Genomic DNA, 115,343 nt, shown 5'->3' on the forward strand with positions numbered 1-115,343 from the left:
TCCGGCGGGCGCTGGCCGATGCCCGGCTTTCCGCTTCGGACGTGGATGTGATCGAGGGGCACGGGACGGGGACCACGCTCGGGGATCCGATCGAGGCGCGGGCGCTGCTGGCGACGTACGGTCAGGGGCGGCCGGAGGACCGGCCGCTGTGGTTGGGATCGCTGAAGTCGAACCTCGGGCACACTCAGGCCGCGGCCGGTGTGGCCGGTGTCATCAAGATGGTCGAGGCGATGCGGCACGCGACGCTCCCGGCGACCCTGCACGCCGATGAGCCGTCGCCGCATGTGGACTGGACGGCCGGTGAGGTACGCCTGCTGACGGAGGCGCGGCGGTGGGAGTCGGAGGGCCGTCCGCGCCGGGCCGGAGTCTCCGCGTTCGGGATCAGCGGCACCAACGCTCATATGATCCTGGAGCAGGCGCCGGACGCGGTTCCCGCGCGATCCGCGCCCGCCCGTCCGGTGGTGACCGGTGGCGTGGTGCCGTGGGTGTTGTCGGCGCGGTCGGATGCGGGGTTGCGGGCGCTGGCGGGCCGGCTGGCGTCGGGTGTGCCGGCCGGGGCCGACATCGCGGATGTGGCGGGGGCGCTGGCGGGTTCGAGGGCTGGGCTGGAGTTCCGGGCGGTGGTGCTCGGGGCCGACCGTGCGGAACTGGACGAGGGCCTGACGCGGGTGGAGCCGGTCGGGGCGGCGGCCCGGGGTCCGGTGGCGTGGGTGTTCCCGGGTCAAGGGGCGCAGTGGACCGGCATGGGCCAGGAACTGGCGGATTCTTCCCCGGTGTTCGCGGACGTGCTGGACGAAGTGTGTGCGGTGGCGGATCCGTTGCTGGGCCGTTCGCTGCGGGAGGTGATGTTCTCCGGCGCCGAGGTGCATCAGACCGCATTCACCCAGGTGGCGATCTTCGCGTTCGAGGCCGGGTTGGCGGCGGTGGCGCGGGCGGCGGGCTTGGAGCCGGATTTCGTGGCCGGTCACTCGGTGGGTGAGGTGACGGCCGCCCATGTGGCGGGCGCGGTCACTCTCGAGGACGCGGTGCGGCTGCTGGTCGCGCGGGGCGCGTTGATGCAGGCACTGCCGCCCGGCGGGGTGATGGCGGCGGTGCGGGCCGGCGAGCATGAGGTGGACCTGTCCGGTCTGGAGGACCGGGTCGCCGTGGCGGCGGTGAACGGTTCGTCGGCGGTGGTGCTGTCCGGGGACGAGGAAGCGGTCGAGGTCGCCGTCGGGCGGCTGGAGGGCCGTAAGGTGCGCCGGCTCGAGGTCAGCCATGCGTTCCATTCCCCGTTGATGCGTCCGATCGCCGATGAGCTGGCGCAGGTGGTGGCCGGAATCCAGTTCGCGGAGCCGCGGGTCCCGCTGGTGTCGGCGGTCACCGGGGCCGTAGCGGACGCGGACGTGCTCCGTGATCCGGGGCACTGGGTGGAGCAGGCGCTGGGTACCGTCCGGTTCCACGACGCCGTCCGTTATCTGCACGGGCGTGGCACGGCCGGGTTCTTGGAGGTCGGCCCGGACCGGGTGTTGTCGGCCGTGGTCCACGACGGCGGCGACAGCGGGGTGTGGGCGGTCGGTCTGGCCGAACGGGGAAACGCCGGGGCTCGTCGTCTGTTGGCCGGTCTGGCCGAGGCATGGGCCCATGGCGCGGCGGTGGATTGGACCCGCCTGGTCCCGGTCGGCCGTCCGGTGGCGTTGCCGACGTATCCGTTCCAGCACCGCCGGTATTGGGCGGCGGGCCGGGCGGCGTCGGGGTCGGGCCATCCGGTGCTGGGTGAAGGCGTGCCGCTGGCGAGCGGTGCCGGGACGGTGTTCGCGGGGCGGCTGGCGGCCGATCCGCTGATCGACGGGTCGATGGCGGTGGCCGAGCTGGCGGTGTACGCGGCGGGGCAGGCCGGTTGGCCGGTGCTCGAGGAGCTTGAGTTCGAGCGGGTGCTGGCGCCGGAGGGTCCGGTGCAGGTGCAGGTGAGCATCGCGGGACAGCGGTTGGAGGTGTTCGCGCGTCCGTCCGCCGCGGGCGAGTGGGTGCGGTACGCCCGCGCGGTCGTCTCGGAACAGGTCCGGCCGGTGTCGGACCATGCCGGCGACGAGGTGGCCGTGGAGGTGCCCGATGCGGCCGGCTATGCGGTCCACCCGGCGCTGCTGGAGGCCGCGCTGAACCTGGGCCCGGATGAGGTGCCCGCGCGGTGGGAGGGCGTACGGCTGCATGCGGCCGGGGCGCGGGAGCTCCGGGTCCGCTCGGACGGGTCGGGTTTGCTGGCCGTGGACGGTGCCGGGCAGCCGGTTCTGGAGATCGCGCGGATGACCACGCGTTCGGCGCCGGGTGGTGGGCCGGGGCGTGGTGATCTGCTCGGCCTGCGCTGGGAGCCGGTGCCGGCGGACGGCCCCGGGACGGCGGAGTGGACGGTGATCCGGCCCGGCGAGAGCGTTCCGGCGTCGGATGGCGAGCCGGTGACGGTGGCCGCGGTGTGCGAGGGCGAGGATCCGCTGGGCTGGGTGCTCGGCGTTGTGCAGCAGTGGACAGGTGTGGCTCGGCCGGTCGGATCTCGCCTGGTGGTGGTGACTCGGCAGGCGGTGGCGGCCGGTCCGGGTGACACGGTGGAGGGTCTGGGCCAGGCACCGGTGTGGGGTCTGGTGCGGGCGGCCCGTGGTGAGCACCCCGGCCACGTCTTGGTGCTGGCTGACACCGATGCCGACGACCTGGCCCCGCTGGCCGCCCCGGTGGTCGGCGGTGACATGGAGGTGGCCGTTCGCCGCGGCGAGGTACGCGCGCCCCGGCTGCGCCCGCTGCCCGCCACCGCGCTGCCCGAATGGCCCACTCTGGACGGCACGGTTCTGGTCACCGGCGGCACCGGCACGCTGGGCGGTCTGGTCGCCCGGCATCTGGTGGCGCGGCACGGCGTCCGGGACCTGGTCCTGGCCAGCCGGTCCGGCGCGGGCGCGCCCGGTGTCGACGGGCTGGTGGCCGATCTGGAAGCGGCCGGGGCCCGGGTGCGGGTCGTGGCCTCGGACCTGGCCGACCCCGACGCGGCCGACGCGCTGGTCGCGGGCATCCCGGGCCTGGTCGGGGTGGTGCACGCGGCCGGGGTGCTGGCCCCGGAGACGGTGCAGGCGCTGACGGCGGAAGGGCTCGGACATGCGCTGCGGGCGAAGGCCGTTTCGGCGTGGCGGTTGCACGAGGCGACCCGCGGCCTGGACCTGCGGCTGTTCGTGCTGTTCTCCTCGCTGTCCGGACTGCTGAGCACGGCCGGCTTGGGGGCGTATGCCGGGGCCAACGTCTATCTGGACGCGCTGGCCGCGCGTCGGCGGGCGGAAGGGCTGCCGGCGGTGTCGATCGCCTGGAGCATGTGGGAGCGGACCAGCGCGCTGACCGAAGACCTGCCCGTGGAGTACGCGGACCGGCTGACCCGTGGCGGCGGCGTGGCACTGGAGACCGGGCATGCGCTGAGCTTGCTGGACGCCGCGGTGGTGACCCCGGAGCCGGTGGTGGCGGCCGGGCTGGACATCGCCGTGGTGCGGGCCGCGCTCGCCGCCGGGCTGCCGCTGTCTCCCGTCCTGCACGCCCTCGGCCGACCCCGGCGGCGCGCGGTCACGGTCGGCGCCGGCCCGATGGGTGAGCTGGCCGTCCGTCTGGCCGAGGCGCCCGAGGCCGAACACTCCCAGCTCGTACTCGATCTGGTCCGCCGGCACGCCGCCGCGGTGCTCGGCCACGACGATCCCGGTTCGATCACGCCTGCGCTGCCCTTCCACGATCAGGGCTTCACCTCGTTCACCGGTGTCGAATTCGGCAACCGCCTGGCGGGGGCGACCGGAGTGGCGCTGTCGCCGACCGCGGTCTTCGACTACCCGACGCCGCAGGTGCTGGCCGAGCACCTGATCGACCAGGCGACCGGCGTGGCCGCGCGGAAGCAGGAGGTGGAACTGGCGCGGTCGGTGGGTGAGCCGGTCGCGATCGTGTCGATGGCGTGTCGCTATCCCGGTGGGGTGGCGTCGCCGGAGGACTTGTGGCGGCTGGTGTCCGAGGGCGTGGACGCGGTCGGTGTCTTCCCGGCCGATCGCGGCTGGGATACGGAGTCGGCCGGGTATGCGCGGGTGGGTGGTTTCCTGTCCGGCGCGGCGGACTTCGACGCGGAGTTCTTCGGGATCTCGCCGCGTGAGGCGGTGGCGATGGATCCGCAGCAGCGACTGCTGCTCGAAGTGTCCTGGGAGGCCCTGGAACGGGCGGGCCTCGACCCGACCGGGCTGCGCGGTTCCGACACCGGGGTCTTCGCCGGACTGTCCGGCCAGGACTACAGCTCGCGGCTGTCCGACAGCGACGCGGGCGGCTTCCGGCTCACGGGGAACGCGTCGAGCGTCGTTTCCGGCCGGGTGGCGTACACGTTCGGTCTCGAGGGTCCGGCGGTGACGGTCGATACGGCGTGTTCGTCGTCGCTGGTGGCGATGCACCTGGCGGCTCAGGCGCTGCGGAACGGGGAGTGCTCGCTGGCGCTGGCCGGTGGCGTGACGGTGCTGGCGACGGAAGGGGTGTTCGCGGAGTTCGCGGCGCAGGGCGGCTTGGCATCCGACGGCCGCTGCAAGCCGTTCTCGGCCGCGGCCGACGGTACGGGCTGGGGCGAAGGCGTCGGCGTGTTGGTGCTGGAGCGTCTGTCGGAGGCGCGGCGGCTCGGGCATCCGGTGCTGGCCGTGCTACGCGGCAGTGCGGTGAACCAGGACGGGGCCAGCAACGGCCTGTCGGCTCCCAACGGCCCGTCGCAGGAGCGCGTCATTCGCCGGGCCCTGGCCGATGCCCGGCTGACCCCGGGCGATGTGGATGTGGTCGAGGGGCACGGGACGGGGACCACGCTCGGGGACCCGATCGAAGCGCGGGCGCTCCTGGCGACGTACGGGCAGGAGCGGCCGGAAGACCGTCCGTTGTGGCTGGGCTCGGTGAAGTCGAACATCGGCCACACCCAGGGCGCGGCCGGCGTGGCCGGTGTGATCAAGATGGTCGAGGCGATGCGGCACGGGACGCTCCCGGCGATGCTGCACGCCGATGAGCCGTCGCCGCATGTGGACTGGTCGGCGGGCGAGGTACGACTGCTGGCCGAGGCGCGGCCGTGGGAGCCGGCGGACCGTCCGCGGCGGGCAGGTGTGTCGTCGTTCGGGATCAGCGGCACCAACGCCCATGTGATTCTCGAAGAGGCCCCCGCCGCCTCGGTCGAGGTCCCGTCGGCGGAGCCGGTGGTGACCGGCGCGGTGGTGCCGTGGGTGTTGTCGGCGCGCTCGGGTGCGGGTCTGGCGGCGCTTGCGGGTCGGCTGGTGTCGGACGTCCCGGCGGGAACGCCGGTCGCGGATGTGGCGGGTGCGCTGGCGGGGGGCCGCGCCGGGCTGGAGTACCGGGCCGTAGCCCTGGGTGTTGACCGTGCGGAGCTGGACGAGGCGCTGACGCGGATCGAGCCGGGTGGACCGTCGGTGGCCGGTGGCGGCGTTGCTTTCGCGTTCCCGGGCCAGGGTTCGCAGTGGCTGGGGATGGGACGAGAGCTGCTCGCCTGTTCGCCGGTGTTCGCCGAGTTCGTGGCCGAGTGCGAGCAACTGGTGGACTTTCCGCTGCGGGACGCGCTGGTGTCGGGGGTGGGGCTGGACCGGGTGGAGGTGGTCCAGCCGGCGCTGTTCGTGATGATGGTCGGCCTGGCCAAGGTGTGGGAAGCGGCGGGAGTGGTCCCGTCGGCGGTGGTGGGCCATTCACAGGGTGAGCTCGCTGCCGCGTGTTTCGCGGGGGCTCTGTCATTGGAGGACGCCCTCGGTCTGGTGACCGCGCGGGGTCGGGCGTTGGCGGCGCTGGCGGGTACGGGCGGGATGTTGTCGGTTGCGGCGGCCCCCGAGGTGGTCGAGGGTCTGCTGGCGGACGGGTTGGGGATCGCGGCGGTCAACGCCGCGGCGCAGGTCGTGGTCTCCGGCGCGCCCGAGCCGTTGGACGCGTTGGCGGCGCGGTGTGAGGCGGCCGGGATCCGGGCCCGTCGGGTCGATGTGGATTACGCGAGCCATCACCCGCTGGTGGAGTCGGTGCGGGACGACTTGATGGCGGTGCGGGTATCGCCGCGTCCGGGTCGGGTGCCGTTCTATTCGGCGGTGACCGGCACGGTGATGGACACCGTGGAGCTGGACGCCGCGTATTGGTGGCGGAATCTGCGGGAGCGGGTGCGGTTCGCGCAGACCGTGGCGGCGGTGCCGGTGGCCGGGTTCGTGGAAGTGAGCCCGCATCCGGTGTTGGTGCCGGGTATTGAGGATCGTTGGGCGGTTGGGTCGCTGCGTCGCGATGATGGCGGGCAGCGGCGCCTGTTGGCTTCGCTGGGTGAGGCGTGGACTCATGGTGCGCCGGTGGACTGGGCCCGCCTGATTCCGGTCGCCCGGCAGGTGACGCTGCCGACGTATCCGTTCCAGCACCGCCGGTATTGGCCCTCGGGTGGCGGGACGGGCCGGGGCGACGCGGGTCACCCGCTGCTGGACAACGCGGTACGGCTGGCCGAGGACGCCGGCTGGGTTCTGTCGGGGCGGGTGTCGCCGGGGACGAGTCCATGGCTGGCTGATCACGCGGTCTCGGGAACGGTGCTGGTGCCCGGGGCGGCGCTGGCCGAACTGGTGCTGAACGCCGGGGACCGCGTCGGGCTGCCCGCGATCGAGGAGATCACGTTCGAGCAACCCCTGGTCCTGAATGACGGCCCGATTGACCTTCAGGTGTCGGTGGAGGGCGGTCGGGCGGCCGTGTTCTCCCGCACCGGGGAGCAGTGGACCCGGCACGCGACCGCGACTCTGGCCGATCCGGCCGGGACGGTGGAAGGCCTCGAAGGGCAGTGGCCCCCGGTTGGCGCGCAGCCGCTGCCGGTCGGCGACGCCTACGAGGCCATGGCGGGTCGCGGATACGAGTACGGGCCGGTGTTCCGGGGCCTGCGGGCCGCCTGGCGGCTCGGCGAGGACCTGTACGCCGAAGTGGAGCTCCCCGCCGGGGACGCTCAGAACGGGTTCGCGATCCATCCGGCTTTGCTGGACTCCGCCTTGCACGTGAGGGTCGTGGCCGCGGAGGACGGCCAGGGGGTGCTGCTGCCGTTCGCGTGGCGGGATGTGCGGTTGCACGCGACGGGGGCGTCTGCGCTGCGGGTGCGGTTGAGCCCGGTCGGCCCGGACGCGTTCGCCCTGCTGGCCGCCGACGGTCAGGGCCGGCCGGTGGTATCGGCCGCCGCGATGGTCTCCCGGCCCGCCGACACCAGCCGGCTCGCCGACCCCGGCGCGGGTGTGGGCTTGCTGTCACTCGAATGGGCACCGCTCAGCCTCGGCCCGGCACCGGAGCAGCCCTGGATCCACGTCGGCCCGGAGTTCGACCTGCCCGAGGCGACGGACGAGCCGTTGTTCGCCTTGGCCGAGCCGGCGGACTTGCCCGGCGGGCTGGGCCTGGTGCAGGCGTGGCTGGGGGCCGGGTACCCGGCGGGGTCGCGGCTGGTGGTCCGTACTCGCGACGCGGTCGCCGCGGCGGACGGTGACATGGTCGCCGGGCTGGAGTCGTCGGGGGTGTGGGGGCTGGTGCGGTCGGCGCGGTCCGAGCACCCGGACGCAGGTCTGGTACTGCTCGACGACGACGGGCGCCCCGAATCGGCCGAGATCACCGCCGCCGCGCTGGCCACCGGGGAGAAGGAGCTCGCGTTGCGGGCGGGGGCGGCGCTGGTGCCCCGCCTGCGCCCGGCATCGGCCGCACCCGAGCTGCCGACCGGTCCGGGGGCGTGGCGGCTGGAGTGGGCTGCCGGCGGTGACCTGGACCAGATGCGGGTGGTTCCGGCTCCGGACGCCGAGCGGCCGCTGGGTCCCCATGAGGTGCGTATCGCGGTCCGTGCGGCCGGGGTGAACTTCCGCGACCTGTTGTCGGCGCTGGGCATGCTGCCCAACGACACCCGGCCGCCGGGCAGCGAGGGCGCCGGGGTAGTGGTCGAGGTCGGCCCCGAGGTGCGCGGCCTGGTGCCCGGCATGCGTGTGATGGGGATGTTCCAGGGATTCGGCCCGCTGGCGGTGGCCGACGCGCGGCTGACGGTGCCGGTGCCGGACGGCTGGAGCGACGTCGAGGCGGCGGCGATACCGATCGTCTACCTGACGGCCTATCACGCGCTGTTCGACCTGGGCCGGGTGCGGGCCGGCGACCGGGTGCTGATCCACGCGGCCTCGGGCGGGGTCGGCATGGCGGCGGTCCGGCTGGCGCTGGCGGCCGGGGCCGAGGTGTTCGCGACGGCGAGCCCGGCCAAGCAGGCCACGGTGGCCGAGCTGGGCGTGACACACATCGCTTCCTCGCGTACGGCGGACTTCGCGGACGAGTTCGGCCAGGTCGACGTCGTGCTCAACTCGCTGACCGGTGAACTGCTGGACGCCTCGCTGGGGATGCTGGCCGACGGCGGCCGCTTCGTCGAGCTGGGCAAGACTGACATCCGTGATCCGCGGCAGGTCCCGTTCGACGTGGCGGATCTGGACCCGGACCGGCTCGCGGAGATGTGGCAGCGGGTCCTGAACCAGGTCGAGCCGCTGCCGGTCAGGGTGTTCCCGGCGGCTCAGGCCGGTGCGGCGCTGCGGTTCATGAGTCAGGCCCGGCACGTGGGCAAGATCGTGTTGCGGATGCCCGGAGTGGGCGACGGCACGGTGCTGATCACCGGTGGGACCGGAACGCTGGGCGGCCTGGTCGCCCGTCATCTGGTGGACCGGCACGGCGTTCGGGATCTGGTGCTGGTCAGCCGGTCGGGGCCGGCTGCGCCCGGTGCGGCCGAACTGACTGCTGAGCTGGAGCTGGCCGGGGCGCGGGTGCGGGTCGTGGCGGCGGACTTGTCCAACCGTGCCGCGGTCGACGCGCTGGTGGCGGGCATCGCGGAGCTGTCCGGGGTGGTGCACGCGGCCGGGGTGCTCGAGGACATGCCGGTGACCTCGGTGACCAGCGAGTCGCTGGCCCGGGTGGTGGCCGCCAAGGCCGAGGCGGCCTGGCATGTGCACGAGGCCACCGCCGGCCGGGACCTGCGGATGTTCGTACTGTTCTCGTCGCTGGCGGGGCTGCTCGGCAACCCCGGACAGGGCAACTACGCCGCGGCCAATTCCTGTCTGGATGCCCTCGCCGCGCACCGTACGGCCCTTGGGCTGCCGGCGGTGTCCATCGCCTGGGGTCTGTGGGAGCGGCGCAGCGCCATGACCGGTGCGCTGGCCGAGGTCGACCGGGCCCGGCTGGCGCGTGGCGGTGGTGTGGTGCTGGGTACGGAACAGGCCTTGGGCCTGCTCGACCGGGCGCTGAACATCGACCGGCCGGTGGTGGCGGCGGGCTTGGACGTGGCTGCGGTGCGAGGCGCCATCGCGGCCGGGACACCGGTACCGACGGTGCTGCTCGGCTTGGGCCGCCCGCCACGCCGCGCCATCGCGGCCGCCGCGGGCTCTACCAGCGCGCTGGGCCGTCGCCTGCTGGGCCTGGGCGAAGCCGAGCGGCTGCTTGTCCTGCTGGATCTGGTGCGTGAGCACGCGGCGGTGGTGCTGGGCCACGGTGATGCGAGCGGCGTGGATCCCGGGCGGGCGTTCCGGGATCTGGGCTTCGACTCGCTGACAGCGGTGGAGTTGCGTAACCGGCTGGCCGCGGCGGCCGGGCTGACACTGCCGACCACGCTGGTCTTCGACTACCCCACACCGCAAACGCTGGCCGATTACCTGCTGGAGCGGGTGACCGGTGCGGCCCCGGCCGCGGTGGAGGCCGTACCCGCGTCACGGTCGGTGGATGAGCCGGTCGCGATCGTGTCGATGGCGTGCCGTTACCCGGGTGGGGTGGCGTCGCCGGAGGACTTGTGGCGACTGGTGTCCGAGGGCGTTGACGCGGTCGGTGACTTCCCGGCGGACCGCGGCTGGGATTCTGAGTCCGCTGGTTACGCGCGGGTGGGCGGTTTCCTGTCCGGCGCTGCCGACTTCGACGCGGAGTTCTTCGGGATCTCGCCGCGTGAGGCCGTGGCCATGGACCCGCAGCAGCGACTGCTACTGGAGGTGTCCTGGGAAGCGCTGGAACGGGCCGGCTTCGACCCGACCGGGCTGCGCGGCTCCGACACCGGGGTCTTCGCCGGTCTGGCCTTCCAGGGCTACGAATCGCAGCTGTCCCACAGTGACGGCAGCGGCTTCCGGCTGACCGGAAACACGACGAGCGTGGCGTCCGGCCGGGTGGCGTACGCGTTCGGCCTGGAGGGCCCGGCGGTCACGATCGATACGGCGTGTTCGTCGTCGCTGGTGGCGATGCACCTGGCCGCGCAGGCGCTGCGGAACGGGGAGTGCTCGCTGGCGCTGGCCGGTGGTGTGACGGTGATGGCCACCCCGGGGACGTTCGCGGAGTTCGCGGTGCAGGGCGGGCTGGCGTCCGATGGCCGGTGTAAGGCGTTCTCGGCCGGAGCGGACGGCACCGGCTGGGGTGAGGGCGTCGGGGTGTTGGTGCTGGAGCGGCTGTCGGAGGCGCGGCGGCTCGGGCATCCGGTGCTGGCGGTGTTGCGGGGCAGTGCGGTGAACCAGGATGGAGCCAGCAATGGGTTGTCGGCTCCCAATGGTCCGTCGCAGGAGCGCGTCATTCGCCGGGCCCTGGCCGATGCCCGGCTTTCCGCTTCGGATGTCGACGTGGTCGAGGGGCACGGGACCGGGACGGCGCTCGGGGACCCGATCGAGGCGCAGGCGTTGCTGGCAACGTACGGTCAGGACCGGTCGCAGGAGCGGCCGTTGTGGCTGGGGTCGGTGAAGTCCAACATCGGCCACACTCAGGCGGCGGCCGGGGTGGCCGGTGTGATCAAGATGGTCGAGGCGATGCGGCACGAGACGCTGCCCCCGACTCTGCACGCCGATGAGGCAACGTCGCATGTGGACTGGTCAGCCGGGGATGTGCTGCTGCTCAACGAGACGCGGTCCTGGACGGCCGATGGACGGCCTCGCCGGGCCGGGGTGTCGTCGTTCGGGATCAGCGGCACCAACGCCCATGTGATCCTGGAGCAGGCTCCCGTTGAGCCGGTTGTTGCGGTTCCGTCGGTGGAGCCGGTGGTGGTGGCTGGTGGTGTGGTGCCGTGGGTGTTGTCGGCACGGTCGGATGCGGCGTTGCGGGCGCTGGCTGACCGGCTGGCGTCGGTGGTCCCGGCTGGGGTGGGGATCGCGGATGTTGCGGGGTCGCTGGCGCGGAGCCGGGCGGGGCTGGAGTTCCGTGCGGTGGTCCTGGGCGCTGACCGTGAGGAGCTTGAGCAGGGTCTGGCGGCGGTGGAGCCGACCGTGGCAGTGGCGCGGGGTCCGGTGGCGTGGGTGTTCCCGGGTCAGGGGTCGCAGTGGACTGGTATGGGCCGCGAGCTGGCGGAGTGTTCACCGGTGTTCGCTGGCGTGCTGGATGAGGTGTGCGCGGTGGCGGATCCGTTGCTGGGCCGTTCGCTGCGGGAGGTGATGTTCTCCGGCGCCGAGGTGCATCAGACCGGATTCACCCAGGTGGCGGTCTTCGCGTTCGAGGCCGCTTTGGCCGCGGTGGCGCGGGCGGCGGGTCTGGAGCCGGACTTTGTCGCCGGTCACTCGGTGGGTGAGGTGACGGCGGCGTATGTGGCGGGTGCGGTGTCGCTTGAGGATGCGGTGCGGTTGTTGGTGGCGCGGGGTGCGTTGATGCAGGCATTGCCGTCGGGCGGGGTGATGGCGGCGGTGCAGGCCGCCGTACAGGAAGTGGATTTGTCCGGTCTGGAGGACCGGGTCGCGGTGGCGGCGGTGAACAGTTCGTCGGCGGTGGTGCTCTCCGGTGACCGGGAAGCGGTCGAGGAGGCGGTGGGCCGTCTGGAGGGTCGGAAGGTGCGTTGGCTGGAGGTCAGCCATGCGTTCCATTCTCCGTCGATGCGTCCGATCGCCGATGAGCTGGCGCAGGTGATGGCGGGCATCCGGTTCGTGGAGCCGCGGGTGCCGCTGGTATCGGCGGTCACCGGCGGTGTGGTCGGCGCGGATGTTCTGGGTGACCCCGGGCATTGGGTCGAGCAGGCGGTGGGTACGGTCCGGTTCCACGATGCCGTGCGCTACTTGCACGGGCGTGGCACGGCCGGGTTCTTGGAGGTCGGCCCGGACCGGGTGTTGTCGGCCGTGGTTCACGACGGCGGCGGCAGCGGCAACGGGGTGTGGGCGGCCGGCCTGGCTGAACGTGAGAACGCTGGGGTTCGTCGTTTGCTGGTCGGTCTCGCTGAGGCGTGGACTCATGGCGCGGCGGTGGATTGGACCCGCCTGATCCCCGTCGGCCGTCCGGTGGTGCTGCCGACGTATCCGTTCCAGCACCGCCGCTATTGGGCGTCGGGCGGCGGCACCGGCCGGGGCACCGCGGGTCATCCGCTGTTGGACAGCGCGGTCCGGCTGGCCGAGGACTCAGGCTGGGTGTTGTCGGGGCGGGTGTCGGCGGGTACGAGCCCGTGGTTGGCCGATCACGCGGTGTCGGGGACGGTGCTGGTGCCCGGGGCGGCTCTGGCCGAGTTGGTGCTGCACGCTGGAGACCGGGCTGGGCTGCCGGGGATCGGGGAGATCACGTTCGAGCAGCCGATGGTGCTGGGCAACCACGGCCCGGTCGATTTCCAGGTGCGGGTCGACGGGGACAGGGCGAGCGTCTTCTCCCGTACGGGAGACCAGTGGGCCCGGCACGCCACTGCCACCCTGGCCGACCCGGTCGGGACGGTGGCCGGCCTGGACGGGCAGTGGCCTCCGGCCGGGGCGGAGCCGGTGCCGGACGTGGACACCTATGAGGCCATCTCGGCGCGGGGGTTTGACTATGGGCCCGCGTTCCGTGGCCTGCGGGCCGCGTGGCGGCTCGGTGAGGAGCTGTACGCCGAGGTGGAACTCCCCGCTGTCCTGGGGGAGGCGCAGGACGGGTTCGCGATTCACCCGGCGCTACTGGACGCGGTCCTGCACGCCCTCATCGCCGCCGGGAGCGGCGACGGGGTGCTGTTGCCGTTCGCGTGGCGGGATGTGCGGTTGCATGCGACGGGGGCGTCTGCGCTGCGGGTGCGGCTGAGCCCGGCCGGGCCGGACGCGTTCTCCCTGCTGGCCGCCGACGGCGAGGGCCAGCCGGTGGTGTCGGCCGCCGCGATGATTTCCCGGTCCGCCGATATCACCCGGCTGGCCGCCCCCAGCCAGGCCGCGGGCCCCGGCTTGCTGGCCCTGGAATGGGCACCGGTCAACCCCGGACCGGAAGCGGAGCGTATGCCGGTGCGGATGGGATCCGAACTGGACCTGCCCGAGGTGGCGGATGAGCCGCTGATCGCCTGGGCTGAACCGGCGGACGTACCCGCTGCTCTGGCCCTCGTACAGGGCTGGCTGGCGGCCGGCTACCAGGCCGGCTCACGCCTGGTGGTCCGCACCCGTGACGCGGTGTCGGCGGCGGACGGGGACACCGTGGCCGGGCTGGGGTCGGCGGGGATCTGGGGCCTGGTCCGGTCGGCGATGGCCGAGCATCCGGACGCGGGCCTGACGCTGCTCGACCTCGACGGCCGTCCCGAGTCCGAAGTGATCGCCGACGCGGCCACGGCCACCGGCGAAAGGGAAATCGCCCTGCGTGGCGGGGCGGCGCTGGCGCCGCGGCTGCGACCAGTACCGGTCAGCCAGCCGGACGCCGGGCCCGCCCTCGACGGCACGGTGCTGATCACTGGTGGGACCGGAACGCTGGGCGGCCTGGTCGCCCGGCACCTGGTGGACCGGCACGGCGTGCGGGACCTGGTATTGGTCAGCCGTTCCGGCCCGGACGCGCCCGGCGCCACCGAACTCGCCGCCGAACTGGAGGCGACCGGCGCACGAGTGCGGATCGCGGCCGCGGACCTGTCCGACCGCGCCGCGGTGGACGCGCTGATGGCCGATACCCCTGATCTGGCCGGGGTGGTGCACGCGGCGGGAGTCGTCGAGGACACGGCGGTGACGTCGTTGACCGGCGAGTCGCTGGGGCGGGTGGTGGCCGCCAAGGCGGACGCCGCCTGGCATCTGCACGAGGCGACGCGGGATCTGGACCTGCGGATGTTCGTGCTGTTCTCGTCCCTGTCGGGACTGCTGGGCGGCGCGGGGCAGGCCAACTACGCGGCGGCCAACACCTATCTGGACGCTCTCGCCGCGCACCGGACGGCCCAGGGGCTGCCCGCCGTCTCGATCGCCTGGGGCCTGTGGGAGCAGGCCAGCGCCATGACCGGCGCGCTGACCGCCACCGACCGGGCCCGGCTGGCCCGCGTCGGCGGTGTGGCTCTGCCGACCGAGCGGGCACTGGGCTTGCTGGACCGGGCGCTGAGCGCGGGCCGGCCGGTGGTCGCGGCGGGACTGGACGTGAGTGCGGCCCGCGACGCGACAGCGGACGGGACACCGCCGCCGTCGGTGCTGCGTGACTTGGTCAGTGTGCCCCGCCGGTTGGCCGCGGGCAGGCAAGGTACGAGCACCTTCGCCCGTCGCCTGCTGGGCCTGGGCGAGGCTGAGCGGTTGCTTGTCCTGCTGGATCTGGTGCGTGAGCACGCGGCGGTGGTGCTGGGCCACGGTGATGTGAGCGGCGTGGAGTCCGGGCGGGCGTTCCGGGATCTGGGCTTCGACTCGCTGACGGGGGTGGAGCTGCGTAACCGGTTGGCCGTGGCGGCCGGGTTCGCGTTGCCGGCCACGCTGGTCTTCGACTACCCGACGCCGCAGGTACTGGCCGAGTATCTGCTGGCCCAGGTGACCGGCGCGGCCCCGGCCGTCGCCGAGGTCGTTCCGGTGTCGCGGTCGGTCGATGAGCCGGTCGCGATCGTGTCGATGGCCTGCCGTTACCCCGGTGGGGTGGCCTCGCCGGAGGATCTGTGGCGGCTGGTCTCCGAGGGCGTTGACGCGGTCGGTGACTTCCCGGCCGATCGCGGCTGGGATACGGAGTCGGCCGGGTATGCGCGGGTGGGCGGTTTCCTGAGCGGGGCGGCCGACTTCGACGCCGAGTTCTTCGGAATCTCGCCACGTGAGGCGACGGCGATGGACCCGCAGCAACGACTCCTTCTCGAGGTGACCTGGGAAGCGCTGGAGCGCGCCGGCCTGGACCCGGCCGCGATGAGGGGCACGGACACCAGCGTCTTCGCGGGCCTGATCGGCCAGGACTACGGTTCCGCGCCGGGCGGTGAGGGCTACCGGCTGACGGGCAAGATGTCGTCCGTGGCGTCGGGGCGCGTGGCGTACGCGTTCGGCCTGGAGGGTCCGGCGGTCACGATCGATACGGCGTGTTCGTCGTCGTTGGTGGCGATGCACCTGGCCGCGCAGGCGCTGCGGAACGGGGAGTGCTCGCTGGCGCTGGCCGGGGGCGTGACGGTGATGGCGACGCCGGAGGTGTTCGCGGAGTTCGCCTTGCAGGGCGGGCTGGCGGCCGATGGCCGGTGTAAGGCGTTCTCGGCCGCAGCGGACGGCACCGGCTGGGGCGAAGGCGTCGGGATGCTGGTGCTGGAGCGTTTGTCGGAGGCGCGGCGGCTCGGGCATCCGGTGCTGGCGGTGTTGCGGGGCAGCGCGATGAACCAGGACGGGGCGAGCAATGGGCTGTCGGCTCCCAACGGTCCGTCCCAGGAGCACGTCATTCGCCGGGCGCTGGCTGATGCCCGGTTGACCCCGGGTGATGTGGATGTGGTCGAGGGGCACGGGACCGGGACGGCGCTCGGGGACCCGATTGAGGCGCAGGCGTTGCTGGCGACCTACGGTCAGGAGCGGTCGCAGGAGCGGCCGTTGTGGCTGGGGTCGGTGAAGTCCAACATCGGCCACACTTCGGCGGCGGCCGGCGTGGCCGGTGTGATCAAGATGGTCGAGGCGATGCGGCACGAGACGCTGCCGCCGACACTTTACGCGAGTGAGGCGTCGCCGCATGTGGACTGGTCGGCGGGGGATGTACGGCTGCTGACCGAGGCCCAGCCGTGGGAGTCCACCGGGCAGCCTCGCCGGGCCGGTGTGTCCTCGTTCGGGATCAGCGGCACCAACGCACATGTGATCCTGGAACAGGCTCCCGTTGAGCCGGTTGCGGTTCCGTCGGCGGAGCCGGTGGTGGTGGCCGGTGGTGTGGTGCCGTGGGTGTTGTCGGCGCGGTCGGATGCGGGGTTGCGGGCGCTGGCTGACCGGCTGGCGTCGGCGGTCCCGGCTGGGGCCGACATCGCGGATGTTGCGGGGTCGCTGGCGCGGAGCCGGGCGGGGCTGGAGTTCCGGACGGTGGTCCTGGGCGCTGACCGTGAGGAGCTTGAGCAGGGTCTGGCGGCGGTGGAGCCGACCGGGACGGCCACCCGGGGTCCGGTGGCGTGGGTGTTTCCGGGGCAGGGGTCGCAGTGGGTTGGTATGGGTCGTGAGTTGGCGGAGTGTTCGCCGGTGTTTGCGGGCGTGCTTGATGAGGTGTGTGTGGTGGCGGACCCGTTGTTGGGTCGTTCGTTGCGGGAGGTGATGTTCTCGGGTGTTGAGGTGCATCAGACGGCGTTCACGCAGGTGGCGGTGTTCGCGTTTGAGGCTGGTCTGGCGGCGGTGGCGCGGGCGGTGGGCTTGGAGCCTGATTTTGTGGCGGGTCATTCGGTGGGTGAGGTGACGGCGGCGTATGTGGCGGGTGCGGTGTCGCTTGCGGATGCGGTGCGGTTGTTGGTGGCGCGGGGTGCGTTGATGCAGGCGCTGCCGTCGGGTGGGGCGATGGCCGCGATCCAGGCGGGCGTGCATGAGGTGGATTTGTCCGGTCTGGAGGACCGGGTCGCGGTGGCGGCGGTGAACAGCTCGTCGGCGGTGGTGCTCTCCGGGGAGCGCGATGCGGTCGAGGAGGCGGTGGGCCGTCTGGAGGGTCGGAAGGTGCAGTGGCTGGAGGTCAGCCACGCGTTCCATTCTCCGTTGATGCGTCCGGTCGGCGGTGAGCTTGCGCGGGTGGTGGCGGGGGTTCGGTTCTCTGAGCCGCGGATCCCGTTGGTCTCGGCGGTGACCGGTGCTGTCGTCGGTGCCGATGTGTTGGGTGATCCGGGGCATTGGGTGGAGCAGGCGATTGGCACGGTCCGGTTCCACGATGCGGTTCGTCATCTGCATGAGCGGGGTGTGGTCGGGTTCTTGGAGGTTGGTCCGGACCGGGTGTTGTCGTCTGTGGTCCATGACGGTGGGGCGCAGGTGTGGGCGGCGAGTCTGGTTGAGCGTGAGAACGCGGGGGTTCGTCGTCTGTTGGCGGGTCTGGCTGAGGCGTGGACACACGGGGCTGCCGTGGACTGGACGCGTCTGGTTCCCCAGGGCAGCCTGGTCACCTTGCCGACGTATCCGTTCCAGCACCGCCGGTATTGGGCGTCGGGCGGCGTGGCCGGGCGGGGCAGTGCCGGGCATCCGCTGCTGGACAGCGCGGTGCGGCTGGCTGAGGACGCTGGTTGGGTGTTGTCGGGTCGGGTGTCGGCCGCGACGAGTCCGTGGCTGGCGGATCACGCGGTGTCGGGGACGGTGCTGGTGCCCGGGGCGGCTCTGGCCGAGTTGGTGTTGCATGCCGGTGATCAGGCCGGATTGCCCGCCATCGGGGAGATCACCTTCGAGCAGCCTCTGGTGCTGAACGGCAGCCCGGTCGATGTGCAGGTGTCGGTCGAGGGCGGTCAGGCGGCCGTGTTCTCCCGCGCCGGGGAGCAGTGGACCCGGCACGCCAGCGCGACTCTGGCCGATCCGAGCGGGACGGTCGCGCCCCTGGACGGGCCGTGGCCCCCGGAAGGCGTGCAGCCGCTGACCCTTGATGACGCGTACGAGGTCATGGCGTCTCGCGGATACGAGTACGGGCCGATGTTCCGGGGCCTGCACGCGGCTTGGCGGCTCGGCGAGGATCTGTATGCCGAGGTTGAGCTGCCCGCCGGTGATACTCAGGACGGGTTCGCGATCCACCCGGCGTTGCTGGACGCCGCGCTGCACGTCCTGATCGCCGCTGCCGAAGACGGTGACCACATCGGGTTGCCGTTCGCGTGGCGGGATGTGCGGTTGCATGCGACGGGTGCGTCGGCGTTGCGGGTGCGGTTGAGCCCGGCCGGGTCGGATGCGTTTTCTCTGCTGGCCGTCGATGGTGAGGGTCAGCCGGTGGTGTCGGCGGCGGCGATGGTTTCCCGTCCGGCCGACACCGGCCAGCTCACCCGCTCCGGCACGGGCGCGGGCCTGCTGTCGCTGGAATGGGCGCCGCTGACTCTCGGATCAGCACCGGAGCAGGCTTGGGTGCGGGTGGGCCCGGAGCTGGATCTGCCTGAGGCGGCGGATGAGCCGGTGTTTGCCTGGGCGGAACCGGCGGATCTGCCCGAGGCGCTGGCACTGGTGCAGGCGTGGTTGGGGGCTGTGAGCCCGGTGGGCTCGCGTCTGGCGGTCCGTACCCGTGACGCGGTCGCGGCAGGGACGGGCGAGCCCGTGGCCGGTTTGACGGGGTCTGGCGTCTGGGGACTGGTCCGGTCGGCGATGGCCGAGCATCCGGACGCGGGTCTGGTGCTGCTGGACGACGATGGCCGCCCCGAATCCGCTGAGACCGTCGCCGCCGCCCTCGCCACGGGGGAAAAGGAACTGGCCTTGCGGGCGGGTGCCGTGTTGGTGCCTCGTCTGCGCCCGGTTCCGGGCAGGTTGGAACTTCCGCAGGGTTCGGGTGCGTGGCGGCTGGAGTGGGCTTCGGGCGGTGATCTGGACGGGGTGCGGGCGGTGTCGGCGCCGGACGCCGAGCGGCCACTGGGGGCGTACGAGGTGCGGGTCGCGGTCCGTGCGACCGGGGTGAACTTCCGCGATGTGCTGAAGGGCCTGGATATGCTCCCCGCCGATGCCCGGCAACCGGGTGGCGAGGGTGCTGGGGTCGTGGTCGAGGTCGGCCCCGAGGTGGACGGTCTGGTGCCCGGCATGCGGGTGATGGGGTTGTTCCCGTGGTTCGGATCGCTCGCGGTGGCCGACGCACGACTGATGGTGCCGATCCCGGACGGGTGGAGCGATATCGAGGCGGCGGCAGTACCGATCGCGTACCTGACCGCCTATCACGCGCTGTTCGATCTGGGCCGGGTGCAGCGGGGGGATCGGGTCCTGATCCACGCGGCGTCGGGCGGGGTCGGCATGGCGGCGGTCCGGCTGGCGTTGGCGGCAGGGGCCGAAGTGTTCGCCACGGCGAGCCCGCCGAAGCAGGCCACGGTGGCAGAGCTGGGCGTGAAGCACATCGCTTCTTCGCGTACGACTGATTTCGCGAGTGAGTTCGGTCAGGTCGACGTCGTGCTCAACTCGTTGACCGGCGAGTTGTTGGACGCCTCGCTGGGGATGTTGGCTGACGGTGGCCGGTTCGTGGAGCTGGGCAAGATCGATATCCGTGATCCGCGCCAAGTGCCGTTCGACTTGGGCGACTTGGATCCGGACCGGGTTGCCGCGATGTGGCAGCGGGTTCTGGAGTGGGCGGTTCCGTTGCCGGTCACGGTGTTCCCGGCGGCTCAGGCGGGTGCGGCGCTGCGGTTCATGAGCCAGGCTCGCCATGTGGGCAAGATTGTGCTGCGCCTGCCGGGTGTGGGTGACGGTGCGGTGCTGATCACCGGTGGGACCGGAACGCTGGGCGGCCTGGTCGCCCGTCATCTGGTGGACCGGCATGGGGTACGGGATTTGGTGCTGGCGAGCCGGTCGGGGCCGGACGCGCCCGGCGCCGTCGAACTCACTGCTGAGTTGGAGGCTGCCGGGGCGCGGGTGCGGATCGTGGCGGCGGATCTGTCTGATCGTGCCGCGGTGGACGCGCTGGTGGCGGGTATCCCGGAGCTGGCCGGGGTAGTGCACGCGGCCGGGGTACTTCAGGACATGCCCGTGACGTCGTTGACCGGCGAGTCGCTGGGGCGGGTGGTGGCCGCTAAGGCGGTCGCCGCCTGGCATCTGCACGAGGCGACGCGGGACATGGACCTGCGGATGTTCGTGCTGTTCTCGTCCCTGTCCGGACTCCTGGGCGGCGCGGGGCAGGGCAACTACGCGGCGGCCAACACCTATCTGGACGCCCTCGCCGCGCACCGGATGGCCCTCGGACTGCCGGCGGTCTCGATCGCCTGGGGTCTGTGGGAGCAGGCGAGTGGCATGACCGGCACGCTGACCGAGGCGGACCGGGCCCGGCTGGCGCGTGGCGGCGGTGTGGCGCTGCCTACCGAGCAGGCGCTGCGGCTGCTGGACGCGGCGGTGGCCGGCGGCGAGCCGGTGGTGGCGGCCGGTCTTGACGTGGGCGCGGTCCGCGATGCGGTCACTGCGGGCTACGCACTGCCGTCGGTGCTGGGCGAGCTGGTCCGTGTGCCCCGCCCGACCGCCGCGGCCACACAGCGCGGGGGCACCCTCGCCCGCCGACTGGCCGGTCTGGGCGAGGCCGAGCGGTCGCATGTCCTGCTGGATCTGGTACGCGAACACGCCGCCGCCGTTCTCGGCCACGGTGATGTGGGCGGTGTGGAGTCGGGCCGGGCGTTCCGGGACCTGGGCTTCGACTCGCTGACGGCGGTGGAGTTGCGTAACCGACTGGCCGTGGCGGCCGGGTTCGCGTTGCCGGCCACGCTGGTCTTCGACTATCCGACGCCTCGGGTGCTGGCCGAGTATCTGCTGGCTCAGGTGACCGGCGCGGCCGCCGCGGCCACGCCGACGGCAGTCGTCACGGAGAGGGTGCCGACGGGAGAACCGATCGCAGTGGTTTCCATGGCGTGCCGTTACCCCGGTGGGGTGGCCTCGCCGGAGGATCTGTGGCGGCTGGTCTCCGACGGCGTTGACGCGGTCGGTGACTTCCCGGCCGACCGCGGCTGGGAGACCGATCCTGCCGAGTATGCGCGGGTGGGCGGTTTTCTGTCCGGTGCGGCCGACTTCGACGCCGAGTTCTTCGGGATCTCGCCGCGTGAGGCGCTGGCGATGGATCCGCAGCAGCGGCTGCTGCTCGAAGTGTCCTGGGAAGCGCTGGAACGGGCGGGCCTGGACCCCTCGGAGTTGCGCGGTTCCGACACCGGGGTCTTCGCCGGACTATCCGCCCAGGACTACGGGTCCGCGCTCGCTGCCCAACAAGCGGCTGAGGGTTACTGGCTGACGGGGAACACGCCGAGCGTGGCGTCGGGCCGGGTGTCCTATGCGCTTGGTCTGGAAGGTCCGGCGGTGACGGTGGATACGGCGTGTTCGTCGTCGTTGGTGGCGATGCACTTGGCCGCGCAGGCGTTGCGGAACGGGGAGTGCTCGCTGGCGTTGGCCGGGGGCGTGACGGTGATGGCGACGCCGGTGATGTTCGCGGAGTTCGCCTTGCAGGGCGGGCTGGCGGCCGATGGTCGGTGTAAGGCGTTTTCGGCCGAGGCGGACGGCACTGGCTGGGGTGAGGGTGTCGGCGTGGTGGTGCTGGAGCGTTTGTCGGAGGCGCGGCGGCTTGGGCATCCGGTGCTGGCGGTGTTGCGGGGCAGTGCGGTGAACCAGGATGGGGCCAGCAATGGCCTGTCGGCGCCGAACGGTCCGTCGCAGGAGCGCGTCATTCGCCGGGCGCTGGCTGATGCCCGGTTGACCCCGGGTGATGTGGATGTGGCCGAGGGGCACGGGACCGGGACGGCGCTCGGGGACCCGATCGAGGCGCAGGCGTTGCTGGCGACCTACGGTCAGGGCCGGTCGCAGGAGCAACCGTTGTGGCTGGGGTCGGTGAAGTCCAACATCGGCCACACTCAGGCGGCGGCCGGTGTCGCCGGTGTGATCAAGATGGTGGAGGCACTGCGGCACGGGACGCTCCCGGCGACGCTGCACGCGGGTGAGGCGTCCCCGAACGTGGACTGGTCGGTCGGCGATGTGCGGCTGCTGACCGGGGCGCGGGATTGGGAGTCGGCGGACCGCCCCCGGCGCGCAGGAGTATCCGCGTTCGGGATCAGCGGTACGAACGCTCACGTGATCCTGGAGCAGGCTCCCGTTGAGCCGGTTGCGGTTCCGTCGGTGGAGCCGGTGGTGGTGGCTGGTGGTGTGGTGCCGTGGGTGTTGTCGGCGCGGTCGGAGGCGGGGCTGCGGGCGCTGGGGGCCCGGTTGGCGTCGGATGTCCCGTCTGGGGTGGGGATCGCGGATGTGGCGGGGTCGCTGGCGGCGTCGAGGGCGGGGCTGGAGTTCCGTGCGGTGGTCCTTGGGACGGATCGCGAGGAGCTGGATCGGGGCCTGGCGGTCGTGGAGGCGGCTGGACCGGCGATCAGTGGTCCGGTGGCGTGGGTGTTCCCGGGCCAGGGGTCGCAGTGGGTTGGTATGGGTCGCGAGTTGGCGGAGTGTTCGCCGGTGTTTGCGGCGGTGCTTGATGAGGTGTGTGCGGTGGCGGATCCGTTGTTGGGTCGTTCGTTGCGGGAGGTGATGGTCTCGGGTGTTGAGGTGCATCAGACCGGATTCACCCAGGTGGCGGTCTTCGCGTTCGAGGCCGCTTTGGCCGCGGTGGCGCGGGCGGCGGGTCTGGAGCCGGACTTTGTCGCCGGTCACTCGGTGGGTGAAGTGACGGCTGCCTATGTGGCTGGGGCGGTCACGCTCGAGGACGCGGTGCGCCTTCTGGTGGCGCGGGGTGCGTTGATGCAGGCGCTTCCCCCGGGCGGGGTGATGGCGGCGGTGCAGGCAGGCGTACAGGAAGTGGATTTGTCCGGTCTGGGGGATCGGGTTGCGGTGGCGGCGGTGAACAGTTCGTCGGCGGTGGTGCTCTCCGGCGAGCGCGATGCGGTCGCGGTGGCGGTGGGCCGTCTGGAGGGTCGGAAGGTGCGTTGGCTGGAGGTCAGCCATGCGTTCCATTCTCCGTTGATGCGTCCGGTCGCCGATGAGTTGGCGCGGGTGGTGGCGGGGGTTCGGTTCTCTGAGCCGCGGGTGCCGTTGGTGTCGGCGGTGACCGGTGGGGTCGTTGGTGTGGATGTGTTGGGTGATTCGGGGCATTGGGTGGAGCAGGCGATTGGCACGGTCCGGTTCCACGATGCGGTTCGTCATCTGCATGAGCGGGGTGTGGTCGGGTTCTTGGAGGTTGGTCCGGACCGGGTGTTGTCGTCTGTGGTCCATGACGGTGGGGGACAGGTGTGGGCGGCGAGCCTGGTCGAGAGTGATGATGCGGGGGCGCGTCGTCTGTTGGCGGGTCTGGCTGAGGCGTGGACTCATGGCGCGGCGGTGGATTGGACGTGTCTGGTCCCGGTTGGTGGTCGGGTGGTGTTGCCGACGTATCCGTTCCAGCATCGTCGCTATTGGGCGTCGGGTGGCGCGACGGGTCGGGGCAGTGCCGGGCATCCGTTGTTGGACAGTGCGGTGCGGTTGGCTGAGGACGCTGGTTGGGTGTTGTCGGGGCGGGTGTCGGCCGCGACGAGTCCGTGGCTGGCCGACCACGCGGTCTCGGGGACCGTGTTGGTTCCTGGGGCGGCGTTGGCTGAGTTGGTGTTGCATGCCGGTGATCGGGCCGGATTGCCCGCCATCGAGGAGATCACCTTCGAACAGCCTCTGGTGCTCAACGGCCGCCCGGTTGATGTGCAGGTGTCGGTTGAGGGTGGTCAGGCGGCCGTGTTTTCCCGGACGGGGGAGCAGTGGGCCCGGCATGCGACCGCGACCTTGGCCGATCCCGCCGGGGCGGTGGAAGGTCTGGACGGTCAGTGGCCCCCGGCCGGTGCCCAGGCCCTCCCTGCTGACGATGTCTACGACATCATGGCGGGGCGCGGATATGAGTACGGGCCGGTATTCCGTGGCCTACAGGCGGCTTGGCGGCTCGGCGAGGATCTGTATGCCGAGGTCGAGCTGCCCGCCGGTGATACTCAGGACGGGTTCGCGATCCACCCGGCGTTGCTGGACGCCGCGCTGCACGTGGTGATCGTGGCCGCGGAGGGCGGCCAGGAGGTGCGGTTGCCGTTCGCGTGGCGGGATGTGCGGTTGCATGCGACGGGTGCGTCGGCGTTGCGGGTGCGGTTGAGCCCGGCCGGGTCGGATGCGTTTTCTCTGCTGGCCGTCGATGGTGAGGGTCAGCCGGTGGTGTCGGCGGCGGCGATGGTTTCCCGTCCGGCCGACATCAGTCAACTCTCCGGCCACGGCATGGGTGCGGGGCTGCTGTCGCTGGAATGGGCGCCGATGAGCCTGGGATCGGCTTCGGAGCAGGCCTGGGTGGAGGTGGGCCCGGAGCTGGATCTGCCCGAGGCGGCGGATGAGCCGGTGCTTGCCTGGGCTGAGCCGGCGGATCTGCCCGGCGCGTTGGCGTTGGTGCAGGCGTGGTTGGGGGCTGGCTATCCGGCTGGGTCGCGGCTGGCGGTCCGTACCCGCGCCGCGGTCGCCGCGGTCGAGGGCGACATGGTCGCTGGGCTGGAGTCGTCGGGAGTATGGGGGCTGGTGCGTTCGGCGCAGTCCGAGCATCCGGATGCGGGTCTGGTGCTGCTCGACGATGACGGCGGCCCCGAATCCGCTGAATCCCTTAGCGCCGCCCTGGCCACCGGGGAGAAAGAGATCGCGTTGCGGGCGGGGACGGTGCTGGTGCCCCGCCTGCGTGCGATCTCGGGTGGGTTGGAACTTCCGCAGGGTCCGGGTGCGTGGCGGTTGGAGTGGGCTTCGGGCGGTGATCTGGACGGGGTGCGGGCGGTGTCGGCGCCGGACGCCGAGCGGCCGCTGGGGGCGTACGAGGTGCGGGTCGCGGTCCGTGCGACCGGGGTGAACTTCCGCGATGTGCTGAAGGGCCTGGATATGCTCCCCGCCGATGCCCGGCAACCGGGTGGCGAGGGTGCCGGGGTCGTGGTCGAGGTCGGCCCCGAGGTGGACGGTCTGGTGCCCGGCATGCGGGTCATGGGGTTGTTCCCGTGGTTCGGCCCGCTGGCGGTGGTCGATGCGCGGCTGATGGTGCCGGTCCCGGACGAGTGGAGCGATACCGAAGCGGCGGCAGCGCCGATCGCGTACCTCACGGCTTATCACGCGCTGTTCGATCTGGGTCAGGTTCGGCCGGGGGATCGGGTGCTGGTTCATGCTGCGGCCGGTGGTGTGGGTATGGCGGCGGCGCATCTGGCGTTGGCGGCGGGGGCGGAGGTGTTCGCGACGGCGAGTCCGGCCAAGCAGGCGGCGGTGGCTGAGCTGGGCGTGAAGCACATCGCTTCTTCGCGTACGACTGACTTCGCGAGTGAGTTCGGCCAGGTCGACGTCGTGCTCAACTCGCTGACCGGGGAGTTCCTGGACGCGTCGCTGGGGATGCTGGCCGAGGGTGGCCGGTTCGTGGAGCTGGGCAAGATTGATATCCGTGATCCGCGCCAGGTGCCGTTCGATCTGGGGGACTTGGATCCGGACCGGGTTGCCGCGATGTGGCAGCGGGTTCTGGAGACGGCTGTTCCGTTGCCGGTCACGGTGTTCCCGGCGGCTCAGGCGGGTGCCGCGTTGCGGTTCATGAGTCAGGCCCGCCATGTGGGCAAGATCGTGCTGCGCCTGCCCGGTGTGGACGATGGTGCGGTGCTGATCACCGGCGGGACCGGAACGCTGGGCGGCCTGGTCGCCCGTCATCTGGTGGACCGGCATGGCGTACGGGATTTGGTTCTGGCGAGCCGTTCCGGGCCGGACGCCCCCGGCGCCGTCGAACTCGCCGCCGGGTTGGAGGCGGCCGGGGCGCGGGTGCGGATCGTGGCGGCGGATCTGTCTGATCGTGCCGCGGTGGACGCGCTGGTGGCGGGTATCCCGGAGCTGGCCGGGGTGGTGCACGCGGCCGGGGTACTTCAGGACATGCCCGTGACGTCGTTGACCGGCGAGTCGCTGGGGCGGGTGGTGTCGGCCAAGGCGGACGCCGCCTGGCATCTGCACGAGGCGACGCGGGATCTGGACCTGCGGATGTTCGTGTTGTTCTCGTCCCTGGCCGGGCTGCTCGGGAACCCCGGACAGGGCAACTACGCGGCGGCCAACACCTATCTGGACGCCATCGCCGCGCACCGTACGGCGCTTGGATTGCCTGCGGTCTCGATCGCCTGGGGCCTGTGGGACCAGTCGAGTGGCATGACCGGCACGCTGACCGAGGCGGACCGGGCCCGGCTGGCGCGTGGCGGCGGTGTGCTGCTGGGTACCGAGCAGGCGCTGGGCCTGCTGGATCGGGCGTTGAGTATCGGCCGGCCGGTGGTGGCGGCGGGCCTGGACGTGAGTGCGGTCCGCGGCGTGATCGCGGCTGGGACGACGGTACCGACGGTGCTGCTCGGCCTGGGCCGTGCGCCGCGGCGTGCCGTCGCGGCCCGTACCGGGTCGACCAGTGCGTTGGCCCGTCGGCTGGGTGGTCTGGGTGAGGCTGAGCGGTCCCTTGTCCTGTTGGAGCTCGTGCGTGAGCACGCCGCTGTGGTCCTCGGCCATGGTGATGGCGAGGGCGCGGGTGTTCCCGCTGATCGGGCGTTCCGGGATCTGGGCTTTGATTCGCTGACGGCGGTGGAGTTGCGTAACCGGCTGGCGGCGGCGTCCGGGCTGGCGTTGCCGGCCACGCTGGTCTTTGACCACCCGACGCCGCGAGTGCTGGCCGAGAATCTGCTGGCCCAGGTGACCGGCGCCGCCCCCGCCGAGGTGAAGGCCGCTCCGGCCCCGGTGCCCGTACTCGACGGTCTTGACGAGGTCGAGGCGGCGCTCGCCGGGCTGGCGGCGGACGACGCGGCGCTGCGTACCGAGGTGCGCAACCGGCTGGAGGCGCTGCTGTGGCGGCTTGACGATCACGACAAGAAGCCGGACGAGACAAACATGGCGGACCACATCATGTCCGCGAGCATCGACCAGGTGATCCAGCTCGTCGCCGAGGAATTCGGCGACGAGGTCGGCTCCAGCGAGGTGGAATAGATGGCGACCGAACAGGAACTCGCGGAATACCTGCGGCTGGTCGCCGCCGACCTGCATCGCACCCGGCAACGGCTGCGGTCGGTCGAGGACCGGGCCCATGAGCCGATCGCGCTTGTGGCCATGGCCTGCCGCTATCCGGGCGGTGTCGCGTCGCCGGAGGATCTGTGGCGGCTGGTGGCCGACGGCACCGACGCCGTGTCACCGTTTCCGGCCGACCGTGGCTGGGAGACCGAGCCGTCCGAGTACGCGCGCGAGGGTGGCTTCCTGTCCGGTGCGGCGGACTTCGACGCCGAGTTCTTCGGGATCTCGCCGCGTGAGGCCCTCGCCATGGACCCGCAGCAGCGGCAGCTGCTCGAGGTGTCCTGGGAAGCGCTGGAACGCGTGGGCCTGGACCCCTCGGGCCTGCGCGGTTCCGACACCGGGGTTTTCGTCGGCATGTACTACCAGGACTACGAATCGCGGCTGTCCGACAGCCATGCGGGCGGGTACGGGCTGACCGGCAACGCGTCGAGCGTGGCATCCGGCCGCGTGGCCTACACGTTCGGCCTGGAGGGCCCGGCGATCACGATCGACACGGCGTGTTCGTCGTCGCTGGTGGCGATGCACCTGGCCGCGCAGGCGCTGCGCAACGGGGAGTGCTCGCTGGCGCTGGCCGGTGGCGTGACGGTGATGTCCACCCCGGCGGCGTTCACGGAGTTCTCCCGGCAGGGCGGGCTGGCGTCCGATGGCCGGTGCAAGGCGTTCTCGGCCGGGGCCGACGGCACCGGCTGGGGCGAGGGCGTCGGGGTGCTGGTGCTGGAGCGGCTGTCAGAGGCGCAGCGGCTCGGGCATCCGGTCTTGGCGGTGCTGCGGGGCAGTGCGGTGAACCAGGACGGCGCGAGCAACGGCCTGTCGGCTCCCAACGGGCCGTCCCAGGAGCGGGTGATCCGGGCGGCGTTGGCCGGCGCGAAGCTGTCTGCCTCCGATGTGGACGTGGTCGAGGGGCACGGGACCGGCACCACGCTCGGGGATCCGATCGAGGCGCAGGCCTTGCTGGCGACCTATGGGCAGGACCGGCCCGAGGACCGTCCGTTGTGGCTGGGGTCGGTGAAGTCCAACTTCGGGCACACCCAGGCCGCGGCCGGTGTCGCCGGTGTGATCAAGATGGTCGAGGCAATGCGGCACGGGACACTGCCGCCGACGCTGCACGCGGGCGAGGCGTCCCCGCACGTGGACTGGGCGACCGGCGAGGTACGGCTGCTCACCGAGGCGCAGCGGTGGGAGTCGGCGGGCCGTCCCCGGCGGGCGGGAGTGTCGTCGTTCGGGATCAGCGGCACCAACGCGCACGTCATCCTCGAAGAAGCTCCCGCTGAGCCCGCCACGGCCCCGGACCCGGCCCCGGCCCCGCCGGAGCCGTCGGTGGTGACCGGTGCTGTGGTCCCGTGGGTGCTGTCGGCCCGGTCGGATGCGGGGTTGCGGGCGCTGGCAGGTCGGCTGGCGTCGGATGTCCCGCCCGGGACCGACATCGCGGATGTGGCGGGGTCGCTGGCGCGGGGCCGCGCGGGGCTGGAATTCCGCGCGGTGGCCTTGGGCGCTGACCGTGCGGAGCTTGAGCAGGGTCTGGCGGCGGTGGAGTCGGCCGGGGCAGTGACGCGGGGTCCGGTGGCGTGGGTGTTCCCGGGGCAGGGGTCGCAGTGGGTCGGCATGGGCCAGGAGCTGGCGGGATGTTCGCCGGTGTTCGCGGCGGCGCTGGACGAGGTGTGCGCGGTGGCGGATCCCTTGCTGGGCCGCTCGCTGCGGGAAGTGATGTTCTCCGGCGCCGAGGTGCACCAGACCGGTTTTACCCAAGTGGCGGTGTTCGCCTTTGAAGCTGCGCTTGCCGCGGTGGCGCGGGCGGCGGGTTTGCAGCCTGATTTTGTTGCCGGTCATTCGGTTGGCGAGGCGACGGCGGCGTACGTGGCGGGTGCGGTGTCGCTTGAGGACGCGGTGCGGTTGTTGGTGGCGCGGGGTGCGTTGATGCAGGCCTTGCCGTCGGGCGGGGCGATGGCCGCGATCCAGGCCGACGTACGGGAAGTGGATCTGTCCGGTCTGGAGGACCGGGTCGCGGTGGCGGCGGTGAACAGTTCGTCGGCGGTGGTGCTCTCCGGTGACCGGGAGGCGGTCGAGGAAGCGCTGGGCCGACTGCCCGGCCGGAAGGTGCACTGGCTGGAGGTCAGCCACGCGTTCCATTCTCCGTTGATGCGTCCGATCGCCGATGAGCTGGCGCGAGTGGTGACGGGAATCCGGTTCACTGAGCCGCGGATCCCGTTGGTCTCGGCGGTCACCGGTGCCGTCGTCGGCGCGGATGTGCTCGGCGATGCGGGGCACTGGGTGGAGCAGGCGATCGGCACGGTCCGGTTCCACGACGCGGTCCGGTCCCTGCACGAGCGGGGCATCGCCGGGTTCGTCGAGCTCGGTCCGGACACGGTGTTGTCGGCCGCGGTCTACGACGGCGACGAGAGCGGGGTGTGGGCGGCGAGTCTGGCCGAGCGCGATGACGCGGGCGCCCGTCGGCTGCTGAAGGGCCTGGCCGACGCGTGGTCTCATGGCGCGGCGGTGGACTGGACCCGCCTGGTCCCGGTCGGCCGACAGGTGGCGTTGCCGACGTACCCGTTCCAGCGCCGCCGCTACTGGCCGGCCGGATCCGGCGCGGTCACCGGTCTGGGGGCCGCCGGCCTGGCGGCGGCCGCGCATCCGCTGCTGGCCGCGGTGGTCACCCTGGCCGACTCGGACGAGTGGTTGTTCACCGGTCGGCTGTCCGGGGCGAGTGCGCCGTGGCTGGCCGACCACGAGCTGCTGGGCGTCACGGTGCTGCCGGCGGCCGCGCTGGCCGAACTGGTGCTGTTCGCCGGTGAGCGCGCCGGTCGGCCGGTGATCGAGCAGATCACGTTCGAGCGCCCCCTGGTGCTGCCGGAGCGCGAATCGGTCGATCTCCAGATCAGCGTGCGCGGCGATCGCGCCACGGTCAGCTCACGGCCGGTCGGTGAGGAGTCGTGGATCCAGCACGCCACCGCGACCCTGACCGACGATCTCGCCGAAGATCCGCAGTCCGGGCCCGACGGTCGCGACGTCCTCGTGGAGGTGGAAACCGACGACGAGCAGGACGGGTTCGGCATCCACCCCGGATTGCTCCAGGCCGCGCTCAACCTGGGCCCGGACGAGGTACCCCAGCGCTGGGAGGGCGTACGGCTGTTCGCCGTCGGTGCCCGGCGGATTCGGGCCCGCTCGATCGGATCCGGGCTGCTCGCCGTGGACAGCCACGGCGATCCGGTCCTGCGGATCCGGGCGATGAGCACCCGCCGGACAACGGCCGATGAGTTCGTCCGCGGCCACGGCAGGCTGCTCGGCCTGCGCTGGGAGCCCGTACCGGTGTCGGCGGGCGAGCCTCCGGCGTGGAGCACGGTCCGGCCGGGCGAGAGCGTCGCCGCGCCGGACGGGGAGCCGAGCACGGTGGTCGCGCTGTGCGAGGGCGAGGACCCGGTGGCCTGGGCGCTCGGCGTCGTACAGGACTGGGTGGCGGCGGACCGGCCGCCCGGCTCACGGCTGGTGGTGACGACCCGCGAGGCCGTGGCGGCCGGGACGGACGACGCGGTGTCCGGCCTGGCCCAGGCACCGGTCTGGGGCCTGGTGCGTTCGGCTCGGGCGGAGTACCCCGATGCCGGGCTCGTCCTGCTCGACGAAGACGGCCACGATGCTTCCAGCGCCGTCCGGCACGCCGCCATCGCCTCCGGCGAACCGGAACTCGCGGTACGACGCGGTGAGATCCGAGTGCCGCGCCTGCGCCCGACGCCACCCGACGAGCAGGCCACGCAGTCCGGCAGCGTCGATACCGAAGGCACCATGCTGATCACCGGCGGCACCGGCACGCTCGGCGGCCTGGTCGCCCGCCACCTCGTCGCCCGGCACGGGGTGCGCAGCCTTGTTCTGGTCAGCCGCTCGGGCCCGGACGCACCCGGTGCCGATGCGCTGGCCGCCGACCTGGAGGCCGCCGGAGCACGCGTACGGGTCGTCGCCGCCGACCTGGCCGACCGCACCGCCGTCGACGCGGTCGTCGCCGACATCCCCGACCTGACCGGCATCGTGCACACGGCCGGCCTCATCGCGGACACCCTGTTCGCGACGCTGACGCCCGAGTCCCTGGCCCAGGTCATCGCGGCCAAGGCCGTCTCCGCGCGGCACCTGCACGAGGCGACGTTGGATCGCGACCTGACCACGTTCGTACTCTTCTCCTCCCTCGCGGGCCTGCTCGGCGGCCCCGGACAGGCCAACTACGCCGCCGCCAACACCTACCTGGACGCGCTCGCCGCGCACCGCCAGGCCGCCGGCCGCCCGGCGGTTTCCATCGCGTGGTACCTGTGGGAGCAGCGCAGCGCCATCACCACCGGGCTCAGCGAGACCGACCGGGTCCGCCTCGCCCGCGGCGGCGCACCGCTGCCCACCGAGACCGCCCTGCGGCTGTTCGATGCCGCGCTGACCGCCGGAGACGCGCTGTCGGCAGCGGGCCTGGACCTTGCCGCCGTTCGGGCCGACCTGCACGCGGGCCTGCCCGAGCTGGCCCTGCTGCGCGGTCTGGTTCGTGTCCCGCGCCGCGCGGCGGACAACGGCGCACTGGGCCGTCAGCTCGGCAGCCGGCCCGCTCCCGAGCAGCGCCGCTTCCTGCTGGATCTGGTCCGCGAGCAGGCCGCCCTGGTGCTCGGTCATCGCGACGCCGCCGGCATTCCGGCCGACCGCGCGTTCCGGGATCTCGGCTTCGGCTCGCTCACGGCGGTGGAGTTGCGCAACCGGCTGGCGGCGGCGGCCGGGCTGACGTTGCCGGCCACGCTGGTCTTCGACTACCCGACGGCGCAGGCCCTGGCCGAGTACCTGCTGCGGCGGGTATCAGGGGTGGCGGACTCCTCGGCGGAGGTGGTGCCGGCGCGGTCGGCCGGTGAGCCGATCGCGATCGTGTCGATGGCGTGCCGCTACCCAGGCGGGGTGGCGTCGCCGGAGGAACTGTGGCGACTGGTCGCGGACGGCGTGGACGCGATGGGCGCGTTCCCGGCGGACCGTGGCTGGGAGACGGATTCCGCGGAGTACGCGCGAATAGGCGGCTTCCTGTCCGGCATGGCGGACTTCGACGCCGAGTTCTTCGGGATCTCGCCGCGCGAGGCGGTGGCGATGGACCCGCAGCAGCGGCTGCTGCTCGAAGTGTCCTGGGAGGCCCTGGAACGGGCCGGCCTGGATCCGGCCGCGATGAAGGGCACGGATACCGGGGTCTTCGCCGGATTGGCCATGCAGGACTACGGCTCGCGGCTGCCGGACGGGAGCGCGGGCGGGTTCGGGATGACGGGGAACGCGTCGAGCGTGGCGTCCGGCCGCGTGGCGTACACCTTCGGCCTCGAGGGTCCGGCGGTGACGGTCGATACGGCGTGTTCGTCGTCGCTGGTGGCGATGCACCTGGCGGCTCAGGCGCTGCGGAACGGGGAGTGCTCGCTGGCGCTGGCCGGTGGCGTGACGGTGCTGGCGACGGAAGGGATTTTCGCCGAGTTCACGCGGCAGGGCGGCATGGCGTCCGACGGCCGGTGCAAGCCGTTCTCGGCCGCGGCCGACGGTACGGGCTGGGGCGAAGGCGTCGGCGTGGTGCTGCTGGAGCGGCTGTCGGAGGCGCGGCGGCTCGGGCATCCGGTGCTGGCGGTGTTGCGCGGCAGCGCGGTGAACCAGGACGGGGCGTCCAACGGCCTGTCGGCGCCGAACGGCCCGTCCCAGGAGCGGGTGATCCGGCGGGCGCTGGCCGACGCGCGGCTTTCTCCTTCCGATGTGGACGTGACCGAGGCGCACGGGACCGGGACGGCGCTGGGCGATCCGATCGAGGCCCAGGCATTGCTGGCGACGTACGGACAGGACCGGCCCGAGGACCGTCCGCTGTGGCTGGGGTCGGTGAAGTCGAACATCGGCCACACCCAGGCCGCGGCCGGCGTGGCCGGTGTGATCAAGATGGTCGAGGCGATGCGGCACGAGACGCTGCCGCCGACGCTGCACGCCGATGAACCGTCGCCACACGTGGACTGGGCGGCCGGTGACGTAAGGCTGCTGACCGAGGCGCGTCCTTGGGAGCCGGAGGGACGCCCGCGCCGGGCAGGTGTGTCGTCGTTCGGGATCAGCGGCACCAACGCGCACCTGATCCTGGAACAGGCCCCGGACCCGGTTCCGGTGCCGCCCTCCGACGCGGGACCGGTGCTGACCGGTGCTGTGGTGCCGTGGGTGTTGTCGGCCCGGTCGGCCCCGGCGCTGGAGGCGCTGGCTGGGCGGCTGGCCTCGGACGTCCCAGCCGGGACACCGGTCGCGGATGTGGCGGGGGCGCTGGCGCGGGGCCGCGCGGGGCTGGAGTACCGGGCGATGGCTCTGGGCGCTGACCGTGCGGAGCTGGACGAGGCCCTGAAGCGGGTCGAGCCGGCCGGGCCGGCGGTATCGGGCGCCGATGTGGCCTTCGTGTTCCCGGGCCAGGGGTCGCAGTGGATCGGTATGGGCCGTGAGCTGCTGGCCTGTTCGCCGGTGTTCGCCGAGTTCGTGGCCGAGTGCGAGCGGCTGGTGGACTTCCCGCTGCGCGACGCGCTGGTGTCCGGGGCAGGGATGGACCGGGTGGAAGTGGTCCAGCCCGCGTTGTTCGTGATGATGGTCGGCCTGGCCCGGACATGGGAAGCGGCGGGAGTGGTCCCGTCGGCCGTGGTGGGCCACTCGCAGGGCGAGATCGCCGCGGCCTGTTTCGCGGGGGCGTTGTCGTTGGAGGACGCCCTGAGCCTGGTGACCGCGCGGGGCCGGGCGTTGGTGGCGTTGGCGGGCACGGGCGGGATGCTGTCGGTTTCGGCTGCTCCCGAGGCGGTCGAGGGTCTGCTGGCCGACGGGTTGGGGATCGCGGCGGTCAACGCGGCCGAGCAGGTGGTGGTTTCCGGTGCGCCGGAAGCGCTGGACGCGTTGGCGGCGCGGTGTGAGACGGCCGGGATCCGGGCCCGACGGGTGGATGTCGACTACGCCAGTCATCACCCACTCGTGGAGCAGGTGCGCGAGCGGTTGCTTGCGGTGCGGGTGACACCGCAACTGGGTCGGGTGCCATTCTACTCGGCGGTGACCGGCACCCTGGTGGCCACCGAGAGCCTGGATGTCGCGTACTGGTGGCGGAACCTGCGGGAGCAGGTGCGGTTCGCGCAGACCGTGGCGTCGATGCCCGTGGCCGGGCTCGTGGAAGTGTCCCCGCATCCGGTGCTGGTGCACGGTGTCGAGGGGCGTTGGGCGGTCGGATCGCTGCGTCGTGATGACGGTGGGCAGCGGCGTTTGCTGGCCTCGTTGGGTGAGGCGTGGACGCATGGCGCGGCGGTGGACTGGACCCGACTGACAGCCGGTGGGAAGCCGGTGGCATTGCCGACGTATCCGTTCCAGCACCGCCGCTACTGGGCGTCCGGTGGCGGCACGGGCCGGGGCACCGCGGGGCATCCGCTGCTGGACAGCGCGGTGCGGCTGGCCGAGGACGCCGGTTGGGTGTTGTCGGGGAGGGTGTCGGCGGGGACGAACCCATGGCTGGCCGATCACGCCGTGTCGGGAACGGTGCTGGTGCCCGGGGCGGCGCTGGCGGAACTGGTGCTGCACGCCGGGGACCGGGCCGGGTTGCCGGCGATCGGGGAGATCACCTTCGAGCAGCCGCTGGTCCTGAACGGCGGTCCGGTCGAGGTGCAGGTGTCGGTGGAGGGCGGTCAGGTTGCCGTGTTCTCCCGGACGGGGGAGCAGTGGACCCGACACGCGATCGCGACCCTGGCCGACCCCGCCGGAATGGTGGAAGGCCTCGAAGGGCAGTGGCCCCCGGCCGGCTCGCAGGCCCTCGCCGTCGCCGACGCCTACGAAGTCATGGCCGGTCGTGGATATGAGTACGGTCCGACGTTCCGTGGTCTCCAGGCGGCCTGGCGGCTCGGCGAGGACGTGTATGCCGAGGTGGAGCTTCCCGCCGAAGGCGAAGGCCAGGACGGGTTCGCGATCCATCCGGCGCTGCTGGACGCCGCCCTGCACGCGCTGATCGTGGCCGCGGAGGACAGTCATGAGGTGCGGTTGCCGTTCGCGTGGCGGGACGTGCGACTGCACGCCACCGGGGCGTCGGCGCTGCGGGTGCGGCTGAGCCCGGCCGGTCCGGACGCGTTCTCCCTGCTCGCCGCCGACGGTGACGGCAAGCCGGTGGTGTCGGCCGGTGCGATGATGTCCCGCCCCGCGGACACCGGCCGGCTCACCAGTCCCGGCGCGGGCACCGGCCTGCTGGCGCTGGAATGGGCGCGGCTCAGCCCCGGGCCGGCGCCGGAGCGGGCCTGGGCCCAGGTCGGCCCGGAGCTCGACCTGCCCGACGCGACGGACGAGCTGGTATTCGCTGTGGCTGAGCCCGTGGACCCGCCAGGGGCGCTGGCCCTCGTGCAGGCGTGGCTGGAGGCCGGTTACCCGGCGGGATCGCGGCTGGTGGTCCGCACCCATGAGGCGGTCGCGGCGGCTGAGGGCGACACGGTCGCCGGGCTGGCGTCGTCGGGGATCTGGGGACTGGTCCGCTCGGCGCAGTCCGAGCACCCGGACGTGGGTCTGGTGCTGCTCGACGACGACGGCCGCTCCGAGTCCGACGCGGTCGTCGCCCCGGCCCTGGCCACCGGTGAGAAGGAGCTGGCCTTGCGGGCCGGGGCGGTGCTGGTACCCCGGCTGCGCACTGTCCCCGCCGGTCTGGAAGTGCCGTTCGGCACGGAGGCGTGGCGGCTGGAGTGGGCCGCGGGCGGCGACCTGGACGGAGTACGGGCCGTCCCGGCGCCGGACGCGGAGCGGCCGCTGGGAGCGCATGAGGTCCGGATCGCGGTCCGTGCGGCGGGGGTGAACTTCCGCGACCTGTTGTCGGCGCTGGGCACGCTGCCGAACGACACCCGGCCGCCCGGCACCGACGGCGCCGGCGTCGTGATCGAGACCGGCCCGGAGGTGACCGGTCTGCCGGTCGGCACCCGGGTGATGGGGATGTTCCAGGCGTTCGGCCCGCTGGCGGTGGTTGACGCGCGGCCGCTGGTGCCGATCCCGGACGGGTGGAGCGATGTCGAGGCAGCGGGGGCGCCGACCGCATATCTGACCGCTCATCACGCCCTGTTCGATCTGGGCCGGGTGCGGCCGGGAGACCGGGTGCTGATTCACGCGGCGTCCGGCGGTGTGGGTATGGCGGCCGTGCATCTGGCGTTGGCGGCGGGGGCGGAGGTGTTCGCGACGGCGAGTCCGGCCAAGCAGGCCGCGGTGGCGGCGCTGGGCGTGACGCACATCGCCTCGTCGCGTACGGCGGACTTCGCCGATGAGTTCGGCCAGGTTGACGTGGTGCTGAACTCGCTGACCGGGGAACTGCTGGACGCCTCCCTGGGGATGCTGGCCGAGGGCGGCCGGTTCGTGGAACTGGGCAAGACCGATATCCGCGACCCGCGGCAGGTCCCGTTCGACTTGGGGGACTTCGCTCCCGAGTGGCTCGCGGAGAAGTGGCAGCAGGTCCTGGAGCGGATAGTGCCGCTGCCGGTCACGGTGTGGCCGGTGGCGCGGGCGGGCGAGGCGCTGCGGTTCATGAGCCAGGCCCGGCATGTCGGCAAGATCGTGCTGCGGCTGCCCGGTGTGGACGGCGGCGCGGTGCTGATCACCGGTGGGACGGGGACGTTGGGTGGTCTGGTCGCCCGGCATCTGGTGGACCGGCATGGGGTACGGGATCTGGTGCTGGCGAGCCGGTCGGGGCCGGACGCCCCCGGCGCTGATGAACTCGCCGCCGGGTTGGAGGCGGCTGGGGTGCGGGTGCGGATCGTCGCGGCGGATCTGTCCGACCGTGCCGCGGTGGACGCGCTGGTGGCGGACATCCCGGAGCTGGCCGGGGTGGTGCACGCGGCCGGGGTGCTCGAGGACACGTCGGTGACGTCGCTGACCGACGACTCGCTGGGCCGGGTGCTGGCGGCCAAGGCGGACGCCGCCTGGCATCTGCATCAGGCGACCCAGCATATGGACCTGTCGATGTTCGTGCTGTTCTCGTCCCTGGCGGGACTGCTCGGCAACCCGGGGCAGGGCAACTACGCGGCCGCCAACACCTACCTGGACGCACTCGCCGAGCACAGGAAGGCCCTCGGGCTGCCCGCGGTCTCGATTGCCTGGGGTCTGTGGGAGCCGACGAGTGCCATGACCGCCGGGGTCACGAACACCGGCCGGGCTCGGCTGGCGCGTGGCGGAGGTGTGGTGCTGGGCACCGAGCAGGCACTGGATCTGCTGGACCGGGCGCTGGCCACCGGCCGGCCGGTGGTGGCGGCGGGTCTGGACGTGGGTGCGGTGCGGAGCGCCATCGCGGCGGGGTCGTCGGTGCCGGCGGTGCTTCTTGGCTTGGGTCGTGCGCCGCGGCGGGCGGCTGTCGCTGGGGCTGGTGGTGGGGCGTTGGCGCGTCGTCTGGCCGCGTTGCCGTCGGTGGAGCATGTGCGGGTGGTGCTGGATGTGGTGCGTGAGCATGCGGCGGTGGTGCTCGGTCATGGTGATGGTGTTCCGGCTGACCGGGCGTTCCGGGATCTGGGTTTTGATTCGCTGACGGCGGTGGAGTTGCGTAACCGGCTGGCGGGGGCGTCCGGGTTGACGTTGCCGGCCACGCTGGTTTTTGACTATCCGACGCCTCGGGTGCTGGCTGAGTATCTGGTGGCGCGGGTGACTGGTGCGGCCCCGGTGGCCGCGGAGGTCGTCCCGGTCTCGGCGGCGACTGGTGATCCGATCGCGGTCGTGTCGATGGCGTGTCGTTTCCCGGGTGGGGTGGCCTCGCCGGAGGACTTGTGGCGGCTGGTCGCCGAGGGTGTGGACGCGATGGGCGACTTCCCGGCCGACCGTGGCTGGGAGACCGAACCGGCCGGATACGCGCGGGTGGGCGGTTTCCTGTCCGGCGCGGCGGACTTCGATGCGGAGTTCTTCGGGGTGTCGCCGCGTGAGGCGGTGGCGATGGATCCGCAGCAGCGGCTGCTGCTCGAGGTGTCCTGGGAGGCGCTGGAACGTGCGGGCCTGGACCCCTCGGGTCTGCGCGGCTCCGACACCGGGGTCTTCGCCGGCCTGTACTACCAGGGCTACGGCTCGCAACTGCCCGATGGCGACGGCAGCGGGTTCCGGCTGACGGGCTATTCGACGAGCGTGGCGTCGGGCCGGGTGTCCTACGCGCTGGGCCTGGAAGGTCCGGCGGTGACGGTCGATACGGCGTGTTCGTCGTCGCTGGTGGCGATGCACCTGGCCGCGCAGGCGCTGCGCAACGGCGAATGCTCACTCGCCCTGGCGGGCGGCGTGGCGGTGATGGCCACCCCGGCGGCGTTCGCGGAGTTCGCGGTGCAGGGCGGGCTGGCGGCCGATGGCCGGTGCAAGCCGTTCTCGGCCGGAGCGGACGGCACCGGCTGGGGTGAAGGCGTCGGGGTGTTGGTGCTGGAGCGGTTGTCGGAGGCGCGGCGGCTCGGGCATCCGGTGCTGGCGGTGTTGCGCGGCAGCGCGGTGAACCAGGACGGGGCGTCCAACGGCCTGTCCGCCCCCAACGGTCCCTCGCAGCAGAGGGTGATCCGGGCCGCGCTGGCCGGCGCGGGGTTGTCCGCCGCGGAAGTGGACGCGGCTGAGGCGCACGGCACCGGGACCACCCTCGGGGATCCGATTGAGGCGCAGGCGCTGCTGGCGACCTATGGGCAGGACCGGCCCGAGGACCGTCCGTTGTGGCTGGGGTCGGTGAAGTCGAACATCGGCCACACCCAGGCGGCGGCCGGTGTCGCCGGTGTGATCAAGATGGTCGAGGCGATGCGGCACGGGATGCTCCCGGCGACGCTGCACGCCGGTGAGCCGTCGCACCATGTGGACTGGACAGCCGGCGACGTACGGCTGCTGACCGAGGCGCGTCCGTGGGAGTCCGATGGGCGTCCGCGGCGGGCCGGGGTGTCCGCGTTCGGGCTCAGCGGGACCAACGCGCACGTGATCCTCGAGCAGGCCCCGGATCCGCTCCCGGAGCAGGTCTCGGACGTGGCGCCCGTGGTGACCGGCGGTGTCGTGCCGTGGGTGCTGTCGGCCCGGTCGGGTGCGGGCCTGCGGGCGCTGGCCGCCCGGCTGGCGTCGGACGTCCCGGCCGGAGCCGATATCGCGGATGTGGCGCTGTCTCTGGCGGGGGGCCGCGCGGGGCTGGAGTACCGGGCGGTGGTTCTGGGTGTTGACCGTGCGGAGTTGGATGAGGCTCTGGTGCGGGTTGAGCCGGGTGTGCCGTCGGTGTCGGGCGGTGATGTGGCTTTTGTGTTCCCGGGTCAGGGGTCGCAGTGGTTGGGAATGGGGCGGGAGTTGCTGGCTTGTTCTTCGGTGTTCGCGGAGTTCGTGGCCGAGTGTGAGCAGTTGGTGGACTTCCCGTTGCGGGACGCGCTGATCTCGGGGGTTGGGTTGGAGCGGGTGGATGTGGTTCAGCCTGCTTTGTTCGTGATGATGGTTGGTTTGGCGCGTGTATGGGAGGCGGCGGGGGTGGTGCCGTCGGCGGTGGTGGGTCATTCGCAGGGTGAGCTGGCCGCGGCGTGCTTCGCGGGGGCGTTGTCGTTGGAGGACGCTCTTGGCCTGGTCGTTGAGCGGGGGCGGGCGTTGGTGGCGTTGGCGGGCACGGGTGGGATGTTGTCGGTTTCGGCGGCTCCTGAGGTGGTCGAGGGCATGCTGGTGGACGGGTTGGGGATCGCGGCGGTCAATGCGGCCGAGCAGGTGGTGGTCTCGGGTGCGCCGGAGCCGTTGGACGCGTTGGCGGGGCGGTGTGAGGCGGCTGGGATCCGGGCCCGTCGGGTGGATGTGGACTATGCGAGTCATAACCCGTTGGTGGACTCGGTGCGGGAGCGGTTGTTGGCGGTGCGGGTGTCGCCGCGTTCGGGTCGGGTGCCGTTCTATTCGGCGGTGACTGGCACGGTGGTGGATACCGTGGATTTGGATGCCGCGTATTGGTGGCGGAATCTGCGGGAGCGGGTGCGGTTTGCGCAGACGGTGGCGTCGGTGCCGGTGGCCGGGTTCGTGGAGGTGTCCCCGCATCCGGTGTTGGTGCCGGGTATTGAGGGGCGTTGGGCGGTTGGTTCGCTGCGCCGCGATGACGGCGGTCAGCGGCGTCTGCTGAAGTCCCTGGCCGAGGCGTGGACTTACGGCGCGGCGGTGGACTGGACCCGCCTCATCACCGGGGGCAAGCCGGTCACCTTGCCGACGTATCCCTTCCAGCACCGCCGCTACTGGGTCTCCGGTGGCGGCACCGGCCGGAGCAGGGCAGGCCACCCGCTGCTGGAGTCCGCGGTGCGGCTGGCCGAGGACGCCGGCTGGGTGTGGTCGGGGCGGGTGTCGGCCGGGACGAGCCCATGGCTCGGCGATCACGTGGTGGCGGGCACGGTGCTGGCACCCGGCGCGGCGCTGGCCGAGCTGGTGTTGCACGCCGGGGATCGGGCCGGGCTGCCTGCGATCGGGGAGATCACGTTCGAGCAGCCGTTGGTGCTGGACGGCGTGGTGGATGTCCAGGTGCGAGTCGAAGACAGCCGGGCGAGCGTGTTCTCCCGTACCGGGGAGCAGTGGATCCGGCACGCCACCGCGTCCCTGGCCGACCCCGCCGACATGGTGGAAGGCCTCGAAGGGCAGTGGCCCCCGGTCGGCGCGCAGGCCCTTCCCGTCATCGACGCTTACGAGGCCATGGCGGCGCGCGGCTACGAGTACGGCCCGGCGTTCCGCGGTCTGCGAGCGGCCTGGCGGCTCGGCGAGGACCTGTACGCCGAAGTGGAACTGCCCGCCGCCGGCGAGGGCCAGGACGGGTTCGGGATCCACCCGGCGCTGCTGGACGCCGCCCTGCACGTTCTGCTCACCGCGGCCGGGGAAGGTGACGAGATCGGTTTGCCGTTCGCGTGGCGCGATGTGCGGCTCCACGCGATCGGGGCGTCGGCGCTGCGGGTGCGGCTGAGCCCGGCCGGACCGGGCGCGGTGAGTCTGCTCGCCGCCGACGGCGAAGGCCAGCCGGTGGTATCGGTCGGCGCGATGATCTCCCGCCCGGCCGAGGCGGGCCGCCTGGCACCAGCTCTGAGCGCGGGCGCGGGCCTGCTCGCCCTCGAATGGGCGCCGATGCGCATGCCGACCGGCTCGGCGGTGCGGGAGTGGGTACGCGTGGGCCCGGACCTGTCCGCGGGAACGGAGGATGGGCCGCGCTTCGCCTTGGCGGAGCCCGTCGACGTGCCGGCGGCGTTGGCCTTGGTACAGGCTTGGCTGGCCGATGAGCGTCCGGCGGGGTCGCGGCTGGCGGTCCGTACGCGTGACGCGGTTGCCGCGGTTGACGGGGATTCGGTCGCGGGGTTGGCCGTGGCGGGCGTTTGGGGCTTGGTCCGTTCGGCGATGGCCGAGCACCCCGACGCGGGTCTGGTGCTGCTGGACGACGATGGCCGTCCCGAGTCCGAGGCGATGGTTTCCGCCGCCCTGGCCACCGGGGAGCGGGAGCTGGCGCTGCGCGACGGGAAGCTGCTGGTGCCCAGGCTGCGCCGGGCGGCCTCCAGCGATGAGCCGGTCCCCGTACTCGGCCCGGACGGCACGGTGCTGGTGACCGGCGGGACCGGGACGCTGGGCGGCCTGGTCGCCCGGCATCTGGCCGTCCGGCACGAGATCCGGGACCTGGTGCTCGTCAGCCGGTCGGGGCGGAACGCGCCCGGCGCCGACGAGCTGGTCGCCGACCTCGAGGCGGCCGGGGCCCGCGTACGGATCGTCGCGGCCGACCTGGCCGACCGCGCCGTGGTTGACGCGCTCGTCGCGGACCTCCCCGACCTGACCGCCGTGGTCCACGCGGCCGGAGTGGTCGAGGACGCCCCGGTGACCGCACTGACCGAGCCGTCGCTGGACCGGGTACTGGCGTCCAAGGCGGTCTCGGCCCGGCATCTGCACGAGGCGACGGCCGACCGGAACCTGCGGATGTTCGTGCTCTTCTCGTCGCTGTCGGGCCTGCTCGGCGGCGCCGGGCAGGGCAACTACACGGCGGCCAACACCTACCTGGACGCCCTGGCCGCGCACCGGCGGGCGCAGGGCCTGCCCACCGTCTCGATCGCCTGGGGCTTCTGGGAGCAGCGCAGCACGATCGGCGCCGGCGTCACCGACGCCGACCTGGCCCGGCTGGCCCGCGTCGGAGGCACGCTGCTGCCGATCGAGCAGGCGCTGAGCCTGTTCGACCAGGCGCTGAGCGGCGGCCAGCCCGTGGTCGCCACCGGCTTGGACGTGGCCGCGGTCCGCGGCGCGATCGCCGCCGGACAGACGATGCCGGCGGTGCTCCTGGGCTTCGGCCGCGCGCCGCGCCGGACGGCCGCGGCCGGCACCGGCGGCGGCGAGCTGGCCCGCCGCCTGGCCGGGCTGGGCGAGGGCGAGCGGTCCCGCGTCCTGCTGGACCTGGTGCGCGAGCACGCCGCGGTGGTCCTCGGCCACGGCGATGCGAGCGGCATCGAGGCCGGTCAGGCGTTCCGTAACCTCGGTTTCGACTCGCTGACCGCGGTGGAGCTGCGTAACCGGCTGGCCGCGGCGGCCGGGCTGACGCTGCCGGCCACGCTGGTTTTCGACTACCCGACGCCGCAGGCTCTGGCCGAGTACCTGCTGCGGCAGGCGCTCGGCGTGGAGGAGACCGCCGGGGAAGTGATGCCGGTGCGTTCGGCGGGGGAACCGGTCGCGGTGGTGTCGATGGCCTGCCGGTTCCCGGGCGGGGTCGCCTCGCCGGAGGAACTGTGGCAGCTCGTCGTCGGCGGCACGGACGCGATGGGGGACTTCCCGGCCGACCGCGGCTGGGAAACGGAGCCCGCCGGGTATTCGCGCGTGGGCGGTTTCCTGTCCGGCGCGGCGGACTTCGATGCGGAGTTCTTCGGGATCTCGCCGCGTGAGGCGGTGGCGATGGATCCGCAGCAGCGGCTGCTGCTCGAAGTGTCCTGGGAAGCCCTGGAACGCGCGGGATTCGACCCTTCGCGGATGCGCGGCTCCGACACCGGCGTCTTCGCCGGGCTGTCCTTGCAGGACTACGCATGGCGGCTCTCCGAGGCCGACGGGGGCAGTTTCCGGCTCACCGGCAACGCGTCGAGCGTCGTATCCGGCCGGGTGGCGTTCGCGTTCGGCCTGGAGGGTCCGGCGGTGACGGTCGATACGGCGTGTTCGTCGTCGCTGGTGGCGATGCACCTGGCCGCGCAGGCGCTGCGCAACGGCGAATGTTCGTTGGCGCTGGCCGGAGGGGTCACCGTCATGGCCACCCCGACGACGATCTCGGAGTTCGCGCTGCAAGGCGGTCTGGCGGCCGACGGGCGGGTCAAGGCGTTCTCGGGTACGGCGGACGGCACGGTGTTGTCCGAGGGCGTTGGCATGGTGGTACTGGAGCGGCTGTCCGAAGCGCGACGGCTCGGGCACCCGGTGCTGGCGGTGCTGCGAGGCAGCGCGGTGAACCAGGACGGCGCGTCCAACGGCCTGTCGGCGCCGAACGGTCCGTCCCAGGAACGTGTCATCCGCCGGGCGCTGGCCGATGCCCGGCTGACCCCGGGCGATGTGGACGCGGTCGAGGGGCACGGGACCGGGACCACGCTCGGGGATCCGATTGAGGCGCAGGCGCTGCTGGCGACCTATGGGCAGGACCGGCCCGAGGACCGTCCGTTGTGGCTGGGGTCGGTGAAGTCGAACATCGGACACGCTCAGGCCGCGGCTGGGGTGGCCGGTGTGATCAAGATGGTCGAGGCACTCCGGCACGGAACGCTGCCACCGACGCTGCACGCCGACGAGCCGTCGCCGCACGTGGACTGGACGGCCGGGGATGTGCGCCTGCTGACCGAACCACGAGCCTGGGAGTCCGACGGGCGTCCCAGGCGAGCCGGCGTCTCGTCGTTCGGTATCAGCGGCACCAACGCTCATGTGATCCTCGAAGCGGCCCCGGAGCCGGTTCCCGCGCGACCCACGTCCGGCCGGCCGGTGGTGACCGGCGGAGTGGTGCCGTGGGTCTTGTCGGCCCGCTCGGGCGCGGGGCTGGCGGCGTTGGCGGGGCAGCTGGTATCGGATGTCCCGGCCGGGACCGATATCGCGGATGTGGCGGGTGCGCTGGCCGATGTCCGGGCCGGGCTGGAGTACCGGGCGGTGGTTCTGGGTGTTGACCGTGCGGAGTTGGATGAGGCTCTGGTGCGGGTTGAGCCGGGTGTTCCGTCGGTGTCGGGCGGTGATGTGGCTTTCGTGTTTCCGGGTCAGGGGTCGCAGTGGTTGGGGATGGGTCGGGAGTTGTTGGCTTGTTCTTCGGTGTTCGCGGAGTTCGTGGCCGAGTGTGAGCAGTTGGTGGACTTCCCGTTGCGGGACGCGTTGATCTCGGGGGTTGGGTTGGAGCGGGTGGATGTGGTTCAGCCTGCTTTGTTCGTGATGATGGTTGGTTTGGCGCGTGTATGGGAGGCGGCGGGGGTGGTGCCGTCGGCGGTGGTGGGTCATTCGCAGGGTGAGCTGGCCGCGGCGTGCTTCGCGGGGGCGTTGTCGTTGGAGGACGCTCTCGGTCTGGTGACCGCGCGCGGCCGGGCACTGGTGGCGTTGGCGGGCACCGGAGGGATGTTGTCGGTCGCCGCCGCTCCCGAGGTGGTCGAGGACATGTTGGCCGACGGGTTGGGGATCGCGGCGGTCAATGCGGCCGAGCAGGTGGTGGTCTCGGGTGCGCCGGAGCCGTTGGACGCGTTGGCGGCGCGATGCGACGCGTCCGGGATCCGGGCCCGTCGGGTCGATGTGGACTATGCGAGTCATAACCCGTTGGTCGAGTCGATCCGAGAGCGGTTGTTGGCGGTGCGGGTGTCGCCGCGTTCGGGTCGGGTGCCGTTCTATTCGGCGGTGACCGGCACGGTGGTGGATACCGTGGAGTTGGATGCCGCGTATTGGTGGCGGAATCTGCGGGAGCGGGTGCGGTTCGCGCAGACCGTGGCGGCGATGCCGGTGGCCGGGTTCGTGGAGGTGTCCCCGCATCCGGTGCTGGTGCCGGGTATTGAGGGGCGTTGGGCGGTTGGTTCGCTACGTCGCGACGATGGCGGTCAGCGGCGTCTGCTGAAGTCCCTGGCCGAGGCGTGGACTCACGGCGCGGCCGTGGACTGGACCCGCGTGGTTCCCCAGGGCAGTCCGATCACCTTGCCGACGTATCCCTTCCAGCACCGCCGCTATTGGGCGTCGGGTGGCGCGACGGGTCGGGGTGGTGCGGGTCATCCGCTGCTGGGTAGTGCGGTGCGGCTGGCCGAGGACGCGGGTTGGGTGTTGTCGGGGCGGGTGTCCGCGGGGACGAGCCCGTGGCTGGCCGATCACGCCGTGTCGGGGACGGTGCTGGTGCCCGGGGCGGCGCTGGCGGAGCTGGTGCTCCATGCCGGTGACCGGACCGGGCTGCCCGCCATCGGGGAGATCACCTTCGAGCAGCCGTTGGTGCTGGACGGTGCGGCCGATGTCCAGGTGCGGGTCGACGGGGAACAGGCGAGCGTGTTCTCCCAGGCGGGTGACCAGTGGATCCGGCACGCCACCGCGACCTTGGCCGATCCGGCCGGGACGGTGGAAGGACTCGAAGGCCCGTGGCCCCCGGCCGGTGCGCAGCCGCTGCCCGTCAGCGACGCTTACGAGGTCATGGCGGCGCGCGGCTACGAATACGGCCCGACGTTCCGTGGCCTTCAGGCCGCCTGGCGGCTCGGCGAGGATCTTTACGCCGAAGTGGAACTGCCCTCCGGGGACACTCAGGACGGGTTCGCGATCCATCCGGCCCTGCTGGACGCCGCGCTGCACGTCCTGATCGCCGCCGCGGAGGACGGTGACGGAATCGGGTTGCCGTTCGCCTGGCGGGACGTACGGCTGCACGCGACCGGGGCGTCGGCGCTGCGGGTGCGGCTGAGCCCGGCCGGTCCGGACGCCGTCTCCCTGCTCGCAGCCGACGGCGAGGGCCAACCGGTTGTGTCGGCCGCGTCGATGATGGCCCGCCCGACTGACACCGCGCGGCTCACGACCGGTGCGGGTCCGGGCCTGCTGACGTTGGAATGGGCCCCGTTCAGCCTCGGATCGGCGCCGGAACAAGTCTGGGTCCCGGTCGGCCCGGACCTGAACCTGGACCTGGATCTGCCCACGGGCACGGAGGACGGGCCACTCTTCGCCTGGGCTGAGCTCGCCGATGTGCCGGCGGCGTTGGCCTTGGTGCAGGCTTGGCTGGCCGATGAGCGTCCGGCGGGGTCGCGGCTGGCGGTCCGTACGCGTGACGCGGTTGCCGCGGTTGAGGGGGATTCGGTCGCGGGGTTGGCCGTGGCGGGCGTTTGGGGCTTGGTCCGTTCGGCGATGGCCGAGCACCCCGACGCGGGCCTGGTGCTGCTGGACGACGACGGCCGTCCCGAGTCCGAGGCGATGGTTTCCGCCGCCCTGGCCACCGGGGAGCGGGAGCTGGCGCTGCGTGATGGGGCGGTGCTGGTGCCCCGGCTGCGCCGTGCCGCTTCCGGCGACGACGCGGTCCCGGTGTTCGACCCCGAAGGGGCGGTGCTGATCACCGGTGGGACGGGGACGTTGGGCGGTCTGGTCGCCCGGCATCTGGTGGACGCGTACGGGATCCGGAATCTGGTGTTGGCGAGCCGGTCCGGTCCGGACGCGCCCGGCGCCGGTGAACTCGCTGCCGAGTTGGAAGCGGCCGGGGCCCGCGTGCGGATCGTCGCCGCGGACCTGTCCGACCGTGCCGCGGTCGACGCGCTGGTGGCGGACATCCCCGGCCTGATCGGTGTGGTACACACCGCCGGCATCACCGAGGACATGTCCGTGACCTCACTGACCGGGCCGCCGTTGGAACGGGTGCTGGCGGCCAAGGCGGACGCGGCCCGGCACCTGCACGAAGCCACCGCCGACCGGGACCTGGGCCTGTTCGTGCTCTTCTCGTCGCTCGCCGGGCTGCTCGGCGGTCCGGGACAGGCCAACTACGCCGCGGCCAACACCTACCTGGACGCCCTGGCCGCCCTTCGGCGGTCCCGGGGACTGCCCGGCGTCTCCATCGCCTGGGGCCTGTGGGAGCAGCGCAGCACGCTGACCGGAACGCTGACGCAGGCCGACCAGGCCCGGCTGGCCCGCGGTGGCGGTGTCGCGCTGAGTACCGAGCAGGCGCTGCGGCTGTTCGACTCCGCGCTGGCCGGCGCCTCGCCGGTGGTGGCGGCCGGCCTGGACGTGGACGCGGCACGGGCCACCGCCACCGAGGGGTTCGCGCTGCCCTCGGTGCTCGGTGACCTCGTCCGGGCGCCCCGCCGGGCCGCCGCGGGGACGCGGGGAGCCGACACCTTCGCCCGTCGCCTGGCGGGCCTGGGCGAGAACGAGCGGTCGCGCTTCCTGCTCAATCTGGTGCGCGAACACGCCGCGGTGGTTCTCGGCTATGACGAGGCCGCGAGTGTCCGCGCCGATCAGGCGTTCCGGGACTTCGGCTTCGACTCGGTGACCGCGGTCGAGCTGCGCAACCGGCTGGCCGGTGTGACCGGGCTGACGCTCCCGGCCACGCTGGTCTTTGACTACCCGACGTCCCGGGTGCTCGCCGAGCACCTGCTGCATGTGGCGATCGGAGCACCGAAGGACCCCGAGGAAGCGCGCATCGCAGAAGTCATCCGCGCGATCCCGGTGTCCCGTCTACGCGACGTCGGACTGCTGGACGTCCTTCTCGAACTGGCCGACACGCCGACCAACGGTGACGGCGACGGCGACGGCAACGGCAATACCAAGACCAATGGCAATGGCAGCGGAAACGGCCACGGTGGTGCGCCATCGGCGTCCCAGATCGACGAGCTGAGCTCTGACGACCTGATTCGCATGGCACTGGAGGAGAACGAATGACTGACAGCGCCGGCAATGAGAAGCTCCTCGAAGCACTGCGGGCTGCCCTCAAGCAGAACCAGCGCCTCAAGTGGGAGAACGAGCAGCTGAGCAGCGCGGCCGGGGAGCCGGTCGCGATCGTGTCGATGGCCTGCCGCTATCCCGGTGGAGTTGCCTCGCCGGAAGACCTGTGGCGGGTGGCCGCGGACGGCGTGGACGCGATGACCGACTTCCCGACGGACCGCGGCTGGGAGACCGAGCCTGTCGAGTATGCGCGGGTGGGCGGTTTCCTGTCCGGTGCCGCCGACTTCGATGCGGAGTTCTTCGGGATCTCGCCGCGTGAGGCGGTGGCGATGGATCCGCAGCAGCGGCTGCTGCTCGAGGTGTCCTGGGAAGCCCTCGAACGCGCGGGCCTGGACCCCTCGGAGTTGCGCGGCTCCGACACGGGGATGTTCGCCGGCCTGTCCTTCCAGAACTACGCCTCCCGGCTGCCCGACGAAGGCGCCGGCGGATTCGGACTGACGGGCAACGCACCGAGTGTGGCGTCGGGCCGGGTGTCGTACGTGCTGGGCCTGGAGGGTCCGGCGGTGTCGGTCGATACGGCGTGTTCGTCGTCGCTGGTGGCGATGCACCTGGCCGCGCAGGCACTGCGCAACGGCGAATGCTCCCTCGCGCTGGTCGGCGGGGTGACGGTGCTGGCGACGCCGGGAGTGTTCGGGGAATTCGCGGCGCAGGGCGGGCTGGCCTTCGACGGCCGGTGCAAGCCGTTCTCGGCCGCGGCCGACGGTACGGGCTGGGGCGAAGGCGTCGGCGTGGTGCTGCTGGAGCGGCTGTCGGAGGCGCGGCGGCTCGGGCATCCGGTGCTGGCCGTGCTGCGCGGCAGCGCGGTGAACCAGGACGGGGCGTCCAACGGCCTGTCGGCGCCGAACGGCCCGTCGCAGGAAGGGGTGATCCGGGCGGCGCTGGCCGGCGCGGGGTTGTCGACGGCGGACGTGGACGCGGTCGAGGGGCACGGGACCGGGACCGCGCTCGGCGACCCGATCGAGGCCCAGGCGCTGCTGGCCACCTACGGGCAGAACCGGCCGGAAGACCGGCCCCTGTGGCTGGGAGCGGTGAAGTCCAACATCGGGCACACCGCGGCGGCGTCGGGCATGGCCGGCGTGATCAAGATGGTCGAGGCGATGCGGCACGGGATGCTCCCGGCGACACTGCACGCCGATGAGCCGTCGCCGCACGTGGACTGGTCGGCGGGTCTGGTGCGGCTGCTCACCGAAACACGTCCGTGGGAATCCGACGGGCGTCCGCGGCGGGCCGGGGTGTCGTCGTTCGGGATCAGCGGCACCAACGCCCACGTGATCCTGGAAGAAGCCACCGCCGAGCCGGCCCAGGAACCGGTTCCCGGGCCGGCCCGGCCGGTGGTGGCGGGAGAGGCGGTGCCGTGGGTGCTGTCGGCCAAGTCGGCCCCGGCGCTCCAGGCGCTGGCGGGCCGGCTGGCGTCGGACGTCCCGGCCGGGGCCGACATCGCGGATGTGGCGGGTGCGTTGGCCCGGTCGCGAGCGGGCCTGGGGTACCGGACGGTGGTCCTGGGCGCTGACCGCGCGGAGCTGGACGAGGCTCTGACCCGGGTCGAGCCGGGCAAGGATCTGGCCGGAGTCGAGCCCGACAGCGGCGACGTGGCTTTCGTATTCCCGGGTCAGGGTTCGCAGTGGCTGGGGATGGGCCGTGAGCTGCTGGCCTGTTCGCCGGTGTTCGCCGATTTCGTGGCCGAGTGCGAGCGGCTGGTGGATTTCCCGCTGCGCGACGCGCTGGTGTCCGGGGCAGGGATGGACCGGGTTGAGGTGGTCCAGCCCGCGTTGTTCGTGATGATGGTCGGCCTCGCCCGCGTATGGGAAGCGGCGGGGGTCGTCCCATCGGCAGTGGTGGGCCATTCCCAGGGTGAGCTCGCCGCGGCGTGCTTCGCCGGGGCCCTCTCGCTGGAGGACGCCCTCGGTCTGGTGACCGCCCGCGGGCGGGCGCTGGTGGCGCTGGCGGGCACGGGCGGCATGCTGTCGGTCGCGGCGGCCCCGGAGGCCGTCGAGGGCATGTTGGCCGACGGGTTGGTGATCGCGGCGGTCAACGCGGCCGAGCAGGTGGTGGTTTCCGGTGTGCCGGAGGCGCTGGACGCGTTGGCGGCGCGGTGTGAGGCGTCCGGGATCCGGGCCCGTCGCGTCGATGTGGATTACGCGAGCCATCACCCGCTGGTGGAGCGGGTACGGGAGCAATTGCTGGCGGTGCGGGTGTCGCCGCGTCCGGGTCGGGTGCCGTTCTATTCGGCGGTGACCGGCACGGTGATGGATACCGAGGAGTTGGACGCCGCGTATTGGTGGCGGAATCTGCGGGAGCGGGTGCGGTTCGCGCAGACCGTGGCGTCGATGCCGGTGGCCGGGTTCGTGGAGGTGTCCCCGCATCCGGTGCTGGTGCCGGGGATCGAAAGCGGCTGGGTGGTCGGTTCGCTGCGCCGCGACGACGGCGGTCAGCGGCGCCTGCTGACGTCTCTGGCTGAGGCGTGGACCCACGGCGCGGCCGTGGACTGGAGCCGTCTGATGCCGGCCGGCCGTCCGATCACTTTGCCGACGTATCCGTTCCAGCACCGCCGGTATTGGGCGTCCGGTGGCGGGACGGGCCGGGGCGGCGCGGGCCACCCGCTGTTGGAGTTGGCCGTTGAGCTGGCCGAGGACGCCGGCTGGGTGCTGGCGGGACGGGTGTCGGCCGGTACCAGTCCGTGGCTGGCCGACCACGCGGTCTCGGGGACGGTGCTGGTACCTGGCGCGGCGCTGGCGGAGCTGGTGCTGCACGCCGGGGATCGGGCCGGGCTGCCCGCCATCGGGGAGATCACCTTCGAGCAGCCTCTGGTGCTCGAAGGCAGCGGCCCGGTCGATGTGCAGGTGTCGGTCGAGGGCGGTCAGGTTGCCGTGTTCTCCCGGACGGGGGAGCAGTGGGCCCGGCATGCGACCGCGACCCTGGCCGATCCCGCCGGAACGGTGGAAAGCCTGGACGGCCAGTGGCCCCCGGCCGGGGCACAGGCCCTCCCGGTCGGCGATGTCTACGAGGCCATGGCGGGTCGCGGGTATGAGTACGGGCCCGCGTTCCGTGGCCTTCAGGCGGCCTGGCGGCTCGGCGAGGACCTGTACGCCGAAGTGGAACTGCCCGTCGCCGCGGGCGATGTTCAGGACGGCTTCGGGATCCATCCGGCGCTGCTGGACGCCGCCCTGCACGCGCTGATCGTGGCCGCGGAGGACAGTCACGAGGTGCGGTTGCCGTTCGCGTGGCGGGATGTGCGGTTGCATGCGACGGGTGCGTCGGCGTTGCGGGTGCGGTTGAGCCCGGCAGGGTCGGACGCGTTCTCCCTGCTCGCCGCCGACGGCGAGGGTCAGCCGGTGGTATCGGCGGCGGCGATGATTTCCCGTCCGGCCGACCCCAGCCGGCTCAGCGGGTCCGGCACGGGCGCGGGGCTGCTGTCGCTCGAATGGGCGCCGTTGAGCCTCGGATCGGCTTCGGAGCAGGAGTGGGTCCAGGTGGGCCCAGAGCTGGATCTGCCTGAGGTGGCGGACACGCTGGTGCTCGCGTCGGCCGAGCCGGCTGATGTGTCCGCGGCTTTGGCGCTGGTGCAGGCATGGTTGGGGGCTGGTTACCCGGCCGGGTCGCGGCTGGTGGTCCGTACGCGCGACGCGGTCTCGGCTGCGGCGGGCGACACCGTGGCCGGTTTGACGGGGTCCGGGGTCTGGGGTCTGGTCCGGTCGGCGATGGCCGAGCACCCCGACGCGGGCTTGGCGTTGCTCGATGACGACGGCCGTCCCGAATCCGCCGAGATCGTCAGCGCCGCCCTTGCCACGGGCGAAAGGGAACTGGCCCTGCGGGCGGGTGCCGTACTGGTGCCACGACTGCGCCCTGTGCCCGTCGGTCTGGAACTGCCGACCGGTCCGGAGGCGTGGCGGCTGGAGTGGGCTGAGGGCGGTGACCTGGACAAGGTGCGGGCCGTCCCCGCGCCGGACGCCGAACGGCCGCTGGAACCCGGTGAGGTCCGCATCGCGGTCCGCGCGGCCGGAGTGAACTTCCACGACGTCCTGTCGGCGCTGGGCATGCTGCCCGGCGACCACCGGCCGCCGGGCGGCGAGGGCGCCGGGGTCGTGGTAGAGGCCGGCCCGGAGGTGACCGGCCCGCCGGTCGGCACCCGGGTGATGGGGCTGATGGCCGGGTTCGGCCCGCTGGCCGTGACCGACGCGCGGCTGGTGACGCCGATCCCGGACGGGTGGAGCGACACCGAGGCGGCCGGGACGACGATCGCGTACCTGACCGCTTACCACGCCCTGTTCGAGCGGGCCCAGCTGCGCTCGGGCGAGCGCGTGCTGATCCACGCGGCGTCCGGCGGTGTGGGTATGGCGGCCGTGCATCTGGCGCTGGCGGCGGGGGCGGAGGTGTTCGCTACGGCGAGCCCGGCCAAGCAGGCCGCGGTGGCGGCGCTGGGCGTGACGCACATCGCCTCGTCGCGTACGGCGGACTTCGCCGATGAGTTCGGCCAGGTTGATGTGGTGCTGAACTCGCTGACCGGGGAACTGCTGGACGCCTCCCTGGGGATGCTGGCCGAGGGCGGTCGGTTCGTCGAAATGGGCAAGACCGACATCCGCGATTCCCGCCAGGACGCCTTCGACCTGGCGGAAGTCGCGTACGCGGATCCCGACCGGGTCGCCGCGATGTGGCCACGGGTCCTGGAGACGGCCGTACCGCTGCCGACGACGGCGTGGCCGGCGGCGCAGGCGGGCGCGGCACACCGATTCATGAGCCGGGCCCGGCACGTGGGCAAGATCGTGCTGCGCCTGCCCGGTGTGGACGATGGCGCGGTGCTGATCACCGGTGGGACGGGGACGTTGGGTGGTCTGGTCGCCCGGCATCTGGTGGATCGGCATGGGGTACGGGATCTGGTGCTGGCGAGCCGGTCGGGGCCGGACGCCCCCGGCGCTGATGAACTCGCCGCCGGGTTGGAGGCGGCTGGGGTGCGGGTGCGGATCGTCGCGGCGGATCTGTCCGACCGTGCCGCGGTGGACGCGCTGGTGGCGGACATCCCGGAGCTGGCCGGGGTGGTGCACACCGCTGCGGTGCTCGAGGACACTCCGGTGACGTCGCTGACCGGCGAGTCGCTGGGCCGGGTGCTGGCCGCGAAGGCGGACACGGCCCGGCATCTGCACGAAGCGACCGCCGGCCGGGATCTGCGGATGTTCGTGCTGTTCTCGTCGCTGTCCGGGCTGCTCGGCAATCCGGGGCAGGGCAACTACGCGGCGGCCAACACCTACCTGGACGCTCTGGCCGCACACCGGACGGCCCTCGGGCTGCCCGCGGTCTCGATCGCCTGGGGTCTGTGGGAGCAGACCAGCGCCTTGACCGGCGCGCTGTCCGCCACCGACCGGGCCCGGCTGGCCCGCGGTGGTGGTGTGGCGCTGCCCACCGAGCAGGCACTGCGGCTGCTGGACGCGGCGGTGGCCGGCCGTGAGCCCGTAGTGGCGGCGGGTCTGGACGTGGGTGCGGTGCGGAGCGCCATCGCGGCGGGGTCGTCGGTGCCGGCGGTGCTCCTTGGCTTGGGTCGTGCGCCGCGGCGGGCGGCTGTCGCCGGGGCTGGTGGTGGGGCGTTGGCGCGTCGTCTGGCCGCGTTGCCGTCGGTGGAGCATGTGCGGGTGGTGCTGGATGTGGTGCGTGAGCATGCGGCGGTGGTGCTCGGGCACGGCGATGCTGTTCCCGCTGACCGGGCGTTCCGGGATCTGGGTTTTGATTCGCTGACGGCGGTGGAGCTGCGGAACCGGCTGGCCGCGGCGTCCGGGTTGACGCTCTCTGCCACTCTGGTCTTTGACTATCCGACGCCTCGGGTGCTGGCTGAGTATCTGGTGGCGCGGGTGACTGGTGCGGCCCCGGTGGCCGCGGAGGTCGTCCCGGTCTCGGCGGCGACCGGTGATCCGATCGCGGTCGTGTCGATGGCGTGTCGTTTCCCGGGTGGGGTGGCCTCGCCGGAGGACTTGTGGCGGCTGGTCGCCGAGGGTGTGGACGCGATGGGCGACTTCCCGGCCGACCGTGGCTGGGAGACCGAACCGGCCGGATACGCGCGGGTGGGCGGATTCCTCTCCGGCGCCGCCGACTTCGATGCGGAGTTCTTCGGGATCTCGCCGCGTGAGGCGGTGGCGATGGATCCGCAGCAGCGGCTGCTGCTCGAAGTGTCCTGGGAGGCCCTGGAACGCGTGGGCCTGGACCCCTCGGGTTTGCGCGGCTCCGACACCGGGGTCTTCGCCGGTCTGGTCGGCCAGGACTACAGCTCGCGACTGTCCGTGGGTGACGGGAACGGGTTCGAGCTGACCGGGAACGCGCTGAGCGTGGCGTCGGGCCGGGTGTCCTACGCGCTGGGCCTGGAGGGTCCGGCGGTGACGGTCGATACGGCGTGTTCGTCGTCGCTGGTGGCGATGCACTTGGCCGCGCAGGCGCTGCGCAACGGCGAATGCTCACTCGCCCTCGCCGGGGGCGTGACCGTACTGGCGACGCAAGGAGTGTTCGCCGAGTTCACGCGGCAGGGCGGCATGGCGGCCGACGGCCGGTGCAAGGCGTTCTCGGCCGAGGCGGATGGCACCGGCTGGGGCGAGGGTGTCGGCGTGGTGGTGCTGGAGCGCTTGTCGGAGGCACAGCGACTCGGGCATCCGGTGCTGGCGGTGCTGCGCGGCAGCGCGGTGAACCAGGACGGGGCGTCCAACGGCCTGTCGGCTCCGAACGGTCCGTCGCAGGAGCGCGTCATTCGCCGGGCCCTGGCCGATGCCCGGCTGACTCCAGCTGATGTGGATGCGGTCGAGGGCCACGGGACCGGAACCACGCTCGGGGATCCGATCGAGGCGCAGGCGCTGCTGGCCGCCTACGGGCAGGACCGGCCCGAGGACCAGCCGTTGTGGCTGGGGTCGGTGAAGTCCAACATCGGCCACACCCAGGCCGCGGCCGGTGTCGCCGGTGTGATCAAGATGGTCGAGGCACTGCGGCACGGAATGCTGCCGCCGACATTGCACGCGGGTGAGGCGACGCCGCATGTGGAGTGGTCGGCCGGCGACGTACGGCTGCTGACCGAGGCGCGCATGTGGGAGTCCGAAGGGCGTCCGCGGCGGGCAGGTGTGTCGTCGTTCGGGATCAGTGGCACCAACGCCCATGTGATCCTGGAACAGGCGCCGGACCCGGTTCCCGCGCTACCCGCGCCCGCCCAGCCGGTGGTGACGGGCGATGTGGTGCCGTGGGTGTTCTCGGCCCGGTCGGAGGCGGGGCTGGCGGCGCTGGCGTCGGACGTGTCCGAATGGGCCGAACGGCAGTCGGAGGTGGCGGCGGCGGATGTGGCCGTCTCACTGGTACGGGGCCGGGCGGGCCTGGACCACCGCGGCGTACTGCTGGAGCCGGGCGGGCCGCTGCTGTCCGGCCGGGCGGCGGACGGCGACGGGGTGGCTTTTGTCTTCCCGGGCCAGGGATCGCAGTGGCTGGGGATGGGCCGTGAACTGCTCGCCTGTTCACCGGTGTTCGCCGATTTCGTGGCCGAGTGCGAGCAATTGGTGGACTTCCCGCTGCGGGACGCACTGGTGTCCGGGGTCGGGTTGGAGCGGGTGGAGGTTGTTCAGCCCGCGTTGTTCGTGATGATGGTCGGCCTGGCCCGGGTGTGGGAGGCCGCGGGAGTCACCCCTTCGGCCGTGGTGGGCCATTCGCAAGGTGAGCTCGCCGCGGCCTGCTTCGCGGGGGCCTTAGCGTTGCGGGACGCCCTCGGTCTCGTCGTCGAGCGGGGCCGGGCGCTGGCGGCGCTGGCGGGCACTGGAGGGATGCTGTCGGTTTCGGCTGCTCCTGAGGTGGTCGAGGGCATGCTGGCCGATGGGTTGGGGATCGCGGCGGTCAACGCGGCCGAGCAGGTGGTGGTTTCCGGTGTGCCGGAGGCGCTGGACGCGTTGGCGGCGCGGTGTGAGGCGGCCGGGATCCGGGCCCGTCGGGTCGATGTGGATTACGCGAGCCATCACCCGCTGGTGGAGCGGGTACGGGAGCAATTGCTGGCGGTGCGGGTGTCGCCGCGTCCGGGTCGGGTGCCGTTCTATTCGGCGGTGACCGGCACGGTGTTGGATACCGAGGAGTTGGACGCCGCGTATTGGTGGCGGAACCTGCGGGAGCGGGTGCGGTTCGCGCAGACCGTGGCGGCGATGCCGGTGGCCGGGTTCGTGGAGGTGTCTCCGCACCCGGTGCTGGTGCCGGGCATTGAGGGCCGTTGGTCGGTCGGATCGCTGCGCCGCGACGATGGCGGACAGCGGCGCCTGCTGACGTCCCTGGCTGAGGCGTGGACCCACGGCACGGTCGTTGACTGGACCCGCCTGATCACCGGCGGCACGCCGGTGACGCTGCCGACGTATCCGTTCCAGCACCGCCGCTACTGGGCGTCGGGCGGTGTGACCGGGCGGAGCAGTGCCGGGCATCCGCTGCTGGACAGCGCGGTGCGGCTGGCCGAGGACGCGGGCTGGGTGTTGTCGGGGCGGGTGTCGGCCGCGACGAGTCCGTGGCTGGCCGACCACGCGGTCTCGGGGACGGTGCTGGTTCCTGGGGCGGCGCTGGCGGAGCTGGTGTTGCATGCCGGGGATCGGGCCGGATTGCCCGCCATCGGGGAGATCACCTTCGAGCAGCCTCTGGTGCTGAACGGCAGCCCGGTCGATGTGCAGGTGTCGGTCGAGGGCGGTCAGGCGGCCGTGTTCTCCCGTACCGGGGAGCAGTGGACCCGGCACGCGACCGCGACCCTGGCCGACCCGGCCGGAATGGTGGAAGGCCTCGAAGGGCAGTGGCCCCCGGCCGGCGCGCAGGCCCTTCCCGTCGGTGATGTCTACGAGGACATAGCGGCACGGGGGTATGAGTACGGGCCGATGTTCCGTGGCCTCCAGGCGGCCTGGCGGCTCGGCGAAGACCTGTACGCCGAAGTGGAACTGCCCGTCGCCGCGGGCGATGTTCAGGACGGCTTCGGGATCCATCCAGCGCTGCTGGACGCCGCCCTGCACGCCCTGCTCGCCGCCGCGACCGACGGCACCGGGCAGCGGGTCCTGCTGCCGTTCGCGTGGCGGGATGTGCGGTTGCACGCGACGGGTGCGTCGGCGTTGCGGGTGCGGTTGAGCCCGGCCGGGTCGGACGCGTTCTCCCTGCTGGCCGCCGATGGCGAGGGCCGGCCGGTGGTATCGGCGGCGGCAATCGTCTCCCGCCCCGCGGACATCAGCCGCCTCACCCCCGCCCCCGCTGCCGGTGTCGACCTGCTCGCCCTGGAATGGGCACCGCTCAGCCCCAGCCCGGAACCGGGTTCCGACCAGGCCTGGGTGCCGGTTGGCCCGGAGCTGGACCTGCCCCAGGCCGCGGACGGGCCGGTATACGCCTCGGCCGAGCCGGCCGACCCGACCGTTGCGCTGGCTCTGGTACAGGCGTGGCTGGAGGCCGGGTACCCGGCGGGTTCCCGGCTGGCCGTCCGTACCCGCGAGGCAGTTGCCGTCGCTGATGGCGACACGGTCGCCGGGCTGGCGAGTGCCGGGATCTGGGGCCTGGTTCGCTCGGCGCAGTCCGAGCACCCTGACGCCGGCCTGATCCTGCTCGACGACGACGGCCGCCCGGAATCCCACGCGGTTCTCGCCACGGCGCTGGCCACTGGTGAGAAGGAGCTGGCGCTGCGGGAAGGGGCGGTGCTGGTGCCCCGGCTGCGCCGTACCGTTTCCGGCGACGACGCGGTCCCGGTGTTCGAGCCCGAAGGGGCGGTGCTGATCACCGGTGGGACGGGGACGTTGGGCGGTCTGGTCGCCCGGCATCTGGTGGACACGTACGGGATCCGGAATCTGGTGTTGGCGAGCCGGTCGGGGCCGGACGCGCCGGGCGCGGCCGAACTGGCCGCCGAGTTGGAAGCGGCCGGGGCCCGCGTGCGGATCGTCGCCGCGGACCTGTCCGACCGCGCCGCGGTCGACGCGCTGGTCGCGGACATCCCCGAGCTGGCCGGGGTCGTACACACCGCGGGGGTGCTCGAAGACACCCCAATCACCTCGTTGACCAGCGAGTCGCTGGAACGGGTGCTGGCCGCCAAGGCGGACGCCGCCCGACACCTGCACGAGGCCACGGTCCACCTTGACCTGCGGATGTTCGTGCTCTTCTCGTCGCTGTCGGGCCTGCTCGGCAACGCCGGGCAGGGCAACTACGCGGCGGCCAACACATACCTGGATGCCCTCGCCGCCCGGCGGCGGGCCCTCGGCTTGGCGGCCGTGTCCATCGCCTGGGGTCTCTGGGAGCGGCGCAGCGCCCTGACCGGTGCGCTGACTGCGGCCGACCAGGCCCGGCTGGCCCGCGTCGGCGGCGTCGCTCTGCCGACCGAGCAGGCGCTGAGCCTGCTGGACCGCGCCCTGACCGTCGGTCGGCCGGTGGTCGCGGCCGGCCTGGACACGAGCGCGGTCCGCGGCGTCATCGCGGCCGGGACGTCGATTCCGGCGGTGCTGAACGATCTCGTCCGCACGCCGCGGCGGGTAGCCGCGCCGGGGGCCGTCGGCGGGGCGATGGCCCGTCGCCTGGCCGCCCTGAGCGAGACCGAGCGCGAGCTCGTCCTGCTGGACCTCGTGCGCGAGCAAGCCGCCGCGGTACTCGGCTACGACCAGGCCGCGAACATGCCGGCCGACCGCGCCTTCCGCGACCTCGGCTTCGACTCGGTCACCGCGGTGGAACTGCGTAACCGGCTGGCCGCGGCGGCCGGGCTGACGCTGCCCGCCACGCTGGTCTTCGACCACCCCACACCGCAGGCCCTGGTGGACTATCTGGTGGCCCAGGTGACCGGCGCGTCCCCGGCGGCCGTCGAAATCACCCCGGCGACCCCGCGGGTGGTCGGCGAGCCCATCGCGATCGTGTCGATGGCCTGCCGCTTCCCTGGTGGGGTCGCCTCGCCCGAAGACCTCTGGCAACTCATCGAGGACCGTGCCGACGCGATGGGGGACTTCCCGGCCGACCGCGGCTGGGAGCCTGAGCCCGCCGGGTATGCGCGGGTCGGTGGCTTCCTGTCCGGCGCGGCGGACTTCGATGCGGAGTTCTTCGGGATCTCGCCGCGTGAGGCGGTGGCGATGGATCCGCAGCAGCGGCTGCTGCTCGAAGTGTCCTGGGAAGCCCTGGAACGCGCGGGCCTGGACCCCTCCGGGCTGCGCGGCTCCGACACCGGCGTCTTCGCCGGCCTGGCCATGCAGGACTACTCCTGGCGTCTGCCGGCGGGTGATGCGGGCGGATTCCGGATGACCGGCAACGCGTCGAGCGTCGTCTCCGGCCGCGTGGCCTACACATTCGGCCTGGAGGGCCCGGCGGTGACGGTGGACACGGCGTGTTCGTCGTCGCTGGTGGCGATGCACCTGGCCGCGCAGGCGCTGCGGAACGGGGAGTGCTCGCTGGCGCTGGCCGGTGGCGTGACGGTGATGGCCACCCCGGCTGCGTTCGCGGAGTTCGCGCTCCAGGGCGGTCTGGCGGCCGACGGGCGGGTCAAGGCGTTCGCGGATACGGCGGACGGCACGGCCTTGTCCGAGGGCGTTGGTGTGGTGGTGCTGGAGCGTCTGTCGGAGGCGCGGCGGCTCGGGCATCCGGTGCTGGCGGTGCTGCGGGGCAGCGCGGTGAACCAGGACGGTGCGTCGAACGGCCTGTCGGCGCCGAACGGTCCGTCGCAGGAACGGGCGATTCGCCGGGCCCTGGCCGATGCCCGGCTGACCCCGGGCGATGTGGATGTGGTCGAGGGGCACGGGACCGGGACCACGCTCGGGGACCCGATCGAGGCGCAGGCGCTGCTGGCCGCCTACGGGCAGGACCGGCCCGACGACCGGCCGTTGTGGCTGGGCTCGGTGAAGTCCAACATTGGGCACACTTCGGCGGCGGCCGGCGTGGCCGGTGTGATCAAGATGGTCGAGGCGCTGCGGCACGCGACGCTCCCGGCGACGCTGCACGCCGACGAGCCGTCGCCGCATGTGGACTGGACGGCCGGAGAGGTGCGCCTGCTGACCGAAGCACGGCCGTGGGAGGTCACGGGTCGGCCCCGCCGCGCGGGTGTGTCGTCGTTCGGGATCAGCGGCACGAACGCACATGTGATCCTCGAAGAAGCTCCTGCTGAGCCGGTTGCGGCTCCGTCGGCGGAGCCGGTGGTGGTGGTCGGCGGTGTGGTGCCGTGGGTGTTGTCGGCGCGGTCGGATGCGGGGTTGCGGGCGCTGGGGGCCCGGTTGGCGTCGGATGTCCCGGCAGAGGCCGAGATCGCGGATATCGCGGGGTCGCTGGCGCGGAGCCGGGCGGGGCTGGAGTTCCGTGCGGTGGTCCTGGGCGCTGACCGTGAGGAACTTGAGCAGGGTCTGGCGGCGGTGGAGCCGACCGAGGCACGGACGCGGGGCCGGGTGGCGTGGGTGTTCCCGGGGCAGGGGTCGCAGTGGGTCGGTATGGGTCGCGAGTTGGCGGAGTGTTCGCCGGTGTTTGTGGCGGTGCTTGATGAGGTGTGTGCGGTGGCGGATCCGTTGCTGGGCCGTTCGCTGCGGGAGGTGATGTTCTCGGGTGTTGAGGTGCATCAGACGGCGTTCACGCAGGTGGCGGTGTTCGCGTTTGAGGCTGGTCTGGCGGCGGTGGCGCGGGCCGTGGGTCTGGAGCCGGACTTTGTCGCCGGTCATTCGGTGGGTGAGGTGACGGCTGCCTATGTGGCTGAGGCGGTCACTCTCGAAGATGCGGTGCGGTTGTTGGTGGCGCGGGGTGCGTTGATGCAGGCGTTGCCGTCGGGCGGGGTGATGGCGGCGGTGCAGGCAGACGTACAGGAAGTGGATTTGTCCGGTCTGGAGGACCGGGTCGCGGTGGCGGCGGTGAACAGTTCGTCGGCGGTGGTGCTCTCCGGTGACCGGGGGGCGGTCGAGGAGGCGGTGGGCCGTCTGGAGGGTCGGAAGGTGCGTTGGCTGGAGGTCAGCCATGCGTTCCATTCTCCGTTGATGCGTCCGGTCGCCGATGAGTTGGCGCGGGTGGTGGCGGGGATCCGGTTCACTGAGCCGCGGATCCCGTTGATCTCGGCGGTCACCGGTGCCGTCGTCGGCGCGGATGTGCTCGGCGACCCGGGGCACTGGGTGGAGCAGGCGATCGGCACGGTCCGGTTCCACGACGCGGTCCGGTCCCTGCACGAGCGGGGTGTGGTCGGGTTCTTGGAGGTTGGTCCGGACCGGGTGTTGTCGTCTGTGGTCCATGACGGTGGGGGACAGGTGTGGGCGGCGAGTCTGGCTGAGCGTGATGACGCGGGGGCGCGTCGTCTGCTGGCGGGTCTGGCCGACGCGTGGACTCATGGCGCGGCGGTGGACTGGTCCCGTCTGGTCCCGGTCGGTCGTCGGGTGGTGTTGCCGACGTATCCGTTCCAGCATCGCCGTTATTGGGCGTCGGGTGTTGGGACGGGTCGGGGCAGCGCCGGGCATCCGATGTTGGACACTGCGGTGCGGCTGGCCGAGGATGCGGGCTGGGTGTTGTCGGGGCGGCTGTCGACCGGGACCAGCCCGTGGCTGGCCGACCATGCGGTGTCGGGGACAGTGTTGGTTCCCGGTGCGGCGCTGACCGAGTTGGTGCTGCATGCCGGTGACCGGGCCGGGCTGCCGGCGATCGGGGAGATCACCTTCGAGCAGCCTCTGGTGCTCGAAGGCAGCGGCCCGGTCGATGTGCAGGTGTCGGTTGAGGGTGGTCAGGTTGCCGTGTTCTCGCGGACGGGGGAGCAGTGGGCTCGGCATGCGACCGCGACCTTGGCCGATCCCGCCGGGGCGGTGGAAGGTCTGGACGGTCAGTGGCCCCCGGCCGGTGCCCAGGCCCTCCCGGTCGGTGATGCCTATGAGAACTTGTCCGCCCATGGTTACGCGTATGGGCCGGCGTTCCGTGGTCTACAGGCGGCTTGGCGGCTCGGCGAGGACGTGTACGCCGAGGTTGAGCTGCCCGCCGCAGCGGGCGAAGAAGGGGATGGGTTCGGGATTCACCCGGCGTTGCTGGACGCCGCCCTGCACGCGATGATCGTGGCCGCGGAGGGCGGCCAGGAGGTGCGGTTGCCGTTCGCGTGGCGGGATGTGCGGTTGCATGCGACGGGTGCGTCGGCGTTGCGGGTGCGGTTGAGCCCGGCCGGGTCGGATGCGTTTTCTCTGCTGGCCGTCGATGGTGAGGGTCAGCCGGTGGTGTCGGCGGCGGCGATGGTTTCCCGTCCGGCCGACATCAGCCAGCTCTCCGGCCACGGTACGGGTGCGGGGCTGCTGTCGCTGGAATGGGCGCCGTTGAGCCTGGGATCGGCTTCGGAGCAGGCCTGGGTGGAGGTGGGTCCGGAGCTGGATCTGCCCGAGGCGGCGGATGAGCCGGTGCTTGCCTGGGCTGAGCCGGCGGATCTGCCTGGGGCGTTGGCGTTGGTGCAGGCGTGGTTGGGGGCTGGCTATCCGGCTGGGTCGCGGCTGGCGGTCCGTACCCGCGACGCGGTCGCGGCTGCGGCGGGCGACACCGTGACCGGTTTGACGGGGTCCGGGGTCTGGGGTCTGGTCCGGTCGGCGATGGCCGAGCACCCCGACGCGGGCCTGGTGTTGCTCGACGACGACGGTCGTCCCGAATCCGCCGAGATCGTCAGCGCCGCCCTTGCCACGGGCGAAAGGGAACTGGCCCTGCGGGCGGGTGCCGTGTTGGTGCCCCGACTGCGCCCGGTCCCGGCCGTTCCCGAACTGCCGACCGGTCCGGAGGCATGGCGGCTCGAATGGGGTCCGGACGGAGACCTGGACGATGTGCGGGCGGTGTCGGCGCCCGACGCCGAGCGGCCCTTGGCGCCCGGTGAGGTCCGTATCGCACTCCGCACGGCCGGAGTGAACTTCCGCGATGTCCTCCAGGCCCTCGGCATGCTGCCCAACGACCACCGTCTGTCGGGTGGCGAGGGCGCCGGGTTCGTGACCGAGGCGGGCCCGGGGGTGGACGGCCTGGCGCCCGGCACGCGGGTGATGGGGATGTTCCAGGGGTTCGGCCCGCTGGCGGTGGTCGATGCGCGGATGGTCGTGCCGGTCCCGGACGAGTGGAGCGACACCGAGGCGGCCGGAGTGCCGGTCGCGTACCTGACGGCTTATCACGCGCTGTTCGATCTGGGCCAGGTGCAGCGGGGGGATCGGGTCTTGATCCATGCTGCGGCCGGTGGTGTGGGTATGGCGGCGGTGCATCTGGCGTTGGCGGCGGGGGCGGAGGTGTTCGCGACGGCGAGTCCGGCGAAGCAGGCGGCGGTGGCTGAGCTGGGTGTGGCCCGTATCGCTTCTTCGCGTACGACGGATTTCGCGAGTGAGTTCGGTCAGGTTGACGTCGTGCTCAACTCGTTGACCGGGGAGTTCCTGGACGCGTCGCTGGGGATGCTGGCCGAGGGTGGCCGGTTCGTGGAGCTGGGCAAGATCGATATCCGTGATCCGCGGCAGGTGCCGTTCGATCTGGGGGACTTGGATCCGGACCGGGTTGCCGCGATGTGGCAGCGGGTTCTGGAGTGGGCGGTTCCGTTGCCGGTCACGGTGTTCCCGGCGGCTCAGGCGGGTGCCGCGTTGCGGTTCATGAGTCAGGCTCGCCATGTGGGCAAGATTGTGCTGCGCCTGCCGGGTGTGGGTGACGGTGCGGTGCTGATCACCGGTGGGACCGGAACGCTGGGCGGCCTGGTCGCCCGTCATCTGGTGGACCGGCATGGGGTACGGGATTTGGTGCTGGCGAGCCGTTCCGGGCCGGACGCGCCCGGCGCCGTCGAACTCACTGCTGAGTTGGAGGCGGCCGGGGCGCGGGTGCGGATCGTGGCGGCGGACCTGTCACAGCGTTCCGTGGTGGACGCGCTGGTGGCGGGTATCCCGGAGCTGGCCGGGGTGGTGCACGCGGCCGGGGTGTTGCAGGACATGCCCGTGACGTCGCTGAGTGGCGAGTCGGTGGACCGGGTGGTGTCGGCCAAGGCGGTCGCCGCCTGGCATCTGCACGAGGCGACGCGGGACATGGACCTGCGGATGTTCGTGCTGTTCTCGTCCCTGTCCGGACTCCTGGGCGGCGCGGGACAGGGCAACTACGCGGCGGCCAACACCTACCTGGACGCCCTCGCCGCGCACCGTACGGCCCTCGGACTGCCAGCGGTCTCGATCGCCTGGGGCTTGTGGGAGCAGGCGAGTGGCATGACCGGCACGCTGACCGAGGCGGACCGGGCCCGGCTGGCGCGTGGCGGCGGTGCGGCGCTGCCGACCGAGCAGGCACTGCGGCTGCTGGACGCCGCGGTGGCCGGTCGTGAGCCGGTGGTGGCGGCGGGCCTGGACGTGGGCGCGATCCGCGGTGCGATCGCGTCCGGGGCGGTGGTGCCGGCCGCGCTGCTCGGCCTGGGCCGTGCGCCGCGGCGTGCCGTCGCGGCCCGTACCGGGTCGACCAGTGCGTTGGCCCGTCGGCTGGGTGGTCTGGGTGAGGCTGAGCGGTCCCTTGTCCTGTTGGAGCTCGTGCGTGAGCACGCCGCTGTGGTCCTCGGTCACGGTGATGGCGAGGGCGCGGGTGTTCCCGCTGATCGGGCGTTCCGGGATCTGGGCTTTGACTCGCTGACGGCGGTTGAGTTGCGTAACCGGCTGGCGGCGGCGTCCGGGCTGGCGTTGCCGGCCACGCTGGTCTTCGACTATCCGACGCCGCGGGTGCTGGCCGAGTATCTGCTGGCCCAGGTGACCGGCGTCGCCCCAGCCGAGGTGGCGGCCGCTCCGGCCACGGTGGCGGTGGGCGAGCCGGTCGCGATCGTGTCGATGGCGTGCCGGTTCCCGGGCGGGGTGGCTTCACCGGAGGATCTGTGGCGGCTGGTCGCGGACAACGTGGACGCGATGGGTGAGTTCCCGACCGATCGCGGCTGGGATACGGAGGCTGCCGGATACGCGCGGGTGGGTGGTTTCCTGTCCGGTGCTGCCAACTTCGATGCCGACTTCTTCGGGATCTCGCCGCGTGAGGCGGTGGCGATGGATCCGCAGCAGCGGCTGCTGCTCGAAGTGTCCTGGGAAGCGCTGGAACGCGCGGGCCTGGACCCGGCCGCGATGAAGGGCACGGACACCGGAGTCTTCGCCGGGCTGGCCTCCCAGGGCTACGACTCGCTGCTGGCCGACGGTGACGGCAGTGGTTTCCGGATGACCGGAAACACGTCGAGCGTGGCATCGGGCCGGGTGTCGTATGTGCTGGGCCTGGAGGGTCCGGCGGTGACGGTGGACACGGCGTGTTCGTCGTCGCTGGTGGCGATGCACCTGGCGGCCCAGGCGCTGCGCAACGGCGAGTGCTCGCTGGCCCTGGCCGGTGGTGTGACGGTGATGCCCACCACGGGAACGTTCACGGAGTTCGCGGTGCAGGGCGGCCTGGCGGCCGACGGGCGGGTCAAGGCGTACTCGGCCGCTGCCGACGGCACCAACTGGGCCGAGGGCGTCGGGGTGGTGCTGCTGGAGCGTCTGTCGGAGGCGCAGCGGCTCGGGCATCCGGTGCTGGCGGTGCTGCGGGGCAGTGCGGTGAACCAGGACGGCGCGAGCAACGGACTGACCGCGCCGAACGGTCCCTCGCAGGAACGGGTGATCCGGGCGGCGCTGGTCGGCGCGAAGCTGTCTGCCTCCGACGTGGACGTGGTCGAGGGGCACGGGACCGGGACCACGCTCGGCGATCCGATCGAGGCGCGGGCGCTGCTGGCCGCATACGGTCAGGACCGGCCGGAGGACCGGCCGTTGTGGCTGGGTTCGGTGAAGTCGAACATCGGCCACACCCAGGCCGCGGCCGGGGCGGCCGGGGTGATCAAGATGGTCGAGGCACTCCAGCGCGGGGTGCTCCCGGCGACCCTGTACGCCGATGAGCCGTCGCCGCACATCGACTGGTCGACCGGCGATGTACGGCTGCTGACCGAGGCGCGTCCGTGGGAGTCCGACGGGCGTCCGAGGCGGGCCGGGGTGTCGTCGTTCGGCGTCAGCGGCACGAACGCCCATGTGATCCTGGAGCAGGCCCCGGACCCGGTCCCCGCGCCGGTGGAGGTTCCCGTGCCCGCCCGGCCGCTGGTGGCGGATGTGGTGGTGCCGTGGGTGTTGTCGGCGCGGTCGGAGGCCGGGCTGCACGCCCTGGCGTCGGAGGTGGCCGGCTGGGCTGGGCGGAACCCGGACGCCGCGGCGGCCGATGTGGCGGTGTCGCTGGCCGGTTCGAGGGCGGGTCTGGAGCACCGGGCGGTGGTCCTGGGTGGTGATCGTGCGGAGTTGGTTGAGGCTTTGACGCGGGTGGAGCCGGGTCGGGCGGCGGACAGTGGTGGTGTGGCGTTCGTCTTCCCGGGTCAGGGTTCGCAGTGGCTGGGGATGGGCCGGGAGTTGCTGGCCTGCTCGCCGGTGTTCGCGGAGTTCGTGGCCGAGTGCGAGCGGTTGGTGGACTGGCCGCTGCGGGACGCCTTGGTCTCCGGGGCGGGGTTGGACCGCGGTGAGGTGATCCAGCCCGCCTTGTTCGTGATGATGGTGGGTCTGGCCCGGGTGTGGGAAGCCGCCGGGGTGGTTCCATCGGCGGTGGTGGGGCATTCGCAGGGAGAGCTGGCCGCGGCCTGTTTCGCGGGCGCACTGTCCCTGGAAGACGCTCTCCGTTTGGTCACCGCGCGGGGTACGGCGCTTCAGTCGTTGGTGGGTACGGCCGGGCTGGTGTCGGTCGCCGCGGGTGCGGACGTGGTCGAGCCCCTGCTGCGGGACGGTTTGGAAATCGCGGCGATCAACTCTGCCAGTTCGGTGGTGGTGGTGGGCGCGCCGGGGCCGTTGGAGGCGTTCACGGCGCGGTGTGAGGCGGCGGGGATCCGGGCCCGGCGCGTCGAGACGAATTACGCGAGTCACCACCCGGTGGTGGAGCCGATCCGCGAAGCCATGCTGGCGGTGGAGGTGACACCGCGAACGGCCCGGGTGCCGATCTATTCGGCGGTGACGGGCACGGCGATCGATGGGGCGAGCCTGGACGCCGGCTATTGGTGGCGGAATCTGCGGGAGCAGGTGAAGTTCGCCCAGACCGTCGCGGCGGTGTCCGTCGCGGGGTTCGTCGAGGTGAGCCCGCACCCGGTGCTGGCGCACCTGATCGAGGGGCGCTGGGCGGTCGGTTCGCTGCGCCGTGACGACGGCGGGCAGCGACGCCTGCTGGCTTCGCTGGCCGACGCGTGGATTCATGGCGCGAGTGTGGACTGGACCCAGGTGGTTCCCGAAGGCCGCCGGGTGACGCTGCCGACGTATCCGTTCCAGCACCGCCGCTACTGGGCCTCGGGCGGCGGAACCAGCCGCGGTAACGCGGATCATCCGCTGCTGGACAACGCGGTGCGGCTGGCCGAGGACGCCGGCTGGGTGCTGTCGGGGCGGGTGTCCACCGCGACGAGCCCGTGGCTGGCCGATCACGCGGTGTCGGGGACGGCGTTGGTGCCCGGGGCGGCGCTGACGGAACTGGTGTTGCACGCCGGGGACCGGGCCGGGCTGCCCGCTGTCGGGGAGATCACGTTCGAGCAGCCGCTGGTGCTGGGCGGCCGCCCGGTCGAGGTGCAGGTGCGGGTCGATGGGCGGCAGGCGGGCGTGTACTCCCGTGCCGGGGAACAGTGGGTCCGGCACGCGTCGGCGGCCCTGGCCGATCCGGCCGGAACCGTCACGGGGCTGGACGGCCAGTGGCCGCCGGCCGGCGCGCAGCCGTTGTCCGTCGGCGATGTCTACGACGTCATGGCGGCTCGTGGGTACGAGTACGGGCCGGCGTTCCGTGGTCTGCAAGCGGCCTGGCGGCTCGGCGAGGATCTGTACGCCGAAGTGGAGTTGCCGGCCGGAGACACCCAGGAGAAGTTCGGGATCCATCCGGCGCTGCTGGACGCTGCGCTGCACGTTCTGATCGCCGGGGCCGACGACAGTGGCGACGACGGCGACGGTGTGGTGCGGATGCCGTTCGCGTGGCGGGATGTGCGGTTGCACGCGACCGGGGCGTCGGCGTTGCGGGTGCGGCTGAGCCCGGCAGGGCCGGACGCGTTTTCCCTGCTGGCCGCCGACGGCGAGGGTCAGCCGGTGGTGTCGGCCGGTGAGATGATCTCCCGGCCGGCGGACATCGGCCGGCTGGCCGCCCCGGGCGCGGGCGAAGGCCTGCTGGCGCTGGAATGGGCGACGGTCAGCCCGCCGGAACCGGGCCAGGAGGAGACCTGGGTGCCGGTCGGCCCGGAGCCGGCATTGCCCGAGGCCGGGGACGAGCCGGTGTATGCGTGGGCCGAGCCCGCTCATGCGACTGGCGCGCTGGCCCTGGTGCGGGCGTGGCTGGGGGCCGGGTACCCGGCGGGGTCGCGGCTGGCGGTTCGTACCCGTGACGCGGTGGCGGCGGCGCCGGGCGACACGGTGGCCGGCCGGGCACAGGCCGGTGTCTGGGGTCTGGTGCGGTCGGCGATGGCCGAGCACCCCGACGCGGGTCTGGTGCTGCTCGACGACGATGGCCGCCCGGAATCCGACGCGTTCGTCGTCGCGGCTCTGGCGACGGGCGAAAGGGAACTGGCGCTTCGCGACGGGGCCGTGCTGGTGCCGCGGTTGCGCCGGGTCGACTCCGGTGACGACGACGCGGTGCCGGTGCTCGAACCCGAGGGTCCCGAGGGCACGGTGTTGATCACCGGCGGGACCGGGACGTTGGGCGGTCTGGTCGCCCGGCATCTGGCCACCGGGCACGGCGTCCGGAGCCTGGTGCTGGTCAGCCGGTCGGGCCCGGACGCACCCGGCGCCGCCGAGTTGACCACCGAGCTGGAGACGCTCGGGGCGCGGGTGCGGATCGTCGCGGCGGATCTGTCCGACCGGGCCGCGGTGGACGCGCTGGTGGCGGACATCCCGGAGCTGTCCGCGGTGGTACACGCCGCCGGGGTGCTCGAGGACGCCCCGATCACCTCGCTGGACGAGGCGTCGCTGGGCCGGGTGCTGGCGGCCAAGGCAGACGCGGCCCAGCATCTGCACGAGGCCACCGCCCATCTGGATCTGCGGATGTTCGTGTTGTTCTCCTCGTTGTCGGGGCTGCTCGGCAACGCCGGGCAGGGCAACTACGCGGCGGCCACCACGTACCTGGACGCCCTCGCCGCCCACCGGAGCGCCGAAGGGCTGCCCGCCGTCTCCATCGCCTGGGGCCGCCTGGAGGAACAGAGCGATACGACCGGTGCCAACGGCACGCCCATGCCGTCCGAGCAGGCGCTGAGCCTGTTCGACCGGGCGCTGAACGCGGACGTGCCGGTGCTGGCGGCCGGTCTTGACCTGAGCGCGGTCCGCGGCGCGGTCGCCGCCGGTTCCCCGCTGCCCGCTGTGCTGGGCGGTCTGGTCCGGATGCCCCGCCGGGCCGCCGCGAGCGGGCCGGGCGCGAGTCAATTCGCCCGTCAGATGGCGGCCCTGGGCGAGGCCGAGCGGGCACGCGTCCTGCTCGACCTGGTCCGCGACAACGCCGCCGCGGTGCTCGGCCACGACCAGGCCGCGGACGTACGCGCCGACCGGGCGTTCCGGGACATCGGTTTCGACTCGGTCACCGCGGTGGAGCTGCGCAACCGGCTGGCCACGGCGACCGGGCTGACACTCCCGGCCACGCTGGTCTTCGACTACCCGACCGCGCAGGCCCTGGCCGAATACGTGATGAGGCGGGTGTCGGGTGTCGAGGAGAGCGCCGCCGCGGAGGTGGTGCTGACGCGGTCGGCGGGTGAGCCGGTGGCGATCGTGGGGATGGCGTGCCGCTATCCGGGCGGGGTGGCGTCGCCGGAGGATCTGTGGCGGGTGGTCGCGGACGGTGTGGACGCGATGGGTGACTTCCCGGCGGACCGCGGCTGGGAGACGGATTCCGGGGGGTACGCGCGAGTCGGCGGCTTCCTGAGCGGCGCTGGTGACTTCGACGCGGAGTTCTTCGGGATCTCGCCGCGTGAGGCCCTTGCCATGGACCCGCAGCAGCGGCTGCTGCTCGAGGTCTGCTGGGAGGCGCTGGAACGGGCCGGTCTGGACCCGTCCGCGATGAAGGGCACGGACACCGGGGTCTTCGCCGGGATGGCCATGCAGGACTACAGCTTGCGGCTGTCCGACGGCGGCGCCGGCTTCGGGATGACGGGCAACGCGTCCAGCGTCGCGTCCGGCCGGTTGGCGTACACGTTCGGTCTGGAGGGCCCGGCGGTCACGGTCGATACGGCGTGTTCGTCCTCGCTGGTGGCGACGCACCTGGCCGTGCAGGCGCTCCGCAACGGGGAGTGCTCACTGGCCCTCGCCGGGGGCGCGACGGTGCTGGCCACGCAGGCTGCGTTCGCGGAGTTCGAACAGCAGGGCGCGCTCGCGTCGGACGGCCGGAGCAAGGCCTTCTCGGCGGCGGCCGACGGCATGGGGATGTCCGAGGGCATCGGGGTGCTGGTGCTGGAGCGGCTGTCGGAGGCCCGACGGCTGGGGCACCCCGTGCTCGCGGTGTTGCGGGGCAGCGCGGTGAACCAGGACGGGGCGAGCAACGGCCTGACCGCGCCGAACGGCCCGTCGCAGGAACGCGTGATTCGCCGGGCCCTGGCCGACGCCCGGTTGACCCCGGTCGACGTGGACGCGGTCGAGGCGCACGGGACCGGGACGGCGCTGGGCGATCCGATCGAGGCCCAGGCACTGCTGGCGACGTACGGGCAGGACCGGCCGGAGGACCGGCCGTTGTGGCTGGGTTCGCTGAAGTCGAACATCGGCCACACCGTGGCGGGTGCCGGTGTGGGCGGTGTGATCAAGATGGTCGAGGCGCTCCGGCATCGCACGCTCCCGGCGACGCTGCACGCCGATGAGCCGTCGCCGCACGTGGACTGGACGGCCGGCGATGTGCGCCTGCTGACCGAAGCACGGCCGTGGGAGGTCACGGGTCGGCCCCGCCGCGCGGGTGTGTCGTCGTTCGGGATCAGCGGTACGAACGCGCACGTGATCGTGGAGGAGGCGCCCGCCGCGCCGGTGCCGTCCCGCGGGGGTGACCCGGTGGTGACGGGGGGTCTGGTGCCGTGGGTGTTGTCGGCGCGTTCGGAGGCCGCTCTGCGGGCGCTGGCCGCGCGGCTGGCATCCGACGTACCGGCCGACACGCCGGTCGCGGATGTGGCGGTGTCGCTGGCCGGTTCGAGGGCGGGTCTGGAGCACCGGGCGGTGGTCCTGGGTGGTGATCGTGCGGAGTTGGTTGAGGCTTTGACGCGGGTGGAGCCGGGTCGGGCGGCGGACAGTGGTGGTGTGGCGTTCGTCTTCCCGGGTCAGGGTTCGCAGTGGCTGGGGATGGGCCGGGAGCTGCTGGCCTGTTCGCCGGTGTTCGCGGAGTTCGTGGCCGAGTGCGAGCAGTTGGTGGACTGGCCGCTGCGGGACGCGCTGGTCTCCGGGGCGGGGTCGGACCGGGTCGAAGTGGTCCAGCCCGCCTTGTTCGTGATGATGGTGGGTCTGGCCCGGGTGTGGGAAGCCGCGGGCGTGGTTCCATCGGCGGTGGTGGGGCATTCGCAGGGAGAGCTGGCCGCGGCCTGTTTCGCGGGCGCACTGTCCCTGGAAGACGCCCTCGGCCTGGTCACCGCGCGAGGCCGGGCGTTGCGGGCGCTGGCCGGTACGGGCGGGATGGTGTCGGTCGCCGCGGGCGCGGACGTGGTCGAGCCCCTGCTGCGGGACGGTCTGGAGATCGCGGCGGTCAACGCCGCCTCGCAGGTGGTGGTTTCCGGTGCCCCGGCGCCGCTGGAGTCGCTGGTCGCACGGTGTGAGGCGGCGGGCATCCGGGCCCGGCGGGTCGATGTCGACTACGCGAGCCACCACCCGCTGGTGGAATCGGTGCGCGAAGACCTGCTGGCGGTGGAGGTGAGCCCGCGGACCGCCCGGGTGCCGTTCTACTCGGCGGTGACGGGCACGGCGATCGATGGGGCGAGCCTGGACGCCGGCTATTGGTGGCGGAATCTGCGGGAGCGGGTGAAGTTCGCCCAGACGGTCGCGGATATGCCCGTCTCGGGGTTTGTCGAGGTGAGCCCGCATCCGGTCCTGATGCAGGGAATCGAAGGACGGTGGGCGGCCGGTTCGCTGCGCCGTGACGACGGCGGGCAGCGACGCCTGCTCGCCTCTCTGGCCGAGGCGTGGACCCACGGCGCGACGGTGGACTGGGCGCGTCTGATAGCCGGGGGCCGGCCGGTCACGTTGCCGACGTATCCGTTCCAGCACCGCCGCTACTGGGCCTCCGGGGGCGGAATCGCCCGCGGTGACACCGGGCACCAGTTGCTCAACAGCGCGGTGCGGCTGGCCGAGGACGCCGGCTGGGTGCTGTCGGGACGGGTGTCGACCGCCACGAGCCCGTGGCTGGCCGACCACGCGGTGTCGGGCACGGTGCTGGTGCCCGGGGCGGCGCTGGCGGAGCTGGTGTTGCACGCCGGGGACCGGGCCGGGCTGCCGGCGATCGCCGAGATCACCTTCGAGCAGCCGCTGGTCCTGGGCGGCGGTCCGGTCGATGTGCAGGTGTCGGTGGAGGGCGGCCAGGCGGGCGTGTTCTCCCGTACGGGGGAGCAGTGGATCCGGCACGCGACCGCGACCCTGGCCGACCCGGCCGGGACCGTCACGGGCCTGGACGCGCAGTGGCCACCGGCCGGCGCGGAGCCGTTGCCCGTCGGCGACGCTTACGCGGACATAGCGGCTCGCGGGTATGAGTACGGCCCCGCGTTCCGTGGGCTGCAAGCGGCCTGGCGGCTCGGCGAGGACGTGTACGCCGAGGTGGAGCTCCCGGCCGCCGCGGCGGAGGGGCTGGACGGGTTCGGAATACATCCGGCGCTGCTGGACGCCGCGCTGCATGCCCTCCTCGTCGCCGCGATCCGCGACGCGGGCGGGGACAGCGACCAGGTCCTGCTGCCATTCGGGTGGCGGGACGTGCGGTTGCACGCGACCGGGGCGTCGGCGCTGCGGGTGCGGCTGAGCCCGGCCGGGCCGGACGCGTTCTCCCTGCTGGCCGCCGACGGCAAGGGGCAGCCGGTGATATCGGCCGGCGCGATCATCTCCCGCCCCGCCGACACCAGCCGACTGGGCGCCGCCCCCGCCGCGGGCGCCGGGCTTCTGTCGCTGGAATGGGCGCCGATCAGTCCCGGGTCGGCACCGGAGCAGCCCTGGGTCCGGGTGGGACCGGAGCTGCCCGACGCGGTGGGCGAGCCGTTGCTCGCGTGGGCCGACCCGGCCGACGTGCCCGCGGCGCTGGCCCTGCTACAGGCGTGGCTGGGGGCGGGGTATCCGACGGGGTCGCGCCTGGCGGTTCGTACCCGCGACGCGGTGGCGGCGGCGCCGGGCGACACCGTGGCCGGTCTGGCCGGGGCCGGGATCTGGGGCCTGGTCCGGTCGGCGCAGTCCGAGCACCCCGACGCGGGTCTGGTGCTGCTCGACGACGATGGCCGCCCCGAGTCCGACGCGGCCGTCGCCGCGTCCCTGGCCACCGGCGAACGCGAAATCGCCCTGCGCGACGGGGCGGTGCTGGTACCCCGGCTGCGTCCGGTCCCGAACGGCCCGGAGCTGCCGGTGGGCGAGGGCGCGTGGCGGCTCCAATGGGGTCCGGACGGCGACCTGGACGAGGTGCGTGCGGTGCCCGCCCCGGACGCCGAACGGCCGCTGGAACCGCATGAGATCCGCATCGCGGTCCGCGTGGCCGGAGTGAACTTCCGCGATGTGGTCTCCTCGCTGGGCATGCTTCCCGGCGACCCCCGCCCTCCGGGCGGAGAGGGCACCGGTGTGGTGGTCGAGACGGGGTCCGAAGTGCGGGACCTGCCGGTCGGCACGCGGGTGATGGGGATGTTCGCGGCGTTCGGCCCGCTGGCGGTGATCGACGCGCGGCTGGTCGCGCCGGTCCCGGACGGGTGGAGCGATGCCGAGGCGGCGGGGGTGGCGACCGCGTATCTGACCGCCTATTACGCGCTGTTCGACCTGGGCCGGGTGCGTTCGGGCGATCGGGTGCTGATCCATGCGGCCTCCGGCGGCGTGGGCACGGCGGCGGTCCGGCTGGCGCTGGCGGCCGGGGCGGAGGTGTTCGCGACGGCGAGCCCGCCCAAGTGGGCGGCGGTGGCCGAGCTGGGCGTGACACGCATCGCCTCCTCGCGTACGGCGGACTTCGCGGCCGAGTTCGGCCAGGTCGACGTGGTGCTGAACTCGCTGACCGGCGAGTTGCTGGACGCGTCGCTGGGGATGCTGGCCGAGGGCGGCCGGTTCGTGGAGCTGGGCAAGATCGATATCCGTGATCCGCGTCAGGTGCCGTTCGATCTGGCGGATCTTGACCCGGACCGGCTCGCGGTGATCTGGCGGCGGGTCCTGGAGCAGGCCGTTCCGCTGCCGGTCACGGTGTTCCCCGCCGCTCAGGCCGGTGCCGCGCTGCGGTACATGAGCCAGGCCCGGCACGTGGGCAAGATCGTGCTGCGGATGCCCGGAGTGGGCGACGGCACGGTGCTGATCACGGGCGGGACCGGAACGCTGGGCGGCCTGGTCGCCCGTCATCTGGTGGTCCGGCACGGCGTCCGGGATCTGGTCCTGGCCAGCCGCTCAGGACCGGAGGCGCCCGGTGCCGCCGAGTTGACGACCGAGTTGGAGGCGCTCGGGGCGCGGGTGCGGATCGTCGCGGCGGATCTGTCCGACCGGGCCGCGGTGGACGCGCTGGTGGCGGACGTCCCGGAGCTGGCCGGGGTGGTGCACGCGACCGGCGTGCTGGAGGACACCCCGGTGACCTCGTTGACCGGTGATTCGCTGCGCCGAGTGCTGGCCGCCAAGGCGGACGCCGCCCGGTATCTGCACGAGGCGACACGGGACCGGGATCTGCGGATGTTCGTGTTGTTCTCGTCGCTGTCGGGACTGCTGGGCAACCCCGGGCAGGGCAACTACGCGGCGGCCAACGCCTACCTGGACGCCCTCGCCGCGCACCGGATGGCCGAAGGGCTGCCCGCCGTCTCGATCGCCTGGGGCATGTGGGAGCAGACGAGCGGCATGACCGCCGCGCTGACCGAGGCGGACCGGGCTCGCCAGGCCCGCAGCGGTGGTGTGGTGCTGAGTACGGAGCAGGCACTGGCCCTGCTTGACCGGGCGCTGGGCCTGGGCCGGCCGGTGCTGGCGGCGGGCCTCGACGTCGGTGCGATCCGTCAGGCGATCGCGGCGGGGACGCCGGTGCCGACGGCATTGCGGGGCCTGGGTCGTGCGCCCCGGCGGGCGGCCGTGGCCGGTGCCGGCGGTGGCGCACTGGCCCGCCGGCTGGCTCAGTTGCCGCCCGGCGAGCATCCGCGGGTGGTGCTGGACCTGGTGCGCGAGCACGCCGCGGTGGTCCTCGGCCACGGCGACGACAGCGGCATCGAAGCCGATCAGGCGTTCCGCAACCTCGGCTTCGACTCGCTGACGGCGGTGGAGTTGCGCAACCGGCTGGCCGCCGTGTCCGGGCTGACGCTGCCGGCCACCCTGGTCTTCGATTACCCGACGCCGCAGGACCTGGCCGAGTATCTGGTGGCCCAGGTGACCGGCGCGGCCGCGGCCGCCGAGCAGGCCGCCCCGGCCCCGGCGGCGGCGGGCGAACCGATCGCGATCGTGTCGATGGCCTGCCGCTACCCCGGCGGGGTGGCCTCGCCCGAGGATCTGTGGCGGCTCGTCATGGACGGCGAGGACGCGGTCGGAGCCTTCCCCGAAGACCGCGGCTGGGACCTGTCGGCCATCTACGATCCGACGCGGGGCACACCGGGCCGCGTATACACGCGCGAGGGCGGCTTCCTGGACGGGGTGGCGGACTTCGACCCGGTGCTGTTCGGGGTGTCCCCGCGTGAGGCGCTGGCAATGGACCCGCAGCAGCGGCTGCTGCTCGAGGTCGTCTGGGAGGCGCTGGAACGGGCCGGCCTGGACCCGACCGCGATGAAGGGTTCGGACACCGCCGTCTACGCCGGCCTGGCCGGCCAGGACTACGCGGCCGCGCTCGCCGCGCAGCAGGGCGCCGAGGGCTATCTGATGACGGGGAACGCGTCGAGCGTCGCGTCCGGCCGGGTGGCGTACACGTTCGGCTTCGAAGGCCCCGCGGTGACGATCGACACCGCCTGTTCGTCGTCGTTGGTGGCGATGCACCTGGCGGCCCAGGCGCTGCGCAGCGGGGAGTGCTCGCTGGCCGTGGCCGGGGGAGTGACCGTGATGTCCACACCGGGGCCGCTCGCGGAACTCGCGATGCAGGGCGCGATCTCGGCGGTGGGACGGTCCAAGTCGTTCTCCGAGGCCGCCGACGGCATGGGAATGTCCGAGGGCGCGGGCGTGGTGCTGCTGGAGCGGCTGTCGGAGGCGCAACGGCTCGGGCATCCGGTGCTGGCGGTGCTGCGCGGCAGCGCGGTCAACCAGGACGGGGCGAGCAACGGGCTGTCGGCGCCCAACGGCCCCGCGCAGGAGCGGGTGATCCGCCGGGCCCTGACCGACGCCCGCCTGTCGGGCTCCGATGTCGACGCGGCGGAGGGACACGGTACGGGGACCAAACTGGGCGACACGATCGAGGCCCAGGCGATGCTCGCCACCTATGGGCAGGACCGCCCCGAGGAACGGCCGCTGTGGCTGGGGTCGGTGAAGTCGAACATCGGCCACACCCAGGCGGCGTCGGGCGTGGCCGGTGTGATCAAGATGGTCGAGGCGATGCGGCACGGGGTGCTGCCCGCGACGCTGTACGTGGAGGAGCCGTCACGGCAGGTCGACTGGTCGGCCGGCGACGTACGGCTGCTGGCCGGGGCCCGGCCGTGGGAGTCCGACGGGCGTCCGCGGCGCGCGGGTGTATCGACGTTCGGGATCAGCGGCACCAACGCCCATGTGATCCTGGAGCAGGCCCCCGCAGCGCCGGCGCCGCCCCGCGGCGACACCCCGGCCCACCCGGCCCTGGGCGACCTGGTGCCCTGGGCGGTGTCCGCGCGTACCGACGGAGCCCTGCGGGCCTTGGCGGCCGACGTCGCCGACTGGGCCGCGCGGAACCAGGATGTGCCCGCGGAGGACGTGGCCGCGTCGCTTGCCGCGAACCGGGTCGGCTTCCGCTGCCGCGCGGTGGTGTGGGCGGCCGACCGGGAAGACCTCGTCGCCGGGTTGCGCGGCGTCGCCGAGCGGCAGCCGGTCGCGTACTCCCGTACGGCGGTGACCCGGCCCGGGCGCGTGGCGTTCCTCTTCCCCGGCGCCGAGTCCTCCTGGCCCGGCATGGCTCTCCGGCTCGCCGAGCAGTCAGCGGTCTTCGCGGATGCGCTGAAGGAGGCACAGGCCTCCCTGGAGCCGCTGATCGGCTCCGAGGTGGACGCGCGGCGACAGGAGGAGCCCGCACGTCAAGAGGAGCACGCGCGCCAAGAGGAGCACGCCGGGGTCTTCGCGGTCGAGGTGGCACTGGCGGCGCTGCTGCGGTCCTACGGACTGCGCCCCGACTTCCTGCTGGGCGACTCGGTGGGCGAGGTGGCAGCGGCGTACCTGGCCGGTGTGTTCTCCCTGGCCGACGCCGCCAGGCTGGTGGTCGCGCGGGCCGGCGGGACCGGGCTGCGGGAGACGGTGGAGCGGATCACCTTCTCCGCACCGTCCATCCCGATGGTTTCCGCGGTGACCGGCAAGCTTCTCGACCCCTCGGAGATCACGAGCCCCGGCTACTGGAGCCGCCCGGCCGAGGCACCGGACGGACTGGAGGACGGCGTACGGCTGCTGCGTGACCGTGGCGTCACCGGCTTCCTCGAGACCGGCCCGGACGGCGTGCTCAGCCCGGCGGTCAGCGGCGTCCTGGCCGATGTCGACGACCGGGGCTGGGTGACCAGCGTGCTGCTGCGCGACCAGGGTGACGCCTCGCGCGTGCTGAGCTTCCTGGCCGAGGCCTATGTGGGCGGCGCGCCGGTGGACTGGACCGCGGTGCCGGGCGGCTCCGGCCGGCCCCGGGCCGGACTGCCCACCTACCCGTTCCAGCGCCGTCGCTTCTGGCCGTCCGCGCCGGCCACGGCCGGGGCGCACCCGCTGCTCGGGACGGCGGTTGAACTCGCCGACCCCACCCAGCGATGGTTCGGCCGGGCGGACGTCACACCGGTGCTGTCCGCCGGTGCGCGCGCCGACTGGGCGGTGGCCGCCGCCCGCGCCGTCGGTGCCCCGCCCGCGCTGCGCGACCTGGTCTTCCCGGAACCGGCCACCGAGTCGGTGGGACCGGCGGCGGTGCAGACCGCGGTGCGTACCGGTGCGGTGCCGATGCGGATCGACGGATACGTCCGCGCGTCCGGTGCGTCCGGTGCCGGCTGGACGGCGTACCTGGGCGCGGAGGTCGCCGAGCCGGAACCGGCCGACGACCTCCCGGACCGCGCCGACGGCGGTCTGACCCAGGTCACCGGCGACTCCGCCGCCGAAGTGCTCGACGGCTGCCTCCGGCTGGCCGCCGCAGGGGAGACCGTGGCCGCGGCCGAGCGGCTGGAGCTCTTCGACGACGTGCCGGCGGAGGTCTGGTGCCGGGTGCGCAGCCGCGGGGACCTGAGCGACCTGGACCTGGTGTCGGCAGACGGCGCCCCGGTCGCGCGGATCACCGGCCTTCGGTTCCACCGGACGGCGACGGCATGACCGGGGCACTCGGAGCCCGTGTCATATCCCCGGCCGGGCGTGCGGCGATATGACACAGGCTCCCACCCACGATCCGAGTCCAAGGAAAGGTTGTTCCATGTCCAACCTCGATGCCGTCAGCCCGGTGCTCGCGGCCATTGAGCGTCATGCGCGGATCCGGGGTGACGCGCCCGCGATCCTCGTGCCGGGCGAGCCGGCCGGGCTGAGCTACCGGCGCCTGTCCGGCCGCATGCACGCCGTCCGCGCGGCGCTGACCGGGCTGGGGGTGCGCCCCGGACACCGGGTCGCGGTGGTCCCCGGAGAGGACGCCGACAGCGCCGCGCTGCTGCTCGGCGTGGTCGCCGCCGCGGGGTGCTGCCCGGTCAACCCGCTCTGGTCGGCCGCCGAGACCCAGGACTACCTGGACACGCTCGACGTCGCGCTGATCGTGCTGGCCGACGGAGCCGGAACCGCCGCCCCGCAGCAGGTGGCGGCGGCCAAGGCACCGGCGGTGACGCTCCGGTTCACCGGCGAGGACGTGGCGGTGGAGCCGCGGGGCGGCGGCCGCCCGGCCGAGACGGCGGCGACCGGGCCGTATCCGGACGAGGCGGTGCTGCTGCGGACCTCGGGTACGACCTCCATCGGCAAGGTCGTGTCCCTCAGCGCAGCCGGTGTGGTCGCGGCCGCCCAGGCCACGGTGGACGCCTACCACCTGACCGACGCCGACCGCCGGTTCAACATCATGCCGTTCTTCCACGTCCAGGGCCTGGTCGGTTCGCTGATCGCCTCGCTGCTCCCGGGCGGCAGCATCGTCTGCGCGCCGGCCCCGGACCCGGCCACCGCACTGCGGCACGCGCTGGACAGCGAGGCGACCTGGCTCTCGGCCACCCCGACCATGCACCGGCTGATGGTGCGGCACGTCCCCCGGGACCGCGAGTGGCCCGGCCCGCTGCGCTTCGTCCGCTGCGGCTCCGGAGCCCTGACCGCGGGCCTGCGGGCCGAACTCGAGGCCGGCTACGGCCTGCCGGTGGTCGAGTCGTACGGGATGTCCGAGGCGCACCAGATCGCCTCGACCCCGCTGCCGGGCGATCCGGACGCCGCCGGACTCGTCCCCACCGGCTCCGAGGTCGCGGTCCTCGACCAGCACGGCCGGGTCAGCACCGCGCCGGACGCGTCCGGCGAGATCGTCATCCGCGGCGCCAACGTCATGCACGGGTACGTATGGCCGCCCGGCCTGGAGTCCCCCTTCGTTCGCGGCGGCTCCGCCGGTGACACGGAAGGGACCGGCTGGCTGCGCACCGGTGACCTCGGCCGGTTGCTGCCGGACGACTCGTTCCTGATTACCGGGCGGGTCAAGGAGATGATCAACGTGGGCGGCGAGAAGGTGTCGCCGTTCGAGGTGGAGACCGCGATGTTGAGCCATCCCGCGGTGGCCGAGGCGGTCGCGTTCGGCATCCCCGACCCGGTCCGCGACGAACAGCTCGGTGCCGTGCTCGTGCTCAGGCCGGGAGTGACGCTGGGCGACGAGGAGTTCCGGACGTACCTCGGGCAGCGGCTCGCCCCGGTCAAAGTTCCCCGGTCCTTCCTGCGCCGCGCGGACATCCCGGTCGCCGAATCCGGCAAGATCCAGCGCGGCTCGCTGGCCGAGGTGCTGGCCGAGGAGCTGGCCGCGGCCGAGCCGATGGCGGAACCGGACGGGCGGACCGCACCCCGGACGCCGGTCGAGGCCATGGTCAAGGGGCTGTGGTCGCTCGTGCTCAAGCGGGAGGACATCGGCGTGGACGACGACTTCATGGCCCTGGGCGGGGACTCGATGGCCGGGATGGCGCTGCTGAGCCTGGTCGAGGACAGCCTCGGCGTGGCCATCACCCCGGCTGAGCTCTTCACCGACATCACGACGATCGAGGCGATGGCCGCGGCGATCGGCGAGCGGACATCCGGCACCACGAAGGGAGCCGACCGATGACCGAGTCGGACAAGCACCGGCTGATGGTGCCGGACGACAAAGTCCTCGCCGGTGGCCTGATGAGCGTGCCCATTCTCTACCGGTTCCGTGGACCGCTGGACCGGGCCGCGCTCAGCCGTGCGCTCGACCGGGTGGTGGACCGTCATGTGTCGCTGCGGATCACATACGAGCGGGCCGGTCTGCGGAGGCTGCGCGAGCACGTCCTGCCACCGGGCGTCCACCTGCCGCTGACCGAGACCGTCGTATCCGAGCCGGCCGAGGCCGAACGGCTGATGGCCGCGCGCATGGCCGAGATGTTCGACCCGGACGGCCTGCCGCTCACGGCCGACCTGTACCGGCTGGCCGACACCGAGCATCTGCTGCTGATCAACGTGAACCACCGGGTCACCGACGCGTGGTCGAACGCCCTGATACGCCGTGACCTGGCCCGGTTCTACAACGCCGAAACCGGGGTGGCGACCGACCCGCTCCCCGCCGTCGAGTGGTTGCCCGGCGACTACTACGCCTGGCGGGACGCCCGGCTGGCCGGTGAGCCGGGCCGCCGCCACGCCGAGTACTGGGACCGGCAGGCGCCGCGGCTGAAGTGGGCCGGGCTGCGCCAGCGGACGGAGAAGTTCGGCGAGCGGCGGCCGCCGTCCAGAGTGGTCGATATCGCGTTCGCACCCGGCGATGTGGCCGCGCTGCGGGAGCTCGCCGCCGCCGAGCGCACCACGTCGTTCGCCGCGCTGCTGGCCCTGTGGTTCGGCGTGCTGCACGCGGCGACCGAGGAGCTCGGGCTGGTGGTCTGCTCGATCCACGCCAACCGGATCCGCCCCGAGGCCTGGAACACCGTCGGGCAGTTCGCCAATCTGACCTATCTGCGGGTGGACCTGCCCGCCGAGCCCACGTTCCGGGACGTGTTGCGGCTGACCCGGACCGCGTCCCTGGAGGCGATGGCCCACCAGGAGTACCCGGTCTTCAATGTGGTGACCCACCCCGGCACGACGCCGCGGACCGTGTCCCGGGCCGGCGAGGTGGCGTTCAACATGCTGGCCACGCCGCCGAACGCGGACGGCGCCGCCGTGGCGGACTTCAACGGCCTGGAGGCGGTGGCGCTGCCCTTCCCCGCCGGTGTGAGCAGCCACTTCGACCTGGAACTGTTCATCACCCCCCGGCCGGACGGGCTGAGTGGCGTGCTGCGCTGGGCCGAGGGCGTCTACGAGCCGGAACTCGTGGCCGCTTTGGCGGACACATACGCATCGATGGTTTCGGCAGTGGCACAGGACCCGGACGTAGCGCTGTCCGGTTTCCTCAAACGCTTCCGATGAGCCCTTCGCGGGCCCTCAGCCGATCATGAACTGGCCGCCGTCGACGTGAATGGCGGCGCCAGTGATGGCCGCGGACCGCTCGGCGGCGAGGAACGCGCACGCCCAGGCGATCTCCGCGGGCTGCGGCTGCCGCTTGATCGCGACGGTCTCCCGGGCGAACCGCTCCGACCGCCCGGGAGTCATCCCCGGATGGGTCTTCAGGTCGCGGACGGTGTCGGCGAATCCCGGGTTGATGTCGTTCACCGTGATCCCGAACGGCCCGAGGCTGCGGGACAGGGAGCGGGTCAGTGTCCGCAATCCGCCCTTGGCGGTGGAGTGGGGGATCCGGGTCGGGCCGCCGATCCAGCCGTCCGGCCCGTTCATGTGCACGATCCGGCCCCAGCCGCGCTCGCGCATCCCCGGCGCGAACGCCTTGGCGAGGTACCACGACGCGGTCAGTTGCTGGTTGAGGTGGAGGTGCCAGTCCTCGTCCGTCGTCTCCCAGAAGTCCTTGTGCAGCCGCCGGGCGGCGTTGCTCACGTAGATGTCGACGTGCCCGAAGGCCTGTTCCGCCCGGGCCTTCAACTCCAGCACCGTCGACTTCTCGGCCGCGTCGCCGAGCACGACGATGGCCTTCGCACCGAGGGCTTCCGCCTCGTCCTTGACCTGGTTGGCCTCTTCCGCGTTCGACCTCGAGTTGATGACGACGTTCGCGCCGCGAGCGGCGAACTCGAGGACGATCGCCTTGCCGAGATTACGGCCGGAGCCGGTGACGAGCAGCGTCTTCCCGGCGATCCCGAACTCATCGGTCATGTGGTGCTCCGCCTCTCTCCTGGCATCCCTGGCCTTGGTGGTGGGGCCTCTGCTGGCTCAGTGGCTCGAGGGTGGAGGGATGGGGCAGGGATCGTGGAAATCATAGGTGACGATGGGAAGTTGAAGCGAGGATCTTGCTCAAGTGGCCGCCAACCTCTGGTTGACTTTCCCGTATGACCTCATCGGCTGATCTGGATTCCGCCGCGCCGCCCGCGTGGTACACCGCCGCGCTGGCCACACCGGTCACCGAACGCGAGATCACGGTGGCGGGCACCCCGATCGCCTACCGGGCGTGGGGCGAGCCGACCGGGCGGGGCGTCGTACTCGTGCACGGGGCCGCCGCCCATTCTCGCTGGTGGGATCATGTCGGCCCGCTGCTGGCCGGCGGTCGGCGGGTCGTCGCGCTCGACCTGTCCGGGCACGGCGACAGCGGCAGGCGCGACGCGTACGGCCTCGAGATCTGGATGCGTGAAGTGCTCGCCGTCATCGCGGACGCGGGGCTCGACCTGCCGCCGGTGGTGATCGGGCACAGCCTGGGAGGCGCGGTGACGCTCCGGCTGGCCGCGCTGTCCGGGCACCGCGTCGAGGGCGCTGTCCTGATCGACTCTCCCATGGTCGGCCCGGTGGCGGAGAAACGCGCGACGCGGGAACGGCGCACCTTCGGGATGGCGACCCGCCTCTATCCCTCGCGTGAGGCGATCATCGATCAGTTCACGCCCATGCCCAACCAACCGGTGCTCGACTACGTGGCCGACCATGTCGCCGCCACGTCCATCCGCGAGGTGCCCGGTGGCTGGACATGGAAATGGGACCCCGCCATCTTCGCGCGGGAGCGGGTCGAAAACCCGTTGGTCCGACTGGACTGCCGGGTGGCGCTGGTGCACGCCGAACACGGCATCGTCTCGGCGGAACGCCGCGACGCCATGTATGACCAACTCGGCCGGGTCGCCTCAGTCATCGAGGTCCCCGGCGCGAGACATCACATCATGCTCGACCAGCCCCTCGCGCTGGTCGACGCGATCCGTACCCTGCTCTCCGACTGGGCGCATCCCTGAGTGCTTCGCGTTGTGCCGGGCTGAGGCGGTCTGGTCTCGTGATCACGGTGTAGGTCTCGGGCCCGATGACCCTCAGGGCAAGTGGATCGGCGATGGCCGGTTGACATTGGATCGCGTCGAGGGCGGCGGTGGCGCGGTCCCGGGGCCAGGCGAGCGCGGTGACCAGCGTGTCCAGCGTGAGTGGCCGACCGGCGTGCAGAAGTGCGGCGAGGATGGTCAGCGCGTCGTACACGACGGTCTCGGAGAGGCTGCTGCCGCTCATCTGCTCGCTGAGCCGGGCGAAGAACTGGCCCATCCTGCCGAGCCGGGCGCCGGCGGTCGTGTCGGCGCCGAAGATCTCGATGCCCCGCTGTGCGGCGGTCGCGATCCTGCCGTGTGCGCCGGTGTCGGCCTGCCACGCCCGGAGCCAGACGTCGTCGTCGATGACGTACCGCTCGCGGCGCCCGCCGAGGCCCAGTTGGCGCACGACCAACTCCATGGCTTCGAGGTGGGCGATGGACTTGGATATCGACGCCGGGCTGACCCGTAGCCGGTGTACCAGGTCGGCTGCCGTCAGGCCGTCGGCGTCAGCGGTGAGCAGGCAGGTGAACACCCGGGCGGTCATGCGGGGCAGTCCGGTCGCGGTCAGCAGGGTGGCGAACTCGTCCACGAAGCCGCGCATCAACTCGGTCGGCTGTCCGTCGGCCGCCGCTTCGGCGGGCCGAGCCGGCTTGCGCCGGCGGGCACGATGACCGGCGGCCTCCTGTGCGTGGTCGGGCAGATACTCGCTGGCCGCGCCGTTGCGTGCCACCTCGCGGCTGATCGTGGACGTCGGCCGGCTGAGTCTGCGGCCGATCTCGGCGTACCCGAGCCCGTCGGCCAGCCAGGCCGCGATCCGCCGGCGGTCCTCGTGGGTCAACCTGCCTCCTGGCACCGGTGCGCCTCCTCTCAGTGCGTTCATCAACATACATTGCAACGACCCATCGGGAGAATTGCGTTCATCCACAATGCTGTTGCAACGAATGCTGCTCAGCGCCCATTTATGGCCGTGATTTCATTGACGGGTATTTAAACGCAACGTAGCTTTCTCTCATCGGAAAGAGGAGGAGTGCTAACAATGCATGTGATGGCCGTGTCGAACGTCTCGGACGAAGGCAAGTTCTGGAGCGGTCTGAAGAAGGCACATGCCAAGCTCCCCAAGGGCGCCAAGTGGAAGGTCGCGGTGGCGAGCAAGGACGGGACCAGGGCGGTGAACATCATCACCCACGACTCGATCGATGGCGTTCGGGAGTTCTTCGAGGCATACGGTGGCGCCTACGCCACGACGGAGTACTTCGAAGCGGACGCCGCGAACGCGGTCGGTCTCCCGCGATGACGCTCGACGTACCGCGGCTCCAAGCCCGGGTCACCGGGCTCCTGGCGGAGTACGGAATCCCGGGCGCCGCGATCGGCGTGCTCCGCGACGGGGAGCTCTCCGAGTTCGCGGTCGGCGTCAAGAACGTGGAAACGCGGGAGCCCGCGACGACGGACACCGTCTACCAGTGCGGCTCCATGACCAAGACCTGGACCGCGCTGGCCTTCATGCAGCTCGTCGACGCGGGAAAGGTCGATCTGGACGAGCCGGTACGTGCCTACCTGCCCGGCTTCACGGTGGCCGATCCCCAGGCAGCCACCGAGGTAACGCCCCGTCACCTGCTGTACCACACCAACGGTATCGAGGAGGCCTACGGCGATCCCGGGGAAGGCGACGATGTCCTCGAGCGCATGGTCGACAACATCGCCGACGCGCCCCAGGTCTTCCCGCTGGGACACACCCACGGCTACAGCGCGGCCCTGGGTTACGCGATTCTCGCGCGGATCCTGGAGGTGCACGACGGCATGCGCTGGGACGACGTCATGCGGGACCGCCTCTTCGAGCCCATGGGCCTGACCAGCACGAGCAGCCGGCGCGAGCAGGTGGACGAGATCCGGGCCGCGACCGGGCACCTGGTCCGTTCCCTGGAAGAGGGCCCCATCCTCACACCGGTGGACTACCTGCCGCGTGCCTTCGGCCCCGGCGGGGGCATCACCTCGACGGCCCGGGAGGTGCTCGCGATGGCGCACGTCCTGCTCACCGAGGGCACAGCGCCGAACGGACGGCGCATCGTCTCGGCTGAGAGCATCCGGGAGATGACGCTCTCGCGGGTGCCCGTGCCGGACCCGTACATGTTCGGTCCCGAATGGGCGCTCGGTCTCATCGTGTGTGACTGGCACGGCGAGACCGTCTACGCGACCGACGGCAGCACGATCGGCCAGAACGCCCGGCTCCGGCTCTTGCCGGACTCGAACACCGCCGTCGCGATGCTGACGAACGGCGGCCCTCGGGAAAGCTTCTGCCGCGAGGTGTTCAACGAGATCCTGACCGATCTCGGCACCGCCACCATCCCGGACCCGCCCGCGCCGGACGCCGTGCTGAACCTCGACCTGCCCAGGTACGAGGGCGTCTACGAGCGTCCCGGCGCACGGTACGAGGTGTCAGCTGAAGGCGGAAAGCTGTATCTGACTCTGGTCCTCGACCCAATGCAGGCAGCGTTCCTCCAAAAACCCGACCGCGTCAGATACCAGTTGCTCCCGGTGAGCGAGACGCATTTCCTGATGCCGTCGGCGGACCCGCTGGAGGACACCCAGACGGTCGCGATCTACGACTTCACGAACGGACCTGCCCAGTACCTCCACACCAACGGCAGGGTGAACCCGCGAACAGGGTGAAACCCACACCGGGACGACGGCCGTCACTGATTGCTGAAGGCGGAGTCGAAGGCCGCCTGCGGCAGGGGCCACAGCGCGGAACGGATCCTTGCCACGGCCTCGGCGGCGCCGTGCAGCCGGTCCATGCCGGCGTCCTCCCACTCCACGGAGATGGGGCCGTCGTAGCCGATGGCGGCCAGCGCGCGGAAGGCGTCCTCCCAGGGGACGTCGCCGTGTCCGGTGGAGACGAAGTCCCAGCCGCGCCGCGGGTCGCCCCAGGCCAGATGGGAGCCGAGGACGCCGGCGCGCCCGTTGGGGCTGCGCAGCCGGGTGTCCTTGCAGTCGACGTGGTAGATGCGGTCGGCGAAGTCGGTGATGAAGCCGACGGGGTCGATGTTCTGCCACATCATGTGGGAGGGGTCCCAGTTGAAGCCGAACGCGGGACGGCGGCCGATCGCCTCCAGGGTGCGCACGCTGGTCCAGTAGTCGTAGGCGATCTCGGAGGGGTGCACCTCGTGCGCGAAGCGCACGCCCTCGGCGTCGAACACGTCCAGGATGGGGTTCCAGCGCCGCGCGAAGTCCTCGTACCCGTCGTCGATCACCGACTGGGGCACGGGCGGGAACATCGCCACATACTTCCAGATCTTGGAGCCGGTGAAGCCGACCACGGTGTCCGCGCCGAGGCGGCGGGCGACTCGTGCGGCGCGCTTCATGTCCTCGGCGGCGCGTCGGCGGACACCCTCCTCCTCGCCGTCGCCCCAGACGGACGGCCGCAGGATCCCCTGGTGGCGGAAGTCGATCGGGTCGTCGCAGACGGCCTGGCCGCCCAGGTGGTGGGAGATCGCCCAGACCTTCAACCCGTACCGGTCCAGGAGGTCCAGTTTGGCCGGAAGGTAGGCGGGGTCCTCCTCGGCGCGGGCGAGGTCGAGGTGGTCGCCGGACGCGGCGATCTCCAGGCCGTCGTACCCCCACTCGCTCGCCCGCCTGGCCACCTCCTCAAAGGGCAGGTCGGCCCACTGGCCGGTGAAGAGAGTGATCGGCTGCCGTGCCGGTTGCGGGCGCTGAGTCATGCCCGGCCTCCTTGGTACTCGATATGCTTTCGCTTATTCTGAGCAAAAGTCTCCGCCTGATCAACAGATCCAAGGCGTTCTTTCGCTCACTTGAGGCGTTAGCCCCGTCGGGGTAGAGGGATGAGGTATGCCATGAGCCAGCTTCGCGTCGCCGTCATTGGAACCGGCTTCATGGGGGCGGTCCATACGCGTTCCGCAGCCGCGGCGGGAGCGGACGTCGTCGGCATCGTCGGGTCGACTCCGGCCAAGGGCCGCGCCGCCGCCGAGGCGTTCGGCGCCGGCCGCGGCTTCGACTCGGTCGAAGACGTGCTGCGCCACGGAGTGGACGTGGTGCACGTGTGCACGCCCAACGCCACGCACGCGCGGTTCGCCCGTGCCGCGCTCACCGCGGGGGTCGCGGTGGTGTGCGAGAAGCCCCTGGCGACCGATGTCCCGACCGCACGGGAACTGGCCGGGCTGGCGGCCGAGCGGGGGCTGGTGACCGCCGTGCCGTTCGTCTACCGCTACTACGCCTCCGTGCGGGAGGCCCAGGCCCGTCTCGCACGGCCGGAGCACCGGCCGCCGTGGCTCATCCACGGCAGCTACCTCCAGGACTGGCTCGCCGACCCGACGGCCACCAACTGGCGTGTCGACCCGACGGACGGCGGCGCCACGCGCGCCTTCGGCGACATCGGCGTCCACTGGTGCGACCTGGCCGAGTTCGTCACCGGCCAGCGCATCACGCGGGTGAACGCCGCCTTCGCGCGCGCGGTCCCCGCCCGGCCGGCGGCCGGCGGCGAGCCGCGTCCCGTCGCGACCGAGGACGGTGCCGTGGTGCTGCTGGAGACCGACGCCGGCGCCGTCGGCTCCGTGGTGGTCAGCCAGGCTTCCGCCGGTTACAAGAACGCGCTGTCGTTCTCCTTCGACGGTCCGGACGCCAGCTACGCGTTCCGCCAGGAGACCCCCGAGTCGCTGTGGATCGGCGGCCGGGACCACAGCCAGGTCCTGATGCGCGATCCCGGCCGTCCGGGGGCACCCGTCGGCCGGTCGGCCGTCCTGCCGGCCGGACACCCCCAGGGCTACTACGAGTGCTTCGCCGACTTCGCCGCCGACGCCTACGCGGCGGTCCGCCAGGAGAAGGTGCCAAGCCTTCCCACCTTCGCCGACGGGGTGCGCGCGGCGACGATCACCCAGGCCGTCGTCGATTCGGCGCGAAGTGGCGGCTGGGTCGAGGTCGCCCCGGCGGCACAGGCCGTATAGCGCGGGCGTCAAGGAGGTGTGCCCTTGCCCGGCGCGCTTCAGCGCCGTGGGCGGGCGGCGGACGCGGGGTCGGCGGCTTCAGCCCAGCGGGCACGGCCCCCACGCGGGTTTCCCTCAGACAGCCACCGCCCCAGCATGTCCGGCTGTGTCAGTTCATCGACCGCCAGTGCGGCCGCCCCGATGACGCCTTCGCACCCGTCCAGACCGGAACCGGTGATGACGAGTTCGTCGACGGCCAGGGGCAGGGAGCGCCGGGCCACGGTGTCGGCGACGGGAGCCCGGAACACCTCGCCGACCTGGGCCAGCAGGCCGGTGAGGTAGACCGTCGAGGGGTTGAAGACGCTGACCAGCGTCGCCAGTTGTGCGCCGACCAGCTCGCCCGCTCTGGTGATCAGCTCGGTACACACCCGGTCCCCCGACCGGCAGCCCTCGAGCACGTCGGTTACGGCCAGCGGCCCGTCCGAGGCGTCCAGCCGCTCGGCCAGGAAGGAACTGCGCCCGCCCAGGGCCGCGGCGCGTGCGTCTCGGCCCAGCGCCCATCCCCCTGCCAGGGCCTCCAGGCAGCCGTACTTGCCGCACCGGCAGCGGACGCGGGATTCCTCGGCGACGATGGTGTGGCCGAGGTCGCCCGCGGAGCCTCGCGCTCCGCGGTGCAGTCTGCCCCGGGAGATCAGGCCCAGGCCGATGCCGGTGCTCGCTTTCACCAGCAGGACGTTGTCCCCCGCGGACTGCCGGGTCCTGTCCCAGGCGCCCAGCGCCATGAGGTTGGCATCGTTGTCGATCCACACCGGCACGTCGTAGTGGGCCTCCAGCCGGTTCCGGAGGGGGAAGGCGTGCCAGCCGGCCATGATCGGCGGTTGGACCGCGGTGCCACGGGCGAAGTCGACCGGCCCGGGGACACCGACGCACACACTCCACAGGCGAGGGGCGAGCTGTGGCGTCAGCAACTGGGCGGAGACCTCGTGCAAGAGATCCAAGGACGCCTCGGGACCTGCCTCGATGTCCCAGGCCATACGCCGGTCGGCCAGGACGGTCCCGTCGAGGTCGGTCACGGCCGCGTGCAATTGGCTGGCTCCGAAGAGCACACCGAGAATCACGCCGCGGTCCGATGCGATGCGCAGGGTGCGCGAGGGCCGGCCTCCGGTGGACGGCGCCGGTTCGCCCTCGGTCACCAGACCGGCCCTGATCGCGTGATCCACCCGCTGGGTGATGATCGTGCGGCCCAGTCCGGTGCGGCGGGCGAGGTCGGGCCGGGTGACGGCCGCTCCGCTTCTGATCAAACCCAGGATGAGCGAGAGGGTCTGGTGGTCGGTCATGCGGTGGCGTCTCCATCAGCCAGGCCGATACGTCACCGGCGGTCACGACGCGTAGGCGTCGTGCCGGGCCGGCGCCTGCTCGGCGAACACCTCGGCACCATGAGCTTATGGTCCGGCCGGTGTGCGTGGCGACCAGCCCGGCAACGGGCACGCGGAGGACCGCGGAAGGCCGGGCCGGGCGTGCGAAGTCGACCATATGGAAACCCACCCGACCGCCTGGGCGGCCTTCTTTCCGTCGATGAGGGTGGTCATGAGAAGACGATGGTGCCGTTGCCGTGCCGGAGCTCGCGGCCCTCTGCGTGGCTCGTTCACAGAGAACGAGGACCCTTCCCCGGGATACTGGGAAAGGGTCCTCGCCAGGTGTCTGGGATCTGAGTCCCCCGGAAGGAGTGCGCCTCTCAGTTGGCTTTCGCGTATGCCTCGCGGACGGTCGCCGGAACACGGCCGCGGTCGCTGACCTCGTAGCCGTTCTCCTTGGCCCAGGCCCGGATTTCAGCAGTGTCCTGGCTTCCCGCCAGCGTCGTGGACCGGCGTTTCCCCCTGGCGGCAGCGCCGTTTGTGACGCTCCCACGTACGCGACGAGCGCCCTTGGCGTTGAGGTAGGGACTCAAGGCCTCCAAGAGCTGGTCGTAGCTCTGGGACGACAGGTCGAGTTCAACCCCGGCCCCGTCGATCAGGACGGTGTGGGTGCTGATCTCTTCCGATTCCTCACCAGTGAGATCATCTACGTACGTGGTGACTACTTTCTGGGCCATGCTTGGATGATAAACGAACGAGACCTTGGTGTGAATGAAACCCCGAGAGGCCAGAACCAGGGACTCCAGCTGTGCATGCTGCCAAGTGGCCCAGATGCCCCATTTTCGAGCGGTCGCCCCGTCAGAAGTGCCCCGGTGCCGCACGCGGGCACGTCGATATACGTCGTATCGCAACTAATCCGACTGCGTCATTGTAGAGCTTGAGCCCGAAACATCGCCGAGTTCATAGCGAACTTGACTGACGTGGTATTTGCGCTCCGCTCAACAGGTGGGCGCTCAGCTGGTCAGGTAGGGGTAGTCGATGTATCCCTTGTCGGTGCCACCGTAATAGGTGGTCTGGTCCGGTGTGTTGTACGGCCCACCCGCGCGCAGACGCGCCGGCAGGTCCGGGTTGGCGAGGAACAGCGCGCCGAAGGAAATCATGTCGGTCGTGCCGTCCTCGATGAGCGCCAGCTCCTCCGCGCTGGTGAACCCGTCCGTCGCGGGGTTGAGGATGAGGGTTCCCGAGAACTCCTTGCGGAGGATGCCGGTCAGATCGCGGGAGTTCTCGACGACGTGCAGATAGGCCAGGCCGATCTCGCTCAGCCGGCGGACGAGATGGACGTACGTGGGCTCGGGATCGGGCTCCTCCACTCCGTTGTAGCCCGTTCCGGGTGACACCCGTATCCCTGTGCGCTGTGCTCCGATGGCCTCGGACACGGCCGCGGCCACCTCCGCCGCGAAGCGGACCCGGCCTTCCACGGAACCGCCCCACTCATCGGTGCGCAGATTGGAGTTGGGGGCCAGGAACTGGTGGAGCAAGTAGCCGTAGGCGGCGTGCAGTTCGACCCCGTCGAACCCCGCGTCGATGGCGTTGCGCGCCGCCTGGGCGAAGTCCGCGATCGTCTCCCGCACTTCCTGGGAGGTCAGCTCGCGGGGGGTGGTGAAGTCCTTCATCCCGCCGAAGGTGAACAGCCGGCCGGGCGCGGCGATCGCCGAGGGAGCGACCTGCACCAGTCCGTCGGGCAGCAGACCGGGGTCGCCGACCCTGCCGACGTGCGAGATCTGGGCGAAGATCGTTCCGCCCTCGGCATGCACCGCGTCGGTGACGCGGCGCCAGGCGGCGATCTGCTCGGCGCTGTGCAGCCCCGGGGTGTTGGGGAAGCCCTGACCGACGACCGACGGCTGGGAACCCTCCGTGATGATCAGACCGGCCGTGGCCCGCTGTGCGTAGTACGTCACCATCGAGTCGGTGGCCGTATTGCCGGGTCCGAAGGCGCGGGCGCGCCCCATACCGGGCATGACCACGCGGTTGCGCAGGCGCAGCCCGGAAAGGTCGATCGGATCGAATGCTGTGGTCACAACGGCTCCCAGGGATTGACGTGCGTACTGGCGGCTGACGAGCGAGTTCATTGGGCGGCCAACGAACTCGCCCGGAGTCACCATAACCTATTCATTGGGTGGCCAATGATTGGGCGGCCACGATAACCTTGGCCGTATGACCTCAGAGCCCACGCGGACCGAAGCGACGGAGGCCGCAGACGACGGCCCCGTCAGCCAGACCCTGGCCCGCGTTTCCCGCTTGCACCGTCTCTCCGGCGGCAGGCTGCTGCGCCCCACCGGCCTCTGTTCCGGCCAGGAATTCCTGATGATGACCTTGTGGAAGGAGGGATCGGTCCGCCAGTCGGAGTTGGCGAAGACGCTCGACCTGGATCCGTCGACCGTGACTTTGATGCTGCGACGGCTGGAGCAGGGCGGACATGTCGTCCGCATGCGCGATCCACAGGACCGCCGCGTCATGCTCGTCCGGGCCTCGGCGGAGAGCTACGCACTGCGGCCCGAGGTGGCGCAGGTTTGGGCGCGCCTGGAGGAGCACACCCTGGACGGGCTGGACGACGAGGAGCGCGAGGCGTTCGCCAGGATCCTCTCGAAGATCGAAAAAAACCTGAGCTCCACCGACGACGGCTCAAGCGACTAGCCGATCTTGTCCAACTCGGCGAGCTGCTCGTCGGAGAGCGAGATTCCGGCGCCTGCGACGTTCTCGCGCAGATGCGCCACCGACGAGGTGCCGGGAATGAGCAGGATGTTCGGCGACCGCCGCAGCAGCCAGGCCAGGGCGACCGACATCGGCGTCGCGTCCAGCCGGGCGGCCACGGCGGAAAGCGCCGTGGACTGGAGCGGGGTGAAGCCGCCGAGCGGGAAGAAGGGCACGTAGGCGATGCCCTTGCCGGCGAGATCGTCGATCAGCTCGTCGTCCTGGCGGTGGGCGAGGTTGTACATGTTCTGCACGCATACGATCGGCGCGATCGCCTGGGCCTCGGCGACCTGTTCCGCAGTCGCGTTGCTCACTCCGAGGTGCCGGATCAGGCCCTGCTGCTGGAGTCCGACGAGGGTTTCGAAGGGCTCGGCGAGTGAGCCGGGCCGGGGGCCCTGGGCGTCGCCGAGCCGGAGGTTGACCACGTCGAGCGAATCGAGGCCGAGATCCTCGAGATTCTCATGGACTGCCCGGCGCAGCTCCTCGGGCCGTCGAGCGGGGGGCCAGCCGCCTTGCCGATCGCGGACCGCGCCAACCTTGGTCACGATGTGCGTCGATGCGGGATAGGGGTGCAGCGCTTCACGGATCAGCTGGTTGGTGACCCGTGGTCCGTATGCGCCGGCGGTGTCGATGTGGGTGATCCCGAGGGCGGCGGCCTCGCGCAGGACGGCGAGCGCACCGTCGTGGTCGGCGGGCGGGCCCATGACCCCGGGGCCGGCGAGTTGCATGGCGCCGTAGCCGAAGCGGGTGACGGTCAGATCGCCCAGGGCCCAGGTGCCGCCGGGCAATGACGCGGAGAGTGTGTTCATGTCGGTGTCTTTCCTGCCGAGCCGGATGCTGTGGAGGGGCGGCCTGCTGCGTGGTGCGCCGTTCGTCGACGGCACCCCTTGTCCACGCCGGCCACCGGCACGGACTTCGCTTCGCCCGTACCGTCAATGTTCACCCGCCGACGAGCGGCGCACCCAATACCGACCCGGTGTCCTGTCATACCCGGCAGGTATCACCGGGCTAAGCTGTCGCCGTGGACACCTTGGAGACACGCGAGCTGAGGTACTTCGTAGCCGTCGCGGAGGAACTGCATTTCGGCCGCGCCGCCGAGCGTCTGGGCATGGCCCAGCCACCGCTGTCCCGGGCGATCCAGCAGCTCGAACGGCGCCTCGGCGTCCGCCTGCTGGAACGCGACCGCCGTGGCGTCGCCCTGACCGGCGCCGGAGAGATGCTGCTGCACGAGGGCCGCGCGGCCCTCGACGCGACCACCGCCGCCGCTCGCCGTACCCGCCGCGCCGGTGGCGCCGACGGCTCGGGCGGCCCCCGCAACCGCCTGGTGCTGGCGGTGAAGGCCGCCGCGTCCCACGAGCTGCTGCACAGGCTCCTCGACGCCTACGCGGCCGAGCCCGACGCCGCCGAGATCGAGGTGCTGCCGAGCGGCACCTGCGAACAGGGAGAGATGCTGCGCGACGGCCGCGCTGATGTGGCGCTCATGCATGCGCCGTTCAACTCCCTGGCCGGGTTCGACAGCGAGGAACTGATGACTGAGGGGCAGATCGCCATCCTGCCCGCCGGACACCCCCTCGCCGCGCACAAGTCTCTGTCCCTGGCCGACGTCAGCGACGTCCCCGACCTTCCGCTCGCCCGTTGGTCCCGCGACGGCACCTACCCACCCGGCCCGGGTCCCGAGATCCACGACCAGACACAGCTGGCCCAGCTGATCGCACTCGGACGCACCGTGGCCGTCTTCCCCGACTCCGCCCGCGCCTGGCTATGGGCCGAGCACACCGCCGTCCCCCTGACCGACGCACCTCCCATCGTCACCCACATCGCCTGGCCCGCGCACAGCCGCTCCCTCGCCCTCGCCGGGCTGATCCGCACGGCCACACGGCTGTGACCCGCTCGCGCATCAGGTCCGGCGGCGACTTCAGCGCCCCCAGGACCGGCAGGCCCGCCGAGCTGGCGCCGAAGTCGACCGCCGCCCCGACGCGACCGGGGGTCAACGCGCGAGCTTCTCGTCACGCAGCCGGTGCCGGTAGCGCAGCGGCGACTCTCCCACTTCCCGTTTGAACGCGGAGCTGAAGGCGCTCACGGATGTGTAGCCGAGGGCGGATGCCAGCGACCCAATGGGATCGTCGCCGTCGCGCAGCGCGCGCTGCGCCAGCAGCATCCGCCAGCGGTTGAGATAGGTGAGCGGCGGCATGCCCGCCACGGTCCTGAAATGCGTGGCGAAGGACGTCCGTGACATCGCCGATGCGCTCGCCAGCGTCTCCAGCCGCCAGGGCCTCGCCGGTTCGGCGTGCATGAGGCTGAGCGCCGGACGCAGACGGTCGTCGGTCAGCGCCCGTAGCCACCCCGAGGGGAGCTCGGCCTGGTGGACGTAGGCGCGCAACATGTCGAGCAGCAGGAGCTGGCCGTGCTGCCGGATGGCGAACGCGGAGCCGACGCGGTCGCCGGTCAGCTCGTCGAGGATCTGGTCCAGCCTGTCTCGCAGGTGGGTCGCGGCGGGGGACGCCCGGACATGCCCCACCGGCGGAAGCGCCTGGAGCAACAGGATCCGGCCCACCGAGTTGAGGGCGACGTGGCCGCCGAGGACCACATCGGTCCCGGCGTGGCCGGCGTCGTCCTCGCGGAGGGAGGTGTAGCTCGCCGTGGTCACATCGATCTCGCGGGGCGGCCCGTCACCGGCGCCTCCCCGGAGCTCCAGCCACGCCTGATCGTTCAGGATGGCGACGTCGCCCGTGTCGAGGGCGAGAGGGCTCCCTGTGCTGTCGGTGGTCAGCCAGGCGCGGCCGCGCGCCACCGCGATGAACTTCAGGGGATGATTGATGGCGCCGCGCGCCACCCAGGGCTCCCGGGCCGCGAAGCCGCTCGACATCAGTCCCCGGATCTCGATATGAGCGAACACTTCGGACAGCTGGTCGTCGGCCATGTCCGTACGATCGGGCAAAAAACCCGAACGGGCAAGTATTCAAAGTGCGATGGGCGCGCCCGAGAGTGGACCCATGCGTCACACACAACATCCCCTCGGGTCCGGCTTCACCGCGGCGTCGACGGCCGCCGAGGTGCTCGCGGGCGTCGACCTGTCCGGCACCCACGCCGTCATCACCGCCGGCCACGCCGGACTGGGCCTGGAGACCACCCGGGCGCTCAGCACGGCCGGCGCGTCCATCACCGTCGGCTCGCGCGACCCGCAACGTGCCGCGGCCGCGCTGGCCGGGGTCGAGGGTGTCGAGGTCGGTCGGCTCGACCTGCTCGACCCGACCTCGATCGACGCCTTCGCGGCCCGCTGCCTCGACTCCGGCCGCCCGCTCCACATCCTGGTCAACAACGCCGGTTTGCCGCTCCCCGAACGCCTGGTGCGCGACGCACGCGGCTACGAGCCGCAGTTCGCCACCAACCACCTGGGCCACTTCCAGCTGACCCTGGGCCTGCTGCCCGCGCTGCGCGCCGCTCACGGTGCCCGGGTCGTCAATGTGTCATCCGGTGGCCACCGGCTCTCCGACATCCGCTGGGACGATCCGCACTTCACCACGGGCTACGACGGCCACCTCGCCTACGGCCAGTCCAAGACGGCCAATGTGCTGTTCGCCGTCGAGCTGGACCGCCGCTGGTCCCAGGACGGTATCCGCGGCTACGCGGTGCACCCGGGCATCGTCGTCGGTACGAAACTGAACGACTCGGTCGGCGAGGAGCAGCAGAGGGCCATGGGGCTGCTCGACGAGTCCGGCCGGCCCGTCGTCGACCCCGGCCGCGGGATCAAGAGCCCGCAACAGGGGGCGAGCACCATCGTGTTCGCGGCGGCCAGCCCGCTGCTCGCCGGGATCGGCGGTGTCTACCTCAAGGACAACGACATCTCACCGCTGGACGAGAACCCGGCCCCCATCGCCTTCGGCGTCGACCAGGACCCGCCCGCCGATGTCGTGCCGCACGCCGTCGACCCGCGCTCCGCCCGGCGGCTCTGGGAGCTGAGCGAGGGCCTGATCAAGGCGTGAGTCGCGGCGGTCCGCCGGGTGGCGGATCAGGTCACCAGGCCCTGGCGGTAGGCGTAGACGACCGCTTGCACACGGTCCCGGAGTCCGAGTTTGGTGAGGATGCGTGACACGAAGGTCTTGACGGTCTCCTGGCTGATCACCAGAGTCGCGGCGATCTCGCTGTTGGACAGGCCGTTGGCGATGAGGCGGAGCACCTCCAGTTCGCGAGGGGTCAGCGGGATGTCGTGCGGGGCGCCCTCGGGAGGCCGGATCCGGGCGGCGTACCTGCCCACGAGCTGGCGCGTCACCTCGGGGTCCAGCAGGGCCGCTCCCGTGGCCACGGTCCGGATCCCGTGCAGCAGTTGGGACGGGGGCGCGTCCTTGAGCAGGAAGCCGCTCGCCCCCGCGCGCAGCGCCTCGTAGACGTATGTGTCCAGGTTGAACGTGGTCACCACGAGCACCTTGACCGGGCGCCGCACCCCCGCACCGGCCAGCAGCCGGGTGGCCTCGATACCGTCGAGCACCGGCATGCGGACGTCCATCACCACGATGTCCGGGTGCAGTTGGCCGGCGAGGTCGACCGCGGTCCGGCCGTCTTCGCACTCGCCCACCACCTCGAGGTCGGGCTGGGCGTCGATGATCGTCACCAGCCCGGTGCGGACCAGTACCTGGTCGTCGCAGACCAGGACCCGGATCGGCTCGCTCATGACGGGCTCCCCGCGGGTATCCGCGCCCGGACGACGAAGCCACCGTCCGTCCGGGCCTCCGCGCTGAAGTCGCCGCCGAGGACGCCGACCCGTTCGCGCAGACCGGCCAGCCCCCGCCCGCTCCCGCTGGGCGAGGCGGGGGCCCGCGAGCCGGAGCCGTCCGTGCTGACCTCCACCGTGATCTCCCTCTCCGCGTGGCGGACTTGGACCCAAGTGCGGCTGCCGTGGGCGTACTTGAGGGCGTTGGTCAGGGCCTCCTGTACGACCCGGTAGGCCACCAGGTCGGCGCTGCCGGTCGACTCCGCCGGTGTGCCCTCCTCGGTGAACTCCACCGGCTGCCCCGACCGGCGGGTCTGCTCCACGAGCGTGAGGAGCCTGCCGACGGTCGGTGTCGTGGCCCCGGTGCCGTGGTCGGGGTTGATCAGGTCGAGCAAGTGGCGCAGATCGGTGGTGGCACGTCTGCCGGTCTCGGTGACCGCGGTCAGGGCCTGGTCGAGGCGCTCGGGCGCGGCGGTCAGATAGCGCGCCGCCTCGGCCTGTACGACCATCGCCGTCACATGGTGGGTCACCACGTCGTGGAGCTCACGGGCGATGCGGGCGCGCTCCGCGGCGCGGGTGTCCTCGGCGACACGGCGGCGGCGCTCGGCCTCCGCTGCCCGGGTGGAGCGCAGCCACGACCCCATGCCCCAGGGGAGGGCCAGCGCCAGGTAGTACATCACGAACTCGCTCGGCGCCTCGGCGCCCGAACCGAGCCGGTACAGCGCGACCGCCAAGGGCACATACGCCACGGAGAACACGAGCGCGGTGGTGCGCCGGTGCCGCTCCAGATGGGACGCCACGCTCAGCAGCGCGACGGGCATCGCGGTGCCCGCGAACGAGTGGTAGCCGCGGAGTTGGTCGACGGCGAAGCCGAGCGTCACCAGGGTGAGGCAGACCACCGGCCATCGCCGCCGCACCGCGAGCGGGAGGCACTGGAGGGCGACTGCCACGATGGCCAGCGCGTCGAAGGGGCGTGCGGGCAGGCCGCCCAGCTGCGTCCCGTGGTTCTGGAACGACGGGATGAGCGACCCGGTGAGGATCAGCAGCCCGAGCGGGAGATCCCGGACCGTGACATCGAACCGGTGCCACATCTCGGGGACACGTCGAACACTGATCACCGGGCGAGTCTAGCCCGGAGGGACCGGAGGGACGCCATGACGCGTGAGGTCGTCGGCGCGGACGAAGACCGGCTTGAGGTGTTTCTCCGGCAGCGCCTCCGGCAGTTGCTCCCAGTCCAGGACGTGCGAGACGACCCGTGCCGGGTCGACCCTTCCGGAGCGGGCGAGGTCGAGGGCCTCGGGGATGTGGCCCCGGACGTTGTCGCGCGCGATGCGCAGTGTGACGCCGGTGAGGTACATGTCGAGCAGGGGCAGCTCACCGGGGCGGAAGTGGTTGCCCGCCGACTCGCAAATGCCTTCCGGCGCGAGGGATTTGACGGCCAGGGCGAGCTGGTCGACGCGGCCGGTGGCCTCCACGGCGATGTCGAAGCGGTGGCGGACGGGCTCGAGCGCCTCGGCGGTGGCGGCGCCGTAGCCGCGGGCGAGCTCACGGTGGATCGGATCGGGGTCGACGTACAGCACCTCTGAGGCGCCGAGCGCGCGGGCGATGTCGCACACGTACAGGCCGATGCTGCCACGCGCGACGACCAGGACGCGGGCCCCGGGCCTGGCCGTCAGATGGGGGGCCACCAGGCGCCAGGACAGGGACCAGTTGTCACCGGCCGAGGCCATGGCGACCGGGTCGAGGTCGGCGGGCAGCGGGACGAGCATGGCGTCCGCCCAGGGGACGCGCACCAGGTCGGAGAAGAGGCCGCCCCAGTCGCCGCCGATGGGCGCGCCGTACATGGCCATGTGCGGTACGGCCGTGCAGTGCGCGGTCAGCCCGGCACGGCAGTCGCCACAGCTGCCGCAGTTGACGGACCAGGGCACGACGACCAGGTCGCCGGGGGCGACGGTGGACACGGCGTCGCCGGTCTCCACGACCCGGGCCACGCACTCGTGGCCGAGGGCGAAGGGCGGGTCGATGAAGCCGTGCCCGGCAAGGATCGCGGTGTCGACGTCGCAGGTGGTGGCGGCCACCGGGGCGACGATGGCCTCCTGGTCCGACCGCGGCTCGGGGTCGGGCGCCTCGCGCCATTCGACGGTGTTGCGGGCGACGTAGGTCAGTTCACGCATCGGCTCGCCGCCCTTCGCGAACGTGACCAGGTCGGGTCATCGGCATGACGAAGTCTCCCCTCGTGCTCCGCGCACGTCTGCGGTGATGGGTCTATAACGATCGTTATAGCGCCGCTCACGCTAGACTATGACGAGCGTTATAGCCAGAGGGGAGCACGGTCGTGGCCAAGCCCAGCGCGCCGTCGCGCGAGCGCATCCTGGTCGGCGCCGCCGACATGATCAGCAGACGTGGCCTGAAGGCGACCAGCATCCGGGAGCTGGCCAAACACGCCAAGGCGCCGCTCGGCTCGACCTACCACTTCTTCCCCGAGGGCAAGCAGCAGTTGGCCACCGAAGCGGTGCGGTACGCGGGAGGTGCGGTCACCCGCATCCTGCGCAGGGAGCTGGAGGAGGGCCCGGTCGCCGGTGTGCGTGCCTTCCTGACCCTGTGGCGCGGCATCGTCGTCAACAGCGACTTCCGGGCCGGCTGCCCCGTCCTCGCCGTCTCCGTCGAGGAACCGCCGGACGACGGGATCCCGCCGGCCCTGGTGGCCGCCGCCGAGGCGTTCGAGGACTGGGAGCGGCTGCTGGCCGAGGCGCTGACCGCGCATGGAGCCGACCCCGACCGGGCGCCCGGATTGGCGGCGCTCATCGTGGCGTCCGTCGAGGGCGCCATCGCCATGTGCCGCGCCAAGCGCGGCATGGAGCCCCTCGATCAGATCGCGCGACAACTGGAGACACTGATCGCCGACGCACTCGGCCACCCGGCCTGACGGCTCAACCGGCGGTGCCGCACCGCGCCGCGCCCACGAGACACGGGACTACTCCAGGCGCCACAGGTGGATCGTCTTGTCCTGGAAGCCAAGGGTGGCCAGGGTGCGGCCGTCGGGGCTGAAGGCGAGTTGGGCGATGGAGGAGCCGGGGTTGCCGATGGCGGCTCGGTGTTCATGGCCGGCGGCATCCCACAGGTGCAGGCCGGTGTAGTCGGTGGTGAGGACGGTCTTGCCGTCCGTGCTGTAGGCCAGGCCGGTGACGGAGCCGGAGTGGCCGGCGAGCGGCTTGCCGCGCTCCTTGCCGGTGATCGCGTCGAGGAAGTGGACTTCCGTGGAGTCGTTGTCGACGGCCAGGGTTGTGCTGTCCGGGCTGAACACCATGTGGCCGGCAGCACCGCCGAAGGAGTCGTTCGACGGTTTGGGCCGTTGTTTCCGGGCGGCCACGTCCCACAGCCGTACGCCGTCCATGCCGGACTCGTCCGCGCTGGCCAGAGTCTTCCCGTTCGGGCTGAACACCAGCTGGTGGGCGCCCGCCGACTGGAGTGGCGCGCCCTTTTGCCGATGAGTCGCCGCGTCATAGAGCCGGATCTCCTGGTCGATGAAGCCGCTGGTGGCGAAGAGCCTGCCGTCCGGGCTGAAGGCGATCGTCTCGAAGGACAGCGAGGGATCGTCGTGCTGGGCGATCTCCTTGCCGCGCGGGCGCAGGGTGGTCGCGTCCCAGAACTGGGCCCGGCTCTCGTGGCCGGTCGCCACCGTCCGGCCGTCCGGGCTGAAGGCCACTCCCTTGAAGATGACGAGTGAGGAGAGCAGGGCGCTGGCCCGCTGTTTGTGGGTGGCCACGTCCCACAGCCGCAGCACTCCGTCCTGGGATTCGCTGGAGGCCAGGGTCTTCCCGTCCGGGCTGAAGCGCAGCGTGCCGATCTCGCCCTTGTGCCCCCTGAGGGTCGCCAGTGGGCGCAGCCTGGGACGGGCGGGAATGGCGATGGGCGGGGGTGTGCGCAGGGGAGTGGGGGAGGGGCTGCCGGAGGTGTCCTCGCCGGGCTTGCCGTGGGCGGTGTCCTTCCCTCCGTCCGACTCGCCGCCGAAGAGGGCGATACCGGTGGGCACGGCCACGGCGGCGACCGCGACGGCCGCGCCCGCGCCGATGAGGAGACGGCGCCGCGAGGGCGGGAGGGGCTTCGCGGGTATCCGGGCCAGGGGCTTCGCGGGTGTCCGGGGCAGGGGCTCCGGTGGCATCCGCGGTGGGTGCGGGGGCGGTCCGCTCAGCTCGTGGCGAAGGCGTTCGCGTTCGGCCAGCAACCGGTCGCGCTCGGCGCGGAGTTGGCTGAGCTCCTCGGCCGCCGCGTCCGCTTCCGGCGTCGTCTTCCCGCCGTCCGGCCCGGTGTGCCCCGCACCGGATGAGGTGTCGCGTACGCCCTCCGGCGAGGGCCCTCGCTCGTCCATGCCCCGCTCCCGCCCTTCCCTTGTTCCGCTTCGTGTGATGTGCCGACCGTTGGACCGGCCGACCCGCTGGCTACTCGATCCGCCAGAGCCGTATGGCGTTGTCGTCGTAGCTGCCGGTCGCCAGCGTCAGCCCGTCCGCCGTGAAGGCCGTCGGCTCGGACAGGGAGGCGAGCTCCAAGGGCTTCGCACGTTCCTTGTGCGTGGCCGCGTCCCAGAAGCGCAACACGAGCCCGCTGTAGAAGCCGAGCGTGACGATGGTCTTCCCGTCCCCGCTGTAGGCCAGCGCGCTGACACCGACGGTGCGGGCGCGCAACGGCTTGCCGCGCTGGGTGGCGGTGGCCGTGTCCCACAGCCGTACGAGGCCGTCGCCACCCACGCTCGCGCTCACCGCCAGGGTCCTGCCGTCCGGGCTGAACGCCATGGCGCCGACCCCGCCCTCATGGCCGGTCAGTGGCTCGCCCCGCAGCCTGCGGGACGCCACGTCCCACAGCCGCACGACCCCGTCGCCGATATGGCTGCTCACGGCCAGCGTCTTGCCGTCCGGACTGAACAGCAGCCCCTCGACACCGCCCTTGTGCCCGGTCAGTGGCTCGCCCCGCTGTCCGCGGGACGCGACGTCCCACAGGCGCACGGCGCCACCGCCCGGATCGTTGGTGCCGCCCGCGGCCAGCGTCCTGCCGTCCGGGCTGAAGGCGACAACCTCGAACGGCCGCTGTGTGCGGTCCGGCAGGCTCAGCGATCTGCCACTGCGGTGGAGCGAGGGGATCTGCCAGAACTGCGCCCTGTCCGCGCCACCGGTGGCCAGCGTCCTGCCGTCCGAGCTGATCGCCGCGGACTGGAAGACGACGAGAGCGGAGGTCAGCGGCGCGCCGATCCGCCGGTGCTCCGGGACGTCCCACAGCCGTAGGTTGCCCACCTCGGCCTCGGTGGAGACCAGCGTCCGCCCGTCCGGACTGAACCACACCCCGCCGAGAGTGCCGGAGTGGCCCTTGAGGGTGGCGAGGCGGCGGATCGTGGGGTGCGCGGGAATGCTCGTCACGGGGCGCGGGCGCGGTGGCCGGGGGTGAACGGAGGAGGACGAGCCGTCGTCCTGGGCGAGGACAGCGGCGGCGGCCCCGCCCCCGGCGACCACGACGGCGCCACCGGCGACGAGCAGACCCCGGCGGGAGACCCCCGCGACGCGCGGATGCGCAGCGGAGGCGTCCGCGCCCGTAGGGGCGTACGGATCGGGCGCGGGCGGCGGCTCCTGGGGTGCGCGGGCTACGGGTGCTGGTGCGCCATCCGTTCCCTCACTCGCGTCCCCGGCCGCCCCCTCAATCGTGGGGCCGGGTACATCGGCCGACACGGCGGCGGCCCGTCGCTGCTCCACTTGGGACCTGAGCCCCCCGACCTCCTCCCGGAGGCGTTCACACTCGGCCCGTAGCCGCTCGCCCTCGTCGTCCATGTCGCCACTCTCCCCGTCGGGCCTCATCGTGTCGGCGGCCGGTGGGGTATGCCGCTGCCACCGCATACCCCACCCCTGATCAGCCGAGCTGCTTCTCGATCTTCGAGAGCTGGAGTGCGGGCCACTTCTCCACCATCGCGTCCTCGTCCGCCTCGCTCACCTGGTCGCTCCCGTCCCAGACGATGGCCTCCACGACGACCGTCCCGGTCCGGATCGCCAGGACCGTGACGCCCGGCGCCTCGAAGGACAGGGCCGCGTCCCCCAGGTCGGACGAGTGCTCCTTGGCGCCCCGGATCTTGTGGATCTTCTCGCGGTTGTCGGCCACCAGTCCGTCCCAGGCCGCCTCCGCGGCGTCCTCGTCGTCGTAGGCGAGGACATCGGACTTGACCCGGAAGAACACGTTCTCCGACCGCTCGAGCACGACCATGCCCGCCCCACGCAGATGTCGGCACGCCCAGCCGTCGCCCTCCTTGCGCCATTTCCGGCACTGCTTGTCCAGGTCGGTGCCGGCCAGCACGGATCTGCCCTCCTTGTTGCCGGACGGCACCGACAGGGCACCGGTGAGCCCGTCGTGCGGGACGAACCCGGGCAGGTCCCGCCTGGTCGGCAGTGCCGCGTCCATGTCCGCGGCGTCCAGCGTGGGGGCGGGCCACAGCAGATACGCGCCGAGCCCGGCCACCGCGAGCACCGCGGCCACCACTCCGACCAGCGCGCCGCGGCGCGTCATTCGAACCATGCCCGTCACCGTAAGGACGCCACGTCGGGACCCGTCCCCACCCTCACGCGTTAGGCGGCCGGTCCCGAATCACTCGTTTATGCGATGCGCCTCAGTGCCGCGCTGATCCAGTGTGGCCAGGGAGGAATGCATAACGGCACATCCGCTGGGAGGACCCATGGATCCACGTCTCAACTACTTCGGCAATGCCCTCGCGACCAAGGTGCTGAAGCACCTCTACTCGGCCAGCAAGGCGGTGTCGGACTCGACGCTGCCGGAATCCGTTCAGTGGCTGGTGGAGATCCGCGCCAGCCAGATCAACGGCTGCGGCTTCTGCACCGACATGCACACCAAGGACGCGGCCCACGCCGGGGAGACCTCGGTACGGCTCAACCTGGTCGCCGCCTGGCGGGAGGCGACCGTATTCACCGAGGCCGAGCGCGCCGCGCTGGAGCTGACCGAGCAGGGCACCCGGGTGGCGGACGCGGCCGGTGGGGTCACGGACGAGGTCTGGGCGAACGCCGCCAAGCACTTCGATGACGACCAGCTCGTCGCCCTGATCTCCCTCATCGCCGTCATCAACAGCTATAACCGCATCAACATCATCAACCAGCAGCCGGCCGGCGACTACCAGGTCGGCCAGTTCGGCTGAGCCAACCGCGTTTTCCCTGATGGCGCACGGCGTGTCACAGATGCGGGCCGTGCCTTTCTTCCCTGTGATTCGAGTTGTTCGAGCCCGGAATCCCCGACGCGGATCGACCGCCCGTTCCGGGCCGGCCCACGGAGGTATAGCACAGTGCACGAGATGGACTCAGCGGATGGGACCGGACCCAAGATGCTGGCGGACGTCAAGCCGCCTTTCATCCCCGAGGGTGCTTCGGGGATGACCGTCCTCGTCGAGTGGCCTCCCGGCGACCCGGGGACTCCTCCGCACCGCCACTCGGGGCCGTGTTACGGCTATGTGACCGAGGGCGCGATCCGGTTCGAGCTCGAAGGTGAGCCGGAGCGTGTGATCAGGGCCGGTGAGACGCTGTTCGAGCCGGGCGGTGACGTGATCCACTACCAGAACGGCAACGCCCTGTCGGATGCCCCGAGCAAGTTCGTGGTGTTCATGCTGTGTGCGCCGGGCCAGCCGATGCTCACGCTGGTCGACGACGAGGAGCTGGAGAAGCGGGCTCATCTGCGCCACCCGCGGCCCACGGACTGACCTGCCGAAGCTGCCGCGGCGGAGCCGGACGTCTCCCGCACACGCCCACCGCCATGGCCCCGGCCATGGCGGTGCCGGTCGCATGAACGCGGTATTTCCACGCCCATACCCGTCATCGCGCGCCGATTCCGTTGACGGAGATCACCTCAATGCCAAAGCTTTCTTCCATGAACAGAGCATCGGCGGGACCGAGGACATTCTGATGAGGACTTTCGTGCATCGGGGGCAGATCACCAAGGTGGTTTTCGGCAGCGGGACGCGCAGCCGTATCCCTGAGGAGGCCGATGCTCTCGGATGCCGTCGGGTGCTCATCCTGTGCACCCCCGGCCAATGGGACCAGGCAGCGGAGATACGCGACCTGCTCGGTGCCACGGCAGCGGGCACGTTCGCCGAAGCGGTGCCGCACACCCCTGTCGAGGTCACGGAGAAGGCGGTCGCGTACGCCGGAAGCGTGGATGCGGACTCCGTGCTCGCCATCGGCGGTGGATCGACCATCGGCCTCGGCAAGGCGATCGCCGTGCGCACCGGTCTTCCGCAGCTGGCGCTGCCCACCACCTACGCCGGTTCGGAGATGACGCCGATCCTCGGAGAGACCGAGGGCGGCAGGAAGACGACCCGCCGACTGCCGGAAGCGCTGCTCAAGACGGTGGTGTATGACGTCGACCTGACGCTCACGCTACCCGTGGGGATATCGGCGGTCAGCGGCGTCAACGCGATGGCGCACGCGGTGGAGGCCCTCTACGCACAGGACCGGGATCCGGTGGCCTTCCTGATGGCCGGTGAGGCGCTGGACGCCCTCACCCGGTCCCTCCCGGTCATCGCGCGGCACCCGGACGACGGCGAGGCGCGGGCCGACGCGCTGTACGGGGCGTGGCTGGCGGGCACCTGCCTCGGCACGGTCGGCATGGCCCTGCACCACAAGGTCTGCCATGTGCTCGGCGGCACCTTCGGGCTTCCGCACGCCGAAACCCACACGGTCGTCCTGCCGCATGTCGTCGCCTACAACGGGGCGGCGGCCCCCGAGGCCATGGCACGCATCGCGTGCGCGCTGGCCCGGGACGACGCCGCGAGCGGTCTCTTCGACTTCGCCGGGAGGCTCGGCGCCCCCAGGGCACTGCGGGACCTCGGCATGCCGGAATCGGGCATCGAGCAGGCGGCCGAACTCGTCGTACGGGACGGCTACTGGAATCCGCGGCCAGTGGAACGGACCGCGGTGCGCGCCCTCTTGACCCGCGCCTGGGCTGGCGAGACACCGTGAACGTCATCCGGCGACGAACATCCCCGGACCGACTCCGCATTCGACACCAATCACCACGGGAGCGCGCCATGCGTGATCTGACCAGCGACACCATCACCGATGCCGTGATCTCCACCATGCGGGACACCAAGGACGCCCGCGTCGCGGAGATCCTGGAATCGCTGGTGCGGCACCTCCACGCCTTCGTCCGCGATGTCGAACTGACGGAGGAGGAGTGGGCCCGGGGAGTGGACTTCCTGACGCGCACCGGGCAGATGTGCACATCGACGCGCCAGGAGTTCATCCTGCTGTCCGATGTGCTGGGCATCACCATGCTGGTCGACTCTCTCAGCAACCGACGACCCACGGAAACCACCCAGAACAGCGTCCTGGGCCCCTTCTTCAGGGAGGACAGGCCGCGGCACGCCGACGCCGCCGACATCTCCGGAGGTCTGCCCGGCACCCCGCTCTTCTTCGAGGGGCGGGTCGTGAACCGTGCGGGAGCGCCGGTGGCCGGCGCGGCGGTGGACGTCTGGCACAGTGACGGGGACGGCCACTACGACGTGGATGTGCCCGGCCAGGTCGACCCGGCCATGCGTGCGCTGTTCCACACCGACGAGACGGGACACTTCGGCTTCCGTTCCATCCGCCCGTCCAGCTACCCGATCCCCGGCGACGGCCCGGTCGGCGAACTCCTGGGCGCCACCAGCAGGTCGCTCATGCGTCCCGCCCATGTGCACCTGCTGATCGAGGCTGAGGGATTCCAGCGCGTGACCACCATGCTGTTCCCGTCGGACGACTCGTATCTGGACACGGATCCGGTGTTCGGGGTCAAGGAGTCGTTGATCACGTCCTATGACACCTACGAGGCCGACACCGGGCCCTGCCGTGAGCTGACCGACGAGCCGTACACCGTGCTGCGGCACACCTTCGTCCTCGAACCCCGCCCCGCGGACTGATCCCGACGGCCGCACACCATCGAGAGGCGGTCCTCCATGAGCGGCGGCGATCCGGGCGGGAGGGGTGGCGCCCTGCCTCGGTTGCCCGGCCATGTCATACCCCGGCCGAGGCTGGTCCGCAGGATCCATCGGCTGCTGGACCAGTACCCGGTGCTCGTCGTGGCCGCTTCGGCGGGGTCGGGCAAGACGACCGCCGCGGTCCAGGCCGCCCAGGCGCGGCCCGGACCCGTCGCCTGGGTATCGCTCGCCGGGATGCCCGGCAACGCCGGTCCCGGTGCCGACGGGCCGGCGCTGACGCGCCTTCTCACGGCGGCCGTCGAGCCGCATGCGCCGGCCGTGGCGACGGCGCTGACGGGTGCACTGGCGCGTGGGCTCTCGGCGTCGGAGATCGGCGTTCTGCTCGCCAGGGCGCTCGCCGGGACGGACCTGGTGCTGGTGCTCGACCGCGTGGAGACGATCGGCGGGCGCGCCGGTGCGGAGGGGCTGCTCGACGCGCTCGTCGGGGGTCTGCCGGAAGGGCCGCGGCTGGTACTGATCTCCCGCGTGGAGCTGCCCCCGGGGCTCGGTGGTCTCGGCGATGTCCATCGCGTCGCCTTCATCGAGGACGGGGAGCTGGCCTTCGACGTGGCCGAGGCCGCCGAGGCCCTGCGGGGCGACGACCGGGGCGACGACCCGTCCCGCCTGGTGGCGGCGACGGGCGGCTGGGTCACCGGAGTCCTGTACGACTGGTGGGGTGTCGACGCCGCCGCCTCCGCCGCACAGCACGAGTGCCTCGCGGCCGAGCTGCTGACCCAGCTCACACCCGCGGAGGCGGCACTGCTCGTCCGTACGAGCCTGCTCGACGACGGGGTGACGGCCGAGCGGGCCAACGCCCTCGGACTGGCCTCGCCGGACCGGACGATGGCCGCCCTCCGCGGCCGACGGCTGCCGCTCGACTGGTCCGCCGACGGCAGCCGGATGGTCGCCCTGCCGCGGTTCCGCCACCATCTCCAACGGGAGATCGAACGCCTGGACGCAGACACCCTGCGGGTGCTGCGCCGGGGCTACGCGACGTTGCTCCAGGGCCGGGGGCGCCACGAGGACGCCGTGGCCGAGCTGCTCATGAGCGGCGACACCGCCGCCGCCCGACACGTCGCCGAACATGCGCTGCCCGATGTACTCGGGCGATTCGACCTGACGACCGCCGAAGGCTGGCTCGACCGGATGCGCCCGGCGCCCACCCCGAGCCTGGCCTCCGCGGCGCTCCGCGTCGCCTTCGGTCGCGAACAGTGCTGGCGGGGCGTGCGGTTGGCCGACCACCACGGCCGTGCGTGGTGGAGCCGCCTCGCCGAACAGCCGGGCGGCGAGGAGGACTTGGCCCTGCTGGTGTGGTGTCTCTGGCACGCGGGGAGGATCGACGGGGCGCGCGAGATCCTGGGCGTCATGCCGCCCGGGCACCCCCGCGACATCGCGGCGGCCGTGCTGGCTCTGGCGGACGACAGCACACCACAGCTCGCCCCGGACGTACTCCACCGGGTCGCGGGCCCCCTCGAAGCCATGGTGATGCGCATCGCCTACCGGTCCGGCCACCTGCGCGAGCTGCGGGACAGCACCTCCGGCACCTGGCGGAGCGTGGCGGGGACGCCCTGGAGGGTCGCGGCGCTGCGCGCCGAGGGACGTATCTCCCGGGCGGAGGAGGCGTACGCGGCGGTCGGAGACGGACCGGGGCCCGTCTGGCTGGCGGCCTTCGAGGCCGCGGAGCTGATGGCGGACCTCGGACGCCGGGACGACGCGTGGTCCGCGCTGCTGGCCGGGCGGCAGCGGATCGCGTCGACCGGCTCCCGCGTGTACGAGATCCTCAGCCTGCTCCTGGAGGCGAAACTGGCCCTGCGCCTGGATCGCGACCCGCCACGAGCGGCTCGGGCGCTCGCCGAGGCGGAGCGCAGAGGGTGCGCGCGCTACGCGTTCACCGCGGAACTGGCGGACACCTGGCGGGGCCTGGAACTGCTGCTGGCCGGCCGCGACCACGACGCCGTACCCCACCTCACCGCCGCGGTCTCCGCCATGCGCGCGGGCGACAGACATCTGGAGCTTCCCACGGCGGCCGTCTACCTGAGCGAGGCGCTGTGGCGCACCGGCGACGAGGACGGCGCGGACGCCGCCGCCGATCTGGCCCTGGAGGTCGCGACGGCCCAGGGCCCCCGCAATCTGCTGTTGCAGGCCCTGGAGGACGTGCCCTCCGTCGCCGTGCGCCGGGCCGACGCGGAACCCACCCACTCCTCACGCTGGCACGAGCTCGTGTCCGCGCTCGCGACCGCGAGACCGGTGGCCGGATGCGTCGAACCCCGGCTGACGCTGGAGGACTTCGGCCCGGTGCGGCTGGCCGCCGACGGGCGGGAGGTCCACCCGCGTCTGGCCAAGAGCGTGGAGTTGCTCGCCTATCTGCTGGACCAACCCTCGGCGAGCGCCAGGCGCCAGGCCCTCTTGGAGGCACTGTTCCCCGACCGGAGCGACACCACGGGGCGCAGCTACCTCCGGCAGGCCGTCTACCGGCTGCGCGAGGTGCTGCCCGACGGGCTGTCGCTGCTCCAGGACGGTGATGTGTACCGCCTGACACCGGCGTCCGCCGTCGTGAGCGCCTCCGGGACCCTGCGGCGACTGCTGGCGGAAGCCGCTCGGCAGGACGGTGAGCACCGGTGGGACACCCTGCGGCGCGCCCTGGCCATCGCCGAACGCGGCTCGTACTTCGACTCCCTCTCGACCCACTGGCTCGACACCAGGCGCGCCGAACTCGACTCCGCCCTCTTGCGGGCCCGAGTGGACGCGGCGGCCGTGGCGCTGCGCCTCGGCCGCGTCCGGGAGGCCCGCCGGCTCGCGCGTGCCGTGCTGGACAGCGATCCCTACCGGGAGCAGGCGTGGCGGCTCGCCCTGTGCGCCGCGGAGGCTGCCGGCTCGGACGATGAACTGCTCGACCTGTACCGGGGCTATCTGGGCGTCATGAAGGAGCTGGGAGTGCCGCCGTCCCCGGACCTGAGACGTCTGGTCGACCGACTGCGCCGATGAGCGGACGGGCCGGGTGAACTCGGGCGGTGTCGCGCCCGGGCCGTGATTTCTCCCGCGTTAACAGCCGGAGCCGCACGCTTCACACCAGCCACCAGGGTTCAGCTCCCCTTTCACGGAGGTCCTCCGATGATGGAAACCGTTGACACGACACTCGATTTCCGAGGCGCGATGAGCCGGCTCGCCACGGGCGTCAGCGTGATCACCACCCGCTCCGGAGCCACGCCCATCGGCATGGCGGCGAGCGCCGTGTGCGCCCTGTCCATGGACCCGCTCCAGCTGATCGTGTGCGTCGGCAACCACCTGTACACGCGGACCGCGATCGCGGAGCACGGCCGCTTCGCCGTCAATGTTCTCGGCGAGGACGGCGAGCACCTGGCGCGGAACTTCGGCGCCTCCAAACCGGACAAGTTCGCGGACGTCGAGACCGTCGACGACCACGGTGTGCCGGTCCTGAAGGACGCCATCGCGGCCGTCGTGTGCGATGTCGCCGAGGCTCTCCCCGGCGGCGATCACACCATCTTCGTAGGTGACGTCCGCCGATGCGCACACCGGGTGGACGGCCGGCCGCTGCTCTACTTCGCGGGAGGGTTCGGCGGGCTCAGGCACTAGCCCGGGCGCGGCGGCCCGAAGGAGGCCGCCGCGGCGACCGGCTCACCACCACCGCCCCCGATGCCGGATCTCGCGAGGCGAGCCACGGCCGTCGGGGGCTCCGCCCGTCCCGACGACTCCACTGAAGGTGCCATGCCCCGTGAAGGTGCCATGTCCCGCTCCGTGCCGGCCTTCAAGCTGCGTCCTCCGGCCCAGCCCCCACACCTTCTGACCCGCCCGCGTCTGTTGCGTCGGCTCGACGCGGCGACCGAGCCCGTGGTGGTGGTCTCCGCACCGGCCGGTGCCGGGAAGACCGTGCTCCTGGCCGAGTGGGCGCAAGCCACGGCGGCCCGTGGAGAGTACGCCTGGCTCAGTTTGGACGGGGGCGACAACGCCCCGGGCCGGCTCTGGGCCGGCATCCTGCGGGCGTTGCGCCACGTACGGCCGGAACTGCCCGTCCGCCTCCACAGCGATGAGTGGACGCTCGACGCATGGCTCGAGGAGATCCTGCCGAGCCTGGTGACCGGACTGGGTGAACAGGAGCCGCTCACACTGGTCCTGGACGGGCTGCAATCGATCACGGACGCCGACGCGGTCCGCAGCCTGGGGGACTTCCTGACTCGGCTTCCCCGGGGCTTGCGCGTCGTCCTGGCGACCCGGCACGTTCCCGGGTGGCCCGTGCCGACCCTGCGCACCCGGGGTCTCGTCGCCGAACTCGACCAGCACGAACTGGCGTTCACTCCGGAGGAGGCGCAGGCAGTGCTCACCGATCTGCTCGGCGCCCCTCCGTCTGCGGACACCTCGAGCGCGCTGTACGAGGCCACGGAGGGGTGGGCGGCGGGGCTGTGCGTCATGGGGCGCGTCCTCGCCCGCTCGGCCGACCAGGCCGACACCGAACGGAACGTGGCCCGTGGCAGGCAAGCGGTCTCCGAGTATCTGGCCACCGAGGTGCTGTTCCGGCTCACCACCGAACAGCGCCGGTTCCTGCTGCGCACCAGTGTGCTCGACGAGCTGAGCAGCGGGCCGTGCCAGGCCCTCGCCGGGGACCGGGCGGGCGTACTGCTGCGGGAGCTAGCACGGACCGTGCAACTTCTCGTACCCGTCGCCGCCGATCCGCTGGCGTACCGGCATCACCGGGCACTGGCCACGCTGCTCTCCGACGTCCTCACCTCCGAAGGGCCGGACACCGTCGCGTCCCTGCACCGGGCAGCGGCGCAGTGGTACTCCCGGCAGGGCGAGACGACCGCGGCCGTACGCCACTGGGTGCGGGGCGACGATGAGCCGGCGGCCGTCGCCTCGATCCTCGGCGCCTGGGAGAAGGCGATCTCGTCGGGCCGTGGTGCGCCGATCGCGCGGTGGCTGGACCTCCTGCCGCGCCGCACGGTCGCCGCCGACGCGCGCTTGTGCGTCGTGGCGGCGATGGCGGCTCTCTCCGGGGGCGCCCCGGAGACGGCCCGGCGCTGGCTGGACGTGGCCCAGCTCAGACAGACGGGCCCCGAGACGGTCGGCGAAGGCAGCACGGTGTCCGATGCGGCAGCCGTCGCCAAGGCCGTGGCCTGCTGTCTGAAGGGGGAGGTCCTGACCGCCGACCGGCTCGGCGCGTCCGCCGTCGGCGGCACCCGGCCGTTGACGTCCTGGCGCGCCCTGGCCTGTACGGCCCGCGGCGCCGCCGCCCTGTGGACCTCCCGGTACGAGGAGGCGGAGGCGCTGCTCGGCGAGGCGACCCGTGACGCACACGCCGCCGGGCACAGCCTGGTGCTCGTCCGCGCCCTGGGTTTGCGGGCGCTGTGCGCGCTGCTGGCCGGACGGCACGAGCCGGCGCGCATGCTGAGCGACGAGGCCCTCGAAGCGGCCGCGACGACCGGCCTGAGCGGGCACTTCGTCTCCGTGTCCGGCTACATCGCCCGGGCCGGTCTGCTCCTCGAAGAGGGCCCGGCCGAGGAGGCCGAGCGGGCTCTGGCCGACGCGGAAGCGGCGCTGGCGGGCCCGCCCCGGACGTCGCACGAACCCCACATCCGCGCCCTGTGCCACGCCACACGCGCGCGGCTGGAGAGCGCGCGGCGCAACGCGGACGCGGCGCGGGAGGCCCGCGAGGCGGCCGAGCGGGCGGCGTCCGGGTGCGAATCGCGCGGGGTACTGACGGACCTGCTCGGCCCGGCCGGTGAGGACACGGCCGTGGCGCCTTCGGCGCCCGGCCCCCAGGACCTGTCGCTGGGGGAGCGCCGAGTGCTCCGTGCCCTGTGCGGTCCGCTGACCCTACGTGAGATCGCCGCCGAGCTCTATGTGTCCCACAACACCGTCAAGACACAGGTACGGGCCGTCTACCGCAAACTCGACGCGCACGACAGAAGCGGTGCGGTGGCCAGGGCCCGGGAGTGCGGTGTGCTCTGACCCGGGCCCCGCATCGCGCTACGAGGCGTCCTGGCGCCGTGCGTAGTCCGCCTGGGCCGTGTACGCGGTCTCCTCCCGCTCGTCGACGCTCCCGATGCCGCAGACCTTGCGCGCGAGGTCTGCCATGCCCCCGCTCGGGGACAGCTCGGCGCGCTTCATGGTGAGGGTGCGGATGGCCAGCAGGGGCGTGCCGTTGAAGTTCTCGAAGGTGCTGATTCGGTCACCCCAGTCGGACAGGAACAGATCGCGGATCACCCGGCTGATCTTCAGCCGGTCGTGCGGCCTCCCGACCGGTCCGGTCTGCAACGCCTCCAGCCAGGGCCGCAGTTCGGGCCGCTGCCACTGCCCCTCGGTGGGGAAGATGAGCGAGGCACGACCGGCGAGGTCGACCACCTCGTGCACCATCCCGGCGATGTTCTCGAGGTAGTACGCCCGCCCGAAGTCGAACATCAGGACGTTCGGCTTGTAGAGGCCGCCGGGGGTGGTGAATCCCTCGTCCTCCGAAGCGACCACATGCGCCTTGAGCGTCTGGTGGAAGCCCGCGAACCGGGCGATCCGCGTCTGCACCGGCGGCAGCTGGTAGGTGCCGATGTGCTCGGTGATCAGCAGGGTCAGACCGAGCATCAGCTCGGCGCGCACCATCTGCCGGACCAGGGCCTGGTAGTGCAGCCAGTCGAAGACGCGCTGCGGATACAGCGACGCGTGCTTCGGGTTGCCGATGTGGAACACCCGGTCCCAGGGGATGAGCACGTCCTCGAACACGATGACGCTGTCCAGTTCGTCCCCCTGGGAGGCCAGCGGATGCTCGACGTCCTCGCCGTCCCGGACGTTGCTCTCCCGGCAAATGATGGTGATACCGGGGGCGTTGGGCTTCACCGCCCCGAAGATGATCTGCTCCGGCAGGATGCCGGGGCGGTAGAAGACGCCGATGTGGATCCAGTCCCCGAAGGCCGCGCCGGTGCTGATCGCCTTCACCCCCCGCACGGTGATGCCCTCGTCCGAGGTGCCGACCACCTGGAGGGCGGGGGACTCGGCCTGCGCGGAATCGCGCGAGCGGTCCGTCTGCGGGTCGACGAACGCTGGTGTCGTGTTGAGGTCGCCCTCCCGCACCACGTTCCAGAAGTCGATGATGCCCTCGGTGAGGTTCCTGCCGTCGGTGCCGACGGACTGGCTGCTCCAGGGCTCGGGGTCGTCCACGTACGTCAGCAGGACGTAGTTGTTGACATCGGGGGTGCGCGGGACCGCCCCGGCGCCGAGCTCCCGCAGCACCGTCTCCATGTAGCGCCGCTTGCGCCGCAGGTCGTCCTTGGAACGGTGCTGGAACCACGTCATGGACCGCCGGACGCCCTCCTCGTCCACGAACGTCATGACGTCCTGGAGTTCCGGGCGGTGGTGCAGGTCGTAGAAGTCGGCGAGCCTGCGGGCGTACGCCCGGGTCGTGGGGTGCGTGGCCACGTTGTCGACGAGCTCGTCGCCCACCCACACCGTGCGGCCGTCGTTCAGCGCCGCCAGGTATTCCTTGCCTGTACGCACGTCGTGCTCCTCTCCAGGGGCAAGAGATCCGGACGGCTCGGAGCATGCGTCGCGGCGGGGTGAGCGGACGGCGCGGCACCGGAAATCACCCAGGTGAAAGCGTCCAGCGCGGGGGAACCGGCGTTGAGGGCGATGTGGCCGTGCGGCATGCTGGCCCCATGCGCAGCACAGACCCCGCGGGCAACCGGGCCCGGGGGCGCGGGGACCGGGCCGTGGCCGGGCTGCCCCTCAGGGGACGGGACCGCGAGATCACCGCTGTCCGCGAGGATCTGGAGGCGGTGCGTGCCGGGCGGGGCGCCTGCGTCGTCGTGGAAGGCGCGCCCGGCGTCGGCAAGAGCCGGCTGCTCGCGGAGCTGGACGAGATGGCGCGGCGGTCCGGGTTCGACGTGGTGTCCGTACGGGCCGACGAGCTCGACCAGTACGCGGCGGGAGCGGCCCTACAGTCCGCCCTGGGGTCCTCCGCCGGTCCCCACCGGGCCGCCGTGGCCACCGGCGACCAGCGGCTCTGGCTGCTGGACGGCATCGCGGACGCCCTGGAGACGCGGGCCCAGCGCGGCCCGGTGGCGGTGCTGGTGGACGACGCGCAGTGGGCGGATCCGGCCACTCTGTTCGTGCTCCGCACCCTGCCCGGACGGCTGGCCGGCTCGCGGATCCTGTGGGTGCTGGCGGTACGGCCGGAAGCCGAGCGGCCGACCGTGGCCACGGTGCGGGCGGACCTCGAACGCCTCGGAGCCCGATGGCTGACCCTCGGCCCGCTGTCCCAGCAGGAGCTGGAGCAGATCGCGGCCGATGTCCTCGGGGCCACGCCGTCACCCGGTCTGGCCCGGCACCTGCGAGGTGTCGCGGGC

35 protein-coding genes and 7 pseudogenes (2 of these 42 cut by a window edge) are annotated in these 115,343 nt (G+C 72.2%); 27 read left to right on the forward strand and 15 right to left on the reverse strand.

The annotated features are described in order from the left end of the window. The 11 genes and pseudogenes from ACJX2R_RS46995 to ACJX2R_RS47045 form a co-directional block, all read left to right on the forward strand. A protein-coding gene (locus ACJX2R_RS46995; protein ID WP_413105133.1) for an SDR family NAD(P)-dependent oxidoreductase crosses the window boundary here: on the forward strand, positions 1-26,693 show its 3' portion. 3,757 nt of this gene lie to the left of the window's left edge; only the last 26,693 of its 30,450 coding nucleotides appear in the window; the start codon falls outside the window, past its left edge; the stop codon is at positions 26,691-26,693. Between the two features lie 36 nt (positions 26,694-26,729). Then, positions 26,730-29,609, forward strand: a pseudogene (locus ACJX2R_RS47000) (type I polyketide synthase); the annotation flags it as partial. A gap of 585 nt (positions 29,610-30,194) precedes the next feature. Beyond that, positions 30,195-33,998 (forward strand): annotated as a pseudogene (locus tag ACJX2R_RS47005) (type I polyketide synthase); the annotation flags it as partial. Positions 33,999-34,187: 189 nt separating this feature from the next. Continuing rightward, a pseudogene (locus tag ACJX2R_RS47010) lies at positions 34,188-35,699 on the forward strand (polyketide synthase dehydratase domain-containing protein); the annotation flags it as partial. Between the two features lie 210 nt (positions 35,700-35,909). Continuing rightward, positions 35,910-40,244, forward strand: a pseudogene (locus tag ACJX2R_RS47015) (SDR family NAD(P)-dependent oxidoreductase); the annotation flags it as partial. Positions 40,245-40,361: 117 nt separating this feature from the next. Further along, positions 40,362-41,222: pseudogene (locus ACJX2R_RS47020) on the forward strand (polyketide synthase dehydratase domain-containing protein); the annotation flags it as partial. Positions 41,223-41,294: 72 nt separating this feature from the next. Further along, a pseudogene (locus ACJX2R_RS47025) lies at positions 41,295-44,798 on the forward strand (type I polyketide synthase); the annotation flags it as partial. Between the two features lie 141 nt (positions 44,799-44,939). Further along, a pseudogene (locus ACJX2R_RS47030) lies at positions 44,940-47,552 on the forward strand (type I polyketide synthase); the annotation flags it as partial. After that, a complete protein-coding gene (locus ACJX2R_RS47035) occupies positions 47,549-78,103 on the forward strand; it encodes an SDR family NAD(P)-dependent oxidoreductase (protein WP_413105134.1) in 30,555 nt (10,184 codons plus the stop codon). The pseudogene ACJX2R_RS47030 and the gene ACJX2R_RS47035, both read left to right, overlap by 4 nt. Positions 78,104-78,200: 97 nt before the next feature. Continuing rightward, positions 78,201-80,048: a non-ribosomal peptide synthetase gene (locus ACJX2R_RS47040; RefSeq protein WP_413105135.1), complete on the forward strand. Its 1,848-nt coding sequence runs from the start codon at positions 78,201-78,203 to the stop codon at positions 80,046-80,048. Beyond that, positions 80,045-81,355, forward strand: a complete 1,311-nt coding sequence (locus tag ACJX2R_RS47045; RefSeq protein WP_413105136.1) for a condensation domain-containing protein — start codon at positions 80,045-80,047, stop codon at positions 81,353-81,355. Before ACJX2R_RS47040 ends, ACJX2R_RS47045 begins: the two co-directional genes overlap by 4 nt. Positions 81,356-81,370: 15 nt before the next feature. Here ACJX2R_RS47045 and ACJX2R_RS47050 read toward each other — a convergent pair whose 3' ends face one another. Beyond that, positions 81,371-82,147, reverse strand: a complete 777-nt coding sequence (locus tag ACJX2R_RS47050) for an SDR family NAD(P)-dependent oxidoreductase (RefSeq protein WP_413105137.1) — start codon at positions 82,145-82,147, stop codon at positions 81,371-81,373. Between the two features lie 173 nt (positions 82,148-82,320). Here ACJX2R_RS47050 and ACJX2R_RS47055 point away from each other — a divergent pair, with 173 nt between their 5' ends. Then, positions 82,321-83,202, forward strand: coding sequence for an alpha/beta fold hydrolase (locus ACJX2R_RS47055; protein WP_413105138.1), 882 nt, complete (start codon positions 82,321-82,323; stop codon positions 83,200-83,202). Here the strand turns inward: ACJX2R_RS47055 and ACJX2R_RS47060 are convergent. Further along, positions 83,132-84,100, reverse strand: a complete 969-nt coding sequence (locus tag ACJX2R_RS47060) for a helix-turn-helix domain-containing protein (protein ID WP_413105139.1) — start codon at positions 84,098-84,100, stop codon at positions 83,132-83,134. The genes ACJX2R_RS47055 and ACJX2R_RS47060 overlap by 71 nt on opposite strands. 198 nt (positions 84,101-84,298) lie before the next feature. On the opposite strand from ACJX2R_RS47060, the gene ACJX2R_RS47065 reads away from it, so the two are divergent. Continuing rightward, positions 84,299-84,556, forward strand: a complete 258-nt coding sequence (locus ACJX2R_RS47065) for a hypothetical protein (protein WP_413105140.1) — start codon at positions 84,299-84,301, stop codon at positions 84,554-84,556. Beyond that, the gene (locus ACJX2R_RS47070) at positions 84,553-85,929 is read left to right on the forward strand and encodes a serine hydrolase (RefSeq protein WP_413105141.1); all 1,377 of its coding nucleotides are present in this window, start codon (positions 84,553-84,555) and stop codon (positions 85,927-85,929) included. Before ACJX2R_RS47065 ends, ACJX2R_RS47070 begins: the two co-directional genes overlap by 4 nt. Positions 85,930-85,952: 23 nt before the next feature. Here the strand turns inward: ACJX2R_RS47070 and ACJX2R_RS47075 are convergent, their stop codons facing one another. Further along, entirely contained in the window at positions 85,953-86,978 is a 1,026-nt protein-coding gene (locus ACJX2R_RS47075; protein WP_413105142.1) for a sugar phosphate isomerase/epimerase family protein, read from the reverse strand. A 132-nt stretch (positions 86,979-87,110) separates the two neighbouring features. Here ACJX2R_RS47075 and ACJX2R_RS47080 point away from each other — a divergent pair, with 132 nt between their 5' ends. After that, a complete protein-coding gene (locus ACJX2R_RS47080) occupies positions 87,111-88,217 on the forward strand; it encodes a Gfo/Idh/MocA family protein (protein ID WP_413105143.1) in 1,107 nt (368 codons plus the stop codon). A gap of 38 nt (positions 88,218-88,255) precedes the next feature. On the opposite strand, the gene ACJX2R_RS47085 is transcribed toward ACJX2R_RS47080, so the two are convergent. The 3 genes from ACJX2R_RS47085 to ACJX2R_RS47095 form a co-directional block, all read right to left on the reverse strand. After that, positions 88,256-89,533, reverse strand: a complete 1,278-nt coding sequence (locus ACJX2R_RS47085; RefSeq protein ID WP_413105144.1) for an ROK family protein — start codon at positions 89,531-89,533, stop codon at positions 88,256-88,258. Between the two features lie 398 nt (positions 89,534-89,931). Continuing rightward, positions 89,932-90,288 (reverse strand): histone-like nucleoid-structuring protein Lsr2, encoded by a 357-nt coding sequence (locus tag ACJX2R_RS47090; RefSeq protein ID WP_262697747.1) that lies wholly within the window; start codon positions 90,286-90,288, stop codon positions 89,932-89,934. A 276-nt stretch (positions 90,289-90,564) separates the two neighbouring features. Next, on the reverse strand, positions 90,565-91,629 hold the full coding sequence (locus tag ACJX2R_RS47095; RefSeq protein ID WP_413105145.1) for an alkene reductase: 1,065 nt from the start codon (positions 91,627-91,629) through the stop codon (positions 90,565-90,567). 136 nt (positions 91,630-91,765) lie between these two features. Here ACJX2R_RS47095 and ACJX2R_RS47100 point away from each other — a divergent pair, with 136 nt between their 5' ends. Next, the gene (locus ACJX2R_RS47100) at positions 91,766-92,245 is read left to right on the forward strand and encodes a MarR family winged helix-turn-helix transcriptional regulator (RefSeq protein WP_413105146.1); all 480 of its coding nucleotides are present in this window, start codon (positions 91,766-91,768) and stop codon (positions 92,243-92,245) included. On the opposite strand, the gene ACJX2R_RS47105 is transcribed toward ACJX2R_RS47100, so the two are convergent. After that, positions 92,242-93,111, reverse strand: coding sequence for an aldo/keto reductase family oxidoreductase (locus ACJX2R_RS47105; protein WP_413105147.1), 870 nt, complete (start codon positions 93,109-93,111; stop codon positions 92,242-92,244). The two genes, ACJX2R_RS47100 and ACJX2R_RS47105, sit on opposite strands and share 4 nt — an antisense overlap. A 212-nt stretch (positions 93,112-93,323) precedes the next feature. On the opposite strand from ACJX2R_RS47105, the gene ACJX2R_RS47110 reads away from it, so the two are divergent. Further along, entirely contained in the window at positions 93,324-94,187 is an 864-nt protein-coding gene (locus ACJX2R_RS47110; RefSeq protein WP_413105148.1) for a LysR family transcriptional regulator, read from the forward strand. Positions 94,188-94,289: 102 nt separating this feature from the next. Here ACJX2R_RS47110 and ACJX2R_RS47115 read toward each other — a convergent pair whose 3' ends face one another. Further along, a complete protein-coding gene (locus ACJX2R_RS47115; protein ID WP_413105149.1) occupies positions 94,290-95,222 on the reverse strand; it encodes an AraC family transcriptional regulator in 933 nt (310 codons plus the stop codon). Positions 95,223-95,295: 73 nt separating this feature from the next. Between ACJX2R_RS47115 and ACJX2R_RS47120 the strand changes: the two genes are divergently transcribed. Next, positions 95,296-96,285, forward strand: coding sequence for an SDR family NAD(P)-dependent oxidoreductase (locus ACJX2R_RS47120; protein WP_413105150.1), 990 nt, complete (start codon positions 95,296-95,298; stop codon positions 96,283-96,285). Positions 96,286-96,311: 26 nt separating this feature from the next. Here the strand turns inward: ACJX2R_RS47120 and ACJX2R_RS47125 are convergent, their stop codons facing one another. Genes ACJX2R_RS47125 through ACJX2R_RS47135 form a run of 3 tightly spaced genes read right to left on the reverse strand, consistent with a single transcriptional unit; the run spans position 96,312 to position 99,184 of the window. Beyond that, positions 96,312-96,971, reverse strand: coding sequence for a response regulator (locus tag ACJX2R_RS47125; protein ID WP_413105151.1), 660 nt, complete (start codon positions 96,969-96,971; stop codon positions 96,312-96,314). Continuing rightward, positions 96,968-98,101: a sensor histidine kinase gene (locus ACJX2R_RS47130; RefSeq protein WP_413106128.1), complete on the reverse strand. Its 1,134-nt coding sequence runs from the start codon at positions 98,099-98,101 to the stop codon at positions 96,968-96,970. The genes ACJX2R_RS47125 and ACJX2R_RS47130 overlap by 4 nt, the downstream gene beginning before the upstream one ends. A 36-nt stretch (positions 98,102-98,137) precedes the next feature. Next, a complete protein-coding gene (locus ACJX2R_RS47135; protein WP_413105152.1) occupies positions 98,138-99,184 on the reverse strand; it encodes a zinc-dependent alcohol dehydrogenase in 1,047 nt (348 codons plus the stop codon). 161 nt (positions 99,185-99,345) lie between these two features. On the opposite strand from ACJX2R_RS47135, the gene ACJX2R_RS47140 reads away from it, so the two are divergent. Next, the gene (locus ACJX2R_RS47140; RefSeq protein WP_413105153.1) at positions 99,346-99,936 is read left to right on the forward strand and encodes a TetR/AcrR family transcriptional regulator; all 591 of its coding nucleotides are present in this window, start codon (positions 99,346-99,348) and stop codon (positions 99,934-99,936) included. A gap of 48 nt (positions 99,937-99,984) precedes the next feature. On the opposite strand, the gene ACJX2R_RS47145 is transcribed toward ACJX2R_RS47140, so the two are convergent. The 3 genes from ACJX2R_RS47145 to ACJX2R_RS47155 all read right to left on the reverse strand — a co-directional run bounded on the left by ACJX2R_RS47145 (position 99,985) and on the right by ACJX2R_RS47155 (position 103,559). Beyond that, positions 99,985-101,379 carry a WD40 repeat domain-containing protein gene (locus tag ACJX2R_RS47145; protein ID WP_413105154.1) on the reverse strand — a complete coding sequence of 465 codons (1,395 nt, stop codon included), beginning with the start codon at positions 101,377-101,379 and terminating at the stop codon, positions 99,985-99,987. 70 nt (positions 101,380-101,449) lie between these two features. After that, entirely contained in the window at positions 101,450-102,823 is a 1,374-nt protein-coding gene (locus ACJX2R_RS47150) for a WD40 repeat domain-containing protein (protein ID WP_413105155.1), read from the reverse strand. 79 nt (positions 102,824-102,902) lie between these two features. Then, the gene (locus ACJX2R_RS47155) at positions 102,903-103,559 is read right to left on the reverse strand and encodes a hypothetical protein (RefSeq protein ID WP_413105156.1); all 657 of its coding nucleotides are present in this window, start codon (positions 103,557-103,559) and stop codon (positions 102,903-102,905) included. A gap of 157 nt (positions 103,560-103,716) precedes the next feature. On the opposite strand from ACJX2R_RS47155, the gene ACJX2R_RS47160 reads away from it, so the two are divergent. The 7 genes from ACJX2R_RS47160 to ACJX2R_RS47190 all read left to right on the forward strand — a co-directional run bounded on the left by ACJX2R_RS47160 (position 103,717) and on the right by ACJX2R_RS47190 (position 112,962). Further along, complete coding sequence (locus tag ACJX2R_RS47160; protein ID WP_413105157.1) at positions 103,717-104,190, forward strand: carboxymuconolactone decarboxylase family protein; 474 nt, start codon at positions 103,717-103,719, stop codon at positions 104,188-104,190. Positions 104,191-104,343: 153 nt separating this feature from the next. Beyond that, complete coding sequence (locus ACJX2R_RS47165) at positions 104,344-104,745, forward strand: cupin domain-containing protein (protein WP_413105158.1); 402 nt, start codon at positions 104,344-104,346, stop codon at positions 104,743-104,745. Between the two features lie 202 nt (positions 104,746-104,947). Then, positions 104,948-106,003, forward strand: a complete 1,056-nt coding sequence (locus tag ACJX2R_RS47170) for a maleylacetate reductase (RefSeq protein ID WP_413105159.1) — start codon at positions 104,948-104,950, stop codon at positions 106,001-106,003. 68 nt (positions 106,004-106,071) lie between these two features. After that, the gene (locus tag ACJX2R_RS47175; RefSeq protein ID WP_413105160.1) at positions 106,072-106,941 is read left to right on the forward strand and encodes a dioxygenase; all 870 of its coding nucleotides are present in this window, start codon (positions 106,072-106,074) and stop codon (positions 106,939-106,941) included. 36 nt (positions 106,942-106,977) lie between these two features. Beyond that, the gene (locus ACJX2R_RS47180) at positions 106,978-109,983 is read left to right on the forward strand and encodes a BTAD domain-containing putative transcriptional regulator (RefSeq protein ID WP_413105161.1); all 3,006 of its coding nucleotides are present in this window, start codon (positions 106,978-106,980) and stop codon (positions 109,981-109,983) included. A gap of 126 nt (positions 109,984-110,109) precedes the next feature. Beyond that, positions 110,110-110,592 (forward strand): flavin reductase family protein, encoded by a 483-nt coding sequence (locus tag ACJX2R_RS47185; RefSeq protein ID WP_413105162.1) that lies wholly within the window; start codon positions 110,110-110,112, stop codon positions 110,590-110,592. 150 nt (positions 110,593-110,742) lie between these two features. Continuing rightward, complete coding sequence (locus ACJX2R_RS47190; protein WP_413105163.1) at positions 110,743-112,962, forward strand: LuxR C-terminal-related transcriptional regulator; 2,220 nt, start codon at positions 110,743-110,745, stop codon at positions 112,960-112,962. 18 nt (positions 112,963-112,980) lie between these two features. Here the strand turns inward: ACJX2R_RS47190 and ACJX2R_RS47195 are convergent, their stop codons facing one another. Then, a complete protein-coding gene (locus ACJX2R_RS47195; RefSeq protein ID WP_413105164.1) occupies positions 112,981-114,495 on the reverse strand; it encodes a 4-hydroxyphenylacetate 3-hydroxylase family protein in 1,515 nt (504 codons plus the stop codon). 158 nt (positions 114,496-114,653) lie between these two features. On the opposite strand from ACJX2R_RS47195, the gene ACJX2R_RS47200 reads away from it, so the two are divergent. Beyond that, on the forward strand, positions 114,654-115,343 hold the start of the coding sequence (locus ACJX2R_RS47200; protein ID WP_413105165.1) for a helix-turn-helix transcriptional regulator. The gene runs 2,163 nt beyond the window's last position; only the first 690 of its 2,853 coding nucleotides appear in the window; its start codon is at positions 114,654-114,656; its stop codon lies beyond the right edge, outside the window.

It is taken from the genome of Streptomyces sp. Inha503 (genome assembly GCF_047215865.1).
GTDB lineage: Bacteria > Actinomycetota > Actinomycetes > Streptomycetales > Streptomycetaceae > Streptomyces > Streptomyces lycopersici.

Excerpts from the sequence above, each read along its gene's own strand:
- ACJX2R_RS47035 (WP_413105134.1), top strand. The coding sequence starts at position 47,549 with ATGACTGACAGCGCCGGCAATGAGAAGCTCCTCGAAGCACTGCGGGCT.
- ACJX2R_RS47040 (WP_413105135.1), top strand. The coding sequence starts at position 78,201 with ATGTCCAACCTCGATGCCGTCAGCCCGGTGCTCGCGGCCATTGAGCGT.
- ACJX2R_RS47045 (WP_413105136.1), top strand. The coding sequence starts at position 80,045 with ATGACCGAGTCGGACAAGCACCGGCTGATGGTGCCGGACGACAAAGTC.
- ACJX2R_RS47050 (WP_413105137.1), bottom strand. The coding sequence starts at position 82,147 with ATGACCGATGAGTTCGGGATCGCCGGGAAGACGCTGCTCGTCACCGGC.
- ACJX2R_RS47055 (WP_413105138.1), top strand. The coding sequence starts at position 82,321 with ATGACCTCATCGGCTGATCTGGATTCCGCCGCGCCGCCCGCGTGGTAC.
- ACJX2R_RS47065 (WP_413105140.1), top strand. The coding sequence starts at position 84,299 with ATGCATGTGATGGCCGTGTCGAACGTCTCGGACGAAGGCAAGTTCTGG.
- ACJX2R_RS47070 (WP_413105141.1), top strand. The coding sequence starts at position 84,553 with ATGACGCTCGACGTACCGCGGCTCCAAGCCCGGGTCACCGGGCTCCTG.
- ACJX2R_RS47075 (WP_413105142.1), bottom strand. The coding sequence starts at position 86,978 with ATGACTCAGCGCCCGCAACCGGCACGGCAGCCGATCACTCTCTTCACC.
- ACJX2R_RS47080 (WP_413105143.1), top strand. The coding sequence starts at position 87,111 with ATGAGCCAGCTTCGCGTCGCCGTCATTGGAACCGGCTTCATGGGGGCG.
- ACJX2R_RS47085 (WP_413105144.1), bottom strand. The coding sequence starts at position 89,533 with ATGACCGACCACCAGACCCTCTCGCTCATCCTGGGTTTGATCAGAAGC.
- ACJX2R_RS47090 (WP_262697747.1), bottom strand. The coding sequence starts at position 90,288 with ATGGCCCAGAAAGTAGTCACCACGTACGTAGATGATCTCACTGGTGAG.
- ACJX2R_RS47100 (WP_413105146.1), top strand. The coding sequence starts at position 91,766 with ATGACCTCAGAGCCCACGCGGACCGAAGCGACGGAGGCCGCAGACGAC.
- ACJX2R_RS47105 (WP_413105147.1), bottom strand. The coding sequence starts at position 93,111 with ATGAACACACTCTCCGCGTCATTGCCCGGCGGCACCTGGGCCCTGGGC.
- ACJX2R_RS47115 (WP_413105149.1), bottom strand. The coding sequence starts at position 95,222 with ATGGCCGACGACCAGCTGTCCGAAGTGTTCGCTCATATCGAGATCCGG.
- ACJX2R_RS47120 (WP_413105150.1), top strand. The coding sequence starts at position 95,296 with ATGCGTCACACACAACATCCCCTCGGGTCCGGCTTCACCGCGGCGTCG.
- ACJX2R_RS47125 (WP_413105151.1), bottom strand. The coding sequence starts at position 96,971 with ATGAGCGAGCCGATCCGGGTCCTGGTCTGCGACGACCAGGTACTGGTC.
- ACJX2R_RS47130 (WP_413106128.1), bottom strand. The coding sequence starts at position 98,101 with ATGTGGCACCGGTTCGATGTCACGGTCCGGGATCTCCCGCTCGGGCTG.
- ACJX2R_RS47135 (WP_413105152.1), bottom strand. The coding sequence starts at position 99,184 with ATGCGTGAACTGACCTACGTCGCCCGCAACACCGTCGAATGGCGCGAG.
- ACJX2R_RS47145 (WP_413105154.1), bottom strand. The coding sequence starts at position 101,379 with ATGGACGAGCGAGGGCCCTCGCCGGAGGGCGTACGCGACACCTCATCC.
- ACJX2R_RS47150 (WP_413105155.1), bottom strand. The coding sequence starts at position 102,823 with ATGGACGACGAGGGCGAGCGGCTACGGGCCGAGTGTGAACGCCTCCGG.
- ACJX2R_RS47155 (WP_413105156.1), bottom strand. The coding sequence starts at position 103,559 with ATGGTTCGAATGACGCGCCGCGGCGCGCTGGTCGGAGTGGTGGCCGCG.
- ACJX2R_RS47160 (WP_413105157.1), top strand. The coding sequence starts at position 103,717 with ATGGATCCACGTCTCAACTACTTCGGCAATGCCCTCGCGACCAAGGTG.
- ACJX2R_RS47165 (WP_413105158.1), top strand. The coding sequence starts at position 104,344 with ATGGACTCAGCGGATGGGACCGGACCCAAGATGCTGGCGGACGTCAAG.
- ACJX2R_RS47170 (WP_413105159.1), top strand. The coding sequence starts at position 104,948 with ATGAGGACTTTCGTGCATCGGGGGCAGATCACCAAGGTGGTTTTCGGC.
- ACJX2R_RS47175 (WP_413105160.1), top strand. The coding sequence starts at position 106,072 with ATGCGTGATCTGACCAGCGACACCATCACCGATGCCGTGATCTCCACC.
- ACJX2R_RS47180 (WP_413105161.1), top strand. The coding sequence starts at position 106,978 with ATGAGCGGCGGCGATCCGGGCGGGAGGGGTGGCGCCCTGCCTCGGTTG.
- ACJX2R_RS47185 (WP_413105162.1), top strand. The coding sequence starts at position 110,110 with ATGATGGAAACCGTTGACACGACACTCGATTTCCGAGGCGCGATGAGC.
- ACJX2R_RS47190 (WP_413105163.1), top strand. The coding sequence starts at position 110,743 with ATGTCCCGCTCCGTGCCGGCCTTCAAGCTGCGTCCTCCGGCCCAGCCC.